Genomic DNA, 107,849 nt, shown 5'->3' on the forward strand with positions numbered 1-107,849 from the left:
TGCCCATGCGTACTGCCCTTCTTGCGATTCGTAACCGCCTCGACCGTGCCGGAATCATCCTGAGTGGGCTGTGCGCGGTGCATTGCATCCTGGGCGTCGTGCTTGTCGGCGTGCTGGGGCTGGGCGGTGAAGCGCTTCTTTCACCCAGTATCCACCGCATCGGACTGGCGATGGCTCTGGTCGTGGGCATCATTTCGCTCGGCTTCGGCGTGCTGCGCCACGGGCGGGTCGCGCCGCTGGCGATCGGTGCTTCGGGCCTGACGTTGATGGGCATCGCCCTCCTCGTCGATCACGGGATCGAGGAGACCGTGCTGACGATCGCAGGGGTCAGCCTCGTCGCCTTCGCGCACATTCGGAACTTGCACGGCGCCTGTTGAGCGCTATTCGGCAGCCATGGCTGCCGAAATCCTGCTTACCGTGAATGGCGAACCGCGCCGCATTGCCGCCGGTTCCAGCATCGCCGACCTCGTCGCGCAGATCGGCCTCGACCCGAAGAAGGTCGCGGTCGAGCATAACGCAGAGATCGCGCCGCGCTCGACGCTTGCCGACGTGACCTTGTCCGATGGCGATGTGCTGGAGATCGTCCACTTCGTCGGCGGCGGCTGACCAGCCCGCCCTGCCCCCGCTTTTCCTGATTCACGCTTCCCCGAAAGGACGCGCTTCGTGACCGATTTCCCCGCTGATACCTGGACCGTTGCCGGTCGTACTTTCACCTCGCGCCTGATCGTGGGCACGGGCAAGTACAAGGACTTCGCGCAGAACGCCGCCGCCGTGGAGGCTTCGGGCGCGGAAATCGTCACCGTCGCGGTGCGCCGTGTCAACGTGTCGGACCCCAAGGCGCCGATGCTGACCGACTTCATCGACCCGAAAAAAATCACCTACCTGCCCAATACCGCAGGCTGCTTCACCGCCGACGACGCCATCCGCACCCTGCGCCTGGCGCGCGAGGCGGGCGGCTGGGATCTGGTGAAACTCGAAGTGCTGGGCGAGGCACGCACGCTTTACCCCGACATGCGCGAGACGCTGAAGGCCACCGAAATCCTCGCGAACGAAGGCTTCCTGCCTATGGTCTACTGCGTGGACGATCCGATCGCCGCCAAGCAGTTGGAAGACGCGGGCGCCGTCGCGGTGATGCCGCTGGGCGCGCCGATCGGCTCGGGCCTCGGCATCCAGAACAAGGTGACCGTGCGCCTCATCGTCGAGGGCGCGAAGGTGCCGGTGCTGGTCGATGCAGGCGTCGGCACCGCTTCGGAAGCCGCCGTGGCGATGGAACTGGGCTGCGACGGCGTGCTGATGAACACCGCGATCGCCGAGGCGAAGGAGCCTGTCCGCATGGCCCGCGCGATGAAGCTGGCGGTCGAAGCCGGGCGCCATGCCTATCTCGCCGGCCGCATGGGCCAGCGTCGCTACGCCGATCCGTCGAGCCCCCTCGCCGGCCTCATCTGAGTGCCTCCGTACCGAAACGGGACGGGCTTCCCACCTTTCCCGTTTCCGACGGCAAACTGCGCATACAAACCTTTGCATCGTAAACCGTCCAGAAAGGATGATCGTGGTTAAATCCGACTCGTGACGGGGATCTTCCCGACACATCAGGGACAATCACGATGGCCCACACAGGTACGGCTAGTCTGACGATCAACGAACTGCGCGAATTCGCCAGCTTCTCCCCCAGCGAGCAGCGCTACATCCGGCGCAGCCTCGACATCGGCCTCGGCCGCCAGGATGCCTTCAAGCTCTGGGCGCGCGACGAGGAGGAACTGGCCTCGATCCGAAATCAGTACGTCGCCTATCAGGACCTCAAGGCCCTGCGCGCGATGCGGCCGGACGACTACAGCTTCGACGACGTCGACGCCTTCATGGGCAAGCTGGTCCGGATGGCCGCATTCGATCTCGCGCAGGAACGCCTGACGAGCTTCTCCGCCTTCCGCTTCCTCTACGAGCGCCTGCTCGGCGGCTGGGCGCGGCCATGGCTCCCGGGGGCCTTCTGCGGAGCCGCCGCGCTGCCGCAGATCCGCCCTGACCGCCGCCGCACCCTGCTCCACTCGATCAGCGAAGCCGCCGCCACCGCGCCCGGCTGGTCCGACCGCGAGCCGAGCTTCTATCCCGAGTTCATCGAGAAGGAAGCCGCTTAAGCCGGCACCGGCTCGACGACAGAGCCCCCTGCCCGTGCCTTCGCCGCCAGGTTATGGACGTAGTCCAGCTTGGCGACGATCGCGTCGGACAGATGGAAGGGGTAAAGATCCGGCTGTCCCATCGAGCGGTTGATCGCGTTCATCGCGAAGGAGAGCGGCCCCATCGCTTCAGTCAGCGCACGGGTGTCAGCCGTGTAGGGATTGAAATCCAGCTCCACTTCCAGCCCGACCTCGTCGCCCGGCAGGGGGGCCAGCGACAGGTCGAAACCGCCCGCCGTCGCCAGAACGTCGACGATGTGCAGGTAATGCGCGAAGGTCTCTGCAAAATCCTCCCACGGGTGGGAGGTCGCGTAGAAGCTGACGAAAGCGTCGGTCCACACTTTCGACCCATCGTCATTGTAGTGCGCCTGCAGCGCCTGTTGATAGTCGATTCGCTCATCACCGAATATCGTACGGAAAGCCTCCAGTTCGGCCGGATCGGTCTCGACCAGCCGCGACCAGTAGTGGTGGCCCACTTCATGCCGAAAATGGCCGAGCAGGGTGCGATAGGGCTCGCCCATCGCATGGCGCATCCGCTCACGCTCGGCATCGTCGGCCTCGATCAGGTTGAGTGTGATGACGCCGCCGTCGTGACCGGTGAAGATTCGCGGACTGCCCGCCTGCTCCGCCGCCGCATCGTAGAGGAAATCGAAGGCGAGGCCCTGTGTTCCGGGACCTTCCTCGGCCTTGGTTTCCAGCGGGAGGCCCAGCCTCATCAGCGTGTGGAACAGCCGCCGCTTCGCTGCCTCGATCCTGGCCCATCGGGACGGGACAGAGGGTTCGGACAAGTCGGGAATGGTGCGGTTGTGCCGACAGGCCCGGCACATCGGCGTCGTGTCGTCGCTCGCCACCAGCCAGTTGCAGATGCGATAATCGTTGTTGTTGGCGCATACGACCACTTCGGCCACCTCACCTTCGGCATCGCGCCAGACGGTCGCGCCGTCGGCCAGGAAGCGGAAGCCGTCGATTTCGGGATCGTAGCCAAGGGTGGCCTGGCAGCCGGGGCAAACCCGGACTTCGAAATGATTCAGGCGGCGGCAGTTCGGGCAGGGGAAGGCACGCATGGCGCACTCGCTGTAATTGACGTTTGCCCCGTCAACGCAGGAAGCGCGCCACCGTTTCCTTACGCGCGATAAAGCGCGTCCAACCGAGTGCCGTACCGTTCCTTGAGCTTGTGCCGCCGGATCTTGAGACTCGGGGTCATCTCCTCGTTCTCGATCGAGAACGGCTCGTCGGCGAAGGCGTATTGACGCACCTTCTCGATCACCGAGAGGTCGGCGTTGACCCGGTCGATCGCATTGCGCAGCGCGGTGCGGAACGCCGGAAGCCCCTGCAGCTTGCGGAAATCGAAAGTCTCGCCGTTATCCCGTGCCCACTGCAGCGCCCAGTCGGCGTCCGGGACGATCAGGCCGACGATGTAGGGCTTGCGGTCACCGTAGACCATCGCCTGCGCGATCTCCGGCTGGAGCGTCAGCATCGATTCGACCTTCTGCGGAGAGACGTTGTCGCCCTTGTCGTTGACGATCATGTCCTTCTTGCGGTCGGTGATGGCAATGCGCCCGCGATCGTCGATATGGCCGATGTCGCCGGTATGGAGCCAGCCGTCCTTGAGCACGTTCGCCGTCGCCGCCTCGTTCTGCCAGTAACCCGACATCACGAGTTCCCCGCGCACGAGAATCTCGCCGTCCGCGGCGATCCTGACCTCGACCCCGCGCATCGGCGGGCCGACGGTGTCGAACTTCACGCCCGCCGACGGGCGGTTGCAACTGATGATCGGCCCCGACTCGGTCTGGCCGTAGCCCTGCAGCAGCGTCAGCCCCATCGCGTCGAAGAATACGCCGATCTCCGGATTGAGCGGCGCCCCGCCCGAAACCAGCGCCTTCATCCGCCCACCGAAGCGGGCGCGGATCTTGGGCCGAAGGGTCCGCTCGATCACCAGGTCGAGCGGATAGTCGAGCAGCCCGCGCTTGCCGTTCAGACGGCGCATGCCCCCACCGATCGCCCAGTCCATGAGGCGATTGGCAACCGCACCCTGCTTCTCGATCTGCTTCATGATACGGGTGCGCAGCACCTCGAACAGGCGCGGCACCACGACCATCACGGTCGGGCGCACTTCCTCGATATTGGCGGCGAGCTTGTCGAGGCCTTCCGAATAATAGATCTGCCCGCCCAGCCCGATCGGCAGCCACTGGCCGCCGGTGTGCTCGTAAGCGTGGCTGAGCGGCAGGAACGAGAGGAAAATCTCGCGCTTGTCCGGTCCCCGATCCCAGCCGAAGTCCTGCTCGATGATCTGCGCGGCGCCCGCCACGTTGGACAGCAGCATGCCGTGATGCTGGCGCACCCCGCGCGGCGCGCCGCCGGTGCCGCTGGTGTAGATGATGCAGGCGAGGTCGGTACGACCGATGCCAGCGATCCGCCGATCGACCTCGGCGCGCGCCGAGGTGGCATCACCTTCGAGCAGTTCGTCCCAGATATGCGTTTCATAGGCCCCGCCCTGCATCGGCACGAGCGGCTCCAGGCCGATGACCTGGCGGCACATGTCGGTCTGCACCACGGCCGGCAGCAGCGCCTTGCCCAGCTTCGCGGTCGAGACGATCGCTGCGCGGGCGCCGGAATTCTCAAGAATGTGGATGTGATCGCGCGTCGTGTTGGTGGTGTAAGTCGGCACCGTCACGCAGCCCGCCGCCATGATCGCAAGGTCGGCAAGGCACCACTCGGGCCGGTTCTCCGAGACGATCAGCACGCGTTCGCCATCCTGCAGGCCCATGCGGCGCAGCGATGCGGCGATCAGGCATACCCGGCGCGCCGCCTCGGCCCAACTGATCGAGCGCCACTGACCATCGTGCTTGGCCCAGAGCATCGGCGCCTCGCCCAGCGCGTCGGCGCGGGCGAGGAACAGCGACACGACGTTGGCGCTGCTGTCGAAATCGGCAATGTTCATGGCGGCCCCCGGTGTATCCTTACGAACTTGTATTGTAGGCGAACGTCTAGGTGGGCTGGCGGGTTGCCACAAGCTTACTGCGAAACGGCGACACCTTCGGTACGCGGATCGCCCGATCCCATCAGCTTGCCGTCCACCACCAGCACCCCGTTGGTCTTGAGCGGCATCTGGATCGCCCGGACCGATGTGTGGCCGAGCGCCTGTAGCGCCGGTATCATCGCCTCCAGCGGCGAGCCCTTCTCGACGTTGATCGTGTCGCTCGGCGCGAAAAGCACGGGCAGAGCCAGCGCCTTGTCCACCGGCAGCTTCCAGTCGAGCACGCCGACGAGCGCGCGGATGACTTGTACCGGGATCGTCGCCCCGCCTGCGGCGCCGACAACGAACAGCAGCTTGCCGTCGGGGCCATAGACGATGGTGGGCGCCATCGAACTGCGCGGACGCTTGCCGCCCTCGACCCGGTTGGCGACGACCGCGCCGTCCTTTTCAGGCGTGAAGCTGAAATCCGTCAGTTCGTTGTTCAGATAGAACCCGCCGACCATGATGCCCGAACCGAAGGCGCTCTCGATCGTCGATGTCCACGAGGCCACGTCCCCCTGCCTGTCGACGACGACGAAGTGCGAGGTGCCGTGCTCGACGTAGTGACGACCCACAGCCAGCTTGGGCGCGGGTAGCCCGGCGCTCACGGTCGGCATCGTCCGATCGGCGGAGATCAACGCGCCGCGCCGCTTGAGGTACGCAGGGTCGATCAGCGCCGCGACCGGCACCTTCACGAAATCGGGATCGGCAAGGAACAGGTCGCGATCGGCATAAGCCAGCCGCTCGGATTCGGCGATGAGGTGCCAGGCGACCGGCGAGTCCGGCCCGAGCTTGCCGAGGTCGAAGCCCTGCAGCTGGATCAGGGTCGCCAGCACCGTGGTCGCGCCCGAGGACGGCGGCCCCATGCTGCAGATCCTGTAGACGCGGTACTTCGCGCAGGTGCTCGGCCGCTCCTTCGCCGCGAAAGCGGCGATGTCCGCCTCGGTCATCCTGCCGTCCGCGGGGGTTTCGGCCGCGACCTTGGCGGCGATCTCCCGCGCGAGGTCCCCCTTGTAGAACCCTTCTGGCCCCTTGGCTGCGAGCATTTCCAGCGTGCTCGCCAGCGCCGGGTTGCGGATCGTCGTGCCGACGGGGAGCGGCTTGCCGTCCGCGCCGTAGTAGATGCCTCGCGCCTGCGCATCATGGGCGCCGGTGTCGGGCTGCCGCGAGAGTGACTGGAAACCGCGCGGGGACAGCGTGAAGCCTTCGCGTGCAAGGTCGATCGCGGGCTGGAACAGGTCTGCCCATGGCAGGCGTCCATGCTCGGCGTGAATCTTCGCCGCGAGTGCGATGTTGCCCGGCACGCCGACGCTGCGCCCGCCTACGACGGCGGTGCGGAACGGCAAAGGCTGGCCCGAGGCGTCGAGGAAACGCGCGGGGGTCGCAGCCTTCGGCGCAGTCTCGCGCCCGTCCCACGATTCGACCTCGCCCTTCTCGTTGCCGAGCATCAGGAAACCGCCGCCGCCGATGCCCGAACTTTGCGGCTCGACCACGGTTAGCGCCAGCATCGTCGCGATCGCCGCGTCGGTGGCGCTGCCGCCGCGGCGGAGAATCGAGGCCCCCGCCTCCGCCGCACGTGGATCGGCAGCGCTGACCATACCGGCGTCGAAGACGGCAGGTCCGGTTACGGCAGGGCTGCTCGCAGTGGGTTGCGAAGGGATGGTCGCCGTCGTCGCGGCACAACCAGAGAGGGCGAGCGAGGCAGTCAGCCCCAAGATCAGCTTTCCGGACATTGCAGAAAGGCTTATTCGGTTCCAACCGCCTCTGCAATCGATGCGAAGCCATCGCGGCGCATCAGTTCGAGCAAGCCCTTGTTGATGGCCTTGGCGATGCCCGGCCCTTCGTAGACCATGGCGCTGTAAAGCTGGACGAGGCTCGCCCCCGCCCGGATGCGCGCCCAGGCGTCCGCCGCATTGGCGATACCGCCCACGCCGACCAGCGGCACCGCGCCGCCGGTCGCCTTGCGGAAATCGCGCAGGCGCTGCTGCGCCAGATCACGCAGCGGCGCGCCGGAGAGGCCGCCGGTTTCTCCCTTGTGCTGCGAGGCCAGCGGCGGCCGTGAGATCGTGGTGTTGGACACGATCAGCGCGCCCAACTGCTTGTCGATGGCGATTCGCGCGATGGCGTCGATGTCGGCAGGCTCGAGATCGGGTGCAACCTTGAGGAAGACCGGAGGCCGGTGCCCTGCGCCGCAAGCCTCGTCGCGCGATTCGATCACCGCGTCGAGCAGGCCGGTCAGCGCCGATTCGTCCTGCAGGGCGCGCAGACCCGGCGTGTTCGGACTGGAGATATTGACCGCAAGATAGCCCGCCAGCGGCGCCATCAGCCGCGCCATGATCGCATAGTCGTTGACGCGGTCGGTCGAATCCTTGTTCGCGCCGATGTTGATGCCGACGACGCCCGGACGCCGCACACGGGCCTCCAGCCGATAGACCGCATCCTGCGCGCCGCCATTGTTGAAGCCCATCCGGTTGATGACCGCGCGGTCCTCGACCAGCCGGAACAGGCGCGGCTGCGGGTTGCCGGCCTGCGGTAGCGGGGTGATCGAACCGACTTCCGCAAACCCGAAGCCCAGGCCGAGCAGCGCGTCCGGCACTCCGCCGTCCTTGTCGAACCCGGCAGCCATGCCGACCGGACTGGGGAAGGCGATTCCCGCCACGGTGCTGGCCAAAGCCGGATCGGTGCGCGGCGCACTGCCGGGGCCGGACAGCTTCAGGGCCTTGAGCGCAAGACCATGGGCCTTCTCGGCCTCGATTCGGAAAAGGGCGGGTCGGATGAGCGAATAGAGCACGAGCGTGCGCATAACGCCCCCGGGAGTGTTGCTCAAACGCTTCTTCTGCTGCGGTGCGAGATGAAAAAGCCCGTTAGGGGTCATCCCGAGCCATCCGGACCTACGAACGTGTCGCGTTTATACAATAAATCGACCCATCCGGAGCATACACGAGTCCTGCGACCCGAAGGGCTCGTAGCGGGATGCGCTCGAGTTCTTTATAACTTAAGGCGGTTTCCGATTTCGATCGGGAACCGCCTTTTTTCGCGCTTCTTGACGGCAAGCTCCCATAGATCGACCGTTAAGCAAGCCTTTTTCCATGGCTTGCGTATCTTTTGCGACGAGCTATGGCGCGGCAGCGATCAACCGTGCGAACCGCTCGCAGGTGCGAAACGGCCATTGAAACCCGCCGCGCGCTGCACTAGGTGCAAATCGGAAAGAATTGATCCGATTTAAACACAGGAACCAGAAAGCCCGTTCATGCGCCTGTCGAGTATGACAGACTATGCCGTCGTCATAATGTCCGCTGCGGCGCGGCATTGCGGCACCTGTTCGCTCATCGAGCAGGCGGGCGGCAAGCGTGCGCGTATTTCCGCCGCCCAGCTGGCGGAGGAAACCGGTCTGCCTGCTCCCACCGTCCAGAAGCTGGTGAGCAAGCTCTCCGCAGCCGGACTGATGCGGTCGTCGCGCGGTGTCGGTGGGGGTCTGCGACTCGCACGGCCTCCCGCCACGATCTCGCTGGCGGACATCGTCGAGGCAGTGGAAGGGCCGATCGCCCTCACCGCCTGCATCGATCGCGCGAAAAGCGATTGCACGCTGGAATCCTGTTGCAACGTAAAAGGCCACTGGCCGCAGGTTAATGCGGCCGTGCGCGGGGCGCTCGCCCAGGTGGCGCTGACCCAGCTCGTCGAGGAAGTTTGAGATGACCGAAGAAACCCTCCCCATCGCGCCAGAACGCGATCAGGCCGCGCGCGAGGCGGCAGCCCGCGTCGCCGAGTACGAGCACGGCTGGTCCTCGGACATCGAGCAGGAATACGGTCCCAAGGGCCTGTCCGAAGACACCATCCGCTTCATCTCGGCCAAGAAGGACGAGCCCGAATGGATGCTCGACTGGCGCCTGAAGGCTTACGCAAAGTGGCTGGAGATGACCCCGCCGGACTGGGCGAAGCTCGATATTCCGCCGATCGACTACCAGGAATCCTACTATTGGGCCGCGCCCAAGAAGAAGGATGCGCTGGCCAGCCTCGACGAGGTCGATCCCGAGATCCTGCGCGTCTACGAAAAGCTGGGCATTCCGCTGGAGGAGCAGAAAGTGCTCGCCGGCGTCGAGGGTGCGCGCAAGGTCGCGGTGGACGCGGTGTTCGATTCGGTCTCGGTCGCCACCACTTTCCGCAAGGAGCTGGAACAGGCGGGCGTAATCTTCCGCTCGATCTCCGAGGCGATCCGCGAATTCCCCGAACTGGTGAAGAAGTGGCTGGGCCGCGTGGTGCCCGTCCATGACAACTACTTCGCTACGCTGAACTGCGCGGTCTTCTCGGACGGCACCTTCGTCTACATCCCCGAGGGCGTGCGCTGCCCGATGGAGCTGAGCACCTATTTCCGCATCAACGCGGAGAACACCGGCCAGTTCGAGCGCACCCTGATCGTGGCCGAAAAGGGCAGCTACGTCTCGTACCTCGAAGGCTGCACCGCCCCGATGCGCGACGAAAACCAGCTTCACGCCGCCGTGGTCGAACTGGTCGCGATGGAGGATGCGGAGATCAAGTATTCCACCGTCCAGAACTGGTATCCGGGCGATGCCAACGGCAAGGGCGGCATCTACAACTTCGTCACCAAGCGTGGACTGTGCCAGGGCGCGCGTTCGAAGATCAGCTGGACCCAGGTAGAAACCGGCTCTGCGGTGACGTGGAAGTACCCCAGCTGCGTCCTCAACGGCGAGGATTCGGTGGGCGAGTTCTACTCGGTCGCCGTCACAAACAACTATCAGCAGGCCGATACTGGCACCAAGATGATCCACAACGGCAAAGGCAGCCGCTCGACGATCATCTCCAAGGGCATCTCGGCCGGCAAGAGCAACAACACTTATCGCGGACTCGTGCGCGTGGGCGCCAATGCCGATGGCGTGCGCAACTTCACCCAGTGCGATTCGCTGCTGCTCGGCAAGGAGTGCGGCGCGCATACGGTGCCCTACATCGAAGTGCGCAACCCCAGCGCCCAGATCGAGCACGAGGCGACCACCAGCAAGATCAGCGACGACCAGCTGTTCTATGCCATGCAGCGCGGCCTCGACACCGAGCAGGCGGTGGCGCTGATCGTCAACGGCTTCGCCAAGGAAGTGCTGCAGCAGCTGCCGATGGAATTCGCGGTGGAAGCGCAGAAGCTGCTGGGCATCAGCCTTGAGGGGAGCGTGGGCTGACCCCCCTCCCCCGACATGAATAACGAAGGATCAGAAACCATGACCGCCGCCCGCAAGACTTTGGGTATCAGCCTCGCCTCGAACGGGCCGAAGGCAGACGCCAAGGCCAGCTTCGCCGTTACCGGCACGCGCCTCGAAACGCTGAAGGAGCGCGCCAAGGACCAGCGCCGCAACCCCAGCGAGGCGCAGAAGGCGCTGTGGGCGAAGCTGTCCGGCTCGCAGCTGGGCGGGGTGAAGTTCACGCGGCAGTCGATCGTCGGCTCGGCGATCGTCGATTTCGCCTGCCCCTCTCGCTGGATCGTGATCCAGCTGAGCGCCGAGGATTCCAATCCCGACGTCAACGAACTGCAGGATCGCAAGCTCACCGAAGTCGGCATCCGCGTGCTGCGCTTCTCGGAAGAGGAAGTGATCGGCCAGGTCGATACCGTGGTCCGCGAAATCAATACCGAACTCAACGTGCCCTTCGACAAGCGCTCCGCGCGCAAGAAGGCTGGCTCGCGTCCGGCAGGGACGTTCGTGAGCGACGAAGGATAAGCCATGCTCAAGATCGATAACCTGACAGCAAACGTCGCCGACAAGCCGATCCTCAAGGGTCTGTCGCTCACCATCAATCCCGGCGAGATCCACGCGATCATGGGCCCCAACGGCGCGGGCAAGTCGACGCTGGGCTACACGCTGGGCGGCCGTCCGGGCTATGACGTGACCGGCGGTTCGGTGGATTTCGCAGGCCAGGACCTGCTCGAACTCGAACCGCACGAGCGCGCTGCCGCCGGCCTATTCCTGGGCTTCCAGTACCCGGTCGAGATTCCCGGCGTCTCCTTCGTCCAGTTCCTGCGCGAGGCGGCCAACGCCCAGCGCAAGGGGCGCGGCGAAGAACCGCTTTCGGGCGGCGAATTCCTCAAGCTCGCCAAGGAAAAGGCGGGCCTGCTGCGCATGGACATGGACATGCTCAAGCGCCCTGTGAACGTCGGCTTCTCAGGCGGTGAGAAGAAGCGCGCCGAGATGGTGCAGATGGGCATCCTGAACCCCAGGCTGGCGATCCTCGACGAGACCGACTCCGGCCTCGACATCGATGCGCTGCGCATCTGCGGCGAAGGCATCAACGCGATCATGCGCGCACCCGACAAGGCAGTGCTGCTCATCACCCACTACCAGCGCCTGCTGGACTACGTGAAGCCGGACTTCGTCCACGTCCTCGCCGCGGGGCGCATCGTCAAGTCGGGCGGCCCCGACCTCGCCCTGCGCCTTGAGGAAGAGGGCTACGAGGCGGTGGTGCAGGAGGCGGCATGAACGTCGAACTGGCCCTCCCCACCCGCAGGCACGAGGACTTCCGCTACTCCGACATCGCGGCGCTGGAGACCGTCTGGCCGATCGTGACCGAAGAGATCGCGGTCGCGGACGGTGCCGAGGATTCGCTGCAGATCGTCGAGACCGGTGCCGGAGCCGTCGCCCGCCACATCGCCATCACGCTCGGCAAGGGCGCGAAGTTCGATCTTCGCGTGCTGACCGCCGGGCCTGCCTATGGCCGCATCGCAGTGGACGTACGACTGGCCGAAGGCGCCGACTTCACGCTGGGCGCGGCGCAGCTGGCTACGGCTGAGGAGACGCTGGAAATCGTCACCGAAGTGACCCACGCGGGCCTCAACGCCACCTCCGAGCAGATCGTGCGGACGGTGCTGGCAGGCAAGTCGGTCGGCACCTACCTCGGCCGCATCGCGGTGGAGCGCGGCGCCGACGGCACCGATGCCGAGCAGTCGGTGCGCGCCATGCTGCTGGAGCGTACGGCGACCGCCAATGCGCGCCCGGAACTGGAAATCTACGCCGACGACGTCAAGGCCGCGCATGGCTGCGCGGTGGGCGAACTCGACGCGCAGGGCCTGTTCTACCTGATGAGCCGCGGCCTTACCCCGCCGCAGGCAAAGCGCCTGATGCTGCAGGCCTTCATCGCCGAAGCCTTCACCGGCGCGGCGGGCGAAGAGGAACTGAGCGCAGCGGCGATCGCCCGTCTGGAGGCGATCCTGTGAGGCTCGACACCGCAGAACTCGCGCTCAAGAGCCAGTTCCCGGGTCTGGCGGGTGACTGGCACTACCTCGACACCGCCGCCACCGCGCAGAAGCCGCAAGCGGTGATCGACGCCACCGTCGCCGCGATGGGCCGCGACTATGCGACCGTGCATCGCGGCGTCTACGCACGCTCGGCCGACATGACGCTGGCGTTCGAGGCGGCCCGCCGCCGCACCGCCGCGTTCCTGAACGCCGAGGAAGACGAGATCGTCTTCACGCGCGGCGCGACCGAATCGATCAACCTCGTCGCGCAGAGCTGGGCCGCCGCCAATCTCAAGGCGGGCGACCGCATCCTGCTCTCGATGCTGGAGCACCACTCCAACATCGTGCCCTGGCAGCTGCTGCGCAACGGCGTGGAGATCGACGTCTGCCCGCTCGACGCCGAAGGACGGATCGATCTCGAAGCCGCCGAGCGCATCCTGACGCCCGCGCACAAGCTGGTCGCCTTCGCCCACGTGTCGAACGTGCTGGGCTCGGTGCTCCACGTGGAACACGCCGCGAAGCTGGCGCATGCGGTCGGCGCGAAGCTGCTGATCGACGGCTGCCAGGCCGCGCCTCGCCTCGCGCTCGACGTCAAGGCGTTCGACTGCGACTTCTACGCCTTCTCTGCGCACAAGCTCTACGGTCCGACCGGGATCGGCGTGCTCTGGGCGCGCAAGGAAATCCTCGAGGGGATGCAGCCCTGGCAGGGCGGCGGCTCGATGATCGACAAGGTCACCTTCGAGAAGACCACTTACGCCCCCGCGCCACAGCGCTTCGAGGCCGGCACGCCCAACATCGTCGAGGCCATCGGCATGGCCGCCGCGATGGACTGGCTTGCCGCCATCGGCCTGAACCGCGCCGAAAAGCACGAGCGTGATCTTGCTGTCCTGCTGCGCAGCGAACTGCGCAAGCGTAACGATGTGACGCTGTTCGGGCCGGACGATTCGCTCGGCATCGTCAGTTTTGCGCTCGACGGGGTGCATCCGCACGACCTCGGCACCATATTGGACGAAGAAGGCGTGGCGATCCGCGCCGGGCACCACTGTGCCCAGCCGCTGATGGAACACCTTGGCGTCCCCGCGACGGTGCGGGCCAGCTTCGGTCTCTACAGCGATGAAAGCGATATCGAGGCGCTCCTGAAAGGGATCGAGCGCACCAGGAGAATTTTCGGATGAGTGACCAGAAGCCTGCATTCAGCGTAGAGGAAGTCGATGCGGCTCCCCCCGCTCCGCGTGCGCGCGTGGACGATGCCGTGCCCCCGCCCGAGGAACGCAAGCGCGACTATCTCGATGGGTTCCTCGCCGAAAAGCCACAGGCCATCGATCCGGCCGACCCGGGCGGTGCGATCTACGACGGCGTGATCGATGCGCTGAAGGAGATCTTCGACCCCGAGATCCCGGTGAACATCTACGACCTCGGACTGATCTACGGCGTCGAGGTTTCGCCTGAAGCCTCGGTGCAGGTCATCATGACGCTCACCACCCCCCACTGCCCGGTGGCCGAATCGATGCCGGGCGAAGTGGAACTGCGCGTTTCCGCCGTACCCGGCGTGCGCGACTGCGAAGTGAACCTCGTCTGGGATCCGCCGTGGGACATGGCCAAGATGACCGACGAGGCCAAGCTGGAACTGGGAATGCTGTGAGCGATACCCTCGCCCCTGACCTTGTGATCACGCGCGCCGACTTCGCCGATCCTGCCGACGCGGCGGCGATCGTGGCGATGCTCGACGTCTATGCGCGCGATCCGATGGGTGGTGGCGAACCGCTTTCCGACGACGTGCGCGAACGGCTGGTGCCGGCTCTGGCGCAAGTGCCCGGCGCCTTCGTGCTGCTCGCGCGGCTAGACGGTGAGGCCGTGGGCATCGCCAACTGCTTCACCGGCTTCTCGACCTTCGCGGCGCGCCCTTTGGTCAACATCCACGACATCGCCGTCGCCCCCGGCCATCGCGGCAAGGGCATCGCCCGCGCCCTGTTCGCCGCGATCGAGGTCGAGGCCCGTACGCGCGGCGCCTGCAAGATCACGCTCGAAGTGCTGAGCGGGAACCAGCGCGCCAAAGAACTCTACGCATCGCTGGGCTACGGCGACTACCAGCTCGACCCCGAAACCGGACACGCGCTGTTCTGGCAGAAGAGGCTCTCATGACCGACACCACCACCAAGACCCGCCCTGCCCGCCCCGCCGCCGTCATCCTGACGCCGAACGCGGAAACCCGCATCGCCAAGCTGATGGGCGAGGCCCCTGAAGGCGCGATCGGCGTGAAGCTGTCCACCCCGCGCCGGGGCTGCTCGGGCCTCGCCTACTCGGTCGACTACGTGACCGAGGAAGCCAAGTTCGACGAGAAGATCGAGACCCCCGGCGGCCTGTTCTACATCGACGGCGCCTCGGTGCTGTACCTCGTGGGTAGCACGATGGACTGGGTGGAGGACGATTTCACCGCCGGGTTCGTGTTCAACAACCCGAACGCCAAGGGCGCGTGCGGCTGCGGCGAAAGCTTCACGGTCTAGGGCCTTCAGGCCCCACCCCGTCCGGCTAGTTCGCTTCGCTCTCAAGTCTCGCTGGCCCTCCCGCAAGCGGGAGGGCCAGCGAGACTTAGGCCGCAGGCCTTAGTCGCAGCGGGGTGGGCACCCCGCCCGCACCTCAATTCTTCGGAAACAGTGCCAGCAACGCGCCCAGCCGGTCATGTACCTCGCGCGCCTGCGCCGGGTCGCTGTGGCCGATGCGCACGACCGTCAGCAATTGCCCGGGCGAGCCGATCACGAACTGCCCGTAATCCCCAAGGCACGCGAAGACGTCCTTCTCCGCCGCACCGGGCCAAAGGCGGGCGCCGTCGCTCGCCTCCCCGCGATTGAGCCAGACGCCCGCACCGTAGCCGGGCTCGCGCGGGCTTGGTTCCAGCATGAACTGCATCCAGCGGCGCGGCAGGATCTGCGCGCCGCCGACCGAGCCGGTGTGGCGGATGAACTCGCCCAGATTGCCCCAGTCGCGCGCGGTCATGGCGATCATGCCCGAGCCGATCATCGTACCCGCCCGGTCGTACCCGACGATCGCCGAGCCCAGCCCGATCGGCTGCAGCACGCGGTTGCGTAAGTAGTCGCTCACCGCCGCCCGCCGCCGCAGCGCATCGTGATCGGGCGAGAGTACGCGTGCGGCGAGGTCCGAAAGGATCACCGCGCTGGCCGAGGAATGCACGAAGATCTTGCCCGCCGGGGCCTCGAGCGGCTGCGCCTCGGCATAGGAGGCCATGTCGTCGCGGCCATCGAGGAACAGCATGCGCATGCGGTCCGATTCGTCCTCGATTCGGCCGGTTCCGGCGCTGGTCGTCTCAACGTGGCGCAGGCCCGAGCGCATCTGCAGGAGCTGGCGCAAGGTGATGACGCCGCGTGGGTCACCCGGGCGCTGCCATTCGGGCACAGGGGCCGATTCGTTGAGGCGCAGGCGGCCGTCGCTGACCAGTTGGCCGATCATCAGCGCGGTCACGCACTGGCCAGCCGACCAGCCGGGAAGGCGCGAATCGGGCTTAACGCCCTCGCCGTAGCGCTCGACCACGACCGAGCCGCGCTTGAGGATGACGAGGGCGTCGGTCTTGCCCACCGCCTCGTCGTCGAACAGGCGGTCGATGGTCCGACCCAGCGATTCGCGCGGGGCGCCGCCGGAATCCTTGATCGCGGCGAGCGATTCGGTGCTCGGCGGCGGCGGTCCTTCGGGCGCGCCGGAGCCGCAGCCCCACAGGGCTGGCAGCATCAGCATCGCGGCGATAAGGGGGGGACGGCGCACCGACATGGCGCGCCGGTCATGTGCGAGGCGTTTGAGAATGGCAACATCCGGGCAACCCGGACCGGGGGACAAGGCCGCAGGCGGGGCCTACCCGACGCGGCAGCCCTCGCGGTGGAAGCGCAACGTGATCCTGCTCGTGCTGCTGGCCGCCGTACTGGGGCTCGGCTGGATGTGGCGCGGCTTGCGTGAGGAAGCGCTGGTCGGCGCCGCCTATGGCGCACGGATCGGCTGCGTCTGCCGGTTCGTATCGCAGCGGCCGATGGACTTGTGCGAGGGCGATCTCAAGGTGGCAGGGCTCGCGGGCGCCGGGCGCTGGGTATCGCTTTCGGAGGATGCCGATACGCGCACGGTCAGGGCCTCGGTGCCGCTGCTGGCGAAGCAGAGCGCGGATTTCGATCCCGCGCGCGGGTGCCGGCTGGAGCCGTGGCAGGATTGACCACCCTTTCGTCATTGCGAGCGCAGCGAAGCAATCCAGGGCAGTTTCACACCGCGCTGGATTGCTTCGCTATGCTCGCAATGACGAGGGTTAAGCCGCGCTTTCGGTCGAATCGATCCAGCCGCCGCCGATCACCCGCTCCCCGGCATAGATAACCGCCGCCTGACCCGGCGCTACGCCGTATTCGGGCGCAGCGAAGCGGATCGTCGTGTCCGCGCCCTCGCCCAGCGGGCCGTCGAGCACGATCGGCACCGGCTTGGCCAGCGAGCGGACCTTGGCGGTCAGCGGTGCATCGGGAATCGGGCCGATGCGATTGGTCTCCACCAGCCGTGCCGAGGCGGTCGCCAGCAGGCGGCGCGGGCCGACGCGGACCTGCCGGGTTTCCGCCTCTATGCCGGTGACGTAGAGCGGCTCGGGCTGGCCGCCGATCTCGAGGCCCCGGCGCTGGCCCACGGTGTAGTGGATGACGCCGCGATGGCTGCCGAGCACCGCGCCGGTCTCGGCATGGACGATCTCGCCCGGTGCCTCGCCCTCGGGACGGACCGCGCGGACGATCTTGGCGTAGTCGCCATCGGGCACGAAGCAGATGTCCTGGCTGTCGGGCTTGGCGGCGACGCGCAGGCCCGCCGCTTCGGCCAGACGGCGCGTCTCGGTCTTGGGCAGGCCGCCGAGAGGAAAGCGCAGGAAATCCAGCTGCTTCTCGGTGGTGCCGTAAAGGAAGTAGCTCTGGTCGCGCGCCGGATCGAGGGCGCGGTGCAGTTCCGAACCCGCCGCGCCCATCACCCGGCGCACGTAGTGGCCGGTGGCGAGGCAGTCCGCCCCCAGTTCGCGCGCCATCGTCAGCAGGTCGGTGAACTTCGGTCCCATGTTGCAGCGAATGCAGGGGATCGGCGTGCGCCCGGCGAGGTAGTCGTCGGCGAAGCGCTCGACCACTTCCTCGCGGAAGGCGCTCTCGTGATCGAAGACGTAGTGGGCGATGCCTAGGCGGTCGGCGACCGCGCGCGCGTCGCGGATGTCGTCGCCGGCGCAGCACGCGCCCTTGCGGCCGGTCGCGGCGCCGTAGTCGTAGAGTTGAAGGGTTACGCCGATGACTTCCGCCCCGCTCGCGGCGGCAAGAGCGGCGACGACCGAACTGTCCACGCCCCCTGACATGGCCACGACGATGCGGCGGGCGGACACAGGCTCGGCAAGTTGGAACAGTTCGGCGGGGTCGAGCCCGGAAAGAAGATCGGAAAACGCGGTCATGGTGGGGGCGCACATACAGCCAAGCGCGCCGGATTCCTATCCTCCGCCTTTTTCGCCCCCTTTCCCATCGTGAAGAAAGGGTAAAAACGGCTTTTACGATCCCTTGACCACCTGCGGGTTATAGGGCCTGCATCATGAACGTCGCACCACATCACATGACCCCCGATACAGGGGACGCTCCGGGTCGCACCGCAGGGATACCTGCGGTTCCGGGCTGCGACGGGCTTTCCGAAGGGCACCTCCCCGCCGATCCCGCAATGATCGACTGGCAGGCGCTGCGCTCCCGCCTCTTCGCCACGCACGACCGGCTCGGTGTGCTGGGAGAGGACGCGGCAGCCACGCGGCTTCGGCTGCGCGGCAGCTTCGACGGGTGCGCCGCCTCGGCTCTTAATGCTTACGAAGAATGCTCAAGAAACGTTAACCTTGATGCTTCAAGCAATGGCAAGCCCGTTGGAGGCAAGGATTCTCCAGTCGCCGATGTGAACGATAGCGGCGAACGAGGGTAAAGATGATCGAGAACCAGAAAATCCGTCCGGCACAGGTGATCGGCCCGCTCGGCGAGCCGCTGACGGTTGCCGACCTCCCCCCCCCAAACACCACGCGCTGGGTCGTGCGCCGCAAGGCCGAAGTCGTCGCCGCCGTCAACGGCGGCCTGCTGACGATCGACGAAGTCTGCGAGCGCTATTGCCTCACGCTCGAGGAATTCGCCTCGTGGCAGCGCGCCGTCGATCGTTCGGGCATGCAGGGCCTGCGTGTGACACGAATCCAACACTATCGCGATCTCTACGAGCGCCAGCAGAAGTTCTGAGCACTCTCTAACTTCGTCAACCAAGTCCAAAGGCGGCCGTGGAGCATCTTCACGGTCGCCTTTTCACGTTCCGACGCAATAAAACGCATTTACCTGGCCAGACTGGCGCAATGAAGTCGTTCGTCGATGCCTGTCGACGTGAAACCCGGTTCGCGTTGCCACCCTGTTCCCGCGAGTATATGAATCCAGCGGTTTAAGCCATATCGGCAGCCCCGCCTGAATACAGGCACAAGGGCGGACGATGCGGCGGGAGAGCACGCCGCCCGGGGGCGCGTGCATGCGTGCGGTGAACAGATGAACTACGATGGCAAGATTGAAGCCGGCCCCTCTCAGGTCGGCGGGCAGGCAGACGAACCTCACGTCTTCGACGCGACGGGCACCTCGCTCGACAGGGACGATGCCCTGGACCGTCGCTCGCGCCGGGTGATCGTGCTCGTCATCGTCACCGTCGTGCTGCTGGCGGCCGCGCTGTGGTTCGTGCTCCACAAGGGCGACGCGGCCGATGCCGCCGGTGCAGATACCACGCAGGTTCCCGTCGTCTCGGTCGTCGTGCCGGGCCGCTCCAGCGTTGCCGGGGAAATCACCGGCACCGGATCGCTCGCTGCACGCCGCGCGATGCCGGTGGGGTCGGTCGGCGAAGGCGGCGAAGTGCGCGAAGTGCGCGTCGATGCGGGCGACTGGGTCGAAAAGGGCCAGGTCCTCGCGGTGATCGACCGTTCGGTGCAGGTCCAGTCCGCCGCCAGCCAGTCCGCGCAGGTCCGCGTGGCAGAGGCCGATGCCCGGCTCGCACAGGCCAACCTCGATCGCGGCCTCAAGCTCGTCGATCGCGGCTTCATCTCCAAGGCCGACATCGACCAGCTGACCGCGACCCGCGATGCCGCGGCTGCCCGCGTCGGCGTGGCCCGCGCCACGCTCGGCCAGTTGCAGGCGCAGAATGCGCGGCTCAACATCGTCGCCCCCGCCTCGGGCCTCGTGCTCGCACGCAACGTCGAGGTCGGCCAGGTGGTGAGCGGCGGCAGCGGCGTGCTGTTCAACCTTGCCCGCGACGGCGAGATGGAACTGCTGGCGCTGCTCTCGGAGGACGACCTTGCCAAGCTGCACGTCGGCGTCACCGCCAACGTCACGCCGGTCGGCTCGGGCAGGAGCTTCACCGGGCAGGTCTGGCAGCTCGCGCCCACCATCGACAACACCACCCGCCAGGGCACCGCGCGCATCGCGCTCAAGTACGACCCGGCGCTGCGTCCGGGCGGCTTCGCCACCGCCGTGATCGAAAGCGGCACGGTCGTCGCACCGATGCTGCCCGAATCCGCGATCCAGAACGATGCCAAGGGCGCGTTCGTCTATGTCGTCGGCAAGGACGATCGCGTCCACCGGCAGGCGGTGAAGACCGGCCTCGTCACCGCGACGGGCATCACCGTCACCTCGGGCCTCAATGGCGACGAGAAGATCGTGATGCGCGCGGGCGGCTTCCTCAACGACGGGGACAAGGTCAAGCCGCGCCCCGCCGCTGCGACCCCAGTTTCCGGCAAGTAACGGGCGAGCCGAACCCATGCGCAACATCTCGGCCTGGTCGATCCGCAATCCGATCATCCCGATCGTCTTCTTCATCGGCCTGATGATCGCCGGCATCGTCTCGTTCAACCGAATGGACGTGAACAACATGCCGGACGTCGAGTTTCCGGGCGTCCACATCGGCGTCTCGCAGCCCGGCGCCGCCCCGACCGAGATCGAGACGCAGATCACCCAGATCGTCGAAGGCTCGGTCCGTTCGATCCCTGGTGTCGAGGAAATCCAGTCAACCGCCTCGGAAGGCCGCTCGACCACACTGGTGTTCTTCTCCGTCGGCACCAACGTCGATGTCGCGACCCAGCAGGTGAAGAACGCGGTCGACCAGGTACGCGGCCAGTTGCCCGACGGCATTCTCGAACCGCAGGTCCAAAAGATCGAGTCCGGCGGCGGCGGCTCGCTCGCCTACTTCGCGGTGCGCGCCGACGACATGACGATCGAGCAACTCAGCTGGTTCGTCGACGACACCATCGCCAAGACTCTGCTCGGGGTAGAGGGCATGGCGACCGTCAGCCGCGACGGCGGCGTCAACCGCGAGATCCGCGTCGTCGTCGATCCCCAGCGCATGCAGGCGCTGGGCGTCAGCGCCGAGGCGCTCAACAACGTGCTGCGGCAGGTCAACGTCGATGCCGCGGGCGGTCAGGCGGAGATCGCCGGATCGCGCCAGTCCGTGCGCGTGCTGGGCAATGCCCAGACCGCCTACGACCTCTCGCAGAAGCGCATCAACCTCGGCAACGGTCGTTCGGTGAAGCTCACCGACGTCGCCAGCGTCCATGACGGCTTCTCCGAGCAGACCGACATCGCCCGCGTCAACGGCCGCGAAGTCGTCACTTTCGGGTTCGAGCGCGCGCGCGGCGCCTCCGACGTCGCCGTCTACGACGCGGCGATGGAGAAGCTGAAGGAAATCCAGAAGTCCCACCCCGACATCCACCTGACCCGCCTGTTCTCGCAGGTGGACTACACGCGCGGCCAGTACACCTCCTCGATGGAGGCGCTGGTCGAAGGCGCGGTGCTGGCCATCGTCATCGTCTTCCTGTTCCTGCGCGACTGGCGCGCGACGATGATCTCGGCGCTGGCGATCCCGCTTTCGGCGATCCCGACCTTCTGGTTCATGGACCTGCTGGGCTTCACGCTGAACTTCCTCTCGCTCCTCGCGCTCAGCCTTGTCGCGGGTGTGCTGGTCGACGACGCCATCGTCGAGATCGAGAACATCGTGCGCCACATGCGCATGGGCAAGAGCGCCTACCAGGCCTCGATCGACGCCGCCGACGAGATCGGCCTCGCGGTCGTCGCGACCACCTTCTCGATCGTCGCGGTGTTCCTGCCGGTAGGCCTGATGCCGGGCATTCCGGGGCAGTTCTTCAAGGCGTTCGGCCTGACCGTCGTGGTCGCGGTGCTGATGAGCCTTGCGGTTGCGCGCGTGATCACGCCGATGGTCGCGGCCTACTTCCTCAAGGCGCACGGCCATGCCGAGCACGGCGGCGGCAAGGCGATGGACGTCTACATGAAGATCCTCGCGTGGACGCTCGACAGCACCGAGGCGCATCGCCGCAAGGCCGCGCTGGTGCGCCAGCCCTTCCACCCCGCCTACGCCGTAGTTGCCACGATCGCGTTCATCCTGCTGATCGCCGCCGGGCTCGCCGCATCCGGACTGCTGTTCACGACCCTGCAGACCGGCATCACCAAGATCGGCCTCAAGGGCGCCGCCTTCGTGATCGCCGCAATCCTCTCCCCGCTCGCCATTCCCGTGGCGATCTGGCTGCTCGGCAAGCTATTCCGCTTGCTCGCCGGCGCGATGGGCGCACTCGGCCGCTGGTATCGCTATTACACCGACCGTGTGATCGCGCGGATGCACGACCACCGCTTCTACGCCTTCTGCGCCTCGGTCTACGCGCTCGTCGTCACGTTCGCGCTGCTCGCCGGCCTGCCGCAGCAGTTCCAGCCCAGCACCAACAATGACACCAGCGAGGTCAAGATCGAACTGGTGCCCGGCACTACGCTCGAACAGTCCGAGTTAATCGGCGGCCGCGTCTCGCGCCTGCTTGAAAAGCAGCCCGAGGTCGAGCGCGTGCTGCAGTTCGCGGGCGAAGGTTCCGGCACGCTCTACATCGCCCTCAAGCCCGCCAAGGAGCGCGAGGCGACCAGCATCGAATTCGAGCGCCGCATGGCCCCGCAACTGCAGGACGTCGCCGATGCGCGCGTCAGCTTCGCCTCGCAGTCGGGCGGGTTCGGTTCGGGCCGCGACTTGTCGATCATGCTGTCGGGCAGCGATTCCGAACTGCTCAACAAGACCGCGCAGACCCTCGTGGAGCAGATGCGCGCGATCCCCGGCGTCGTTGCCCCGCGCATCGCCGCCGACCTGCAGCGCCCCGAACTGCTGATCGTGCCGCGCCCCGACCTTGCCGCGCAGCTTGGCGTTACGACGTCCGCTCTCAGCCAGACGATCCGCATCGCAACGCTGGGCGAGATCGACCAGAACGCCGCCAAGTTCTCGCTGAGCGACCGCCAGGTGCCAATCCGCGTGATCCTCGACCGCACCTCGCGCCGCGATTTCTCGACGATCGAGAACCTGCCGGTCTCCACCGTCAGCGGCGGCACCGTGCCCCTGAAGCGCGTCGCGGAAATCCGCTTCGGCGCCGGCCCCACGCAGATCCAGCGCTACAACCAGTCGCGCCGTATCTTCGTCGGCGCCGACCTCGGCGAAGGGCAGGTCAAGGGGCCGATCATGACGCAGATCCAGAACCTGCCGATCATGAAGAACCTGCCGATGGGCGTCTCCAACGCCCCCGTCGGCGAGGACAAGTGGCAGGCGGAGATGATCACCAACTTCGTCACCGCCGTCATCTCGGGCATCTTCCTGGTGTTTGCGGTGCTGGTGCTGCTCTACAAGCGCTTCGTCTCGCCGCTGGTGAACATGGCCTCGCTGCTACTGGCGCCGCTGGGCGGCATGCTGGCGCTGACCGTCGCCGGGCAGCCGATCTCGATGCCGGTCTACATCGGCATCCTGATGCTGCTGGGCATCGTCGCCAAGAACTCCATCCTGCTGATCGACTTCGCGATCGAGGAGATGAGCAAGGGCGTCGACAAGCTCACCGCCATCATGGACGCCGGGCACAAGCGCGCCCAGCCGATCGTCATGACCACCGTGGCGATGACCGCGGGCATGGTGCCGACCGCGCTGTCGATCTCGGGCGACGGCGCGTTCCGTGCGCCGATGGGCGTGACGGTGATAGGCGGACTTCTGCTCTCCACCCTGCTTACGCTGGTGATCGTGCCTGCAGCCTTCAGCCTCGCCGATGGTTTCGAGAAGCGGGTCGGGCCGAAGCTGCGCAAGTCGCTGCTGACCTACGACCCCGATCAGCACCACGCCGGGACGCCCACTCACGCGCACCCGGCCGAGTAAGGAAGGGGCCAGCTTGCTGCCATTGGGCCGCCGGAATGCAGGTATACCGCTGACGGGCATCGCCATCGATCGAGGCCGCCGGATGCGCCTGTTCGCGACCGGGCTGCTGCTGGCGATGGGTGTCGCCTTCGTCGTGCTCCGCAAGGTTGCAGGCACGCACCCGGCATGGGGGTACGCCATCGCTTTCACCGAGGCCGCGATGGTCGGCGGCCTCGCGGACTGGTTCGCGGTAACCGCGCTGTTCCGCCGTCCGCTCGGCCTGCCGATCCCGCACACGGCGATCATTCCGGAGAACAAGGACCGCATCGCCGATTCGATGGCGACGTTCCTGCGCGACAACTTCCTCACCCCGCAAGTCGTCGCGCGGCGCGTGAACGCTTTCAACTTCGCGGCCGCCGCCGGCACTTTCCTCGCTGACCCGGGACGCGGCGGCCAATCGCGCATCCGCGCGGGCGCGGCGAACCTGATCGCCGACGTGCTCGAATCACTCGATCCCGAACGGCTCGGCAACCAGGTCCGGTCGGGGCTCGCACGCCAGCTGGAGCGGGTGGAAGTCGCCCCCCTGCTCGGCCAGATGCTGAGCGCGATGATCGCCGATCGCCGCCACCTGCCGCTCGTCGAAGGCTCGGTGCGCTGGGTGGGCGAGGCTCTGGAGGCGAACGAGGAGATGGTACGCGCCATGATCCGCGAGCGCGCCCACAGCCTGCTGCGCCTGACCGGCCTCGACACCCGCATCGCCAATTCGGTGCTCGACGGCCTCTACAAGCTGCTTGCCGAGATGATCGTCCAGCCGGACCACCCGCTGAAGCTCAAGGTCGAGCAGATGCTGGAAAGCCTCGCCGACCGCCTCGTCAACGATCCGGAAACGCGAGAGCGGGTAGAGAACGCCAAGCGTGAACTGATCGCCAATCCTGCCGTCGGCCAGTGGTGGCAGTCGGTCTGGGAACGCCTGCGCCGCAAGCTGATCGACGCCGCCCGCAACCCCGACGCCGCGCTGGCGGGGCAACTGACGACGATGCTCGGCGAACTGGGCACCGCGCTGCAGGGCGATCGGCGCCTGCAGGCCCAGATCAACCGCTTTGCGCGCCGTACGCTGGTGGGCGTCACCGCGCGCTATGGGGAGGAGATCGTCGGCCTCGTCTCGGGCACCGTGAAGCGCTGGGACGCCCGCACGATCAGCAACCGCCTCGAAGGCGCAGTCGGCCGTGACCTGCAGTTCATCCGCATCAACGGCACGCTGGTGGGTGGCTTGTTCGGCCTATGCATCCATGCGATCGATCGGCTGCTATGACCGATGGACCACTGCTGACAACCGACCGTTTCGACTTGTGGCGCCCGGTGGCGAGCGATCTGCCCCAGCTCTGTGCCCTGATCGACGACGAGGAAACCCGCCGCTACCTCGGCCCTGCTTCAGCCGAACGGCAGCCGCAGTTCGACCGCCTGATGCGGAATGCGGGGTCGTGGATGCTCTATGGCTACGGCACCTTCATGGTGCGTCCGCATGGCGCAGACAGCATCATCGCTGCATGCGGTGTCTTCCATTCGTGGCGTGGCTTCGGCCACGATGTCGGCATGGACGACGTTCCCGAGGCGGGCTGGATCGTCCGCCGCGACTGGTGGGGCAAGCGCGTGGCGGGTGAAGTGATGGAGGCCGTGCTCGGCTGGTTCGACCGGGCGCATGGTCCAAAACGCATCGCCTGCATGATCGAGGAGGGCAATGCGGCGTCGGAACGCGTCGCGGCAGCCCTCGGCTTCGCGCGCTACGGCGCGCATGTCAGCGACGATACGATGCTCATGCTGTTCGAGCGCTTGCCTGGCGGCCGCTGAGTGCGGCGTCAGTTAACGTATACGATACTGCCTGAAAAGAACGAGGCGACAGGCTGGCTGTTGCTATCAAGCGCAGGCTCGAATCTGGCCATGCCGATTACTATGTCGCAAACTTTCGTATTGAAGTTGGCATTCCTGAAGGCGTTTACCGTTTCGCACTGCGTCGGTTGTCCGGCCTTGTCCACCATGACGCGCAAGTTCAGGCGCCCATCCTTGCCCTGATATTCGAGTTCAGACGGGAAATCCTTGAGTATCTCGGAGATCCATTTTTTGTCCGCCACTTTAGGGCGACACGTAAGCTCGGCCTGCTCGGCTGGGTCAAGGCCCCAACTCCGCACCAGCGCGTCGGTGCAAGTCCGCAGCGCGGAAAGCACCGGAAGAACACTGCCGGTGTCGAGAACGAATGTCTGATGCGACGTCCCCAGACTGATCCGATCGACCGTGGCCTCGAAATCAGAATCCGGCATCGGCTCGGCTGCGAAGCCCCCCACCTGCCGGTGCTTCTTGGTAGCCAATGCACTCGAAAGCAGAACCGCGGGACCGTATGCGCCCGCGCGTGCGTTGTGATGCAGACTGGGAAACGAAAGCTCGTGGAGGCCATAGGCGATTCCGAATTGCGGCGCCTGCTGCAGCCGTGCAGCGATCTCGCCTGCAACGGTAACTTCGAAATCGCGACCGGGGCCGTATGTCCTCATGCTCAGCAAAACCGGTCTTTTACTGGTACCGAAGCGTCGAACCATGACGCAACTCGTCTTCTGGTAATCTACCAACCATTGCGAAATCGCGGGCAACATCGTGATTTTGGGTTTGGCGTGGCAGCAGGTTCCGACGGTCAACCCGCAGAGCATCGCAAGAAGAGCCCAAAAATTCCGATGCCTCATGATTGCAACGTCCCCCGACCATGCACATCGTGTAGGCACTGACATCCACACGATACCCAGCAAATAACCCCCGGATTTGCATCCGGGGGTTAAGCATTTGTGACAGAAGGGAATTTTCAGATTTCAAAGCTTGCCGGTAAGCTCCGGCACCGCGCTGAACAGGTCCGCCACGAGGCCCACGTCGGCCACCTGGAAGATTGGGGCATCCTCGTCCTTGTTGATGGCGATGATGGTCTTGGAGTCCTTCATGCCCGCAAGGTGCTGGATTGCGCCCGAGATACCGACCGCGATGTAGACTTCCGGTGCCACGATCTTGCCAGTCTGGCCGACCTGGTAGTCGTTGGGCACATAGCCCGCATCGACCGCAGCGCGCGAAGCGCCGACGGCGGCGCCCAGCTTGTCGGCGAGCGGCATGATCGTGGCCTCGAAGGTCTCCGAGTCCTTCAGCGCGCGGCCACCCGAGACAATGATCTTGGCGCTGGTCAGCTCCGGACGCTCCGACTTGGCGATTTCCGCGCCCACGAAGCTGGAGAGGCCCGCATCACCGGCGCCCGTCACGTCCTCGACCACGCCCGAGCCGCCAGTGGCCTCGGCCTTGGCGAAGGCAGTGCCGCGCACGGTGATGACGAGCTTCGGATCGCTCGATTCGACGGTGGCGATGGCGTTGCCCGCGTAGATCGGACGGGTGAAGGTCTTCTCGCCCTCGACCGAGAGGATGTCCGAGATCTGCGCGACGTCGAGCAGCGCGGCAACGCGCGGGGCGACGTTCTTGCCGGTGGTGGTGGCCGGCGCGACGAAGGCGTCGTGGTGACCCATCAGGTCCACGATCAGCGGCGCGATGTTCTCGGCCAGCGCGTGCTCGTAGGCCGCGTCGTCGGCGAAGTGAACCTTGCCCACGCCAGCGATCTGCGCAGCGGCGTCAGCCACGGCGCGCGCGCCGGAACCGGCGACGAGGAGGTGGACTTCACCCAGCTTGGCAGCAGCGGTGACGGCGGAGAGGGTAGCGTCCTTGACGGAGGCGTTGTCGTGTTCGACCCAAACGAGCGTCTTCATTATGCGACTCCCAGTTCCTTGAGCTTGGCGACGAGGCCGTCGACGTCGGCAACCTTGATACCAGCCGAACGCACGGGCGGCTCGGAGACCTTGAGGGTCTTGAGACGCGGCGCGATGTCGACGCCGTAGTCGGCGGGCGACTTCACATCGAGCTGCTTCTTCTTCGCCTTCATGATGTTGGGCAGCGAAGCGTAGCGCGGCTCGTTGAGGCGCAGGTCGGTGGTGACGATGGCGGGGAGCGACAGCTTCACGGTCTCGAGTCCGCCGTCGACTTCGCGGGTCACGGCAACCGAATCGCCGGCAACATCGACCTTCGAGGCGAAGGTGCCCTGCGGACGGCCCGTCAGCGCGGCGAGCATCTGGCCGGTCTGGTTCGAATCGTCGTCGATCGCCTGCTTGCCGAGGATCACGAGGCCGGGGTTCTCTTCAGCCACGATGGCCTTGAGGATCTTGGCCACGGCCAGCGGTTCGACTTCGGCGTCGGTCTCGATCAGGATCGCGCGGTCGGCGCCCATGGCGAGCGCGGTACGCAGGGTTTCCTGCGCCTTCGCCGGTCCGACCGAGACGGCGATGATCTCTTCGGCCTTGCCCGCTTCCTTGAGGCGGATGGCTTCCTCGACGGCGATCTCGTCGAAGGGGTTCATGCTCATCTTGACGTTGGCAAGGTCAACGCCCGTGCCGTCGGCCTTGACCCGCGGCTTCACGTTGTAATCGATGACCCGCTTAACGGGCACGATGATCTTCATTGCGATCTGTCCTCTCACTGCTGGGACGGCAAATTTAACCGCACGATTAAATTCTGGTGCGAGCTATCGCGTTCCTCTGCCTCGACGTCAAGCCTCGCTAAAGCGCTAAGAGCTTGCGACGGGAAAAGAGAAACTTCGCGCAACGCATACATGCAGAAACGGCGGGGGTCGCGAAACCCCCGCCGTCTCAATATTCGCTATATGATCGTGCGCATGATGCGCATCACCGAAAGGATCAGGCGACGGCCTGGACTTCGGCGACGATCTTCTTGGCGGCATCGCCCAGGTCGTTGGCGGGGACGATCGCGAGGCCCGAGTTGGCCAGGATGTCCTTGCCCTGCTGGACGTTGGTGCCTTCGAGGCGGACGACGAGCGGAACCTGCAGGTTCACTTCCTTCGCCGCGGCAACGATGCCCTCGGCGATGATGTCGCACTTCATGATGCCGCCGAAGATGTTCACGAGGATACCCTTCACGGCGGGGTCCGCGAGAATGATCTTGAACGCCGCGGTCACCTTCTCCTTGTTGGCGCCGCCGCCGACGTCGAGGAAGTTGGCCGGGAACATGCCGTTCAGCTTGATGATGTCCATCGTCGCCATGGCGAGGCCGGCGCCGTTGACCATGCAGCCGATGTCGCCGTCGAGCTTGATGTAAGCCAAGTCGTACTTCGAGGCTTCGATCTCGGCCGGGTCTTCCTCGGTCTCGTCGCGCAGGGCGAAGATGTCGGGGTGACGGGCGAGAGCGTTCGAATCGAAGCTCATCTTGGTGTCGAGGACGAGCAGTTCGCCGCCCTTCGATTCGACCAGCGGGTTGATCTCGACCATGTCGCAGTCCATCGCGATGAACGCGGTGTAGAGCTGCTTGGCCAGCTTCTGGGCCTGCTTGTTGAGGTCACCCGACAGCTTCAGCGCGAAAGCGACGGCGCGGCCATGGTGCGCCTGGAAGCCTTCAGCCGGATCGATGGTGATCGTGGTGATCTTCTCGGGCGTGTTGTGGGCGACTTCCTCGATGTCCATGCCGCCTTCGGTCGACACGATCATGGCGACGCGGCCGGTCTTGCGGTCCACGAGCATCGACAGGTAGTATTCCTTGTCGATGTCGACGCCGTCGGTCACGTAGAGACGGTTGACCTGCTTGCCTGCTTCACCGGTCTGGATGGTGACGAGGGTGTTGCCGAGCATTTCCTTGGCGAAAGCCTCGACTTCCTCGATCGACTTGGCAAGACGCACGCCGCCCTTGGCGTCGGCGGGGAGTTCCTTGAACTTGCCCTTGCCGCGGCCGCCGGCGTGGATCTGCGCCTTGACGACGTAGAGCGGTCCGGGAAGCTGCTTGGCAGCGGCGACTGCCTCTTCGACGGTGAGGGCGGCGATGCCGGCGGGAATGCCCACGCCATACTTCGCGAGGAGTTCCTTGCCCTGATATTCGTGAATGTTCATCGCTCAAATCGCTTTCTGCTGGAGGTTCCCGGGGAAGGCGCCGTAGCCATATGTTCGGCGTCCGCCTAAGCACATCCCGGCGCCCTTGAAAAGGCCCGGCGCCTGCGCAAATGCATAGCCACGTCGAATTTCATCGACCTTATTTGATATCAGTTCTCAATAGCAATTGATGCGGGAGCGCGCCCGATGATCGACAGAAAGCGACTCGAAGCCATCGTCCGGGAGGCCGGACGCATCGCCCTTGCCGGATGGCCAGGCGATGGGCACGCGCTCGAATCGTGGGAAAAGACGCCGGGAAGCCCGGTCTGCACCGCCGATCTCGCGGTCGATGCCTACCTCAAGCGCGAACTGCGCGCATTGCTGCCTGCGGCAGGATGGCTTTCGGAAGAGACGGCCGACACGCAGGATCGGCAGGACCATGAACTGGTCTGGCTGGTCGATCCGATCGACGGCACCCGAGACTACATTCATGGTCGCAAGGGCTGGGCGATTTCGGTGGCGCTGGTGAACACGCGGCGGCCATTGCTGGGCTACCTCTTCGCCCCCGTGCGTAACCGCGACAACGGCGGCGAGTTCTGGTCGGCCGAAGCGGGCAAAGGCGCATGGCTGAACGGCGCCCGGCTTACCGCAAGCGAACGCGAGGTGCTGGGCGGATCGCGCGTACCCGCCCTCAAGCTGGCTCCCGAGGACGCCGACCTCACCCTTGTCGAGCAGCCCAATTCGATCGCCCTGCGCATGGCCATGATCGCAGCCGGAGACGCCGATCTTCTGGCAACCCTGCGCTGGGGCTACGAGTGGGACATCGCCGCTGCCGCACTGATCGCACGCGAGGCGGGCGCCTCGGTGACCGACGCCTTCGGCCAACCGCTCAACTACAACAAGCGCGATCCCCGCGCATTCGGCGTTCTGGTTTCCTCGAATGGCATCCATGCTGCCGCGGTCGAGCGACTCGCAGATCGCGCGCGGCGCTATTCGGTCTGACCGAACGGCGGCCGCACCCTCTCAGGACCCTTCGGCGCCCTCACCCTCGGAGTCCTTGGGCATTTCCTCGCCCATATCCTCACCCTTCCAGGCGGGATCGTTCGCCATCCGCTCGATCAGGTTGTGCGCGAAGGTGCTCATGCCGCCGCCGTGCGGGTTGTTCGCCACCGGCCCCAGCACGATGCGGGCTTCCGGGGAACGCCCCAGCCGCAGCAGCGTCGTACCGAGCGTCATGCGAAGGCCCAGATCGAAGGGGGCCAGTTCCACTGCCCGGATCAGCCCGTCGACCGCAAGTTTCGGAGGTTGCTCTCCCTGCTCGACGAAGCTGCGGTAGAAGTAGATCAGCGGCAGCGGGTGGTCGTTCTCCAGCCGGTTGAGCGCGATGAAGGGCGCCCGCGCCGTCTTGTACGCGGCAGCGCGCTCCTTGTCGTCGCCCTTGTTGTCCTCAGCCTCGCGGAACAGCGCATAGCCCTTCTGGACGTAGGCGTTGACTTGCGAGGGATCACGCTTGATCGCGGTATCGGCGGCGGCGACGGCCTCCTTGTCGTGCCCGGCGTCATATTCGCACTCAGCCAGCGCGGCGAGCACCGCTGCATCATCGGGATACTTCGCCGCGATCGCCCGCGCCTCGACCAGCAGCGTCGCGGCTTCCTCGCTCGACACGCCGCGCCGCGAGCGGATGCGCACCGGCATGATCTCCGCCTCCCCCGCCGAGAGCGTGCGCAGCGACACCGGGCCGATCGTCAGCAGTTCCGGCTTGAGCGTCAGCGCCGTCATCCGCCGCTGCCGCAAGTAATGATCGAGATCCTTTTCCAGCTTGTCGAAATCGCCGAAAGCTTCCAGCGCTGCGGCGCGCTGGCCGCGTCCATTGGCAAGCAGCTCGGTGTAGCGGGTGAACTGGCCTTTGCGATCGCCGCCAAAGGTCAGGTAATGATAGAGCAGCCAGCTCTTGCCGTAGAAGGCGTCGTAGCTGGTGTGCTTGCGCTTGTCGTAATCGGTTGGGTCGAGCAGGTCCGCCGCCTTGACGTCCTGCGCATAGAGCAGTTCCCCCGCGCGGTGACTGGCGGGGCGGCCGAGCCAGAGCCCGCCGTCCGCCTCGAACTTGGCCGAGGCGAAAAACTCCGCCGACCCTTCGCTCAGCCAGCGTGGCATGGCCGAGACGTTGCTGGAAATCAGGAAGTGGTGGGCATATTCGTGCAGCAACACGATCATCGACCAGGTCACTTGCCCGCTGCCGCTCTGCACGGCGGGCACGATCGCCAGCGAGCCCCCTGCCCGTGGCACGTAGAAACCACCGACGAACTTGTTGTCGCCGCCATGAAGCTCGCGCACTTCGCGGGTGTTCTTCACAACATAGACGGTGACCCGGTTCGACGGGCTGGGCTTGGCGACTTTGGAGCCCAGCACATAGGCCATCCCCGCGTGATACCGCTCGAGCTGCTGCGCAAAGCGGGTGATGTCCTTGTCGGAATCGTTGGCGTAGATGACGAAGTGTTCGCTCGACGCCTCGGTCCAGGCCGCCTGCGCAGGCGTAACCGAGAACCACGCAGCCAGCGCCGCCGCCACAATCCTGAAACGCATCAAGTCCCCCCGAACCCTGTTCGCGGCCAGACTACGCCGATATTGCGGCGTTTCAAGTTACTCTATGGAAATCACGTGGTTACGAAGAAGGGGCCGGTGCGGTTTTCCGCGCCGGCCCCTTCCCCGATCCCGCTTCCTGCGGAAGGTCTTACTTCGCCGAGCTGGCGTCGTCGGTGGTGACCGGCGTGATCTTGATCTCGACACGGCGGTTGAGCGCGCGGCCCTCCGGCGTGTTGTTGTCCGCGACCGGGTAGTTCATGCCCATGCCCTGCGTCTGAATGCGCGAGGACGAGACGCCCCGGCTGATCAGGTAGCGCGCCACCGAATCGGCACGGCGCTTCGACAGGTCCATGTTGTAGGCGGCCGAGCCGGTCGAATCGGTGTGACCGTAGACGTCGACGAGGCTGTTCGGATACTGCACCATCGACTGCGCGACCTTGTCGAGCGAGGTCTGGAACGAAGGGCTGACGACGGTGGAATTCACCGCGAACGTCACGTCCGGCAGGTTCACCAGAATGCCGTCGCCCTGCTGGGTGACGTCGATGCCCGAACCGGCGGTCTGTTCCTTCAGTTCCTTGATCTGCTTGTCCATCTGGTAGCCGACGACGCCGCCCGCGACGCCGCCGATGCCGGCACCGACGATGCGCGCTGTCTTGCCGCCGATGACGCTGCCCAGCAGATAGCCAAGGCCCGCGCCGCCGGCACCGCCGATCGCCGTGCGGGAAACCTTGCGCTCACCGGTGTTCGGGTCGGTGACGCAGGCGGAAACCGAAACCAGCGCGAAGACCGCGGCGGCCGAAGTGATCAGGCGCGACTTTTTCATCTCTTGGGTGTCCCTTCCTCTTGATGTGCCCTTATACCGGACATCTGTGCGGTAGTGAACATGAACGGCGAATGGCTTGTGCGCCCTTCAACACACAGCATTACCTACGGTTCCCGGGCCGGCGACAGATTGCCTGACGCATTGCAAAGCGTTGCCATGCGGCGTTTGGCCAACACGGGTTCTTCGCGCGGCGCACAATCTCTGCTAGCGGTGAAAGCACTGTGACACCCTTTCCCTGGACCGACGTCCTCATCATCATCGGGCTGATTCTGCTGAACGGCCTGTTCTCGATGTCCGAACTGGCCATCGTCTCCGCGCGCACGCCGCGCCTCAAGATGTCCGCCGACAAGGGCAGCCGGGCCGCCCTGACCGCGATGGAACTGGCAGCCGACCCGGGCCGCTTCCTCTCGACGGTACAGATCGGCATCACCCTCATAGGCATCATCGCGGGCGCTTATTCGGGCGCGAGTCTCGGCCAGCCGGTCGGCGATCGCCTCGCCACGCTCGGCGTGCCGGTCCGTTTCGCAGGCGAGCTGGGTTTCGCGCTGGTGATCATTGCCACGACATACGCCAGCGTCGTCGTCGGCGAACTGGTGCCCAAGCAACTGGCCCTGCGCATGGCCGAGCCGGTTGCGCTGGTCATGGCCCGCCCGATGAGCATCCTGGCGACGGCGATGGGCCCGTTCGTCTGGCTGCTCGACAAGTCCTCGGGCCTGATCCTGCGCCTGTTCTCGATCCGCAGCGGCGATACCGAGCGTCTCACCGCCGAGGAACTCCACATGATCTTCGCCGAGGCCACCCGCACCGGCGTTATCGAGGAGGAGGAGCGCGCGATGATGACCGGGGTGATGCGTCTCGCCGAGCGTCCCGTGCGCGAACTGATGACCCCGCGCAACCAGATCGACTGGATCGACGCCGACGCCGACGAGACCCAGCTGCGCGCCAAGATCGCCGCCTCGCCGCACTCGCTGCTGCCGGTGGTGGCGGGCGAAGGCGCACCAGACAACGTGGTCGGCATCCTCAAGGTCAAGGAAGTGCTCGCCGCGCTGGTCGAGGGCCGGACGGTCGAGGTCCGCGCGATGATGCGCAAGGCCGAGGTCATCCCCGACCAGCTCGACGCCATGGATGCCCTGCGCAAGCTGCAGACCGCCGAAGTGTCGATGGCTGTGGTCCACGACGAATACGGCCACCTCGAAGGCGTGGTGACCCCCTCCGACGTTCTCGCGGCGCTGGCGGGCAACTTCGTCTCGCACCAGGACGAGGGCGACGAGCCCATGGTGACCGAGCGCGAGGACGGATCGCTGCTGGTTTCCGGCGCCATGCCTGCCGATTCGCTGGCCGATCGCCTCGGCATCACGCTGCCCGAGGACCGTGATTTCGCGACCCTCGCAGGGCTGGTGCTCCACGTACTGCGCAAGGTCCCACGCGAGGGCGAGCACTTCACCGATCAGGGCTGGCGTTTCGAAGTCATCGACATGGACGGGCTCAAGATCGACAAGCTCCTCGTCAGCAGCGTCGAGGATGAGGACGACGGCGTCACCGGCGACGGCTGACAAGCCTGCTGGCGGGCTAGGCCATGATTGAGAGGGCACGCGGGGCGACCCGCGTGCCCTTTTTCATGCGCAGGAAGAATTAGGGCCAGCATCACAAAACAAACCTCATCATCCCAGCGAAGGCTGGGGCCGCTGGCCGCGCAAAGCCCGACCCTCGACCGGACGCTTTGACGATAGCTAAACCTTGAAGCGTCATTGCGAGCGCAGCGAAGCAATCCAGAGCGGCGCCGAACTGCCCTGGATTGCTTCGCTACGCTCGCAATGACGAAGGGTGGGGCAATCGCTCTGGCAGTAACAGGCCAGCGGTCCCAGCCTTCGCTGGGATGACGGGGTTGTGCCCTGCACGAAAGAAAAAGGCCGGACTTTCGCCCGGCCTTTTTCGTATCGTTTCAGCGAGAGATCAACCGCCCACGGCAGTCTGCGCGTCACGCCCATCGCCTTCCGGCGCGGCGAGGATCGCGCGGGTCAGCTGACCCTTGGCGACCGTGTAGGTCTGCGGATCCCCCACCGTCGAGCGGATCGACGGCTCGGCGGTGCCGGCCAGGCTGAGCGCCGACTTCTCGATGTCGCTGCGGGCCTGCGGGCCGCCGAACAGCGCATCGAGCGTCTGCTGCTGCACCGAATCGTCGGTCGGGCGAGGCTGGCCCTGCTTCGGCGGGCTCAGCGAGAAGTCGGGCGGCACCACCAGCGGGGTCTGGCGCTGCACGGCGAACTCGTCGGGGCGAGCACGGTTGAACAGGCCGGTGCTGCCGCAAGCGGACAGCATGACCGCGCCCGTCGCGACGAGGAGGAGGGCAGCGGTTTTCTTCATGCGCATCAAATTCAACTCGCGTTTAATCTGCAATCGGGGCGGGTTGCGCCTCTGTCTCGGGCTTGTCGCGCGAAAACAGGGAACGGGCAAGGATAATCAGGACGCCGATGGTGATGGCGGCATCCGCAAGATTGAAGATCAGGAAGGGCCGCCATGCTCCGAAATGCAGGTCGGCATAGTCGATGACATAGCCGACGCCGAAACGGTCGCGGATGTTTCCGGCCGCCCCGCCCAGCACCATGCCGAGCGCCGCGATCTCCGGCAGCTTGCGCTCGCGCAGCAGCCAGACGAACACGAAGGCCGCGATCGCGCCGGTCATGGCGACCAGCGCCCAGCGTCCCTCGGGCGAACCCGCAGTGAACAGGCCCAGCGAGACACCGAAGTTCTGCGTCCACGTCAGGTTGAAGAACGGCAGGACATAGACCTGCCCGATCCGGTCGAGATCGATGCCTTCGGTGATCCAGCCCTTGATGCCCTGGTCGATCGCATAGACGATCACGGCGACCAGCAGGCCGATCGCGCGCTTCATCCAGGGGTTCATTCCACCGGCTCCACGACGTCGTCGCAGCGGTCGCACAGCGCGCCGTCCTCGGTCACTTCCGGGAGATGCCGCCAGCAGCGGCCGCACTTGTGGTCGGTGGAGGGGGTGACGGTCACCTCCTCGCCCTGCCCGCGCGTGACTGTCCCGGTGATGAACAGCTCGGCGAGATCGGCCTCAGGTGCGCTTTCGGGCACCGTGACGACTGCGGCCAGGCTGGAGCCGATGATCTTCTCCCGCCGCAGCGGCTCGATCGCCTCGGTCACAGCCGCGCGCAGCGTGCGCAGTTGGGCCCACTTCGCATCGTCTGCCTCGACCGCCGGAACTTCCGGCCATTCGAGCAGGTGAACGCTGTCGCCGTCCGGATAGCGCGATCCCCACGTTTCCTCGGCGGTGAACACGATCACCGGCGCGGCGTAGCGGATCAGCGCGTGGAACAGCGTGTCCAGCACCGTGCGGTAGGCGCGGCGCTTGGGGTCCGTTGGCGCGTCGCAGTAGAGGCAGTCCTTGCGGATATCGAAGAAGAACGCGGAGAGGTCCTCGTTGCAGAAATCGAGCAGCGAGCGGACGTACGTGTTGAAGTCGAAGGCATCGATCGCCGCGCGCAGCGTCGCGTCCAGCTTGCCCAGCAGCGCAAGCACGTAGCGCTCCAGTTCGGGCATCTCCGACACGGGAAGGCGCTCCGCCTCGTCGAAGCCGTCCAGTGCGCCCAGCAGGTAGCGCAGGGTGTTGCGCAGCTTGCGGTACTGGTCGGCGACGCCCTTGAGGATTTCGTCGCCGATGCGGTGGTCCTCGGTGAAGTCCACCGAGAGCGCCCAGAGACGGATGATGTCGGCGCCGTTGGTCTCCATGACCTTCAGCGGGCTGATCGTGTTGCCCAGCGACTTGGACATCTTCATACCCTTGGCGTCCATCGTGAAGCCATGGGTCAGCACCGCCTTGTACGGCGCATGGCCGCGCGTGGCGCAGCTTTCCAGCAGCGAGGACTGGAACCAGCCGCGATGCTGGTCGGAGCCTTCGAGATAGAGGTCCGCCTTCGGGCCGGTATAGCCTTCGGGGCGCAGCAGATCGGGCCAACGGCCTGATTCCAGAACGAAAGCGTGCGTGGAGCCGGAATCGAACCAGACGTCGAGAATGTCGGCGACACGCTCGTAATCGTCGGCGTTGTAGCCGTTGCCGAGCAGGTCCTGCGCGGCTTCGTCCGACCAGCCATCGACGCCCTTCGCCAGGATCGCGGCGCGGATACGCTCGTTGACGGCGGGATCGACGAGGTATTCGCCGGTCTTGCGGTGCACGAACAGCGTGATCGGCACGCCCCAGGCGCGCTGGCGCGAGAGCACCCAGTCTGGGCGCCCCTCGACCATCGCGCCGATGCGGTTGCGGCCCTTGTCGGGAACGAAGCGGGTTTCGGCGATGGCCTGCAGCGCCGCCTGACGAAGCGTCGGCGCGTCCATCAGGTTTTCCTCGGCGGGATCGATCGCCCCGCCCTCGTTCTCCCAGCGCTTGTCGGCCGGGGTTTTGGGCGAAATATGCGTCATCGCCTTGTCCATCGGCACGAACCACTGCGGGGTGCAGCGGTAGATCACCTTGGCCTTGGAACGCCACGAGTGCGGGTAGGAATGCTTGTAGTCCGCCGAAGCCGCCAGCAGGCCGCCCGCTTCGCGCAGGTCAGAGCAGATCGGGCCGTCGGGGGCGTTGAACTTCGGATTGATGACCGAGCCCTGCCCGGCCAGCCACAGCCAGTCCTCGCGGTACTTGCCGTCGGCCTCGACCACGAACTTGGGGTTGATGCCGTTGGCCTTGCACAGATCGAAGTCGTCCTCGCCATGGTCGGGCGCCATGTGGACGAGGCCGGTGCCGCTCTCGGTGGTGACGAAATCACCCGCCAGCAGCGGACGCGGTTCGGCGAAGAACCCGCCGAGCGCGTGCATCGGGTGGCGCGCCTTTGCTCCTGCCAGTGCTTTACCGAGGTACTGCAGAATGTCCTGCGGTCCGGGTGCAGTCGGGTCGAAGCCCCAGCGCTCCATTGTTTTCTGCTGCAAGTCACGAGCAACGATGTAACGCGCACCATTGAACGGTACGACATCGTACGCAACTTCTGGGCCGTAAGCCAAAGCTTGATTGACCGGGATCGTCCAAGGCGTGGTCGTCCAGATGACGCCATAGACCTTCTCACCGGCATCGATGAAAGCTTGGATGCCCGGAGCATTCGGCGCTTCCGTGATCTCGAACGCCACGTCGATCTGGGTCGAGGTGATGTCCTCGTACTCCACCTCGGCTTCGGCGAGGGCGGTCTTCTCCACCGGCGACCACATCACCGGCTTGGCGCCGCGATAGAGCATGCCGTTCTCGGCGAACTTCAGCAGTTCGCCGACGATGGTGGCCTCGGCCTGGAAGTCCATCGTCAGGTACGGGTTGTCCCAGTCGCCGTTGATGCCGAGGCGCTTGAGCTGCTCGCGCTGCACGTTCACCCAGTTCTGGGCATAGGCGCGGCATTCGGCGCGGAATTCCTCCGCCGGAACCTCGTCCTTGTTCTTCTTCTTCTTGCGGTACTCTTCCTCGACCTTCCACTCGATCGGCAGGCCGTGGCAGTCCCAGCCGGGAACGTAAGGCGCGTCCTTGCCCAGCAGGGTCTGGGTGCGGACGACCATGTCCTTGAGGATGTGGTTCAGCGCGTGGCCGATGTGCATGTCGCCGTTGGCATAAGGCGGGCCGTCATGCAGCACGAACTTGTCGCGGCCGCGGCGGGCGTCACGGGTCTTCTCGTAAATCTTTTCCGACTGCCAGCGCGCAAGAATGCCCGGCTCCTTCTGGGGGAGTCCGGCCTTCATCGGGAAATCGGTCTTCGGCAGGAAGACGGTGCTACGATAGTCGCGCTGTTCGGTCATGATCGCGGGGCACTAGAACAAATGCGCGATCGTTGGAAGTAGGCGTCGTCCCGGACTTGATCCGGGACCGTTGGCCATGAACAGCCGACCTCACGGGCGCGGCACCCTGCGCGACAACGCTCGCCTAAAGACCGCCAGCGGTCCCGGATCAAGTCCGGGACGACGTCAGGATAGCCCCGCCAGCAGTTCCCGCGCCTTTACACAGTCCCGGTCCATCTGCTCGATCAGCGCGTCGAGCGAATCGAATTTCGCCTCGGGGCGCAGGAAGTGGTGGAACGCCACCTCGATCTCCTGTCCGTAGAGGTCACCTGCGAAGTCGAAGAAGTGCGGCTCCAGCAATTCCTTGGGCGGGTCGAAGGTCGGGCGGATGCCGATGTTCGCGGCGCCGTGAACCACGCGGCCGTCGGGCATGCGGCCGGTCACCGCATAGATGCCGTAGAGCGGGCGCAGGTAGTTCGCCATGTCGAGGTTGGCGGTGGGAAAGCCGATGGTGCGGCCCAGCTTGTCGCCATGCTGGACCCGGCCCCGGATCGCAAACGGCCGCGTCAGGAGCCGCGCGGCCAGTTGGCAGTCGCCGGACTTGAGCGCCTCGCGGATGCGGCTCGACGAGACGGTGCCGCCCGCGTCGCTCACCGGACCGACGGTACGGCCTTCAAGCCCGTGCGCCGCGCCGACCTCTCGCAGCAATTGCGGATTGCCACCCTTGGCGCGGCCGAACGTGAAATCCTCGCCGGTGACGACGCCGACCGCGCCCATGTGACGCACCAGCATCTCCTCGATCCACTGCACGGCGGGCATCGCCGCCATCGCCGAATCGAAGTGCAGCACCAGCATCGCATCCGCGCCGGCAGCCGCGAACAGTTCCTGCCGCTGCTCCAGAGTGGTCAGGCGGAAGGGCTCGGCATCGGGCTTGAAGTGGCGGACGGGGTGCGGGTCGAAGGTGGCGACGATGGCCGGGCGGCCCTGCGCCTTCGCCCAGCCGATCGCCTCGCCCACCACGGCCTGATGGCCCTGGTGGAACCCGTCGAAGTTGCCCAGCGCCAGCACGGCACCGCGCAGGGATTCGGGAACGGGTTGGCGGTTGTCGAGGCGAATCATGGGCGTCTCGGCTATAGGGCGCGTGTGAGAGTCACGAAAGCATGTGCCGGTCGGGCACCGTCCGCCGTATGGGCGTCGCGCGCAATTTCAACCCACTCGGGGCCGACTTCGGGCATTACGGTATCGCCCTCGTAATCGCCCGCGATCTCGGTCAGTTCGATCCGGGCGGCGAGCGGGAGGAAGAGAGCATTGATCTCGGCCCCGCCGATCACCGCGACTTCGCCTTCTCCTGCAAGCGCCAACGCCTCGTCCACCGAATGCGCGACTTCGGCGCCTTCCGCGCTCCAGCCGGTGTCGCGGGTCAGCACGATGTGACGGCGGCCGGGCAGCGGCGCGGGAAAGCTGTCGAAGGTCTTGCGGCCCATCACCATCGGCTTGCCCATGGTCAGCGCCTTGAACCGCTTGAGGTCCGCCGGGAGCCGCCAGGGCAGCGCGCCGTCGCGGCCGATCACGCCGTTTTCGGCGCGGGCGTAGATGAGGAAAACCTGCGGCATCATCTTTGGGGCCATCAGTCGAGGATCAGCCGCGTGACATGGCCCATCTTGCGCCCCGGACGGGCGGCGGCCTTGCCGTAGAGGTGCAGGTGGTTGGCCGGATCGGCGAGGATGGTCGGCCAGTCGTGCGCCTCGTCGCCGATGAGATTGCGCATCTCCACGCCCTTCGCGGCAAGGCCGGTGTCGCCCAGCGGTAGCCCGCAGATCGCGCGGACGTGGTTCTCGAACTGGCTGGTGACCGAACCCTCGATGGTCCAGTGGCCCGAGTTGTGGACGCGCGGGGCCATCTCGTTGAAGACGGGGCCGTCCTTCGTGGCGAAGAATTCCAGCGTCAGCACGCCGACATAGTCCAGCGCATCGGCAACCTTCGTCGCGAGTTCGCGCGCGGCGGGCACCTGCTCCAGCAGGTCGGCGGGCGCGGGCACGGTGCTGAGCGCCAGGATGCCGCCCTCGTGGACGTTGTGGGCGCTGTCGAAGAAGCGCACCTCGCCGTCCGCCCCGCGGCACAGGATCACCGAGAATTCGGCAAAGAAGGTGACGAAGCCCTCGTAGATCAGCGGCGTCGCGGGCAGGTCCAGCGCGGCGGCGTCCCCAGGCGTCATGATGCGCCACTGGCCCTTGCCGTCGTAGCCGTCACGGCGGGTCTTCAGGATGCCCGGCGCGCCGATCGCGGCGATGGCCTGCGCAAGATCCTCCGCGCTATCCACCGGGGCGAAGGGGGCGGGGGTGCCGCCAAGGTCAGTGACGAAGCGCTTTTCGTTCAGGCGGTCCTGCGCAGTTTCGAGAGCGCGGGCGTGGGCGAGCAGCGGCGTGTCGCCCAGCGCCGCGAGCGGGCCAACGGGGACGTTCTCGAACTCGTAGGTCACCACCGCGCAGTCGGCTGCGAACTTCGCCATGGCCTCGGCATCGTCCCAGGCGGCGCACGTGAACTGCGCGCAGACGTCGGCGGCGATCGAGTCCGCCTCGGGCGCGTAGACGTGGCAGCGATAGCCCAGCTGCGCCGCCGCCATGGCGATCATCCGCCCGAGCTGGCCGCCGCCAAGAATGCCGATGGTTTCGCCGGGAGAGATCATTACGCCTTTACGCCTGCCTTGTGCCGGTGCCCTTCGACAAGCTCAGGGTGAGCGGACTTAGTGCTGAAATTCTAAAACCCAACCCCGCTCGTGCTGAGCGTGTCGAAGCACCTCAGCCAAGCGGGAAACATCAGACCGGCTTTTCCGCCACACTCGCGGTCTGCGCCGCACGGAAGTCCTTGAGCCGTCCCGCCAGCGCCTCGTCCGAGGTGGCCAGGATCGCCGCCGCCAGCAAACCGGCATTGGCCGCGCCCGCCTCGCCGATCGCCAGCGTGCCGACGGGGATACCCGCAGGCATCTGCACGATCGAGAGCAGGCTGTCCTGTCCCGACAGCGCCTTGCTCTGCACCGGCACGCCCAGCACCGGAAGATGCGTCATCGCGGCAATCATGCCGGGCAGGTGGGCGGCGCCCCCTGCCCCGGCGACGATCACCTTGAAGCCCTCGCCGTCCGCGCCATGCGCGAAGTCCACCAGCCGCTCGGGCGTGCGGTGCGCCGAGACGATGCGGGCGTCATAAGCGACGCCCAGCTTGTCGAGCATCTCGGCGGCCTTGATCATGGTCGGCCAGTCGGACTGGCTGCCCATGACGATTGCAACTGGTGCGGTCACGGATCAGCGCTCCGAGAGGTAGTAGCGGTCGAGCACCTTGAGATCGTTGTCCAACTCGTAGACGATCGGCTGGCCGGTCGGGATTTCCAGACCGGTGATCTCTTCGTCGGAGATGCCCGATAGGTGCTTTTCCAGCGCGCGCAGCGAATTGCCGTGCGCGGCGACCAGCACGGTCGAACCGGCATGGAGGTGCGGCACGATCGAGCCTTCGTAATACGGCAGGACGCGGGCGATGGTGTCCTTGAGGCTCTCGGTCATCGGCGTGTCGATGCCCGCGTAGCGCGGTTCGGCCGAGAGGTCGAACTCGCTGCCCTTGTCCATGACGGGGGGCGGAATGTCGAAGCTGCGACGCCAGACCTTGACCTGCTCGTCACCGTGCTTGGCGGCGGTCTCGGCCTTGTCGAGGCCGGTGAGGCCGCCGTAGTGACGCTCGTTCAGGCGCCAGTCCTTGGTTTCGGGGATCCACAGGATACCGGCGGCTTCGAGCGCGAAATGCAGCGTCTTGATCGCGCGGGTCTGCAGCGAGGTGAAGGCGACGTCGGGCAGCAGGCCCTTGTCCTTGAGCAGCGCACCGGCAGCGCGGGCCTCGGCCTCGCCCTTTTCGGTGACGTCGACGTCCCACCAGCCGGTGAAGCGGTTTTCAAGGTTCCACTGGCTCTGGCCGTGGCGAAGCAGGATCAGGCGAGGCAATGTAGGCTCCCTATACTGTCAAGGACCGACGCGGTCTTGCCGCAGCCCCTAGCTTTCCGGTGGCGATTTGGCCAGTGGCGGTTTGCTGTCGGGCGATTCGCCCTCCTCGACCGCTTCGCCAAGCGCGGATACGGCACGAGCCTGCGCCTTGCGGCGACGCAGGTTCTCGCGCAGCTTGGCGGCGAGACGCTCTTCCTTCGTGGGTTTTCGAGGCGATTGCGGCGCGTTCATCGCCCGCTGCATTGCCGCTCCGAAAAAGAAAGCACAAGAGGCGCTTGACAATCGAACGCCGCGCGGACAATAGCGCCCCCCTGTCTCGGGGGCTTCTGGCCCGGCAGACAGACGCCCCGGTTACCCGGACCTGGAATATGTGCTGCTGTAGCTCAGTGGTAGAGCGCGTCATTGGTAATGACGAGGTCGGGAGTTCAATCCTCCCTAGCAGCACCATTCCCCCTCTCTTTTTCCCTGACATGATCCGATGACCTGACGCCGCGTTTTCGCGTTGCGCCGCGCGCCGACTGTTACGTTTTGTTGCGGTACAGCAACTGTCATCGTTGTGTCTTTCCAATCTCACGCAACTGTCATGAAGCAACCCTAGGTGCACGTCCCCAGGACACTAGACTCCGCAACAGGGAATATTCCGCACCATGAATCGTTCGCTTCAGCTCGTTGCCGGGCTGCTTGCCTCGGCATCGTTCGCCACCATCGCTCACGCGGGTGAAGTCGCCGGCCACGTCAACGACGCCACCGGCACCCGCGCGCTGCAGTCGGCCACCGTGCGCATCGTGGAACTCAACCGCCAGGTCGAGACCGACCGCGCCGGTTCCTACGTCTTCGGTGACGTGCCCGCAGGCACCTACACGCTCGAAGCACGCTACGTCGGCGCGGAAGTGACGACCCAGACCGTCAACGTCGCTGCGACGGGCCGTATCGAGGGCAACTTCGACCTCGCGGCGATCGGCGGCGGCGACATTCTCGTCACCGGCATGACCGCGAACATGACCAGCGCCCTTTCCCGCCAGAAGGCCGCCGACGGCGTGGAATCGGTCCTGACCCGTGACGCGGTCGGCCAGTTCCCCGACCAGAACGTAGCGGAATCGCTGCGCCGCCTGCCGGGCGTCAACATCCTCAACGACCAGGGCGAAGGCCGCTACGTGTCGGTGCGCGGTCTCGACCCCGAACTCAACGGCACCTCGGTCAACGGCGTGCGCCTGCCCGCGCCGGAATCGGACGTGCGTTCGGTCGCGCTCGACGTGATCTCGTCCGACACCATCGAATCGATCGAAGTGAAGAAGAGCTTCACCCCCGACATGGACGGCGACTTCATCGGCGCCTCGATCGAGATCAACACCACCAGCGCCTTCGATTCCAAGAAGAACCGCTACTCGGCGAGCGCCGAGGGCAGCTGGAACGACTATTCGGGCAAGGTCATGCCCAAGGGCGCGATCGACTTCACCCAGAAGCTGGGCGACGACTTCGGCATCGCCGGATCGGTCAGCTACTACAAGCGCAAGTTCGAGACCGACAACGTCGAGACCGGCGGCTGGCACGAGGACGATGCCGGCAACGCCTGGGCCGAATCGGTAGAATACCGCGACTATGACGTCGAGCGCACCCGCATCAACGCGGCGCTGTCCGCCGACTGGCGCGTGTCGGACACGACCAAGGCCTATATCCGCGGTAACTGGGCGCAGTTCGACGACCACGAATACCGCCGCCGCACCACGCTCGACTTCGGCGATTTCGAGGACGGCCCGACCTCCAGCACCGACAGCAGCGCCACCTTCAACGGCGCCGACGAGCGCATCACCGTCAACCGCGACCTGAAGGACCGCTTCGAACGCCAGCGCATCCGCTCGGTCTCGATCGGCAGCGACACCGACACCGGCGTGTGGAAGTTCAAGTGGATGGGCAGCTACGCCAAGTCCACCGAGCGCGAGAACTTCTCGATCGACCCGACCCGTTTCCGTGCGCGCTTCACGGAAGGCACCGTGGTCAACATGGATTACGCCAACAAGTACTATCCGACCTACTCGGTGACGCAGGGCGCGGACAGCTTCAACGATCCCAGCGAGTATGAATTCAACCGTACCGAGCTGACCACGCTGTCCGACAGCCGTGACCAGGAATGGGCGATCAAGGCAGACCTCGCCCGCACTTTCGCAGGGTCGAACGGCGACTTCACCGTGCAGGTCGGCGGCAAGGCCCGCTGGCGCAAGAAGTCGTACGACTTCAACATGACCTACTACGAACTGGCCGACGATGCGCCGGATTACACGCTGGCCGACGTGCTGGGTTCGCAGACCTACCGCCTGTTCGACATGGGCCCCGTCGCTAGCAAGGGCGGCCCGGCCGCCTACCTGCTCGCCAACCCCGGTTCCTTCGTGGTCAACGACTACGAGACGGACTTCAACTCGGCGACCAGCGACTACTCGGTGCGTGAAGACATCGCGGCCGGTTATGCGATGGCCCGCTGGGACAGCTCGACGCTGCGCGTCATCGGCGGCGTGCGCATGGAGCGTACGTACAACGAACTGAACGGCCAGTACGTGACCGACAGCGACGACGTCGTGGTCACCCCGGTCAGCTTCACCCGCAGCTACACCAACTGGCTGCCCAGCCTGACGGTGCGCTACAGCCCGCAGCAGAACCTCGTGGCGCGTCTGGCGGGTTACAAGACCGTCGTGCGCCCCAAGCTGTCGCAGATGGCCCCGCGCAACGTCATCAACGACGACCTCGAACTGGAAGTCGGCAACCCCGAGCTGAAGCCCTACCAGGCCTGGAACCTCGACGCCGGGTTCGAATACTACTTCGCGAACAACGGCGCGGTATCGTTCGGCACGTTCTACAAGTCGATCAAGGACTATACCTACACGCAGCGCACGCGTGAGGCGGGCACGTATCAGGGCATCGAATATAGCGAACTGACGATGCCGGTGAACGGCGATACCGCCGAGATCATGGGCCTCGAAGCCAGCTTCAGCCAGGCCTTCACCATGCTGCCCTCGCCCTTCGACGGCCTGCTGACGCAGATCAACTACACCTACACTTACGCCCGTGGCACCGTGCTGGACGGTGACGGCCTTGCGCGCCGCATCGACCTGCCCAACGCCTCGAAGAACACCTTCAACGTCGTGCTGGGTTACGAAAAGGGTCCGATCAGCCTGCGCGCTGCCGGCACCTTCCGCGACAAGTACCTCGACGAAGTGGGCGACGATGCCGAGACCGACCGCACCGTCAACCAGCACTTCCAGCTGGACCTTTCGGCCAAGTACAAGCTGACCGACAACATCAAGATCTTCGCGGACTGGGTGAACGTCAACAACGCCAAGTACTTCGCCTACCAGAACCTCGCGGGCGCCAAGCGCGCGCTGCAGTACGAGGAGTACGGCTCGACCGTGAAGTTCGGCGCAAGGATGTCGTTCTGATGAAGCGCAACCTCACGAGCATCGCCGATGTCGTGAAGCTGGGGTCGGGAGCTTTGCTCCCGGCCCTCCTGCTTTCCGCCTGCGCGACGACGACCATCGCCCCCGGCACCGCTGCCCCCGAGGCCCCACGTCCCCACTATCCCGCCACCGATATCCCGGCAGAAGGCGAGACCGCGCCCGTAGGCACCGGCAATGCCGATGCGGCGGACGACCCGGCGATCTGGCGCAATGCGGCGAATCCCGCCGCCAGCCTGATCCTGGGCACCGACAAGAAGGCCGGGCTCTACGTCTACGCCCTCGACGGCACGGTGAAGGACTTCTCGCCCGCCGGTGCGCTCAACAACGCGGACCTGCGCGAAGTGCGCATGGCGGACGGCTCCACCCGCATCCTCGTCGGCGCCAGCGATCGTACCGACCGCGCCGAACCGCGCATCGCCCTGTTCGGCCTCGACGGCGCGACCGGCAAGCTCTCGGTGCTCGGCTCCGGGACGTTCCTGCCCGCCGGCCATGCCCCGGCGGAGGCCTACGGCTTCTGCATGGGTGCTCCGCTCGCGGCGGGCGAACTCGCCCGCGCCTACGTCGTGCTCAAGGACGGTACGGTCGCCGAGAGCCGCCTCGTCGAGAAGGCCGGCAAGATCGCGGCCGAGCACTTGCGCGACGTCAAGTTCGCGACCCAGTCCGAGGGCTGCGTCGTCGATGACGTGACGAAGACGCTCTACGTAGCCGAGGAGGACGTGGCGATCTGGAAGGTGCCGCTTGGCACCCCCACCCTGACCGCCAGTTCCTACGCCCGCGTGGGTGAGACGGACGGTCTGGTCGACGACATCGAGGGCCTTGCCATCGCCCGCAACGCCGAAGGCCGCGCCTGGCTCGTCGCCTCCAGCCAGGGCGACAACGCCTATGCGCTGTTCGACCTCGCCTCCGGCAAGCCCGCAGGCCGCTTCCGCATCAATGGCGGCACGCTGGGCGGAACCAGCGATACCGACGGCATCGAAGTCGTGCTCGGCGACTTCGGACCGCAGTATCCCGAAGGGCTGTTCATGGCGCAGGACGGCGACAACGCCCCCGAGGCGCAGAACTTCAAGCTGTTGTCGTGGCGCTCGATCCGCACCGCGCTGGGCATCCGGTAACCTGCTCTACCGCGGCGCCGCATCCGCGTGTGACTCAATCTCGCGGATGCGGTAGGACGGCGGCGATGGTGAGGGATACGAATCGATGAAGCGGATCGAGGCATTCGGCGTGCTCGTCGCCGTTTCCTGTGCATTACTGCCCGGCATGGCCTGCGCGGACGTCTTGCAGATCGGCAATGCGGGGGCCGAATGGGTCGCCGGAGGCCCGGCTACCCTCCCCGCCGCATCCGACCTCGCGCAAGTCGATCCCTCGTCCGGCGTGGGCTTCATCGGCAGCACCGTCGCTCGCGCCCCCGAGCAGGTGGAATCGGCCCCAATGGAGGTCGATTCCCGCCTGCACCCGCAATCGATCACCGAAGCACTCGACGCGGCAGGCCCGACCCGCTGGCGTGAGCGCGTCGCCCAGCTAGCCGCCAAGTACGACATCAGCCCGACTCTGCTGGAAGCGGTGGTCTGGCAGGAAAGCCGCTGGAACGAACTGGCGCTCTCACCCGTCGGTGCGCGTGGGCTGGCCCAGCTGATGCCCGGCACCGCCGCGCAGATGGGCGTCGATCCCGCCGATCCCATGGCCAACCTAGAGGGCGGCGCGCGCTACTTGCGCATGCAGCTCGATGCCTTCGGCGGCGATCTGGAAAAGGCGCTGGCGGCCTACAACGCCGGTCCCGCCCGCGTGCTCAAGGCCGGGGGCATTCCCAATATCCGCGAGACCCGGGCCTACGTAGCCTCGATCATGGCGCGGCTGACGGATCCAGTCCGGCAGTAAAGTTCTGTGCCCCGGAGGGCTTCGACAAGCTCAGCCTGAGCGGGATTGGGAGGTTTACCCCATACCCCGCTCAGGCTGAGCTTGTCGAAGGGTCCAGCACGCCCTGCCGATTGCGCACGAAAAAGCGCGCCGCCTTACAGCAGCGCGCTTTTTTCATCACCATTCGGCTTGTCTGATCAGCCCAGCAGCTTCTTCGCGATCGCGCGCACATCGTCGCGCATGTCGGGACGATCGAGCGCGATCGCCAGCGTCGCTTCCACGAAGCCGACCTTCGAACCGCAGTCGAAACGGCGGCCGTTGAAGGTCACCGCATGAAACGGCTGCTGGCCGATCAGCTTGGCCATCGAATCGGTCAGCTGAATCTCGCCACCCGCGCCCTTCCCCTGCGTTTCAAGCAGACCCATCACTTCAGGCTGGAGGATATAGCGGCCCGAGACGATCTTGTTCGAAGGCGCCTCGTCCACCTTGGGCTTCTCGACCAGACCCTTGACCTCGGTGAGGTTGCCCCGGCTCTCGCCGGGCGCGATCACGCCGTAGCTCGACACTTCCTCATGCGGCACTTCGAGCACCGAGACGAGGTTGCCGCCCACTTCGTTATAGGCCTCGATCATCTGCGCCATGCAGCCGGGCGTGCCGTACATCAGTTCGTCGGGCAGGAAGATCGCGAAAGGCTCATCCCCCACGACGGCGCGGGCGCACCATACCGCGTGGCCGAGGCCCAGCGGCACCTGCTGACGCACGGTGACGAGGTTGCCGGGCTGGATGCGGGTCGGCTCAAGCGGGTCGAGCGACTTGCCGCGCCCGGTCATCGTCGCTTCGAGTTCGTAAGCAGTATCGAAATGTTCGACGATCGCGGTCTTGCCACGGCCCGTCACGAAGACGAATTCCTCGATTCCGGCTTCGCGCGCCTCATCGACGGCGTATTGGATCAGAGGTCGATCGACGACCGGAAGAAGTTCCTTCGGAATCGCCTTGGTGGCGGGCAGGAAACGGGTGCCGAGACCGGCGACGGGAAAGACGGCTTTTCGGACCGGCTTGCGGAAGTTCGAGTCACTCATGGGTCTGGATAATGCCTCGCTCATGTTGCGGTTGCGTTTAAAGCCCGGAAATAGTCTTAGCGCAACAACCCCATGTTAATCTTACCGAACCCTTAATCCGCCGCGAAATTGCATCCGATCCCGTTGAAGCACGCGCGTTTGGCGCTAAAGGACGGTGATGGACAAGATCATCATCGAGGGCGGCAAGCGCCTTTCCGGCACCATTCCCGTTTCCGGCGCCAAGAACGCCGCGCTCACGCTGCTGCCCTGCGCGCTGCTGACCGAAGAACCGCTGACGCTGCGCAACCTGCCGCGTCTGGCGGACATCGACGGTTTCCAGCACCTGATGAACCAGTTCGGCGTCTCCACCGCGATCGCGGGCAGCCGTCCGGAAGACTTCGGCCGCGTGATGACCCTTCAGGGCACGCGTATCACCAGTTCGGTCGCGCCTTACGACCTCGTGCGCAAGATGCGCGCCTCGATCCTCGTCCTTGGACCGATGCTGGCGCGCATGGGCGAGGCGACCGTGTCGCTGCCCGGCGGCTGCGCCATCGGCAATCGCCCGATCGACCTGCACCTCAAGGTCATGGAAGCGCTGGGCGCGACGATCGAGCTGGCCGCCGGCTACGTGCGCGCCATCGCCCCTGACGGCGGGTTGCCGGGCGGGCGCTACTCGTTCCCGGTCGTCTCCGTGGGCGCCACCGAGAACGCGCTGATGACCGCCGTGCTGTGCAAGGGCAAGTCCACCCTGCACAATGCCGCGCGCGAGCCCGAGATCGTCGATCTGTGCAACCTGCTCGTCGCGATGGGCGCGCAGATCGAGGGCATCGGCACCAGCGACCTCACCATCCACGGCGTCGACCGCCTGCACGGCGCGACCTACATGGTCATGCCCGACCGCATCGAGGCCGGCTCCTACGCCTGCGCCGCCGCCATCACCGGCGGTGAAGTGCTGCTCAAAGGCGCGAAGATCGAGGACATGGAAGCCACCGTGCAGGCGCTGCGCGATGCAGGCGTCCACGTCGAGCCCAAGGCCGACGGCCTCCATGTCGCCTCGGACGGCAAGCTGAGGCCCGTCACGATCTCCACCGCCCCCTACCCCGGTTTCGCCACCGACATGCAGGCGCAGCTGATGGCCCTGCTGTGCATGGCCGAAGGCTCCAGCGTGCTCACCGAGACCATCTTCGAGAACCGCTACATGCACGTTCCCGAACTCAACCGCATGGGCGCGCGGATCGAGACCAAGGGTCGCACCGCGATCGTCCACGGCGTACAGGGCCTCACCGGTGCCGACGTCATGGCGACCGACCTGCGCGCCTCGATGAGCCTCGTGATCGCCGGTCTCGCCGCAAAGGGCCAGACGCAGGTGCACCGCCTCTACCACCTCGACCGCGGCTACGAGCGCCTTGAGGAGAAGCTGGCACTGGTCGGCGCGCAGATCGAACGCGTCGGCGGCGACTGAGGAAACTCCGAAGGCCCATGGCGCGTTTGCTCCTCGAACTGCCGAGAGGAGAGACGAACATGGGCCTCATCAAGTTGGCGGCCGCCGGAGCGGTCGGCTACGCCCTCTACAAATACGCGACCGAGAAGAAGCAGGAAGCCGAGTTCGCCGGCGGCGTGCGCGATTCCGGGCCGGAACACATGAGTTCGCCGCCCAAGAGTTGGGACAAGACCGACGAAGCGATCGACGAGAGCTTCCCGGCGAGCGATCCTCCATCGACATACTGATCACCAGTCGCGGTCGCTAGAAAGGGCGGGAGAAGCAACGGCTTCCCCGCCCTTTTGCCATCCGTCGCAAATTCCCGCGGCCTGACTGATTCCCCGCATCCCGGCTGGAACGAATTGTTTACCTAACCCGTTGAAACCCTTGTCGGAGCGCCGGGATGGCCGCCTCCGGGACGGGAAGAAGATGATGGCGATCCACTTTGTCGCGGACCTGAACTTCAACGGCGAGAGCGCCCTTCACGCGATTCCCTACGGCTTTCCCGATAGCACCGAGATGACCCGCCGCATCTGCGAGGTCTGGCGCGCCCGCGTGGCCGACGACGACACCGTCTGGATTCTCGGCAATGTCGGAAACCCCGTCCATCTCGGCAGCCTTCCCGGCATCAAGCATCTGGTTCGCGGACCGAATGACCCGCAAGCGTGGAATTGTCTCGCAACGGGCCGCTACGCCAGCGTCTGCGACATGCAGCGCCTGGATACGGCCCACGGCACCCTTACCCTAATCAACGACCCCGCGAAGGCGCTGGAAGACGATGCGCTCGTACTCCACGGCCATACCCGGTACGCATGGAGTCGCACCGGTCACAACTGCGTGGCCGCGCACGGACTTGGATGGGGGCCGGTCAGCCTCGACATGCTGATGCGCAAGCCCGCCGAACCGAGGCTCAGCCGCGCCGCCTGAAGGCTAGCCCAGAGCCGAAGTCGCCAGCCAGACCCTGACCGCCCCGGCCAGCCCCGGCGGCGTCTCGGCCTCCAGTCGCTCCGCATCGATCCGCGCGACGAGCGCGTTCACCGGCAACCCCTCCTGCGCGGCGGCGCGCTTGAGCAGGTCCCAGAACACCGGCTCGAGGCTGATCGAGGTCTTGTGCCCGGCGATCTCCACCGAACGTTTGACCGGAGGATGGTAAGGCGTGGTCATCGCGCCGCAACCTAGCTGCCCTCCTCCCCGCCGAAAACCCCGGAAATCAGCCGAAGTCCATTGATCGATACCTATTGATAGCAAGGTATCTTGCCTAGACCTGTACTTTTCTAAGCAAGGTATCTTGCAACACACAGTAGCTGGTTATATACGATGGGCATCCGCAGGAGATGATTCGATGTCCGAAATCGAAATCCAATTGAAGAAAGGGGTGCTGGGGCTCTGTGTCCTGGCGCTGCTCTCGCGGGGGGACAGCTACGCCTACGAGATCGCGAGCCGCATGGCCGACGCGGTCGATATGGGCGAAGGCACGATCTACCCGCTGATGCGCCGCATGCAGTCCGAAGGCCTGGTGAAGACCTACCTTGAGGAATCGCCGTCCGGCCCGCCCCGCAAGTACTACAGCCTCACCGAAACCGGCCGCTCGCGCCTTGCCGAGCAGATCGCCGAATGGCGCGGCTTCACCGAGGCCGTCGATACGCTGCTCGACGATGCCGCCGAGCCGACTGCCGTTCAGGAAGGCCCGATTCAGGAAGGAGAGCCCAGCCATGATGCGTAACGAATTCATCAAGCGCCTGAAGGCGGGCCTCAAGGGCATGCCGCAGGACGCCATCGACGACATCGTCGCCGACTACGAAGAGCACTTCGAAGCCGGCCTTGCCGAGGGCCGCAGCGAAGAGGAGGTTGCGACGGCCCTCGGCAACCCGAGCCGCCTTGCCCGCGAACTGCGCTTCGAAACCGGCTTCCGCAACTGGAAGAGTGATCGCACGCCGTCGTCCGCCTGGGGCGCGATCCTTGCCTTCATGGGCCTCGCCACGATCGACATCCTGATCCTGCTGCCGATCGTGCTGCCGGTTCTGGGCGTGGTCTTCGGCCTGTTCGTGGCGGTGCTGGCGGCCTTCGTCGGCGGCGGCTTCATGCTGATTGCCGGGCCTTTCTCCGGCTTCCCCGGCGGCCCGCTGATCGCGATCCTGCTGGGCCTCGGCACCATGAGTGCTGCGGTCGGCATCGGCGCCCTGCTCACCATCGTGGGCATCGGCGTGGTCAACGCCCTCATGTGGTTCGGCCGCCTGCACTACCGCGTGCTCGAACCCGCCATCCATCCCGAAGACTGACGACGACAAGGAGGACCAAGTGATGCTCAGGAAACTGCTCATCGTATTCGCCAGCGGCCTGATCCTGTCGATCGCCGCCTTCGCCCTCGCCTGGACTTTCGGCGGCGAGAAAATGAAACAGGAATTCGAGACGAAGGGTTGGTACTTCGACGGCGGCGACGATCACCACGACCAGGGACCGCGCAAGTCCCGCGTGTTCGCCATCCAGTCGGGTAGCCAGCTCGCCATGGAAGTGCCGGTGGACCTCGAATTCACGCGTGGTGACAAGGCCGAGATGACCGTCGAAGGCCCCGCCAGCGTGGTCGACCGGCTGGTCTGGGCAAACGGCCGCCTCTCGCTTAACGGCAGCGCCCGGATCCATCGTGGCCTCAAGGTGCGGATCACCGCTCCCGAGATCGCCGGGCTGGACCTCGATGCACCGGGCGACGTGGACCTCCACGGCCTCGACCAGGAGAGCCTGCGCATCAACGCTCGCGGCGCCATCGACCTCGATGCATCGGGCAAGGTCGCACGGACCTTCGTGACATCCGACGGTGCGGGCAACATCGACCTCGGCAAGGTGCAGGGCCGCGACGCCACGATCCGCATCAACGGCGTGGGCGACGTGACCATCGGCGCCACCGGCGTGGTCGATGTGGAGATCAACGGCGCGGGCAACGTCACCCTCGTCCGCAAGCCCGAGACGCTGCGCAGCCGGATGAACGGCATCGGCGATATCGACCACGATTACTGAGTAACGTTCCACGTGGAACATGCGAGGCCCGTGCCGTCAGATGACGGTGCGGGCCTTTTCGTATCAGGCTGCAGCCCGGCGCAGGCGGTCGTTTATGGCAGCGCCTATGTCGCCCTTCGGGATCGGGGCTACGGCGATGCGCGGCTGCGCTGCGGCCGCTCCGGCATGGAGCAGCGCATAGAGCCGCGAGGCCGCCTCGATCAGATCTCCGCTCGCCGACAGGGTTACCTCCCCCGCCACTGCGCCGAAACCGATGTGAAATTCGTCAGCCTCTGCCTCGATCGCATCGAGCCGCACCGGCTTGCCCGGCGCGTAATGGCTGGCAAGTTGCCCCGGCGCCTCGATGGCCTGCGAGGTCACCGGCTCGCTCGCGCCGCCGAGTACAGCGGCAATGCGATCCTCGGCGATGGGGCCGGGACGCAGGACCTGCCAGCGCCCCCCGTCCCGCAATGCGACGATCGTGGATTCCAGCCCTGCCTCACAGGCGCCGCCATCGACCACCGCATCGACATTCGCCCCGAGCGAGGCGACGACATGCCCTGCCTCGGTCGGGCTGACCCCGCCGCTGCGATTGGCCGAGGGCGCCGCGATCGGCAGGCCCGTCGCCGCAATGACCGCCCGCATCACCGGGTGCGCCGGACAGCGCAGCGCGATCGTGGGGAGCCCGGCGGTGACCGCAGCGGCAATCGGCGCGCCCTTTCGCAATGGCAGAACTATGGTCAAGGCACCCGGCCAGAACGCCTCAGCCAATGACAGCGCGCGATCGTCGAACTCGGCCAGCACCTGCGCCGAAACGAGATGTTCCACGTGGACGATCAGCGGATTGAAACTCGGCCGCCCCTTGGCTCGGTAGATCGCCGCTACGGACTCGTCCCGGTCCGCTCTTGCCGAAAGGCCATAGACCGTCTCCGTCGGCACCGCGACAAGGCGCCCTTCCCGTAACAGACGCGCGGCGGCTTCGATCCCGTCGGGACCGGCTTCAAGCATCTCGGGCTGGCTGGCGTGCTCCATACCCCGTCGCTATAGCCCCACGGCGACGAATGCCAAGGACATGCAAAAGATGACGACCCAGCCCGCGGAGCACACCCAGGTTCTCACCCGCATCGCCGAAGCGCTGGAACGCCTCGTGCCACCCGCCCCGACCGCGACCGACTGGCTCGCGCATCCCGCCTACGTATGGACGGGCAGCGCCGCGCGATCGGTCGCGCAACTCGACGCCCCTGCCCTGACCCTGCTGCGCGGCATCGACACGCAAAAGGACCGTGTGGTCACCAACGTCGAGCGCCTTGCCGCCGGACACGCCGCGCATGACATGCTGCTCTGGGGCTCGCGCGGGATGGGCAAGTCGGCCCTGCTGCGCGCGGCCGTCCGCTCCGCCGACACCGCACACCCGGGCCGCATCGCGCTGGTGCAGGTGGCGCAGGAAGCGCTCTCCGGCGTGACTGACCTGTTCGCCGCACTCGGCAAGGTCGACCGCAGCTTCCTCGTCTTCATCGACGATCTCGGTTTCGAGGAAGGCGACGGCGCCGGGCCGCGCATCCTGCGCTCGTGGCTGGAAGGCGGCGTCGAGGCACGGCCCGCGAACGTGCGCCTCGCCGTCACGTCGAACCGCCGCGCCATCGTCGGCCGCTCGATGTCGGAGCAGGACGATCCCATCAACGCCCGCGACGCGGTGGACGAAAAGCTGGCTCTGGCCGATCGCTTCGGGCTCTCGATCGGCTTCCACAACTGCGACCAGGATTCCTACCTCGCTATCATCGGTGGCTATGCAGGCGAGTTTGGACTGGAGTGGGAACCGTCGGACGCGCTGGAATGGTCGCGGCGGCGTGGGGCTCGATCGGGGCGCGTGGCCTGGCAATATGTCAATGAATTGGCTGGAAGAGCAGGGAAGACGATATAAACGCAGGGGTTAACACCCCTGCACCCCATTACCGTCCTCGCCGTTCATGCATCACCGTAGCTGCACGCACGGCGACGACAGTATGGGGGTCTGGGAGTCCTGAGCTTGTCGAAGGGGCCCCAGGACTTCCTCTTCTAATTACTGCGGCAACAGCCGATCGTCTTCCTTCCGGAATCCACCCATCAACTTCGCCGCCTCTTCCGGAGAAGTCGGGTCCTTGATGTCCTCACGCGGCTTCATATGCTCGGTGACGACGGGCTTGATCGCCACAGAAGGCTGCGCCCCCGGCGACACCACGCGCCAGACGATCCCCGCCGTGTCGTCGCTGACCAGCAGCGCGCCGCCCTTGTCCCACGTGACCCAGGTAGGACGGCCGTGCGTATCGCCGTTGTCCTTGAGGAAGCCCGTCAGCACCGGCTGCGGCTTCACGTCCTTCGGATTGCCGTTGGCATCGAAGGGAATGAACACCACGTCGTAACCCGCCGAGGGACGGCGATTCCACGAACCGTGGCGAGCGATGAAGACGCCGTTCTCATAGCCCTTGCCCATGCGATTGCCGCCATTGGCGAACGTCAGCCCCAGCGCCGAGACGTGGGCGCCCAGCGCGTATTCCGGCTTGCGGGTATATTCGATCATGTAAGTCTGCATCGGCCACTGGACGCGTTCGTCGAAGGTGTCCTTCCAATAGACCCACGGCCAACCGTACTGCGCGCCGACCGGCACATTGGTGAGGTAGTCCGGCACGAGATCCGGGCCAAGCATGTCGCGCTCCTGCACCGTCGCCCACATCTCGCCGGTCGAGGGGTTCCAGCCCAGACCGTTGGGATTGCGCATGCCGACCGCGAACTGGCGGCGGCGGGCGGTTTGAACGTCGACCTCCCAGATCATCGCGCGGCCGGTCTCTTCCTCCATGCCGTTCTCGGCAACGTTGCTGGCAGAGCCGACCGCGACATAGAGATGCTTGCCGTCCTCGCTCAGAAGCAGGTTGCGCATCCAGTGGTTGCCGGCGGGCGGCAGGTCGATCATCGTGCGCAGCGGCCGCCCTTCCAACTTGGTCTGGCCGGGCGTGAAGGCGAATTCCAGCACCTTGTCGTGGTTCGCCACGTAGAGCTTGCCGTCGCGGTAGGCGAGGCCCGAGGGCGAGTGCATGTCATCGCTGCGCAGCGTCGTCTTCAGTTCGGCCTTGCCGTCGCCGTCGGCGTCACGAAGCAGCACGATGCGGTCGGGCGAAGCCTCCCCGGCACCGACGCGGTTGAACATCAGGCCCATGACGAAGCCGGTGATCCCACCCGGCTTGTTCCCCGCCGGAGCATTCGTCTCCGACACCAGCACGTCGCCGTTGGGCAGCGTGAGCATGGTGCGCGGATGATCGAGCCCTTCCGCGAAGCGGGCAACCGTCAGTCCCTGAGCCGCCTTGGGCGCCTCGCCCGCAGCCCAGCCCACCGGCTTGGCGAGCTTGATGCTGGGGATCCACTGCGCCTTGGGTTCGACCAGCTGCGGGTTCTTGCCTGCCGTCGCATCGCTCGGCAGCTCCGAGGTGTTGGAGTTCAGGCCCCAGTACACGAACCCGGCGGCAGCCAGGACGATCACGGCGGAGGCGATGGCGGTCTTCTTGACGATCGGATTCATGCGCCAAGAGATAGAGCCGCACCGGCTGGCCGACAACAAAGACTTGCGCTAAATGCGCGGCATGTACGACTTTGCCGCAGACGCCGATCTCCCCAAGCCCGAACTCTACAGCGCCCTCGCCCGCGCCGCCGATGCGCTGGTGCAGGGAGAGCCCGATCCCATCGCCAACATGGCCAATCTGGCGGCGGTGATCTGGCAGTTCGTGCCCGACCTCAATTGGGCCGGTTTCTATCGAACCGTGGAGGATGAGCTGGTGCTCGGCCCGTTCATGGGCAAGCCCGCCTGCATCCGCATCCCCTTCGGCCGCGGTGTATGCGGTACGGCGGCAGCGCTCGGCACCACGCAGGTCGTGCCCGACGTCCATGCCTTCCCCGGCCACATCGCCTGCGATGCCGACAGCCGCTCCGAACTTGTGGTGCCGGTACTGCGTGACGGCAAGGTCATTGCGGTGATCGATCTCGACAGCCCCACCCCCGGCCGCTTCGATGACGAGGACGCAGCCGGGATGCAGCTTCTCGCACAGGTCGCCTCGCTGGCCATCTGAGCCCGCACCAAAACGGGACACCGACAGCACATCCGCGCAAGATGCTTGGTTTTGCGCGGATCACGATGCTAAATTTTGCGTTAACTGACGGGGCTGACTTTCATCGCCCCGCGTTTCTCGCGAAAGGGTACCCTCGATGCGTCTTCCTCTGCATGCCGTCGTCATCGCGACGCTGTCCTTAGCCGCATCACCGGCGCTCGCCCATGATGGCCCGCACGGCGATTCCGAAGCCCGTCCCTACGGTTATGATCGGGACTATGACGGGCGCGGCTACGATCCACGCGAAGCCTGGCTCGCGGATTGCCGTCAGCGCCTGTCCTCGCGCGATTCCGGCGTCGGTGGCGCGGTCATCGGCGGCGTGGTCGGAGGCGTTGCGGGCAACCGCATCGCCGGGCGGGGCAATCGCACTGTTGGCACCGTAGCAGGCGCAGCCGTAGGCGCCGTCGCCGGAGCCGCCATCGACAAGGCCGAGGATCGCGGCCGCAACCGCGACGAGTGCGAAGCCTATCTCGACGACTATTATGCCCACTACGAGCGTGGCGGCGCTTACCCCGGTTACGCGCCGCAGGGCTACTACCCCGCCTACGGCTACCCGGCGCAGGGTTGCTGCATGGCCCAGCCCATGATGATGGTCCCGGTCGCCCAGCCCAAGCAGAACTGCACCGAGACCGTCGAATACGTCTACGAGGACGTGCCGGTCCGCCCTGCCCGCCGCGTCATCCCCCGCCGCAGCAAGGTGGTCCCGGACAAGCGCGTGAAAATCGTCCCCGACAAGCGGGTGCCGATCAAGTAAATCGGCCGTGCCGAAACGAAGGAACCCAGGACGGCCTAGGCTGCCCTGGGTTCCTTCGTTTTACGCGCAATGACGAAAGTTCAGATCGCGCCGCCGGTCAGCCGCTGGCAGATCAGGTCGAGCTGATCGAGCGTGGCATAGCGGATCGTCACGGTGCCGGTCGAAGGATCGGCATCGGCGCTGATCTTCACCGGCAAGCCGAGGAATTCCTCGAGGTGGTTCTGCACCGCCGCGATGTCCGCATCCTCCGAACCACTCCGCGCCGCGCGTGCGGAACGGCGGGGCGCCACATCGCCGCGCTGCTTCTTGCGCACCAGCTTTTCCACGTCGCGCACCGACATCTGCTTGGAGACGGCAGCCACTGCAATGTCCTCGGCGTCGTCGCAGCCGATCAGGGCGCGGGCATGGCCCATCGACAAATCGCCCTTCTCGACCAGCAGGATCACGCCGTCGGGCAGAGCGAGCAGGCGCTGGAAATTGGCGACATGGCTGCGGCTCTTGTCGACCATCCGGGCGATCTCGGCCTGAGTCATGCCCTCCAGTTCAGCAAGGCGGTTGTAGGCCCGCGCCTCTTCGATCGGGTTGAGGTCCTCGCGCTGGAGGTTCTCGATCAGCGCCAGCGCCATGACCTCGCGGTCGGACAATTCTCGGACCAGCGCCGGAATCTCGTGAAGCTGCGCCTTCTGCGCCGCACGCCAGCGACGCTCACCGGCGACCAGCTGGTAACGGCCGTTATCGAGAGGGCGCACGATGATGGGCTGGATCACCCCGCGCTGCGCGATCGACGCAGCGAGTTCCTCCAGCGCCGATTCCTCGAAATAGCGACGCGGCTGATGCGGATCGGGCTTGATGTCGGAGATCGACAGCACCGCCAGGCCACCGCGCGTAGGCGCGACCGTGCCGCCCTCGCCCGTCGCCGGGACCGGCTCCTCGCGTCGGCTTTCGCCCAACAGCGCGCCGAGGCCACGGCCAAGACCCTTGGGCTTCTGCCCGCCCGCCTTCGGCTGGGGTACGCTGAAGCGCACGATGGAGTCGTCGTTCATGCCGCTTTCCTCTTTTCGGGCAATCGGGTGATCAGCTCGCGCGCGAGCGCCATGTAGGCGCGGCTGCCGGCGCAGGCGTGATCGTAGATGAGCGCCGGAACCCCATGGCTCGGCGCTTCGGAGAGGCGCACGTTGCGCGGAATGACGGTCTCGAACACCAGCTTGCCCAGCACGGAGCGCACGTCGTCTGAGACCTGTTCAGTCAGGCGGTTGCGGCGGTCGTACATGGTCAGCGCGATGCCGATGATGCCAAGATCGGGGTTGAAGCGCTGCTGCACCCGCTCCACCGTCTGCAGCAGCTGGCTAAGCCCCTCGAGCGCGAAGAACTCGCACTGCAGCGGCACCAGCAGGGTATCGGCGGCATTGAGCGCGTTGAGCGTCAGCAGGCCCAGCGAGGGCGGGCAGTCGATCAGGCAGACGTCGTAGCCGAGGTCCGGGGTCAGCGTGCGCTGCAGGCGATGCGCGCGGTCGTCGGCGCTGACCAGTTCGACCTCGGCCCCGGACAAGTCCACTGTCGCAGGCAGCAGATCGAGATTCGGAATCCGCGTCGGCATGACGCACTGCGACACCGGCACCTTGTCGACGAGCACGTCGTAGGACGACGCTCCGCGTTCCGATGCCCCGACCCCGATTCCCGTGGATGCGTTGCCCTGCGGGTCGATGTCGATCAGGAGTGTTTTCCACCCGGTAGCGGCAAGCGCGGTCGCGACATTGATTGCCGTCGTCGTCTTTCCGACGCCGCCTTTCTGGTTGGCGATGGCAATGCGAATCACCCGATCTTACCCTTCCCGTCGGCAAGGGTGCCGACAATGATGCCCGCCTGCGGGTCCGTCAGGGACTGTTCCACGTGGAACACATGCCGCCACTTGCGAAGGTCCTGCAATTCTTGACTGGCAGACCGCCCTTTGGGCAACAGGAACACGGTGTCACTTGTGGAAAATCGCGCGGATAACGTCAGCAATTTGTCGAGAGGCGCAAAAGCACGGGCGGAGATGACGGCTGCCTGACGACTTTCGACCAGTTCGAGGCGTTGTCCGGCAATCGAGGCGCAATCGAGTCCCATCGCGATTCGCGCGCGGTCGAGCCATTCGATTCGCCGCGCGCGCGATTCGACCATCACGACTTCGCATTCGGGCCGAAGCGCCGCGATCACCAGTCCGGGGAATCCTGCGCCGGTGCCGAGGTCCATCCAGGGCGTCGATGTTTCACGTGGAACATGCGGCAGCAACTGCGCGCTATCGACAATATGCCTCAGCCAGACCTGATCTAGACTGGCGGCCGATACGAGGTTCTGGCGCTGGTTCTCTTCCGCCAGCATGGCGACGAGCAGTTCCAGTCGCTCCATTGCCACCGCGTCGCATTCAGGCAGCGCACGCAGCCATTCGCGCGCCTCGTCTTCGGTCGTGATCACGCGGCCTCCCTGCGGGCATGGACAAGCAGCGCCGCCAGCGCCGCCGGAGTGATTCCCGGAATCCGCCCTGCTGCCGCCAGGGTCGCGGGACGCGCCCTTGTCAGCCGCTCAACCATCTCGCGGGAGAGGCCGGCGATCCGGTCATAAGGAAAATCGTCGCCAAGGCTCAGCGCTTCGCTGGCGCGCAGATCACGCAGTTCGCGCTCCTGCCGTTCGAGGTAAGGCGCATAAGCCGCGTCCTCGGCCATCTCCTCGACGAGATCGGCGTCGGCGCGAAGGGCGGGATCGATCCACGGCGACAGTCCCGCAATATCGACGCCGCCAAAGCGCAACCAATCGCGCAGCGGCAGACGCCCGGCATCGGAGCGAACCGGCAGTCCCGCCGCCGCCAGTTCAGTCGAGGCCAAGGGCGCATCGAACGCCTGGCCCAGAGCCGCCCTCGCTTCCTCCCGGCGGTTGAACCATGCGTGACGTGCAGCGGTCACGGCCCCGGCATCGATCGCCAGAGGCGTCAGGCGGGTCGTCGTATTGTTGGCGCGCAGACGCAGGCGATACTCCGCGCGCGCGGTCAGCATGCGGTAAGGCTCGCTGACGCCATGCAGCGTAAGGTCGTCGACCATCACCGCCATGTAGCTGTTCGCCCGGTCCAGCGCAGGCGCATCGCGGCCGAGCACAGAAGCCGCAGCATGAAGCCCGGCGACCAGACCCTGCGCGGCCGCTTCCTCGTATCCGGTCGTGCCGTTGATCTGGCCCGCGCAATAGAGCCCGGGAATCTCTCGCAGTTCCAGACTGGTCCGCAGTGCGCGCGGATCGATGTGGTCGTACTCCACCGCATAGCCCGGCACGACCATTTCCACCGTCTGCAGCCCCTCCATTGTGCGCAGCATTTCCAGCTGCACATCGGCAGGAAGAGAGGTGCTGATGCCATTGGGATAGACGAGGTGCGTCGTCAGCCCCTCGGGCTCCAGAAATATCTGATGCCCGTCGCGGTCGGCGAAGCGGTGGATCTTGTCTTCGATCGAGGGACAGTAGCGCGGCCCCTGCGCCCCGATCGCGCCGGAGAACAGAGGGGACCGATGGAGGTTCGCGCGGATCACGTCATGGCTGCGCGGGTTGGTCCGGGTGATCGCGCAGAACACCTGCGGCACCGCGCGCCGCTGCTCCATCGGCGACATGGTCCAGGCCTCGCCGTCCGAAGGCTGCTCGCCCAGACGTGACCAGTCGATGGTGCGCCCGTCGAGCCGGGGCGGCGTGCCGGTCTTGAGCCGCGCCATCGGCAGCGCCGCATCGCGCATCTGCGCGGCGAGCCGCTGCGCCGATGCCTCGCCGATGCGACCCCCGACCAGACGCTCCTCACCCCGGAACAGCGTGCCGCCGAGGAACGTGCCGGTGCACAGGATCGTCGCGGGCGCGCTCAGCCGGGTGCCGTCGGCAAGATCGACACCGACCGTGCGACCGCCTTCGAGCACTAGCGCTGACGCTTCACCAGCGACGAGCGTGAGATCGCCCTGCTCCTTGAGCAGCCGCTGGATCGCCGCCTTGAACAGTACGCGATCCGCCTGCACGCGCGGGCCCTGAACCGCACTGCCCTTCGACCGGTTGAGCATGCGATAGTGAATCGCCGCCGCATCGGCCGCTCGCGCGATCAGTCCGTCGAAGGCATCGACCTCACGCACGAGATGGCCCTTGCCCAGTCCGCCGATCGCCGGGTTGCAGCTCATCGCCCCGACCGCGTCGAGGTCGAAGCTGACGAGCGCCACGCGCGCGCCCATGCGGGCGGCCACTGCCGCCGCCTCACAGCCGGCATGGCCGCCGCCGATTACGATCACATCGAAGGAGTGCATGACGTCGCCTTACCGCGTCGCGGATTTCACGTCAAAGCACCTCGGCATGTTCCACGTGGAACATCGCTCATTTTCCAATGCAGAAGCGGGCGAACAGAGCGTCGAGCATGTCCTCGGTCGTCGCCCGGCCGACGAGACCATCGAACGCCACGCGCGCGCGGCGCAGGCACTCCGCGACCAGCAACGGGTCGGTCTCATGCCGTGTCGCGCGCAAGGCCAGTTCGGCATCGGTCAGCAACGCATGCTGCCGCGCATTGAGGGCCGCATCACCGGGTCGCGGCATCGCGTGCCGCGCAGTCTCGATAAGGTCATCGCGAAGGGCATCGAGGCCCTCGCCGGTCACCGCTGAAATCGCATGGCGCGCCGCCGGGTTCGGCCGAGCCGAGGGTGTGTCGATCTGCGGGGTCACTTCCCACGCCGCGTCAGGCCCCTCCCCCGCCGCTCCAAGCCAGAGCACGAGGTCAGCCCGGTCCAGCGCCGCACGGGCGCGATCGATACCGATAGCCTCGATCACGTCGTCCGTCTCGTCGCGCAGACCGGCGGTGTCGGCGAAGACGAACGGCACGCCGCCGATGGCGACGGCGCGCGTCAGGACGTCACGGGTGGTTCCGGCCAGTGGCGCGGTGATCGCCGCCTCGTCCTCTACCAGCGCATTGAACAGGGTGCTCTTGCCTGCGTTTGGCGGACCGGCCAGCACCACGCGAAAGCCTTCGCGCAGAGTTTCCGCGCGAGGACGCGAGAGCCAGTCGGACACTTCGGTCGCCAGGGCGTTGATGCGAGCGATGAAGTCGGCAGAGAGGTCCGCGACATCGTCTTCATCCCCGAAATCGAGAACCGCCTCCACCGACGCCGATGCGGTGAGCACTCGCATGCGCCAGTCGTCCACCTGCCGGGACAAGGCCCCGCCCGCCATGGCGATCGCGCTGCGCCGCTGCAGTTCGGTCTCGGCCGAGAGCAGGTCGGCCAGCCCCTCGGCCTCGGCAAGATCGATGCGGCCATTGGCGAATGCACGGCGGGTGAACTCCCCCGGGACGGCGCGGCGCAAACCGGGAAGATCGGCCAGTGCCCCCTCGACCGCAGCGACGACGGCCTTGCCACCATGCAGATGCAGTTCGGCCAGGTCCTCGCCGGTTGCCGTGTTCGGCCCGGGAAACCAGAGAACAAGCGCATGGTCGAGCACTGTTCCACGTGAAACACTCAGGCGCTTATAGCTGGCGCGACGCGGTGTGGGGATGGCCCCGGCAAGGCTCGACAGCGCCTCGCCGGCTCTCGGTCCGCTTATCCGGATTACGGCGATGGCGGCAGGCGGAGAGCCGCTGGAAAGCGCGAAGATCGTATCGTCCATATGCCCGCCCTCCCCTAGCAGGGAGGCGAAGCGGACGCTACTCGCCCTTCTTTGGCTTGGCGCCGCTCATCGCCATGGCCACGCCGTTTTCGAGGAACTGCTGAAACAGCTTCAGCCCCATCTGCCCCATCGGCGCGACCTGCTTGGCCAGCTCGTTCATCTGGTCGAAGTTGGTGGTGCCTTGCATCGCGTTGGTCAGCGCATCGACGTAAGCCTCGTTCGCACGGGTGACGTCGGGCAGGCCGAGGAAACGGCGCGCCTCTTCAGGGGAGCATTCGACCTCGACATTGACCTTCATCGCTCGGCTCCCGCTGAATTATCGCAGCATGACTGACACATGCGCTTGGCAAAGTCCAATCCAAGTGCCTTACTCGCCGCAAAGCGAACAGGAGAACAGACATGGCCACGAACACCGAGATTCCCACCCTCGACGGTGACGGCACCTTCCCTGCTTACGTCGCCGCTCCCGAAGGCACGCCGCGCGGCGCGATCATCGTGCAGCAGGAAATCTTCGGCGTGGACGAAGGCATCCGCCGCAAGGCCGACCAGTGGGCCGCGAAAGGGTATCTCGCAGTCGCCCCTGACACGTTCTGGCGGCAGAAGCCGGGCATCGAGCTGAGCCCTTACGTAGAGGCGGAAATGCAGGCCGCGCTGGGCCATATGATGAGCCACGACTTCGACCTCGGCATGCGGGATATCGAAGCCGCGATCCACTGGATCCGCCGCGAGAAGCAGGTCGAGAAAGTCGGCTTCGTCGGCTTCTGCATGGGCGGCAAGATCGCTTACATGGCAGCCGCGCGGACCGACATCGACGCCTCGGTCGGCTACTACGGCGTGATGATCGACCAGATGCTGAACGAGAAGCACGCGATCGCCCGCCCCCTCATGCTGCATATCCCCACCGCCGACCACTTCGTCAGCCCCGAAGCGCAGAAGGCGATGCACGACGGACTGGACGATCACTCGAAGGTCACGCTGCATGACTACGAAGGGCTCGACCATGGCTTCGCGGCCGAGATAGGTGCGCGCCGCGACGAGGCCGGCGCCGAACTTGCCGACGGTCGCACCGAAGCCTTCTTCGCCGCGCACATCGGCTGAGAGGACGGGACATGACCAGCAGCTATCGCATGATCGTGCGCGCCCACGGTGGCCCGGAAGTCATCGAGCGGGAGGACTTCGCGATCCCGTCGCCTGCTCCCGGCGAAGTGGTAATCGAGACCGAAGCGGTCGGGCTCAATTTCATCGATACCTATTATCGCAAGGGCCTCTACCCCGATGCCCTGCCGATCAGCCTCGGCTCCGAGAGCGTCGGGCGGATTGTCGCAGTGGGCGAAGGCGTCGCCGACCTCGCGGTGGGTGACCGCGTCGGCACGACGCAGAACGGCGGGGCCTATGCCACGCATCGCGCGATCCCCGCCGCCAAGGCCATGCGCATCCCTGAAGGCGTCGCACCCGAAATCGCCGCCGCCGTGATGCTCAAGGGGCTGACCTCCTGCTATCTGGCCGAAGACACCTTCCCCGCGAAGGCCGGTGACGTCGCGCTCGTGCATTCCGCGGCAGGGGGCGTGGGCTCTCTGCTGGTGCCCTGGCTGCTCGACAAGGGCGTGACGGTGATTGCACACTCGGGCAGCGCCGAGAAAGCCGCGCAAGTGCCGGGAGAACACTCGCTGCACTGCCCCTTTGCCGAACTGCCCGAGGCGGTACGGGACATCTCCGGCGGGGCCATGTGCAACGTCGTCTACGACGGCGTCGGCGCCGCAACCTGGGAGGCGTCGCTCGCCTCGCTGCGCAAGCGTGGGATGATGGTCAGCTATGGCAATGCGTCTGGCACGGTGCCGCCGATCGCATTGCTCGATTTGATGCGAGGGGGATCGCTCTACGTCACCCGGCCGACGCTGGCGGACCATGTAGCGACGCCCGAACTGCTGGCGGCGAGCGCGAAGAAGCTGTTCGATCGGATTGCTTCGGGAGTGCTGAAGCCGAAGATCGGGCAGACCTTCGCTCTGAAGGACGCAGCGGATGCGCATAGGGCTCTGGAGAGTCGGTCGACGACGGGATCTACGATCCTGGTTCCGTAGAAGCAGGCAGGATAAATCTGGGGCCACTACCCCAGATTTATCTCTCAATCTCAAAAAAGCGTGATAATTCCAAGGGTTGGATCAGTCCACCCCTCATAGATCATCTTGACCGCGACATAGAGGATCACGGCAAGCCCGACCCATCCGATCCAGCGATACCGCTCGATGTACCGCGCAATGAAATTCGCGGCGAGGCCCATCATCGCCACCGCAACGATCAGGCCGACAATGAGGATACCGGGATGCTCGCGCGCGGCACCGGCCACGCCGAGCACGTTGTCGATCGACATCGACACGTCCGCCACCGCCACCGAAATGGCGGCTGAAGCGAAGCTTTTGGAAGGCGCGAGACCGGAGCGTTCGTCGCCCTCGATCTCGGGCGATCCGACGGAATGCTCGCCCACCGGGCTATGGTGCAGTTCGCGGTACATCTTCCACGCGACCCACAGCAGCAACAGGCCGCCGGCGAAGACGAGGCCGACTATGCCCAGCAGCCAGGTCACCACCAGCGCAAAGCCGATGCGCAGGACCAGCGCGGCGAGGACACCGATGGCGATGACCTTCTTGCGTTGGTCTGCCGGGAGCCCCGCCGCCAGTGCGCCGACGACGATCGCGTTGTCGCCCGCAAGGACGACGTCGATCATCAGCACCTGGAGGAACGCGGAAAGCGCCGCCGGGGTGCCGATGTTCGCAAAGTCGGTGACGATGTGGTGCCAGATCTCCGCCGGGCTCTGGATACCCCCTGCCGCTTGGGGTGCTGCGGCAAGGATCGTCAGGATATCCAACATCGTCTCCCCGGGCGCTTACTGGTTCATCGTGGCGAAGAAGTCCTCGTTGGTCTTGGAGTCCTTCATCTTGTCCAGCAGGAACTCCATCGCGTCGATGGTGCCCATCTGCATGAGAATGCGGCGCAGCACCCACATCTTGGTGAGCTGATCCTTGGCCACAAGCAGTTCTTCCTTGCGGGTGCCGGACTTGCCGACGTCGAGCGCCGGGAAGATGCGCTTGTCGGCCACCTTGCGGTCGAGGACGATTTCCGAGTTACCGGTGCCCTTGAACTCTTCGAAGATGACTTCGTCCATGCGGCTGCCGGTGTCGATCAGGGCGGTGGCGATGATGGAGAGCGAGCCGCCTTCCTCGATGTTGCGCGCGGCGCCGAAGAAGCGCTTGGGGCGCTGCAGGGCGTTGGCATCGACACCGCCGGTCAGCACCTTGCCCGAGCTGGGCACCACGGTGTTGTAGGCGCGGCCGAGACGAGTGATCGAGTCCAGCAGGATGACCACGTCGCGCTTGTGCTCGACGAGGCGCTTGGCCTTCTCGATCACCATTTCGGCGACCTGGACGTGGCGCTGCGCGGGTTCGTCGAAGGTGGAGGAGATGACCTCGCCCTTCACGCTGCGCTGCATGTCGGTGACTTCCTCGGGGCGCTCGTCGACGAGCAGGACGAGGAGGAACACCTCGGGGTGGTTGTCGGTGATGGCCTTGGCCATGTTCTGCAGCAGCACGGTCTTGCCCGTGCGCGGCGGCGCCACGATCAGCGCGCGCTGGCCCTTGCCCTGCGGCGAGACGAGATCGATCACGCGGGCCGACTTGTCCTTGACCGTGGGGTCGAGGGAGTCGAGGCGGAGGCGCTCGTTCGGATAGAGCGGCGTCAGGTTGTCGAAGTTGACGCGGTGGCGCACCGCGTCGGGATCGTCGAAGTTGACGCTCATCAGCTTGGTGATGGCGAAGTAGCGCTCGCCCTCCTTGGGGGCGCGGATTTCGCCTTCGACGGTGTCGCCGGTGCGCAGGCCCCATTTACGGACTTGATTCGGCGAAACGTAGATGTCGTCGGGGCCGGCGAGGTAGTTCGCCTCGGCATTGCGCAGGAAGCCGAAACCGTCGGTCAGCACTTCGATGGTGCCCTGTCCGATGATTTCCTCACCGTCTTCGGCCACTTCCTTGAGGATGGCGAAGATCAGGTCCTGGCGGCGCAGCGTGGAGGCGCTTTCGACGCCCAGTTCCTCTGCCATTTCGACCAGCTCGGCCGATGACTTCTTCTTGAGTTCTTTGAGATGCATTTTCGTGAATTCCAGATGGATTTGTAGTGTCGGCCGGCGGGATCGATGGGCTTGGGGAAAGCAGATCCAGGCAGGAGACAAAGGCTCGCGCCCTGTTGCCGGAACGCCGCTCAGATACGCATTCGCGGCGGCTCGGTCAACGAGTCAATCCGCAGGGCGGCAGGCCGGTGGGGTGAATCGAAATCGAGGCGCGAAAGCCCACCCCCAACCCCTCCCGCAAGCAGGAGGGGAGCGAGACTTGCTGAGCCGAAGGCGAAGCTAGTCGCAGCGGGGTGGGCCTAGCGAGCGCCCTCGTACTTGTCCTTCCACGCCTCGAACTGCCCTGCGAGCGGGTCCAGCTGGGCATGACAGCGCGCCTTGTCGGCCTGATAGGTCTGTGCCCCGTACCCCGGCGCCTCGAGGATCGCGTCCAGCGCGGCAGTGATGTCCAGTTGCGGGGAACGCGCCTGAATCCGGCCGAAGTAGTACAGCGCGCCGCCGTCCACTTTCGTCCGCAAGTCCCCCTTCACCTTCCCGGCCGCAACCGAGAGATAGGCCAGACAGTGAAGATCGTCCTGATCTGCCTGCGGCAGCGCGGAGAGAGACAACGCGGCGGCAAGCAGGGAAACGATCATCACCTCACTCCGTTCAGAACGGCTTCACGACCACCAGAATGACGATCACCACCGCCGCCAGGCCCGGAACCTCGTTCAGCAGGCGCAGCTTCTTGCCGGTCAGCGGCCGCTCGCCGCGCGCCAGCTTCTTCGCATAGCCGACCAGCCAGCCGTGATAGCCCGAGAGAGCCACCACGAAGAGCAACTTGGCATGAAGCCACCCTTGATCGAACGCACTGATCGAAAGCGCTGTAAGCGCCCCCAGAACCCACGTGAGCACCATCGAGGGCGTCAGGATGATCGACCGCAGCTTCGCCTCGCGATCGACCCAGCGCGCTTCTTCCGCCGAGCCGGGATCGCTCTCCTGGTGATAGACGAAATAGCGCGGCAGCATGAACAGCCCCGCCATCCAGAAGATCACGAAGATGACGTGCCCGGCCTTGAGCCAGGGATAGAGACTTGCGAGAATTGCCATGGTGGAAGCCCTTTAGCGCGTCGTCATGCCAGTCTCAACCGAGACTCAACGCTCCCAGCTGCGAACGATCGCCAGCAACTGCTCGACATTCGCGATCGGGGTGAACTGGCCGATGCCGTGGCCGAGGTTGAACACGTGGGGACGGTCCGCGAAAGCGTCAAGCACCGCGCGGGCCTGCCGGTCGAGGTCCTCGCCGCCCGCCAGCAGGAGCAGCGGATCGAGATTGCCCTGCACCGGCAGCCCTTGGGGAAGTTCGCGCGCGGCCCAGATCGGGTCGATGGTCTCGTCGATTCCGACCGCGTCGACTCCGGTTTCGCGGGCATAGGCGGGAAGTTTCTCGCCCGAGCCCTTCGGGAAGCCGATGATCGGAGTCACGGGGTGACGCGCCTTCACGGCAGCGGTGATCGCGGCATTGGGGGCGATCACCCAGCGCTCGAACTGCGCGGGCGAGAGACTGCCTGCCCATGAATCGAACAGCTGCACCGCTTCGGCGCCGGCCTCGATCTGGCCGCACAGGTATTCCACGGTCACCTGAATCACCGCATCGATGATTGCTCCGAAGGCGCCCGGATCGCGATAGGCCATGGCGCGGGTGTCGTGCTGGTCGCGACTCCCCTCGCCTGCCACCATGTAGGTCGCGACGGTCCAGGGCGAACCGGCGAAACCGAGCATCGTCTTGTCGCTATCGAGCGCCACGCGAACCTTCCGCACGGTCTCGTAGATCGGCGAAAGACGCTCGGGCACCTGAGTCAGCCCCTCCAGCGCATTGTCCACAAGCCGGGGAGTCAGTTTCGGCCCCTCTCCGGCGAGGAACTGGAGGTCCTGCCCCATCGCGTAAGGCACGATGAGGATGTCGGAGAACAGAATGGCGCCATCGAAGCCGAAACGGCGGATCGGCTGCAGGGTGATCTCGGCGGCGGCGTCCGTATCGTAGACGAGCGCGAGAAAACCGCCCTTTTCGGCGCGCAACTCGCGGTATTCGGGCAAGTAGCGGCCGGCCTGGCGCATGAGCCACAGCGGCCGCCTGCGCGCGTTGTTTCCGCGCAGAGTTTCGAGGAGGATTCCGGGCATCGCGTCACGTCCCAACAAAAAAAATAGAAATTTTATATAAGGATGATGGAGTCTGTTGGCCCTGTGGATATCGGGGATTGGCTCGCCTTGCCCGATTTACCCCCGGATGAACAGATTGAAGAGTCAGATGCGACTCTTGGACGAGAGTGAGTCAACGAAAGGTTGTTCGCCTTGTCCACAGGGTGTGGGAAGAGTCGGCCCGCCTGTCCAGAAACTGACTCGGTGAATCCCCATAGCGGGCAGGAAATGCCGCTGAGGAGTTTTCACCGAGTTGTCACCGGGCTCCTCCCATGGTTTATGCCGCCACATATCCACACCCCTTGCCCTTCGGAGGCCCTGAGCCGGCATGGCGCGTTTCCACCTGCACCTCCTGTCAGATTCCACCGGCGAAACGCTGGAGATGATCGCCAAGGCGGCCCTCGCGCAGTTCGACGACGACGGCGAAGTCCTGCGGCATTTCTGGCCGATGGTTCGTTCGCAGCAGCACCTCGACCGGATCATGGGCGAGATTTCCGCGAACCCGGGCCTCGTCTTCTTCACCCTGGTCAACGAGGAGACGCGCGGGCGCCTCGAAGAGAGGTGCCAGCAACTCGGCCTGCCAGCGATCGCGGTGCTCGACGGGGTGACCGACGCGCTCGAGGCGCTGCTGGGGCAGGAGGCGAAGGGACGTCCGGGCCGCCAGCACCGGCTCGACGACGCCTATTTCGCGCGCGTCGATGCGATCCAGTTCACCATTGCCCATGACGACGGCGTGTTGTGGGAAGAGTGGGAGGAAGCCGACATCCTGCTCGCCGGGGTGTCGCGCACCAGCAAGACGCCGACCTCGATCTATCTCGCCAATCGCGGGTACAAGGTGGCGAACATCCCGATCGTCGTCGAAAGCCCGCCGCCGCAGATGCTGTTCGGGCTGCGCCATCCGCTGGTGGTCGGCCTGACGACCGCGCCCGACCGGCTGATCCAGATCCGCCGCAACCGCCTGCTCTCGCTCAGCCAGTCGCCCGACACCGACTATGTCGCGACCGATGCGGTGGAGAGCGAGCTGAAATATGCGCGGCGCATGTTCGCGGACAATTCCTGGCCGGTGATCGACGTCACCCGCCGCTCGATCGAGGAGACCGCCGCGGCGGTGATCAACCTCTATAACGAACGCAAGGCGGCGGGCCAGACCGGCCAGGTCGGCCCGAAGCCCATCTGACAGAGTTTTCCATGATCGTTCTTGCATCCCAGAGCGGTTCACGCCGCGCCATGCTCGAAGCGGCGGGCATCGCCTACCGCGCCCAGCCCGCCCATGTCGACGAACGCGGGATCGAGGCAGCGCTCGGCGATGCCTCCGCGCCCGAAGTCGCGTTGGAACTTGCGAAGGCAAAGGCCCTGAATGTTTCACGTGAAACATCGGGTGCGGTCGTGCTCGGTAGCGATTCCCTCGTGTCCTGCGGTGGGCGGCGGTTCGACAAGCCCGCCAGCCGGGAGAACGCGGCCGAGCATCTGCGCTTCTTCTCGGGTAAGGTGATGGAGCTGCACAGCGCGGCTGCCCTCGTGCGCGATGGCGAAGTGCTCTGGGCGGAGAACGCGGTGGCGCAGTTGCATGTCGCGGATTTGTCCGATGCCTTCATCGAGAGCTACCTCGACGCGGAATGGCCCGAAGTCGGTGCCTGCGTCGGCGTCTTCCGGATCGAGGGACGCGGCGTGCAGCTGTTCGAGAAGATCGACGGCGACTATTTCACGATCCTCGGCATGCCGCTGCTCAAGGTACAGGCGGCGCTGCGCGGATTGGGAGTCCTGACGCGATGACACGCTATGCCGAAGTGATCGGCGATCCGATCGCGCAGTCCAAGTCGCCCGCGATCCACAATTTCTGGCTTGCCGAGCTGGGGATCGAAGGCCGCTATGACCACTGCCTCGTCAAGCTGGAGGACCTCGGCGACTATCTCGCGAAGCGCCGCGCCGATCCCGACTGGCGCGGCTGCAACGTGACGATGCCGCACAAGCTGTCGATCCTGCCGCTGATGGACCGGCTCGACCCCCTCGCTGCGCAGATCGGCGCGGTCAACACCGTCGTGCGCGAGTCCGACGGCACCCTCACCGGCTACAACACCGACGCGCCGGGATTCCTGGAGCCGGTGCGCGATGAACTGGCGAAGACGCACCTCTTCCGCATGGCCCGCATCCTCGGCACCGGCGGCGCGGCGCGGGCGATCATCGCGGGGCTGGCCAACGAGCACTTCGTCATCGTCCTCGCGGGCCGCGATCCGGCCAAGGCGCGCGCCATGCTCGACGAACTCGCGCCGGGCGGCGAGCACCACGCCATCGGCCTCGACCACTTCGCCGACGCCACCGACTTCGCCTTCGACGACCGCGAGCAGTGCTTCGACCTTGTCGTCAACGCCAGCCCGCTCGGCATGACCGGGCAGCCGCCGCTGGCCTTCGACTTCAGCCACGCGCCGCCGCGCAGCGTGGTCTACGATATCGTCACCAGTCCGCTCGACACGCAGTTCCTGCAGGATGCACGCGGCGCCGGGTTCGAGACGGTGGACGGCCTCGCCATGTTGATCGGTCAGGCGGACTCAGCGTTCACGCATTTCTTCGGCGCCCGCCCTCCCCGCGACCGCGACGCCGCTTTGCGCGAGCTGATTCTGTCGTGAAAATTCTGGGCCTCACCGGATCGATCGGCATGGGCAAGTCGACGGTCGCGCAGATGCTGCGCGACCTCGACGTGCCGGTGTTCGATGCCGATGCGGCGGTGCACGAACTGCAGGGTCCGAACGGCGCGCTGGTGCCGCTGATCGAGGCGGCCTTTCCCGGCACTACGGATGCGTCAGGTGTCGTTAGACCCCTGCTGGGTGCCGTCGTGTTCCAGGACAAGGACAAGCTCGTGACTCTGGAGCGAATCGTCCACCCCGCCGTCGCGGCGATGCGGGGGGACTTCCTGCGGGACAATGCCGAGGCGCCGCTGGTCGTCTTCGACATTCCGCTGCTCTACGAAAAGGGCAGCGAAAAGTGCCTCGATGCCGTCGCGGTAGTGTCCGCCCCGGCCGGGGAACAGCGCCGCCGGGTGCTCGCGCGGCCGGCCATGACTGCGGAAAAATTCGAGCAGATTCTGGCACTTCAGGTGCCCGATGCCGAGAAGCGCACGCGTGCCGACTACGTGATCGACACCGGCACTACGCTCGATGCGACCCGCGAACAGGTGGCCGGTATCGTGCAGGCGCTGAGGCGAGCCGAATAATCCGCTCCAGCCCCTTGCACATGGGGGCGCACAGGCAGATATGGAGAGGGATGAGAGAGATCATCTTCGACACCGAAACGACCGGCTTCGACCCGAAAAACGGGGACCGCATGGTGGAAATCGGCTGCATCGAGATGGTCAACCGGGTGGTGACCGGGCGCACCTACCACGCCTATTTCAACCCAGAACGCGGCATGCCCGCGGAGGCAGAGGCGGTGCACGGCCTGTCCGACGCCTTCCTCGCCGACAAGCCCCTGTTCTCGGCCTGCGCGCAGGAATTCCTCGACTTCATCGAGGACAGCGCGATGGTGGCGCACAACGCCAACTTCGACTTCAACTTCATCAACGCCGAGCTGAAGCTATGCGGGCTTCCCGAGGTTTCGCGTGAGCGCATGGTCGATACCGTGGCGCTCGCCAAAGTGCGCCATCCCGGCGCCAAGCTCTCGCTCGACGCGCTTTGCAGTCGCTACGGGATCGACCGCAGCCACCGCACCAAGCACGGCGCGCTGCTCGACTCCGAATTGCTTGCCCAAGTTTACGTGGAACTGCGGGGAGGCCGTCAGATCGGCCTCGAACTTTCTGCAGAAACCACTGAGATCGTGACGGAAATCAAGGTTCTCAACACGAAGAACCGTATTTTCCGTCAGCCGCGTCCCCACGCGGCTACCGAGGCGGAACTCTCTGCGCACGCAGAGTTTCTCAAGTCGGTCGATACCCCGCTCTGGGGTGCCTGAACTCTAAGTCTAAGGAGAAACGCCCATGGATATCCGCGTCTCTGGTCACCAGGTCGAAACCGGCGAGGCCCTGCAGGTCCACGCCAACGACAAGCTCACGGCGATCATCGAGAAGTATTTCAACCGGGCGCTGTCGTCTCACGTCACTTTCGGCCGAGCGCCGGCGGGGGCGTTCAAGTGCGACATCATCATGCACGTGATGCAGAACCTCGTGCTCAAGGGCAGCGGCATGGCGCAGGACGCGCATGTCGCCTGCGATCAGGCCGCCGAGAAGATCGACAAGCAGCTGCGCCGCTACAAGCGCCGCCTGAAGGACCGCTCCGAACAGACGGCCCATGCCAATGCGGCCGAGGACGCCGCCTACACGATCTTCGAGGAGAACGTCGCAGACAACGACACGGACGACCTCGAAGCCGACGCCCCCGTGGTCATCGCCGAAACCCGGGTGGACGTTCCCGAAGCCACCGTTTCGGACGCGGTAATGATGCTCGACTTGCGCAATACTACGGCTCTCTTCTTCAAAAATGCTGGCACCGGGCGGCATAATATGGTCTACCGCCGCGGTGATGGGTCGATCGGCTGGGTCGAACCGCACTGACGCTTTTCGCGCACAGCTTCTGATCGCAACGAGAGGAAGAAACGAACCCCCGGTTTTCCGCCGGGGGTTTCGGAGCATGCAATGTTGGCAACCGGTCAAGTATCAGAAACGCAATGAGTGGGCTTTTTTCGCTGGCGCCCGAGGCTGTCATCACCCTCGACGCGGACAGCAAGGACATCATCCTGGACCGCCTCGCGGCTCGGTTCGCTTCGGTCTATGGTCTCGACCATCAGGCCGTGCTGGCGCGCATCACCGAGCGTGAGCAGCTTGGCAGCACCGGGTTCGGGCGACGCATCGCCATCCCCCATGCACGCATGGCCGGGCTGACGCGTCCCGTTGCCGTGTTCATGCGCCTCGCTTCCCCGGTCGAATTCGAAGCTGCGGACGGCGTGCCGATCGACCTCGTGTTCGGCCTGCTCTCCCCCGAAGGCGCGGGCGCGACACATCTTCATGCTCTGGCGGCAATCTCGCGCATGATGCGTGACGAGCGCATGCACGAAGCTCTGCTGGCCGCTCCGGGCACCGAAGCGCTCTACAGCCTGCTGAGCAACGTCATCGACCGCGATGCCGCCTGAAGACACTGCCGAAGGCCAAAGTCAGGGCGGCGCCGGGCTCCACTGGCGCGCGCTGGAGGGGCTCTATGCCTCCGCCCCCATCAACCAGATGTTCCGCTCAAAGCTGGAAATCGTCGGCGATGGGCATGCGCGCATCACGTTCCTGGTCGAGCCCGACTGTTTCCATGCGGCCGGGGCGGCGCACGGGACCATTTATTTCAAGATGCTCGACGATGCGGCTTTTTACGCCGCCAACACTCACGTCACCGATCGCTTCCTGCTGACGACCTCGTTCAACCTGCACTTGTCCAAGCCCATCAAGGGCGGCCGTATCGTGTGCGAGGGCCGCTGGGTGAGCGGTCGCCGCCGCGTGCTGGTGGCCGAGTCCTGGCTGATCGACGAGGACGGCGAGGAATGCGGGCGCGGCACCGGAACGTTCATGCGATCGCGCATCGCGCTCTCCAGCCTGCCCGGCTATTCGATTCCGCAAGCCTGATGGATGCCCGCCTCCCCGCTCACCTCGAGGTTTCCGCACTGATTCGCCGCGTCAATGGCGAGGGCGGATTCGCGACGGTGCTGGCTAAAGGCGAACAGGACGCCGGGACGATCCTTGTCGTTCTTTCGCACAACGGATCGAATGTGCGCCTTCATGAACGGATGCCGGAGCTCGACGGCACCCGGCGCTGGCGCTGCTCCAAGACTCAGGATCCTGAAAACCCGTTCGAATTTCAGGAGTACCTCGACCGGCGCAAGCGTCAGGACCCCGACGTGTGGATCGTCGAACTCGATGGCGCAGACGCCGAACGCTTCATCGGGGCCTGACCCGGTGCGGGTTGACTTGCCCGGCCCACAGCCTAAAGGCCCCCTTCACTGACGCGAAAGCGGCTCGGACAGCACTTCGGCTCGTCCGGCTAGCACGCAGACGGGGAATCGTCGGCAGGCTCGACGGAAACAGAACGTCACTTCGTGGCATTCCGTTCCAGCCTGTGTCGGACCGGTTCACCGCCTTTGATCAAGTTTGAATGCGAAAGAAAGTTGAGTGGGCGAGCGCGATTGCGCTGGCCGCGACGGTTCTCACCGCTCTTCTAGGCGCCACGGGCTCGGGCGCCGCCGCATCGGATTTCATTCCGACGCTGGTAGAAACGAAGCCCACCCCGCAGTTCGTTTCCGAACCGGTCGTGCAGGCGCTTCCCGCCGCCGAGACCGAGACCGAGGAAGCAGACGCCCCCGATGCGGATTCCCTTCAGGAACTGGTGTCTCAGCAGGAGACGCCGGACGACATGTCGCGCGACATGCGCTGCCTTGCCGGCGCGATCTACTTCGAAGCACGCGGTGAATCGCTGGAAGGCCAGCTTGCCGTGGGCCGTGTGATCGTCAACCGCACCAAGTCGGGCCGCTTCCCGACGAGCTATTGCGGCGTGGTCTACCAGCCCTCGCAGTTCTCGTTCATCCGGGGCCGTTCGATGCCCGCCGTGCGTGAGAATTCGCCCAGCTGGCAGGAAGCCGTCGCCATCGCCCAGATCGCCGAGGACGGCGCCTGGAAGAGCAAGGCCAAGGGCGCACTGTTCTTCCACGCCAAGCGCGTGTCGCCGCGCTGGAGCAAGCTGACGAAGCTGGCTCAGGTGGATAACCACATCTTCTATCGTTGATCGCTGATCCTCCCTGTTGCGAAGCAATGGGGAGGTGGCAGCCCGCAGGGCTGACGGAGGGGTTATTTCCCCTCCACCACCGACTTCGTCGGCGGTCCCCTCCCCATCGCTTCGCGACGGGGAGGATTTTTTGTTTCAGGCGGCCTTCAGTTCGACCCACACAGGCGCATGGTCGCTGGCCTTTTCCCGCCCGCGATGAACCTTGTCGACACCGCACGCCGCCAGCCGGTCCGCCAGTTCGGGCGAGAGCAGCGAGTGGTCGATGCGGAAGCCGTGGTCGCGTTGCCAGGCGCCTGCCTGATAGTCCCAGTAGGTCCACACCCCTCCGCGCGGGTTGTGCGTGGCGAGCGCGTCGGTCCAGCCGTCTCCGAGGAGGCGGAAGTAGGCGTCGCGGGATTCCGGCTGCATCAGCGCGTCGGAGGCCATTGCAGAGGGCGTCCAGACGTCGCGGTCGGTCGGGATGACGTTGTAGTCGCCGGTGATGATGGCCGGCACTTCCTCGGCCTTGATCACGTCCATGCGGCGGCGCAGGCGTTCCATCCAGCGCAGCTTGTAGTCGAACTTGGGGCCGGGCAGCGGATTGCCGTTGGGCAGGTAGATGCACACGATCCGCACACCGAAGACCTGCGCCTCAAGATAACGCGAATGTTCGTCCTCGGGCTCGCCATCGAGGCCGCGCTGGACTTCGACGGGCATTTCCCCGTCGGCGAGGATGGCGACGCCGTTGAAGCCCTTCTGGCCGTGCCAGATGCCCTTGTAGCCCAGCTTCTCGAACTCGGCGATCGGGAAGCCTTCGTCCTGCGTCTTGATCTCCTGCAGGCAGGCGACGGCGGGACGGGTTTCCTCGAGCCATTCGAGCAGACGGGGCAGGCGTGCCTTGACGCCGTTGATGTTGAAGGTGGAGATCCTCATACCGAGAAGCTGGACCCGCAGCCGCAGCCTGCGGCGGCATTCGGGTTTTCCACCCGGAACGCCGCGCCGCCTAGCGACTCCACGAAGTCGACGACGCAACCCTGGACGAGGTCGAGGCTGACCGAGTCGACAAGGAGCTTCACCCCGTCGGTCTCGGCCACGCTGTCGTCCGCGTCGGGGGCGTCGGCGAGGCCGAACTTGTACTGGAAGCCCGAGCAGCCCCCGCCTTCGACGGCAAGCCGCAGGATTGCGGGCTTGCCCTGCTTGCTCGCGATCGCGGCGACGCGCGCGGCGGCCGAGGGGCTGAGAGTCACGGTCTGCTGTTCCATGCGTCCGATGTAGGCGCGGCCTGACCCTTCGACAAGCTCGGGGTGACCCTTCGACAGGCTCAGGGTGAGCGGACGTGGTGCCACACCTTCAACTCCGCTCAGGTTGAGCCTGTCGAAGCCCTTACGCCGTCTGGATGTAATCCCGCATCGCGGCAGCCTCGTTCTCGATCTTGTCGATCCGGTATTTCACCAGATCGCCGATCGATACGAACCCGACCATGCGCCCGTTCTTCACCACGGGCAGGTGGCGAATGCGGCGGCGGGTCATCAGCGACAGCGCCGCCATGACCGAGGTTTCGGGCTCGATGGTCACGGGCAGCGCGGTCATGATGTGGCCGAGCGGCATGTCGAGCATGTCGGCGCCCAGTTCGCGCAGTTTGTAGATTACGTCGCGTTCGGAGAAGATTCCGGCGATTTCGCCGTTTTCCATCACCGGCACTGCGCCGATTCTCTTTTCGGCGAGGATTCCGGCGGCCTCGCGCACGGTCATGGCAACGTCGCAGGTGACTACGGCATCGCGGCCTTCGATAATTCGACCGATGGTCATCGTCAGCTCTCCCTGTTCCTGAAAGGAGCCTCTGTTCCCGCAGCTTGCCCCCGGGGCGGAGCGTATCACAGCCGCGTCGGACTCGTCACGTCATGCTTGCGATGAGACGCCGTCAGGCCCAGATAGGGCGCGATGATACCGTCTTCGCCCCTCGACGATCCCGGCAAGGCTGCCCATGCCTGGGCGCGCTACCTGCGCATCATGCGCTGGATGATGACGATCACGGTCGGACTGGTGATCGGGTCGATAATCCTGCTGTACCGCTCCAACGGGATGGTCTCGATCCACTTCTACATCGCGACCGCGCTGGGCATCGGTTTCACCATGCTGCTGGCCTCGGCGCTGATGGGGCTTGCTTTCCTGTCGAGCGGGACCGGGCATGACGAGGCGATCGTCGATCCGCTCGAGGATGATGATCCTTACAAGTAAGGGCCCGCCGTCAGCCCCACCCCGCTGCGACTAGGGAGCAAGCTCCCAAGTCTCGCTACCCCTCCTGCAAGCGGGAGGGGAGATGTGCGTCAGCCCTCCCGCTTGCGGGAGGGTCGGGAGGCTTGAGAGCGTAGCGATCTAGCCGGACGGGGTGGGCCTCAACCTCCCGGCGCGTGCAGTCGAAACTCCTCGACCGGCTCTCCGCCGATGAGGTGCTGCTGGATGATCCGCTCCAGCACGTCCTCGTCGCACGAGTGATACCAGACTCCGTCCGGCCACACGACCGCGACCGGCCCGGCGTGGCAGATGCGCAGGCAGTCCGCCTTGGTACGGGCCACGCCGCCCTTTCCGTCCAGCCCGAGCTGCTTGAGCCGCTTCTTGAGGAACTTCCACGCGGCCTGCCCCTTCTCGGGCGAGCAGCATTCGCCCTTTTGCGGTTCGGCGCATATGAAGATGTGGCGGCGGATCATGTCGCTGCCGGTCTTGGCGAAGGCTTCCTCGGCCTTGGCGATGGCGTGGTGGCTCATGGCCGCAGTTTCCATTCCTCGGTCTGGCTGGCGAAAGTGGCTGGCATCGGCGCAGGGCCGTCCTCGCCGACCGTTACCATCGTGGAGCGGGAGAACGCGACCATCCGGTCGTCCTGCGTCACCAACTGGACGAGGCCGTGGCTGGAACGCCCGACCTGCTCGATGGCGGTATGGACGGTCAGGGCATCGGGATAGTGCGCCTCGCCGAGATATTCGATGCCGATGCTGACGATCATCGAGGACAGACCGACAAGTCCCTCGCGATAGCGACTGGCACGGTGAAAGCGCACGCGGCCATCCTCGAGGAATCCGGCCATCGCCACGTTGTTGATGTGCATGTTGACGTCGAGATCGCCGAAGCGCGGCTCGATGCGGCAGGAAAACGGGTAGCGCGCGGGATCGAGCAGCGCGGGATCGGGTTTCGGCATACCCGGTGAAGGTAGGAAGTGTGGGCCTTGAGGTCCAGCCCGTCCGGGCGATGGGGCTTCGACAGGCTCATCCGTGACCCGTCGACAAGCTCAGTGTGAGCGGGTGTAGTTGTAAACCTCTCAACGCCGCTCAGGCTGAGCTTGTCGAAGCCCCATCAGCCCTTCTTGCCGACGATCCGCGCGATTTCGGCAGCGACGAGGCGTTCGACCATAGCCGGCAGGTTGCGGTCCAGCCATTCGGTCAGTGCCGGGCGGAGAAGCTCCTTGGCGAGCGCCTCCAGCGAGGTTTCTCCGGAGCGGACGATCTGCGGCTGCGCGCCGGGCTCGGACAGCATGGCGAGCGCGGCGAGCGATTCGCGCATCGAATCGCGCGCCTGATCGTGCAGCAACGGGCCTTCGTCGGTCTCGCCCGCTGCGGTAATCTGCGAGGCTTCCTGGAGTTCGAGGACATCGTCCTCATCCTCGTCGGCGTAGAGCGGTTCCGGCTCGCGCATCAGGCGTTCGGTGCGGCTGGTACGGGTTTCGAGGCGGGAATCGCGCGCGATGACCTGCTTGATCGACTGGAGGATCTCCTCGACCGAAGGTTCACCGTTCTGACGCATCTGCCTAAATCCCTGTAGTCCCGCGCATCCAAGTCCTTATCCGCAAACGGGATCAGGGCTCCTGCGAAGCGGGAATGTTGCCGTCCTGCACCGGCGTGTCAACGGTGCGCGTGGACCGGGCCACTGGCGCATCGTCGTCGTCCCAGTCGAAGAACTTGCCGCGCACGCGTTCGTAATTGACGTCGGGATCGTAGAGGGTGCCGCCGTCGAGGCCCAGATCGCGCGCCTCGGCCTTGCCCATCGCCGCGAGCAGGGAGAACCCGGCGACGTAGGCATTGCGCCGCGCCGTCACCAGCGTGACCTGCGCGTTCAGCAATTCCTGCTCGGCATTGAGGATGTCGAGGATCGTGCGCCGACCCACCGAATTCTCCGCCTTCACGCCTTCCAGGCTCAACGTCGCCGCATCCACCGCGACTTGCGAGGAGCGGATCAGGTCGTTGGAGGCGACGTAGGAGGTGAAGGCCGAGCGAACTTGCGCGATCACGTCGCGTTCGGTGGCGATTTCCTGCTCCAGCGTGGCCGAAGCCGTCGCCTGTGCCTGGCGACGCTGCGCGGCGGGAAGGCCGCCCTGGAAGATGGGGATCGACAGCTGTGCCCCGGCCTGCGCGGACGAATCGCTTTGCGCCACGCTCGCGTTCACCGCGCCGCGCGCCAGCGTGTTGAAGTAGTTGTTGTACGTACCCTGGCCGAACAGTCTCAGCGTCGGCAGGCGGCTGGCGCCCGCAACGTCGATGTCCTTGTCCGCGGCCTTGCTGCGTTCGCGTGCAGCGATGATGTCCGGGTTCGCATCGAGCGCGATCGTCGCCGCTTCGCTGGCGTTGGCGGGCAGGTTCGGCAGCGGCGGCGGCGCGTCGAGCGCTTCGGGTGCATGACCGACGAACCGGATGTAGGTTTCGCGCGCGGCGGCAAGGTTGGCTTCCGCCGTCAGCAGATCGCTTTTTGCCGTCGCAAGGCGCGATTGCGATTGGGCGACGTCGGTGCGCGTGAGGTTGCCGATCTGGAACCGGTCGTTGGTCGCATCGAGGTTGGTCTGGAGAACCGCCACGTTCTTGCGGTTAAGCCCGGCGATCGCTTCCGTGCGGATCACGTCCATGTACGCCGCGACGACTTGCGAGAAGACCGAAGCCTCGGTGCCGCGCAGATCGGCCTGACCGGCGCCGACGCGGATCTTGGCAGCCTTGACCCGGTTCCTGACCGCGCCGCCCGAATAGATCGGCACGCCCAGTTGGGCATCCGCGGTGAATATCTTCGACGGAGCCGTGAGCGAGTTTTCGCTCTGCTTCAGGTTCTTGGTATAAGTTTCGGTCGTGCTGAGGCTGGGTAGCCCCGCAGCCCTGGCGATCGGCACGCCTTCGTCGGTGGCGCGCTGCTGGGCGCGCGCCGATTCCAGCGTGGGATTGGTCTGATAGGCGGAAACGAGCGCATCGCGCAGGGTGTCGGCCCGCGCAGGCGCGCCGGCCGTCAGTATCAGACATCCCCCCGCGAGCAGCCCGGAACGCCACGCGATCCGGGCCATGCTCAGAAGCTCCAGCGTTTGGGAGCGGCGAATTCGGGAAGCACGGGAATCCCCAGCTCCGCCAGCGGCAGCAGCGAGGTCACGCCGCCTGCCTTGGTGCCGGCCGCAAGGCGGGTCACGCCGCGCTCGGTCACGCCGGTCACCACGCGGCCACCCTCGGCGAGACGTGCGGAGAGGGCATCGGGGAGCACTTCGATGGCGCCGTCGATGACGATGAGGTCGTATTCGCCTGAAGCGGCTTCACCGGCAGCGGCTGGCGCCACGGCGTTGAGCGAGCCGACCAGCGGACGCAGCAGCGTGGCGAGGTAGCCTTCGCCGTCGCCGACGATCAGCGCCTTGTCGGTCTTCGCCGGAACGGCTTCCTGCAGCATCTTGCCCTGCACCAGCGGGGCGCCGAGGAACTTGCCATCGCCCAGCGGCACGGCGCGGTCGATATAGGCGGCGTCGCGCAGTTCGGCGGGCACGAAGTTTTCACGTGGAACACCGGCCATCGCTTCCAGCACCCAGGGCTCGTTCACGCCGCTGGTCCGCAGCTGGCTGACGATCATGGCGCGACGGGCGGCAGAAAAGTCGGTGGCAGGAGCCGACCGGTCCTCGGTCAAGGTCATTCGTGTATTCCCTCACTCGCTCGCGGGGCTTGCGGCAGATCGCTGCAATCGCGAAGACGACACTATGCGGCCGCTTCTATGCGAACCGGCCTCTCAGGCCAAGCCCCATGAAACAACGCCCGTCGATCCGATCAAGCACTTTGACGATCACGCCCATGCGGCTTATGGAGCGGCAAAAATCCGACGTTATCCGCCAGATCGGGCCAAGAAGACCGGAGAATTCCATGACAGAAATGGTGACCATCCGCGAAGAGGACCTCATCGAGTCCGTCGCCGACGCATTGCAGTATATCAGCTACTACCACCCGATGGATTACATCCGCGCGCTGGGCGACGCCTACGAAGCGGAGCAGGGCCCGGCGGCCAAGGACGCCATCGCCCAGATCCTGACCAACAGCCGCATGTGCGCCGAGGGTCACCGCCCGATCTGCCAGGACACCGGCATCGTCAACGTCTTCATCGAGTGGGGCCAGAATTGCCGCCTCGAGTCCGAGCGCAGCTTGCAAGACGTCGTCGATGACGGCGTGCGCCGCGCCTACAACCACCCCGAGAACAAGCTGCGCGCCTCGGTGCTGGCCGACCCCGCCTTCACCCGCCGCAACACCAAGGACAACACTCCTTGCGTGCTGTCGGTGGAGATGGTCCCGGGCTCGAAAATCTCGGTCGACGTCGCGGCCAAGGGCGGCGGGTCTGAGAACAAGTCCAAGTTCAAGATGATGAATCCCAGCGATTCCATCGTCGACTGGGTGATCGAGATGCTGCCGCAGATGGGTGCCGGCTGGTGCCCGCCGGGCATGCTGGGCATCGGCATCGGCGGCACCGCCGAGCATTGCGTCAAGCTCGCCAAGCAGAGCCTGATGGAGCCGATCGACATGGCGCAGCTGAAGCAGCGCGGCCCGCAGAACGATATCGAGGCGCTGCGCATCGAGATCTTCGACAAGGTCAACGCGCTAGGTATCGGCGCGCAGGGCCTCGGCGGCCTTGCCACGATCCTCGATGTCAAGATCCTCGACTGGCCGTGCCATGCTGCGGGCAAGCCCGTCGCGATGATCCCGAACTGCGCCGCCACCCGCCACGCGCACTTCACGCTGGACGGTTCCGGCCCGAGCTTCCTCGAGACGCCGAACCTCGACGAATGGCCCAAGGTCGAGTGGAAGCCCAGCAAGGAAGCGATCAAGGTCAACCTCGACACGCTGACCGCTGAGGAAGTCCAGAGCTGGAAACAGGGCGACCGCCTGCTGCTCAACGGCAAGATGCTGACCGGGCGCGACGCCGCGCACAAGCGCATCGCCGACATGCTGGCCAAGGGCGAGGAACTGCCGGTCGATTTCAAGGGCCGCGTGATCTACTACGTCGGCCCGGTCGATCCGGTGCGCGAGGAAGTCGTCGGCCCGGCCGGCCCGACCACCGCCACCCGCATGGACAAGTTCTCCGACACCATGCTCGACCTCGGCCTGCTCGCCAGCATCGGCAAGTCCGAGCGCGGCCCGGCGGCGACCGAGTCCATCGCCAAGCACAAGTCGGCCTATCTGATGGCGGTAGGCGGCGCCGCCTACCTCGTCGCGCGCGCGATCAAGGAAGCCAAGGTCGTCGGCTTCGCGGACCTCGGCATGGAGGCGATCTACGAATTCACCGTGCAGGACATGCCGGTGACCGTGGCCGTCGATTCCGAAGGCAAGAACGTCCACACGCTGGCCCCGCCGGTGTGGAAGACCAAGATCGCCGAGGAACACCTGCAGGCGTAACCGATTGCCCCCTTCTCCTGATGAGGAGGGGGCTTCGACAAGCTCAGCCTGAGCGGAATATAGAGTCCGCTCTCCACTCCGCTCAGGCTGAGCTTGTCGAAGCCCCTTCGGCTAGACCCCCCCTTCGACCAACGACAATCTCCGTCCGATGGAAGGTGTGGTGCGACGAACCGTTTTCGCGCTAGACCGGGCGGTAATGTCCGAAGCAGCACCCCCTCCCCGCGTTCCGGCGCGGCTCGTCCTCCTGTCGCTGGCGGCCTTGTGGGCCTGCTACTTCATCGTGGCCAGCTTGCGCGGTCTGGTCATGGGGTTCGACCTCGACTGGTCGTTCCTGTCGCGGCGCCTGACGATCTGCATCGTCTCGATGCTGGTGATGGCCGCCGTCTGGCCGCTGCTCCAGTTGCTGGATCGCAAATCGGGCCGGGTCCGCTTCGCCATCGTGCTGATCGGCGCGTTCCCGCTGTCGCTGGTGCTCAGCATCGTCAACGACGTGATCTTCTCCGACATAGAACGCCCGGCAGCCTACGGCAGCGAGGAAGATGCGGCAGCAGTGGCTGCGGGCAACGTGCGCATCACGCAGGACGAGGCCGGCAACATCCTGGTGGACCTGCCCAAGATCCTGCCGCCGCCCGCTCCCCCCGCCCCGCCCGCACCTGGATCCAGCGAGGTTCCGGACGAGCCGACGGATGCGCCGAGCGAGGAAAGCGGCGCAGCCCAGCCGCAGCATTCCTCGGCGATCACGATCAAGACCAACTCTGCCCTCGGCGCCAATTTCGGGCGCTGGGCGAACATCGCTGACACGGCGTTCGGCCGCTATTTCCTCGTGCTCGCGTGGGTGGCGCTCTACTTCGCGCTCGCCAAGGCCGAGGAGGCCCGCGCGGCAGAACGGCGCGAGGGCGAATACCGCCGCGCCGCCGAACAGGCCGAACTGCGTTCGCTGCGCTATCAGGTGAATCCGCACTTCCTGTTCAACACGCTCAATTCGCTGTCGGCGCTGGTCATGGTCGGACGGCAGGACGATGCCGAAGAGATGATCCAGACGCTGTCGACGTTCTACCGCCGCACTTTGTCAGGTGATCCCACCAACGATCTTTCGCTGGTTGACGAGATAGAGCTGCAGCGCCTTTACTTCGCGATCGAGGCAGTCCGCTTCCCCAATCGATTGCTAACGCATATCGATATTGACGAGGCCGTTCTCGATGCGAAAGTTCCGGGCATGATATTGCAACCACTCGTCGAGAATTCCGTGAAGTATGCCGTCGCCGCGACGCAGCGGCCGGTGACCATTGCCATCGAGGCGCGGCGCGAGGGTGGCCAGCTCGTCGTCGCCGTCCATGACGATGGACCCGGAGAGATGAGCGGCGAGTTGAAGATCAAGACCGAGGGTTGCGGCATCGGCCTCAACAACGTGCGCGACCGCCTGCGGGCGCGTTACGGCGAGGCTGCGACGATCTCCTACGGCAAGCGCCCGAACGGCGGTTTCGCGACGATCCTGCGCATGCCGCTGGAGGCGGGTAATGTCTGAGCCCGAAGGCGCGGCGCCTGCCGCTCCCCTGCGCACCCTGATCGTCGACGACGAGCCGCTGGCGGTCGAGCGCATGCAGGTGATCTGCTCCCGGATCGAAGGAATTTCCGTGATCGGCACGGCGAGCGACGGCCAGGCCGCGCTGCGGCTGATCGATGCGCTGACGCCCGACCTGGTGCTGCTCGACTTGACGATGCCGGAGACCGACGGGCTCACCGTGGCGCGCACGCTGGGCGGCCGGCCGGACGCTCCGGCGGTGATCTTCGTGACCGCGCACGATGAGTTCGCGGTCGAGGCTTTCGATCTCGATGCGGTGGACTATGTCCTCAAGCCGGTGGCGCCTGATCGCCTGCAGCGCGCGGTGACCCGCGTGGTGTCGCGCCGGGGCGAGCGGGCGCAGGTTCCGGCGCTCAGCCAGTGGCTCGACGAATTCTGGGTGCCGCACCGATCCGAACTGGTGCGTGTGCCCGCCGCCGAGGTCCAGCGCATCGATGCAGAGCGCGATTACGTGCGGCTGCATGTGGGGACGCAGAGCTACCTGCTGCTCCAGACCATCACCAGTCTGGAGGAGCGCCTCGACCCCGAGCGGTTCATCCGTATCCATCGCAGCTGCATCCTGCAACGCAGCCACGTTTCGGGCTTGCGTCATGAGGGACTAGGCGTCTGGTCGGCGGAAACGGCGGACGGAGAGGCCTTGCGGATCGGTCGAACGTATCTTCCCGGCGTAAAGAAAATGGCGGGCCGCTAAGCCCGCCATCAGGATTTTTCCGGGTCTTTTCTTCTTTTGGGACCTGGATTGATGGGGTTTAAGCCTTAGCCGCCGAGGCGGGTGTCGTCGGCCTTGTCGATCGCGGCGGCGACCTGCTGCTGCACGTTCAGGCGGGCCTGACGGTAGCACTCGGTGTCGACGTTGCTGTCGATGTGCGTGCCCGTCGTCGGGCGGCTGACGCGGCAGACGCTGCGGGCGGCCTTGTTGATGCGCTTCTGCAGCATGCCCTGCCCTTCGACGGTGCCGAGGTCGAGGTCGGCGTAGCGGACTTCGACGCTCTTGGCGAAGGCGGCCGGGGCCGAGAACAGGCCGACGGTGCAGAGGGCTGCGGCGGCGAAGATGGCGGTCTTGGGTGCGGTCTTGAACATGGTATTTTCCTCCTCACGGTGTGAGCCGTGGGGAAGAACTGTGTTCCGTCCGGCTCGATGAGTGTGATGTGCCTCACATCCGGCACACGATCACGCGAAGGTCGATTGCGGGCAGAAGTGATCCGACGAAGGCGCAGGCAGACGGACCAACGACATTTGTAGTCGACGAACGACATGCAAGATGATGACGCGTCGTGCGCCACGGGCGATCGAATCGTGCGCAAGGCGGTGGCGTTGCTGCCGCGCAGTCGATAGACTGGCCGGACATGACCCCCCTGATCCTCGTATTCTGTCTCGGAATCGTCAATTTCGCCGCGCACAAGGCGTTGCTCGAAAGCAACCACCCGATGCTGATGCATGTGCCGTGGTTCTTCCAGGCGCTTGGCGGGCGGCTCAGCCTCATCGTCGAGTTCGTAATGCTGGTCGGCGTGATGATCGTCGCGGCGTCGGGGGCGACCGGCTGGGCGCTGATCTACGCGCTCTATACCGCCCTCAATGGCGTGTCCGCATGGCTGGTCTTCAGCGGGCGCGTTTGAAGGGAACTTCGCCGGGGAACCCTGCCCCGGCTCGGGCGCTTGTGCGGGCATGACTTCAAACGGCACATCTTCGGCAAAGGTCTGGCTCGTCTGCAACGCGGCCAGCGGCAGCAACAACGACGCGGCGGTGGAGGAACTGCTCGCCGCCTTCGAGGCGGCTGGCCTCGGCCCTGACCGGGTGCTGCGCTTTCCCGACGATCCCGCCCCTCAGCCCGCCGATCTCGATGCGGCGGGCGTGGATATGCTGGCGGTATTCGGCGGTGATGGCACGACGCACTCGGTGGTCATGGAGGCCTATGGCTGGGGCGGTGCCGTGCTGGTGCTGCCGGGCGGAACGATGAACCTGCTGGCCAAGCGCATGCACGGCGACGTACCTGCGCCCGAGATCGTCGCGCGACTTTCCGGCGCGGCCCTGAGCACGGTGCGTCCGCCGGTAATCGTCTCCCGCCACGGCATCGGCCTCACCGGCGCGCTCGCCGGGCCGGGGACGGTTTGGAACGAAGTGCGCGAGGCGATGCGCGCGATGAACGTGATCGATTTCGTCGCCTCGACGCGCGAGGCGATCGCCCAGTCCGCGAACGGCCCGAAAGTCATGTGCGCCGAGGTCGGTAGTACGGAGGTCGACGGGGGACGAGAGGAAGGCTATGCCGCGATCACGGTTGTTCCCAAGGACGACGGCCTCCGAGCGAACGGCTATTATGCCGAGTCGCTGGGGGACTACGCCGGGCAAGGCATCGCCCTGCTCAACCGGAACTTTCGCGACGGCCCGCACGACGAACTTGGCCGTCACCCCAGGCTGCGGCTGGTCTGCCCCACGGGCGAGCCGATGGGCCTGCTGATAGACGGCGAGCCGTTCGACGGCGCCGCCGAGGAAATTTTCGAACTGGGCACCTGCGAGGTCGACCTGGTGACGACGAAGGAGTTCGACGGATAATGCACGGCAAGACGGCCTCGATGTACAACGGTCCGTTGCGGTTGTTCCACCTGAGCGACATCCATTTCGGGTTGGTCGATCAGCAGGCCATCGACTGGGCCAAGGCCTGCATCGATCGTGAGATGCCGCATGCCGTCGCGATCACCGGCGACCTGACCATGCGTGCCCGCCACCCCGAATTCCAGGCCGCGTGCGAGTGGATTCAGGGGCTCGACGTGCCGGTGACGGTCGAGGTGGGCAACCACGACATCCCCTACTTCAACCTCTACCAGCGTTTCTTCGACCCCTATCGCCGGTTCAAGGCGATCGAGCGGATGGTCGAGACCCAGCTGGACCTGCCCAACCTCGCCATCGTGCCGCTGCGCACGACCACGCGCGCGCAGTACCAGCGCTTCCCCTGGTCGAACGGCTGGGTGACCGATCATGCCCTGAAGCAGACGCTGGCGCAGATCGACGCCCTGCCCGAAGGCACGCGCGTCCTCGTCACCTGCCACCACCCGCTGCCCGAGCGCCGCGCGGACGGTAAGCTGCTGACCATCAACGGCACCCGCACGATGGAAGTGCTGGCCGGGCGCAAGGTCATGGCGGTGCTCTCGGGCCATATCCACGACCCGTTCGACCTGACCGAGCAGACGCCCGCCGGGCCGCTGCGGATGATCGGTGCGGGCACGCTGTCGAAGCGCATTCGCTCCACCCCGCCGAGCTTCAACGAGATCGTGATCGACGGCGACCAGATCCGGGTGACCGCGCGCAATCTGGAGAAGGTGCCGACTCCGGCGATGCAGATCGACGAAGTGCCGGAAAACGCCCTGCCGCCGCGTGAACCGGGCGAGCCGGTGTCGCCGGTCGGCAAGGTGCCGCCGGTCGATCCGCCGGTGCATTGATAGCTGGAGCTTTCCTCAAGCTCAGCGGTGACCCTTCGACAAGCTCAGGGTGAGCGGAGGTAGTTTGAACCTCTCGGCGAAGGGTGTTATAAACCTCCCACCCGCTCATCCTGAGCTTGTCGAAGGATGGGAGGAGGCACCATCGCCCTCCCCGCGCGCGATCAGATCGCCTTTTCGCGCAAGTCCTGCATCGCGCCGTAATCGTTGCGCGCACGGTCGCAGGCGGCTTCGGAACCGCGCTGGCAGTCGCGGGTGTTCTTTTCGTAGCTGCGATTGAGCTTGCCCAGTTCCTCGTCCCGCTTGCGCAGGGCGCGGCCGCGCTTTTCGTCGGATTCGGACTGGCTGGTGGTGGTCCAGTCGACCGCCTTGCCTGCCACGCGTACCGGAGCGGTGACGATGCTTGCGGCGGTGCGCACGCAGCCCGAAAGCATCGGCAGGGCCATTAGAATGGCGACGGGGACGACAACACGCTTCATCCCTTCAGCTTCACACGCGCCGGATGACAGCGCAATGAACAATCGCCGCGAAAACGCCGGACTACAAACGACAGGGGCCGCTCCCTTGCGGAAGCGGCCCCATGGTTCCACGTGGAACGCCTGAAGGATCAGGCGGTCTCGGCGGTGTCGTAGTACTTGGGCGCGTGCTCGTTGAGGATCGCGAGGATCTTCTTGAGCGCGGCCTGCTCGTCGGTCTTTTCCATTGCCGCGAGTTCGCGGGCCAGGCGCGACGAAGCCGCTTCGAAGATCTGACGCTCCGAATAGCTCTGTTCGGGCTGGTCATCGGCGCGGAACAGGTCGCGGGTCACTTCTGCGATCGACACGAGGTCGCCCGAGTTGATCTTCGCTTCGTATTCCTGGGCACGGCGCGACCACATGGTACGCTTCACCTTGGGCTTGCCCTTGAGAGTATCGAGCGCTTCGCGCAGGGTCTTGTCCGAAGACAGCTTGCGCATGCCGATCGATTCGACCTTGTTGACGGGAACGCGCAGGGTCATGCGCTCTTTCTCGAACCGCAACACGTAAAGCTCGAGCTGCATCCCGGCGATTTCCTGCTTCTGCAGCTCAATAACCCGACCAACACCGTGCTTCGGGTAAACGACGTAATCTCCAACATCGAATGCATCGATCCTGGTTGCCATGTATCGTCCTTTCACCTGCAGGGTTCCAGTTTGTTCAAATCGGGAGATAACCGGGGGTGCGACAGGGAGACGAATCGTCTCCGCGCCCGGTCAGATCACTCTCCCAACCGTCTGCTTTCGAACCCTGCCTCGCAATGAAAATGCCTGCCGAACGAGCAGAAGGCTCGGGCAGTTGAACGATTATATAGCAGCAATATGCCAAAAAATCCAGAGGCGCGTAAACGTTTCCGTTTCGCGCCTCATGGGTCTTCCGTGGCTCTGTTGCACAAAGCGCAAACCACGGGAATCTGCGGGTTTTGATCGGCGAGCCTCAGGCCCGCCGCAGCAGGATCAGTCGCCTTCGCCGGGCTCGGGCGAGAAATACTTTTCGAACTTGCCTTCCTCGCCCTTCATCGCGTCGGCATCGTCCGGCGCGTCCTTGCGGGTGGTGAGGTTGGGCCATTCCGCCGAATACTTGGCGTTGATCTCCATCCACTGCTCAAGGCCGCTCTCGGTGTCGGGCAGGATCGCTTCCGCCGGGCATTCGGGCTCGCACACGCCGCAGTCGATGCATTCGCTGGGGTTGATGACCAGCATGTTCTCGCCTTCGTAGAAGCAGTCCACGGGGCAGACTTCCACGCAGTCCGTGTACTTGCACCTGATGCAGGCGTCGGTGACGACATACGTCATGAGTGCGGTATCCTTCCTTCAGGCGTCATTCGATTCGGGCGCAGCTATGGGATCGACGGGCCTGCCGTCAAGCACTCTGTAGCAGCTGACAGCTTCGCTATAGGGTCCGCGCCGTTCGGGCAAGGATAGGACTTCTATCACCCGCACGCCTCCAGCTATCGGAAGCGTCAGCACGTCGCCCGCCGCGATCTTCTGGTGGGCGCGGTCGATGCGGCGGCCATTGAGCCGCATGTGGCCCTCTTCGGCCAGCGTCTGCGCGACCGGCCGGGTCCTGGCGAGGCGCAGGAACCACAGCAGCTTGTCGACGCGCATCCCTGTCGCCATCGGTCCTCCCTAACGCACCCGGCCTACCGCACCATGTCCGCAAGCGCCGCGAAGGCGCCGTCGCGCCGTACCGGAGCCGCGCGCTCGGGCTCGGCCTGGCGGCGGGGCGGACGCCAGCGCCAGCGCACCGGGGCGGGCGGCCCGTGCTGTCCTTCCGCCAGCGCGCGCGGCATCAGCGGCTGGAATCCGCCGAGCCGGAGCAGCCGCGCATAGCTGGAGGTCGTCAGTCCCATCGAGACCGCCCGCGCCGGATCGAGCGCGAAGCTGCCGCGCTTTTCCGCCGCACGAAGTTCATGCGCTTCGCGCAGCAGCTTCTCGGCCATGTCGAGGCGCAGCAATTGCTTGCCCAGCGCGCGGTAGCCGGGCGGCGGGCGGTGGTTTCCGGCAGGCAGCACCGGCGGCATGTCGGGAGCGGGCGCTCCGCCCTCCTTCTTGCCCGAAACTTTCGCCAGCTGCCGCCACAGCGCGATGACCGGCGTGCGCAGCATGGCGGGCACGAAGAGGTCGAGCGCCCCTACCCTCACGCCCAGCCGCGCCAGCATCGTGCGGCGCTGCTTGTCGAGTCGGTCCAGCCCCGAATCCTCGCGCGGGGTCATGCCGCCGCGCTCGACCAGGGTGATGAGCAGCGCGCGCAAGTCCGACCCGGCGTCGGTCGCGCGGCTCGCCTCGTCCAGCTTGGCGAGCGGGGCGAGCGGCTTCAGCGCCGCCTCCAGCCACACTTCCAGCGCGGCGACGAGCGCCTTGCGCGACACGTCGGGCACGGCATCGAGCGCGCGGTCGGGCACCATCACCGGCGTCAGCAGCGAGCGGCCGGGGCCGAGGCTCGCCAGCTTCTGCCCGTCCCAGACAAGCGCGCCGTCGGCCAGGGTGATCGCGGCGGTGCCTTCGTGAATGCCCGTGACCAGCGCATCCGCACGCGTGCCGAGCAGCGTGGACAAGTGCTTTTCCGCCGCCGCCAGCAGCAGCTTGCGATCAGACAGGCGCGCGCCGGGATCGACCTGGAAGGTGAAGCCGCGCAGCGAGCCGATGTGCTCGCCCTCGACCAGCACTTCCTCGTCTTCCAGCCGGACCGAGAGCAGTCCGGTATCCGGTCCCAGCTTCTTCATCAGAACGGCCGTCCTGCGGTTGATGAATCGTTCCGTCAGCTTTCCGTGAAGTGCGTCCGAAAGTCGAGCCTCAACCGCACGGGCGCGGGCGGCCATTTCGTCGCGGGCGAGTACCCAATCGGGACGCTGGGCGATGTAGGCCCACGAACGGATCGCGGCGATGCGGCCCTGCAGCGTGTCGATGTCGCCGCCGGTGCGGTCCAGTTGCGCGATCTGCCCGGCGACGAAATCGGCCCCGAGTTCGCCGCTGCGGAGGTCCTGCCACAGCCGCGCGACGAAGCGCGAATGCGTCTCCACGCCCTGCTGGCGGAAGTCGGGAAGGCGGCACACGTCCCAGAAGCGGCGTACCTGACCGAAGCCGCGAACGGTGTCGGCCACTGGTCCCTCGTCCGCGAGGCGCTTGAGCACGGCAAGGTCGATGGCCTCGGGCGCAGGCGCGAGTTCGGGGCGCAGCGGCGGCGTCTCGAGGTCGGCGATCAGGGTGGCGAGGCTGTCGAAGCGGGGCTCCGGCTCGCGCCAGAACAGCTTGGTCAGCGGCGCGAAGCGGTGTTCCTCGATCGCGTAGATTTCTTCCGGATCGAATTCGGAATCGTGGCCGCCCGTTCCCGTCAGCGTGCCGAAGCTGCCGTCCTTCTGGTGGCGCCCTGCCCGCCCGGCGATCTGCGCCATCTCGGGCGGCGTCAGGCGGCGGTGGCGGCGGCCGTCGTACTTGGAGAGGCCCGCGAAGGCGACATGCTCGACATCGAGGTTGAGGCCCATGCCGATCGCGTCGGTGGCGACGAGATAATCCACCTCCCCCGACTGGTAGAGCGCGACTTGCGCATTGCGCGTCTGCGGGCTGAGCGCGCCCATCACCACCGCCGCGCCGCCCCGGAACCGGCGCAGCATTTCGGCGATGGCATAGACCTGCTCGGTCGAGAAGGCGACGATGGCGCTGCGGGGCGGCACGCGGCTGAGCTTCTTCGCGCCCGCGTGAGTCAGGGTGGAGAAGCGCGGGCGGGTGACGACCTCCACCCCGGGCACCAGCGCCTTCACCAGCGGCTCGGCGGTGGAGGAGCCGAGGATCATCGTCTCCTCGCGACCCCGTGCGTGCAGCAGGCGGTCGGTGAAGACGTGGCCGCGCTCGCGGTCCGCCGCCAGTTGCGCCTCGTCGATGGCGACGAAGGCCATCGAGCGTTCGGACACGGGCATCGCCTCGGCCGTGCAGAGCAGGTAGCGGGCGTTCTTCGGCTCGATCCGCTCCTCGCCAGTGATGAGCGCGACGCTGGCCTCGCCCTTGATCTTGACTACGCGGTCGTAGACCTCGCGCGCCAATAGGCGCAGCGGGAAGCCGATCATGCCGCTGGAGTGGGCGCACATCCGCTCTATCGCGAGGTGTGTCTTGCCGGTGTTGGTCGGGCCAAGCACCGCCTTCACCGCGCCGGGAGCGTCCTTTAATGCCGAGCCGTTCCGGTGCTGAACCATTATGCCGGTGAATGTGGCACCGCAGCCCGCCGCTCGCAAGACTCGGGGTATCCCGCAGACCCCCCTGAATCCACAGTCTTAGGATGTTCGTAACCTTGTTCGGGCAGGGAAATTGCGCGAGGTCCGCCGCCGCGGACCAAAGGGTTGCAACGAGGGAACCGCGCGAAGGTGTTCAAGCCGCAGCAGCGCGATCGTGATGATCGCGCTGAAACTCAGAACCCGGACGGGCTGACGCCTGCGGCCACACGGCGCGACGATGCCGTGCTTCTGGTGTTTCCCGCCGAGCAAGGCCGTTCTCGGCCAGCGGTCCCGGATCAGGTCCGGGACGACGAAGCTTCACCCCGCCCTTCCCTGCGCGCCCGGGTCGAGAGCTGGTGCGACCGTATCGAACTCGCCCCCGACCTTGCCGCCGACATCGGCAGCCGCAAGTGGCTGCGCGGGCTCGCCACGATGCTGGGCCTCAGCGGCGCGGCGCTGGCCCTGCTCCCCGGTTTCAGCGCGGTCGAGGCTGCGGCGACGATGCCGCTGGACGCCAGCCAGCAGGGCGAATTCCGCAGCCAGTCGATCGCCCCGCTCGCTCTCGGCGCCGACACCGGCCGCCACATGGGTGCGACGCCGCTGGTCAGCCCGCTGACCGGTGTGCCCGAGCGACCTACCGTGCAGCTGACCTCGACGCTGGGACAGGGCGACACCCTCCCCGGCCTGCTCCAGCGCGCGGGACTGGGATCGGCCGAGGTGGCGCAAGTGACGCAGCTTGTCGGCCAGGTCGTGCCGGCCGGAGAGATCGGTTCGGGCACGCAGTTCGACATCACGCTGGGCCGCCGTCCCGCCGAGGGCGCGGCGCGGGCACTCGATTCGCTGTCGTTCCGGGCGCGGTTCGACCTCGATCTTTCCATCGAGCGCGGTGCCGGTGGTCTGATGGCGGTGCGCCATCCGATCCGGGTCGACGAGACCCCGCTGCGCATTCGCGGCACCGTAGGCTCCAGCCTCTACCGCTCGGCGCGCAATGCCGGGGCGCCGGTGGGGGTGATCCAGTCGTACCTGCGCGCGGTGGACAAGTATCTCAGCCTCGACAGCGACCTGCGCTCGGGCGACGAATTCGACATGATCCTGTCCTACAAACGCTCGGCCAAGGGCGAGCGCGAGGTGGGCGACCTGCTCTATGCAGGCGTCGCGCGGGGCGGGAAGCCGCAGCTGCAGCTGATGCGCTGGGGCAATGATGGGCAGATGTTCGCCGCCAGCTCCATCGGCCAGCCGCGCGCGGTGCCGATCGGCCAGCCGGTGGCGAGCACGCGGATCACTTCGCCTTATGGCGGGCGGCGCCATCCGATCCTCGGCTATGTGCGGATGCATGCCGGTATCGACTTCGGCGCGCCTTATGGAGCGCCGATCTATGCGGTGGCGGACGGCGTGGTGACGTTCGCCGGGCGGCATGGCGGGCACGGCAACTACGTGCGGCTGCAGCACGGCGGCGGTCTCGGCACCGGCTACGGCCACATGAGCCGCATCGCCGTCAGCAATGGTACGCATGTGCGAGCCGGGCAGGTGATCGGCTATGTGGGCTCCACCGGGCTCTCGACGGGACCGCATCTCCACTTCGAGGCCTATCGCGGCGGCCGCACCATCAATCCGGCGGGAATCGCGGTGATCCAGCGGCCCGAGATCGACGGGCGCGAGCGTGATGCCTTCAAGGCCCGGCTCAATGCACTGCTGGGCGTGACTCCGGGTGCGGCGCTGGGATCGATCGAGCCGGTGGCGAGCGATCCGGTCGAGACCACGCGCGAGATCGACAAGCTGGGGCGCTGATGCCTTATCCTCCCCGTTGCGCAGCAATGGGGAGGGGGACCGCCGACGAAGTCGGTGGTGGAGGGGGGAGCCGGCCCCCTCCGTCAGCCGCTGCGCGACTGCCACCTCCCCATCGCTTCGCGACAGGGAGGATCAAGGCAGTCCCGTGCACCCCAACCCGCGCAAATCGCAACCCTCCCCCGATTGCCCCCGCCTTCGTTTTCCGGCAAGCACCCCGCCATGACCGGCACGTATCCCCACACCCGCCTCCGCCGTACCCGCGCCACCGCCTGGAGCCGCGCGCTTCACCGCGAGACGGTGCTGACCCCGGCGGACCTCATCTGGCCCCTCTTCATCACCGAGGGCGAAGGCGTCGAACATCCCGTGGCCGCGCTGCCGGGCGTATCGCGCTGGTCGGTGGACCTCATCGTCGAACGGGCGAAGGAGGCGGTGGACCTTGGCATCCCGGTGCTCGCGCTGTTCCCGCACACCCAGCCCGATCGCCGTAGCGAGGACGGGGCCGAGGCGCTCAATCCGGACAACCTGATGTGCCGCGCGATCCGCGCGATCCGGGCGGAACTGGGCGATAAAATCGGCCTGCTCACCGACGTGGCGCTCGATCCCTATACCAGCCACGGACAGGACGGGCTGGTCGATGAGGCGGGCTACGTCCTCAACGACGAGACGGTCGAGGCACTGGTCGGCCAGTCGCTCAACCAGGCCAACGCGGGCGCGGACATCATCGCGCCTTCAGACATGATGGACGGCCGCATCGCCGCCATCCGCGACGCGCTGGAGGACGCGGGCCACATCAACGTCCAGATCATGAGCTACGCCGCCAAGTACGCCTCGGCGTTCTACGGCCCGTTCCGCGACGCGGTCGGTTCGCGCGGGCTGCTCAAGGGCGACAAGAAGACCTACCAGATGGACCCCGGCAACACCGAGGAAGCGCTGCGCGAAGTCGAGATGGACCTCGCCGAGGGCGCCGACACGGTGATGGTGAAGCCGGGCCTGCCTTACCTCGACATCATCCGCCGGGTGAAGGACACTTTCGAGGTGCCCGTCTTCGCTTATCAGGTGTCCGGCGAATACGCGATGATCGAGCACGCCGTCGCGGCGGGCGCGGCGGATCGCGACGCCATGGTGCTGGAGACGCTGACCGCCTTCAAGCGCGCCGGTGCCTCGGGCGTGCTGACATACCATGCGGCTCATGCGGCGCGGCTGTTGCGTGGTTAGGATCGAGACCGACCGCCTGATCCTGCGCGACTGGGGTGAGGGCGACATCGCGCGCTTCGCCGAGGGCACCAACACGCCCGCCGTCATGCGCCACCTCGGCGGCGTCATGGACGATGCCAAGGTGGCGCTGTTCGAGGAGCGCGTGCTGGGCTTCCAGCACCGTCTCGGCCACACCTTCTGGATCGTCGAGCGCAAGGACGACGGCGCGGTGCTCGGCTTCTGCGGCCTCAAGGTGATCGATGCGCCGGGGGCGACGTTCCCCGGCGAGATGGAGATCGGCTGGCGGTTCCGTGAGGATTCCTGGGGGCAGGGATATGCGAAGGAAGCCGCCATCGCCTCGCTCGATGCCGGGTTCGAGCGGTTCGGGGCGGCGGAGATTTTCGCCATCACCAATATCGAGAACACCGCCAGCTGGGGCCTGATGCTGCGCCTCGGCATGGTGCGGCGCGAGGAACTGGACTTCGTCGATGCGCGGTTCGAGCCGCCGGTGGGCGATACGATCGTCCATTCGATCACCGCCGAGGCGTGGCGGAGCATTGGGCGCGCGGGGCGCCAACCGTAGGTCATCACCCCTCACTTCGTCATTGCAAGCGCAGCGAAGCAATCCAGGGCGGCTTGAGACTGCCCTGGATTGCTTCGCTGCGCTTGCAATGACGAGTGAAGGTCTATCCTTCCCTGCCGGCACCACGTACCTGTCTTGCCGCAATGACCGATACCGCCGAGCACATGCTGCAAACCGCCCGGACAACCCCGCCGCGCCGCGGGCTTTTCGTCGCCACCATCCTCGTCGGCAGTTTCCTGCTGTTCCTCGTCCAGCCGATGGTGGCGCGCATGGCGCTGCCCCGGCTCGGCGGCGCGCCGAACGTGTGGAACAGCGCGATGCTGGTCTATCAGGCGCTGCTGCTGGCCGGATACGCCTATGCTCACTGGCTCGGCCGGTTCGCGCTGAAGCGGCAGGCGATGATCCACCTCGCGCTGCTGCTGGTCGCCGCGCTGACGCTTCCGGTCGGCCTGATCGACATGCCGCGCATCGCCGGGCTGCCCGAGGCCGCATGGGTGCCATTGCTGCTGGGCGCGAGCATCGGCCCGGTATTCTTCGTAGTCTCCGCGCAGGCGCCGCTGATGCAGCGCTGGTTCGCCGCTGCGCCCGAAGCGGGTGCGCCATGGGCGCTTTACGCCGCCTCCAACCTCGGGAGCTTCGCGGGGCTCATCGCCTATCCGCTGCTCGCCGAGCCGCTGCTGAGCGTCCGTCTGCAGAGCCTCGCGTGGTCTGGCGGCTTCGCCGTGCTGGTGCTACTGATCGCGCTGGCCGGATTCAGCCGCCGCAATACCCCTGCGCCGATCGCACAGGCCCACGCTTCGGAGCGCATCCCCGCCCGCACCATCGGCCTGTGGCTGCTGCTGTCGGCGGTGCCTTCGGGGCTGATGCTCTCGACCACCACGCATCTCACCACCGACATCTTCGCGATGCCGCTGCTCTGGGTGATCCCGCTCGGGCTCTACCTGCTGAGCTTCGTGATCGCGTTCTCCGATCGGCGCGGGCCGGCCACCGTCGTCAGCCGCGTGGCGCCGGTGGTGGTGCTGTTCATGGGCAGCTACGCGATGCTGTCGAACGGGTCGGGCACCCTGTGGGCCGTGGCGGGCACCTGCCTGCTGCTGCTCTGCGTGGCGACGACGCTGCACGCGCGGCTCTACGACCTGAGGCCGGGAGAGGCGCAGCTCACCCGCTTCTACCTCGTCATGTCGGCGGGCGGAGCGCTGGGCGGCGTGTTCACCGCGCTGATCGCGCCGCTGGTGTTCGACTGGGCCTGGGAGCACCCGCTGCTGGTCCTCGCCGCCGCGCTACTGATGCCGCTGCGCCCGCTGCTGAACTGGCGCGACAGCACCGATATGGAGCCCGGCATGGCGCGCATCGCGCTCGGCGTGGTGCTGCTCTTCGCAGGTTTCCTCGGCTGGGAACTGCTGGAGACGATGCTCGACCCGGAAGAGGCGCTGTTCAGCCTGATGCTGACGGTGTTCCTCGTCGGTCTCGGGATCATGGTGATGGCATGGCGCTGGGGCTTCGCGGCGGTGCTGCTGATCGCGATGGTCGGGCAGGGCGGCTTCTGGACCATGCGCGCGACGCTGGAGCATGAGCGCACCCGCAGCTATTTCGGCATTTATACCCTGCGCGACGACGCGGAGGGACGGTTCCGCACGCTGGCGCACGGGACCACGCTGCACGGCATGCAGGCGCTCGATCCCGCGCATGCGCACGATGCGCTGACCTATTACGGTCCCGGCTCCGGCGTCGCCCTCGCGCTGGCGGCAGTGCCCGCCATCGAGGGGCCGCAGGCGCGCGTGGGCGTCGTCGGACTCGGCACCGGCTCGCTCGCCTGCCGCTCGCAGCCGGGGCAAGACTGGACCTTCTTCGAGATCGATCCAGTCGTGCTGCGCTTCTCCACGACGCGGCAGTTCACCTTCCTCAAGGACTGCACCCCCAAGGCCCGCGTGGTGATCGGCGACGCGCGGCTGGAACTGGCACACGTCGCGCCGCGCAGCTTCGACGTGCTGGTGATCGACGCCTTCTCCTCCGATGCCATCCCCATGCACCTGCTGACGACCGAGGCGCTGGCGGTCTACCGCCGTGCGCTGACGCCGGGGGGCCTGCTGATCCTGCACATCTCCAACCGCTACATCGACCTCGCGCCGGTGGTCGGCGCCAATGCGCGGGCGAGCGGGCTCATGGCGCTGTCCCGGCTGGACTTTCCCGAGGACGAAGTGCGCTACACCCCCTCGCGCTGGATCGCGCTTTCGGCGGATCGGGCCGTGCTCGACAGGCTTGCAAGGCAGCGCCCGGATGCCCCATGGAGCAAGCTCGAAGAACGGGCGCCGGAACCCTGGACGGACGATCACGCTTCCATCCTGCCGTATGTCCGCTGGAGCAGGCTGACGGGGAATCCATGACCGACCGTAACGACATCACAATCGCGCCTTTCAACGGCAAGGCGCCGCGCATCCATTCCAGCGCCTTCATCGCGCCCGGCTGCCGCATCATCGGCGCCGTCGAGATCGGCGCCGACGCCAGCATCTGGTACAACTGCGTGATCCGCGCCGACGTCAACCGCGTGGTCATCGGCGCGCGCACCAATATCCAGGACGGCACCGTCGTCCACTGCGACAGCCCCAAGCCGCATCGCCCCGAAGGCTACGCGACGATCATCGGCGAGGACGTGCTGATCGGCCACATGGTCATGCTGCACGGCTGCACGCTGGAAGACCGCGCCTTCATCGGCCTCGGCGCGATCGTGATGGACGGCTCCTATGTCGAGAGCGACGGCATGCTGGCGGCGGGCTCGCAGCTCACCGGCAAGCGCATCGGTGCTCGCCAGCTCTGGATGGGCCGCCCGGCAAAGTACCTGCGCGATCTGACCGACGAGGCCGTTGTCGCCAACCAGGCGGGCGTGAAGGGCTATGTCCTCAATGGCCGCCTGCATGCCGAGGCGCTCGGGCTGAAGGGCTGATGGCGCGGCCCAGGGCGATGCTGCCTGATGCCGAGGCGCTGCGAGCGCTGGTCGATGCGGAAGGAGCCCTGGCCCTGCGCGTAACCCCGGGCGCCAAAGTCGAAGCGTTGGAAATCGCCGGGAACCGCCTCACCGCCAAAGTCCGCGCAAAGCCGGAGGACGGCAAGGCCAACGCCGCCGTGCGCGACCTGCTCGCCCGCGCGCTGGGCGTGGCGCCTTCGCGGCTGGAACTGCTGCGAGGCGCAACATCGCGTGAGAAGCAGTTCCGGGTGAACTGATGCGGGTTCCTCCCCGAGCTTGTCTAGGGGAGGGGGACCGCCGCCGCAGGCGGTGGTGGAGGGGCAGGAGGCGGGAAATTCCCCCTCCGTCACCGACTTCGTCGGCGCCACCTCCCCGAGCAAGCTCAGGGAGGAACACGGACCTACCGCCCCATCCCGCGCGCCAGCCTGCCGAGCACTTCGCGCATCGACGTCGCGATTTCCGCAGGCTCAGGCGCGACGTCGGTGATGGCGCGCTCCATCGCATCGGCCCACTGGTTCGCCGTCAGCGGGTCGATAGTGAAGGGCGCGTGCAGGCTCATCATGCAGCGGCCGGGGTTTGCCTCGAACCAGTCGCGCGGGCCGCCCGCCCACCCGGCGAGGAACTTCGGCAGCGAGGCCCGCATCGGCGTCAGGTCCGCCGCATGCATCGCGCGCAGCTCGGCATAGGCCGGATCGCTGTCCATCAGGTCGTAGAAGCGGTTGGCGATCGCCTCGAACACCGGAGCGCCGCCGAGGCGGTGGTAGGGGGTGTCCGGTACGGGGGAGGGCTGTTCCATGCTGCCCCTCTAGCGCATCGTCCGCACGCGCGCATTGATCGCGGTCAATCGCGGATCAGGGCGCGCAAAGTCTCGATGCGGTCGGCCTCGTGCGCGGGCTTGTCGGCGCGGATGCGGCTGATGCGGGGGAAACGCATGGCGACGCCGGACTTGTGGCGCTTGCTGGCGTGGACCGAATCGAAAGCCACCTCGAACACCAGCGACTTGTCCGTTTCGCGCACCGGGCCGAAGCGGTTGACGGTGTGGTTGCGCACATGCCGGTCGAGCCATTTCAGCTCCTCGTCGGTGAAACCGAAGTAGGCCTTGCCCACCGGCAGCAGTTCCGCGCCGCTGTCTGGATCGCCGTCCCAGCAGCCGAACGTATAGTCCGAATAGAACGAGGAGCGCTTGCCCGAGCCGCGCTGGGCATACATCAGCACGCAGTCGATCAGCAGCGGATCGCGCTTCCACTTGTACCACAGCCCGGTCTTGCGCCCCGCGACATAGGGGCTGTCCCGCCGCTTGAGCATTACCCCCTCGATCGCATCGTCTCGCGCGCGTTCGCGGATGGCGGACAGGTCGGCGAAGTCGGCGGCGGGGATCACGGTGGAGATGTCGAACCGGTCGGCGGGCAGGCGCGGCAACAGCGCCTCCAGCGCGGCGCGGCGCTGACTCCAGGGGAGGGGGCGCAAGTCCTGCCCCTCCAGGATCAGCACGTCGTAGAGGCGTACGAAGGCGGGATATTCCTCGCGCATCTTCTTCGAGACGGTCTTGCGCCCGAGGCGTTGTTGCAGCGCGTTGAAGCTGGCCGCGCCGCCCTCTTCACCGCCCTGATGGGCACCGCGCACCAGCAGTTCGCCGTCCAGCACGCCGTCGATATGCAGCGCCTCGGCGACCTCGGGAAAGGTGGCGGAAATGTCATCGCCGGAGCGGGAGTAGACGCGCGTTTCTCCGCCCGCCCGAACCACCTGCACGCGGATGCCGTCCCACTTCCATTCGGCGGCATAGTCGGCCAGATCGATCTCGATGTCCTCCAGCCCGTGCGCCAGCATGAAGGGCCGGAACAGCGGCAGATCGTCGGAATTGGGAGGCTCGGCGCCGTGCGCGGCCCAGTCGAACAGCGGAGCATAAGGCGGCGTCTGGCCGTGCCAGTGCTCCTCCACATCCTCTACTGCGACGTCGAAAGCCTGCGCGAAAGCCGTCTTGGCCAGCCGCGCCGAAATGCCGATGCGCATCGCGCCGGTGGCCAGCTTGAGCAGGGCATAGCGGCCGTTCGCATCCAGCCAGTCGAGCAGCTTCGGCAGTTCCGCCATGACGTTGGCGCGCGTCATGCGGGAAAGCGCATCCACCGCCTCGGACACCGTAGGCGGAGAGGGCGCTTCCGCCGGCTCGGGCCAGAGCAGGCTGGCGGTCTCGGCGGAATCACCCACGTATTCGCGGCTGAGCGTCCAGAGCACCGGGTCGATCCGCTCGGTCAGCAGATTGCGGATGGTCGAACTCTTTACCGCAGGGAAATCGAGTCCATCGGTCAGCGCGGCGAGCGCCCAGCCGCGATCCGGATCGGGCGTGTCGCGCAGGTAGTCGGCCAGCAGCTTGAGCTTGGCGTTGCGGCTGCGGGTGTAGACCAGCGCGTCGAGAAGGGCGGCGAAGGCTTCCATCAGGAGAGAGAAGTCCTGGGGCCATCGCCCCAGACCCCCATACCGTCGAGGTCATGCGTGCAGCCTCGTTTTGCGCTCACTTCGAGCCGGGAGACAAATAGCCTGCGGCGCCATGTGGGGTTGAGGCGCCTGCATGCGCGAGGACGACAGTAATGGGGTCTGGGGCGCCGATAAGCTCTGGGGCCCCAGGACTTCTCTTCAATCATCTTCATCCTCATACCCCACCAGAGCCAGCGCCCGCGCCTTCCTCTGGTTCAACTCGCACCAGCGCAGCATGGCTTCCTCGCGCCCGTGCGTGATCCACGTCTCGGCGGGGTTCACGTCCACCACGGTCTGGGTGAGTTCGTCCCAGTCCGCGTGGTCGGAGATCACCAGCGGCAGTTCCACCATCCGCTGCCGCGCGCGCTGGCGTACCCGCATCCAGCCGGAGGCCATCGCCGTGATCGGATCGGGCAGGCGGCGGCTCCACCGGTCGTTGAGCGCCGAGGGCGGGGCGACGATCACCGCGCCGGTCAGCTGTTCTTTAGTGGCATCCGACACCAGCCGCAGGTCGCCCAGATCGACGCCCCATTCTTCATACAGTCGGCACATCCGCTCCATCGCGCCGTGGAGCCAGATCGTGTCCTGGTGCCCGGCGCGGCGCAGTTCGGCGATCAGGCGCTGTGCCTTGCCCAGCGCATAGGCACCGACCAGCACGCAGCGCTCCGGATTGGCGGCGAGGGCCGAGAGCAGCTTGGCGATCTCCTCCTCCACCGGCGGGTGGCGGAAGACGGGGAGGCCGAAGGTCGCCTCGGTGACGAGCACGTCGCAAGGGGTGACCTCGAAGGGCGGGCAGGTGGGATCGGCGCGGCGCTTGAAGTCGCCGGTGACGATGATCCGCTCGCCCGCGTGCTCCAGCAGAATCTGTGCGGAGCCGAGGACGTGTCCGGCAGGAATCCAGGTGGCGTGGACATCTCCGGGCAGGGCGATCCGCTCGCCGTAGGGGACGGGCACCGCGCCTTCCTCGGTGGCGTAGCGCAGTTTCATGATGGCGAGGGTTTCGGGGGTGGCGAAGGTCGCGCCATGGCCGCCGCGGGCGTGGTCGGCATGGCCGTGAGTCACCAGCGCGCGATCGACGGGGCGGGCCGGGTCGATCCAGCAGTCGGCGGGGACGACGTGGATGCCCCAGGGCTCGGGTCTGATCCAGGAGAAATCGCGGGGCATGGATAGCAGAAGAGGCCGGGAACCCGTGTGGTTCCCAATCGTCACTACAGCCTAGAACGACAGTGAAAAATCACCGCTTTTTTCGATTACGAGACGCCCCTGCGAAACGATGTCCATGCCGAGGAGCACATCGAAATAGGGATGATTGCCGACGTCGATCCCTTCGATTTCATCACCGATGCCGAATATGGTCGAAGGCATGTCATCTATGACGTCCGGCCAGATGCCGACGTGAAACAGATAAGTGAAATGCCGCTCCGGCCTTTTGACATTCCAGACTTCCGCCTGTCCTATCCGCCGCATTCCTAGCGTTTGTGTAATGTTCACCGTAACGCAAGTCCTACGGGCGCCTGTATCGAGCAGCGCAGTGCATTCTCGATAGTCTAGCGTGGCCGGATTGTCATAACCACTGACTGGTCCGACCGCCTGGAATGGTCGAATACCCACCTTCAGCAAGATACGGCCGTCTTTTAGCTTACCTGTCACCTGCGGCATAGGAATAGAATCCTAGATCGACCGGCTCATTAGAAACAAGCTGAATTGAGAAAGGTTTGTCATTAAATTTTTGTATGCCGGCACGGCCGGCAGCGGCAGCCGTCGAATACAGCCCTTCAAGGTTTTGATTATGGAGGAGAGCATATTCTCCGGGATTATGCTCGATCAGGTTATCGAGCATGTCCATGAACACCGCATAGTTGCGTTCGATTTCGACCTCGATTGAATGAGCCACAATGCTTCCTCTCTGGATGGGCGGGATGAGAATACCAGTTCTCGATTCTCGCCGCCATCCCCGCTTGACAAAAGCACGCAAAAGAGTCCGCCGAATTCCAATCGATTCTTTTTACACGAAAAAGGCCGCGCTGGATTTGCGCGGCCTTTCCAACTTCGTGGCGCCAATCAATCGTCGGCGTTGGTATCCGCCTGCGGACCGGGCTTCTTCGCCCGCTTCACCGGCACCTTCTTCTTCGTCTTGGACACCTTGGGCGCCGAGGGAGTCAGTTCGAAGTTCAGCGCGTTCTCCTTGACCGAGACGTGGACTTCGCCGCCGTGCGCCAGCTTGCCGAACAGCAGTTCTTCCGCCAGCGGCTGCTTGACCTTCTCCTGGATCACGCGGCCCATCGGGCGGGCGCCGTAGAGCTTGTCGTAGCCCTTGTCGCCCAGCCAGCTGCGTGCGTCCGAGTCGAACTGGATGTGGACGTTCTGGTCGGCCAGCTGCAGTTCCAGCTGGAGGATGAACTTGTCCACGACCCGGCTGATGGTGTCCTTGGCGAGGTACGCGAAGGGCACGATCGCATCGAGGCGGTTGCGGAATTCGGGGGTGAACATCTGCTTCACCGCTTCCTCGCCGGCATCCTCCTTCGAGGTGTCGCCGAAGCCGATGCCCTGCTTGGCCATGTCCGACGCGCCCGCGTTGGTGGTCATGATCAGCACCACGTTGCGGAAATCGACGGTCTTGCCGTGGTGATCGGTCAGGCGGCCGTTGTCCATCACCTGCAGCAGGATATTGAACAGGTCGGGGTGCGCCTTCTCGATCTCGTCGAGCAGGAGGACGCAGTGCGGGTTCTGGTCGATCGCGTCGGTCAGAAGGCCGCCCTGATCGAAGCCGACATAGCCCGGAGGCGCACCGATCAGGCGGCTGACCGAATGACGCTCCATGTATTCGGACATGTCGAAGCGCTTCAGCTCGATGCCCATGATGCTGGCGAGCTGGCGGGCCACTTCGGTCTTGCCGACGCCGGTGGGACCGCTGAACAGGAACGAGCCGATCGGCTTGTCCGGATCGCGCAGGCCAGCGCGGCTCAGCTTCATCGCGGTGGCGAGGAGGCCGATCGCCTTGTCCTGGCCGAACACCACGCGCTTCAGGTCACGCTCGAGGTTCTCCAGCGCCTTCTTGTCGTCGGACGAGACGGACTTGGGCGGGATGCGGGCCATCGTCGCGATGACCTGCTCGATCTCGCGCGCGGTGATGGTCTTCTTGCGGCGGCTGGGCGGCAGCAGCATCTGCATCGCGCCGACTTCGTCGATCACGTCGATCGCCTTGTCGGGCAGCTTGCGGTCGTTGATGTAGCGGGCCGAAAGCTCCACCGCCGTCTTGATCGCGTCAGGCGTATACTTGACGCGGTGGTGATCCTCGAACGCGGTGCGCAGGCCCTTGAGGATCTTGATGGTATCCTCGACCGTGGGCTCGTTCACGTCGATCTTCTGGAACCGGCGCAGCAGAGCGCGGTCCTTCTCGAAGTGGTTGCGGAACTCCTTATAGGTGGTCGAGCCGATGCAGCGGATCGTCCCGCCCGACAGCGCCGGCTTGAGCAGGTTCGAGGCGTCCATCGCCCCGCCGCTGGTGGCGCCCGCGCCGATCACCGTGTGGATCTCGTCGATGAAGAGGACCGCGTGCGGCATCTTCTCCAGTTCGGAGACGACCTGCTTCAGACGTTCCTCAAAGTCGCCGCGATAGCGGGTGCCGGCCAGCAGGCTGCCCATGTCGAGCGAGTAGATCACCGCTTCGGTCAGCACTTCGGGCACTTCGCCCTCGACGATCTTGCGCGCCAGGCCTTCGGCGATGGCGGTCTTGCCCACGCCGGGATCGCCCACGTAGAGCGGGTTGTTCTTGGAGCGGCGGCACAGGATCTGGATCGTGCGGTCCACTTCGGGGCCGCGGCCGATCAGCGGATCGACCTTGCCCGCCAGCGCCTTCTCGTTGAGGTTGACGGTGAACTGGTCGAGCGCGGAGTCCTTCTTGTTGGCGGACGCCTTGGCCTCGGCCTTGTCCTCGGGCGTGGGCGGGGTTTCGTCGGACGAGCCCTTGGCGGTGCGATCCTCGATCCGCTTGCCGCCCTTGCCGATGCCGTGGCTGATATAGCTGACGGCGTCGAGGCGGCTCATGTCCTGCTGCTGCAGGAAGTAGACCGCGTAGGAATCCCGCTCGGAGAACAGCGCGACGAGCACGTTGGCGCCGGTCACGGTGTCCTTGCCGGACGACTGCACGTGCAGGATCGCGCGCTGGATCACGCGCTGGAAACCGGCGGTCGGGGCGGGATCGCCCTTTTCCTCGGTCTTGAGCGACTGGTATTCCTGGTCGAGATACTGGCGCACCACGTCGCCCAGATCGCCGAGGTCCACGCCGCAGGCCTGCATGACCTGCGCCGCGTCGGTGTCGTCGATCAGCGCGAGCAGCAGGT

115 protein-coding genes and 1 tRNA gene (1 of these 116 cut by a window edge) are annotated in these 107,849 nt (G+C 65.9%); 60 read left to right on the forward strand and 56 right to left on the reverse strand.

The window, feature by feature from the left end:
* The first annotated feature begins 5 nt into the window (after positions 1-5).
* The 4 genes from HWN72_RS16115 to HWN72_RS16130 all read left to right on the forward strand — a co-directional run bounded on the left by HWN72_RS16115 (position 6) and on the right by HWN72_RS16130 (position 2,132).
* Positions 6-377, forward strand: coding sequence for a MerC domain-containing protein (locus tag HWN72_RS16115; protein ID WP_008831264.1), 372 nt, complete (start codon positions 6-8; stop codon positions 375-377).
* Between the two features lie 16 nt (positions 378-393).
* Entirely contained in the window at positions 394-606 is a 213-nt protein-coding gene (gene thiS, locus HWN72_RS16120; RefSeq protein ID WP_211150711.1) for a sulfur carrier protein ThiS, read from the forward strand.
* Between the two features lie 57 nt (positions 607-663).
* Complete coding sequence (locus tag HWN72_RS16125) at positions 664-1,446, forward strand: bifunctional sulfur carrier protein/thiazole synthase protein (RefSeq protein ID WP_036525722.1); 783 nt, start codon at positions 664-666, stop codon at positions 1,444-1,446.
* Between the two features lie 158 nt (positions 1,447-1,604).
* Positions 1,605-2,132, forward strand: coding sequence for a hypothetical protein (locus HWN72_RS16130; protein WP_211150712.1), 528 nt, complete (start codon positions 1,605-1,607; stop codon positions 2,130-2,132).
* On the opposite strand, the gene HWN72_RS16135 is transcribed toward HWN72_RS16130, so the two are convergent.
* The 4 genes from HWN72_RS16135 to HWN72_RS16150 all read right to left on the reverse strand — a co-directional run bounded on the left by HWN72_RS16135 (position 2,129) and on the right by HWN72_RS16150 (position 7,990).
* Complete coding sequence (locus tag HWN72_RS16135) at positions 2,129-3,235, reverse strand: putative zinc-binding metallopeptidase (RefSeq protein WP_036525720.1); 1,107 nt, start codon at positions 3,233-3,235, stop codon at positions 2,129-2,131. The two genes, HWN72_RS16130 and HWN72_RS16135, sit on opposite strands and share 4 nt — an antisense overlap.
* Before the next feature lie 59 nt (positions 3,236-3,294).
* A complete protein-coding gene (locus HWN72_RS16140; RefSeq protein ID WP_211150713.1) occupies positions 3,295-5,112 on the reverse strand; it encodes a long-chain fatty acid--CoA ligase in 1,818 nt (605 codons plus the stop codon).
* Positions 5,113-5,186: 74 nt separating this feature from the next.
* Positions 5,187-6,920, reverse strand: a complete 1,734-nt coding sequence (gene ggt, locus HWN72_RS16145; RefSeq protein WP_211150714.1) for a gamma-glutamyltransferase — start codon at positions 6,918-6,920, stop codon at positions 5,187-5,189.
* A gap of 11 nt (positions 6,921-6,931) precedes the next feature.
* Positions 6,932-7,990 (reverse strand): quinone-dependent dihydroorotate dehydrogenase, encoded by a 1,059-nt coding sequence (locus HWN72_RS16150; RefSeq protein WP_211150715.1) that lies wholly within the window; start codon positions 7,988-7,990, stop codon positions 6,932-6,934.
* A 447-nt stretch (positions 7,991-8,437) separates the two neighbouring features.
* Between HWN72_RS16150 and HWN72_RS16155 the strand changes: the two genes are divergently transcribed.
* From HWN72_RS16155 to HWN72_RS16195, 9 genes are read left to right on the forward strand one after another with little or no spacing between them, the layout of a single operon-like run.
* Positions 8,438-8,878 (forward strand): SUF system Fe-S cluster assembly regulator, encoded by a 441-nt coding sequence (locus HWN72_RS16155; RefSeq protein WP_008829384.1) that lies wholly within the window; start codon positions 8,438-8,440, stop codon positions 8,876-8,878.
* A gap of 1 nt (position 8,879) precedes the next feature.
* Entirely contained in the window at positions 8,880-10,373 is a 1,494-nt protein-coding gene (sufB, locus tag HWN72_RS16160) for a Fe-S cluster assembly protein SufB (protein ID WP_211150716.1), read from the forward strand.
* A gap of 39 nt (positions 10,374-10,412) precedes the next feature.
* A complete protein-coding gene (locus HWN72_RS16165) occupies positions 10,413-10,907 on the forward strand; it encodes an endonuclease domain-containing protein (RefSeq protein ID WP_036525710.1) in 495 nt (164 codons plus the stop codon).
* A 3-nt stretch (positions 10,908-10,910) separates the two neighbouring features.
* Positions 10,911-11,663 carry a Fe-S cluster assembly ATPase SufC gene (gene sufC / locus HWN72_RS16170; protein WP_211150717.1) on the forward strand — a complete coding sequence of 251 codons (753 nt, stop codon included), beginning with the start codon at positions 10,911-10,913 and terminating at the stop codon, positions 11,661-11,663.
* The gene (locus HWN72_RS16175; RefSeq protein ID WP_211150718.1) at positions 11,660-12,397 is read left to right on the forward strand and encodes a SufD family Fe-S cluster assembly protein; all 738 of its coding nucleotides are present in this window, start codon (positions 11,660-11,662) and stop codon (positions 12,395-12,397) included. The genes sufC and HWN72_RS16175 overlap by 4 nt, the downstream gene beginning before the upstream one ends.
* On the forward strand, positions 12,394-13,593 hold the full coding sequence (locus HWN72_RS16180) for an aminotransferase class V-fold PLP-dependent enzyme (RefSeq protein ID WP_211150719.1): 1,200 nt from the start codon (positions 12,394-12,396) through the stop codon (positions 13,591-13,593). The genes HWN72_RS16175 and HWN72_RS16180 overlap by 4 nt, the downstream gene beginning before the upstream one ends.
* Positions 13,590-14,060 carry an SUF system Fe-S cluster assembly protein gene (locus HWN72_RS16185; protein ID WP_008829378.1) on the forward strand — a complete coding sequence of 157 codons (471 nt, stop codon included), beginning with the start codon at positions 13,590-13,592 and terminating at the stop codon, positions 14,058-14,060. Before HWN72_RS16180 ends, HWN72_RS16185 begins: the two co-directional genes overlap by 4 nt.
* Positions 14,057-14,560: a GNAT family N-acetyltransferase gene (locus tag HWN72_RS16190; RefSeq protein WP_008829377.1), complete on the forward strand. Its 504-nt coding sequence runs from the start codon at positions 14,057-14,059 to the stop codon at positions 14,558-14,560. The genes HWN72_RS16185 and HWN72_RS16190 overlap by 4 nt, the downstream gene beginning before the upstream one ends.
* On the forward strand, positions 14,557-14,922 hold the full coding sequence (locus tag HWN72_RS16195) for an iron-sulfur cluster assembly accessory protein (protein ID WP_069708586.1): 366 nt from the start codon (positions 14,557-14,559) through the stop codon (positions 14,920-14,922). Before HWN72_RS16190 ends, HWN72_RS16195 begins: the two co-directional genes overlap by 4 nt.
* A gap of 133 nt (positions 14,923-15,055) precedes the next feature.
* Here the strand turns inward: HWN72_RS16195 and HWN72_RS16200 are convergent, their stop codons facing one another.
* Positions 15,056-16,198: a serine hydrolase gene (locus HWN72_RS16200; protein WP_036525695.1), complete on the reverse strand. Its 1,143-nt coding sequence runs from the start codon at positions 16,196-16,198 to the stop codon at positions 15,056-15,058.
* A 31-nt stretch (positions 16,199-16,229) separates the two neighbouring features.
* Between HWN72_RS16200 and HWN72_RS16205 the strand changes: the two genes are divergently transcribed.
* Complete coding sequence (locus tag HWN72_RS16205; protein WP_008829374.1) at positions 16,230-16,628, forward strand: hypothetical protein; 399 nt, start codon at positions 16,230-16,232, stop codon at positions 16,626-16,628.
* A gap of 90 nt (positions 16,629-16,718) precedes the next feature.
* Here HWN72_RS16205 and mnmA read toward each other — a convergent pair whose 3' ends face one another.
* Positions 16,719-17,873 carry a tRNA 2-thiouridine(34) synthase MnmA gene (gene mnmA, locus HWN72_RS16210; protein ID WP_211150720.1) on the reverse strand — a complete coding sequence of 385 codons (1,155 nt, stop codon included), beginning with the start codon at positions 17,871-17,873 and terminating at the stop codon, positions 16,719-16,721.
* A gap of 257 nt (positions 17,874-18,130) precedes the next feature.
* On the opposite strand from mnmA, the gene HWN72_RS16215 reads away from it, so the two are divergent.
* The 6 genes from HWN72_RS16215 (at position 18,131) to HWN72_RS16240 (ending at position 25,477) form a co-directional block, all read left to right on the forward strand.
* Positions 18,131-18,379: a hypothetical protein gene (locus tag HWN72_RS16215; RefSeq protein WP_008829372.1), complete on the forward strand. Its 249-nt coding sequence runs from the start codon at positions 18,131-18,133 to the stop codon at positions 18,377-18,379.
* A gap of 2 nt (positions 18,380-18,381) precedes the next feature.
* Positions 18,382-18,681, forward strand: coding sequence for a DUF1153 domain-containing protein (locus HWN72_RS16220; protein WP_008829371.1), 300 nt, complete (start codon positions 18,382-18,384; stop codon positions 18,679-18,681).
* Between the two features lie 294 nt (positions 18,682-18,975).
* Complete coding sequence (locus HWN72_RS16225) at positions 18,976-20,214, forward strand: efflux RND transporter periplasmic adaptor subunit (RefSeq protein WP_211150721.1); 1,239 nt, start codon at positions 18,976-18,978, stop codon at positions 20,212-20,214.
* Positions 20,215-20,230: 16 nt separating this feature from the next.
* Positions 20,231-23,650 (forward strand): efflux RND transporter permease subunit, encoded by a 3,420-nt coding sequence (locus HWN72_RS16230; RefSeq protein WP_211150722.1) that lies wholly within the window; start codon positions 20,231-20,233, stop codon positions 23,648-23,650.
* 82 nt (positions 23,651-23,732) lie between these two features.
* Positions 23,733-24,941, forward strand: coding sequence for a DUF445 domain-containing protein (locus HWN72_RS16235; protein ID WP_211150784.1), 1,209 nt, complete (start codon positions 23,733-23,735; stop codon positions 24,939-24,941).
* A complete protein-coding gene (locus HWN72_RS16240; protein WP_036525690.1) occupies positions 24,938-25,477 on the forward strand; it encodes a GNAT family N-acetyltransferase in 540 nt (179 codons plus the stop codon). Before HWN72_RS16235 ends, HWN72_RS16240 begins: the two co-directional genes overlap by 4 nt.
* A gap of 8 nt (positions 25,478-25,485) precedes the next feature.
* Here the strand turns inward: HWN72_RS16240 and HWN72_RS16245 are convergent, their stop codons facing one another.
* The 4 genes from HWN72_RS16245 to sucC form a co-directional block, all read right to left on the reverse strand.
* The gene (locus HWN72_RS16245; RefSeq protein WP_211150723.1) at positions 25,486-26,313 is read right to left on the reverse strand and encodes an energy transducer TonB; all 828 of its coding nucleotides are present in this window, start codon (positions 26,311-26,313) and stop codon (positions 25,486-25,488) included.
* A gap of 168 nt (positions 26,314-26,481) precedes the next feature.
* Positions 26,482-27,411, reverse strand: a complete 930-nt coding sequence (locus tag HWN72_RS16250; protein ID WP_211150724.1) for an electron transfer flavoprotein subunit alpha/FixB family protein — start codon at positions 27,409-27,411, stop codon at positions 26,482-26,484.
* Positions 27,411-28,157: an electron transfer flavoprotein subunit beta/FixA family protein gene (locus HWN72_RS16255; protein ID WP_211150725.1), complete on the reverse strand. Its 747-nt coding sequence runs from the start codon at positions 28,155-28,157 to the stop codon at positions 27,411-27,413. Before HWN72_RS16255 ends, HWN72_RS16250 begins: the two co-directional genes overlap by 1 nt.
* Positions 28,158-28,392: 235 nt before the next feature.
* Positions 28,393-29,592 (reverse strand): ADP-forming succinate--CoA ligase subunit beta, encoded by a 1,200-nt coding sequence (gene sucC / locus HWN72_RS16260; RefSeq protein ID WP_008829363.1) that lies wholly within the window; start codon positions 29,590-29,592, stop codon positions 28,393-28,395.
* A gap of 186 nt (positions 29,593-29,778) precedes the next feature.
* Between sucC and HWN72_RS16265 the strand changes: the two genes are divergently transcribed.
* Complete coding sequence (locus HWN72_RS16265; protein WP_008829362.1) at positions 29,779-30,573, forward strand: 3'(2'),5'-bisphosphate nucleotidase CysQ; 795 nt, start codon at positions 29,779-29,781, stop codon at positions 30,571-30,573.
* A gap of 21 nt (positions 30,574-30,594) precedes the next feature.
* Here HWN72_RS16265 and HWN72_RS16270 read toward each other — a convergent pair whose 3' ends face one another.
* Together HWN72_RS16270 and HWN72_RS16275 are read right to left on the reverse strand one after the other, a co-directional pair.
* Positions 30,595-32,154 (reverse strand): DUF1570 domain-containing protein, encoded by a 1,560-nt coding sequence (locus HWN72_RS16270; RefSeq protein WP_211150726.1) that lies wholly within the window; start codon positions 32,152-32,154, stop codon positions 30,595-30,597.
* 148 nt (positions 32,155-32,302) lie between these two features.
* A complete protein-coding gene (locus tag HWN72_RS16275; RefSeq protein WP_008832505.1) occupies positions 32,303-32,977 on the reverse strand; it encodes an OmpA family protein in 675 nt (224 codons plus the stop codon).
* 221 nt (positions 32,978-33,198) lie between these two features.
* Here HWN72_RS16275 and HWN72_RS16280 point away from each other — a divergent pair, with 221 nt between their 5' ends.
* Positions 33,199-34,530 (forward strand): hemolysin family protein, encoded by a 1,332-nt coding sequence (locus tag HWN72_RS16280; RefSeq protein ID WP_069708599.1) that lies wholly within the window; start codon positions 33,199-33,201, stop codon positions 34,528-34,530.
* 400 nt (positions 34,531-34,930) lie between these two features.
* On the opposite strand, the gene HWN72_RS16285 is transcribed toward HWN72_RS16280, so the two are convergent.
* The 9 genes from HWN72_RS16285 to HWN72_RS16325 form a co-directional block, all read right to left on the reverse strand.
* Positions 34,931-35,347: a DUF3035 domain-containing protein gene (locus tag HWN72_RS16285; RefSeq protein WP_008832503.1), complete on the reverse strand. Its 417-nt coding sequence runs from the start codon at positions 35,345-35,347 to the stop codon at positions 34,931-34,933.
* Between the two features lie 16 nt (positions 35,348-35,363).
* The gene (gene lspA, locus HWN72_RS16290) at positions 35,364-35,882 is read right to left on the reverse strand and encodes a signal peptidase II (RefSeq protein WP_008832502.1); all 519 of its coding nucleotides are present in this window, start codon (positions 35,880-35,882) and stop codon (positions 35,364-35,366) included.
* Complete coding sequence (gene ileS / locus HWN72_RS16295; protein ID WP_211150727.1) at positions 35,879-38,767, reverse strand: isoleucine--tRNA ligase; 2,889 nt, start codon at positions 38,765-38,767, stop codon at positions 35,879-35,881. Before ileS ends, lspA begins: the two co-directional genes overlap by 4 nt.
* A gap of 165 nt (positions 38,768-38,932) precedes the next feature.
* Positions 38,933-39,865 carry a bifunctional riboflavin kinase/FAD synthetase gene (locus tag HWN72_RS16300; protein ID WP_008830762.1) on the reverse strand — a complete coding sequence of 311 codons (933 nt, stop codon included), beginning with the start codon at positions 39,863-39,865 and terminating at the stop codon, positions 38,933-38,935.
* Positions 39,866-39,876: 11 nt separating this feature from the next.
* A complete protein-coding gene (locus tag HWN72_RS16305) occupies positions 39,877-40,362 on the reverse strand; it encodes a dihydrofolate reductase (RefSeq protein ID WP_036525856.1) in 486 nt (161 codons plus the stop codon).
* Positions 40,363-40,373: 11 nt separating this feature from the next.
* Positions 40,374-41,432 carry a 5-(carboxyamino)imidazole ribonucleotide synthase gene (locus tag HWN72_RS16310; RefSeq protein ID WP_036525682.1) on the reverse strand — a complete coding sequence of 353 codons (1,059 nt, stop codon included), beginning with the start codon at positions 41,430-41,432 and terminating at the stop codon, positions 40,374-40,376.
* A gap of 130 nt (positions 41,433-41,562) precedes the next feature.
* Complete coding sequence (gene purE / locus HWN72_RS16315) at positions 41,563-42,018, reverse strand: 5-(carboxyamino)imidazole ribonucleotide mutase (RefSeq protein WP_083274675.1); 456 nt, start codon at positions 42,016-42,018, stop codon at positions 41,563-41,565.
* Positions 42,019-42,045: 27 nt separating this feature from the next.
* On the reverse strand, positions 42,046-42,732 hold the full coding sequence (gene gpmA, locus HWN72_RS16320) for a 2,3-diphosphoglycerate-dependent phosphoglycerate mutase (protein WP_211150728.1): 687 nt from the start codon (positions 42,730-42,732) through the stop codon (positions 42,046-42,048).
* 48 nt (positions 42,733-42,780) lie between these two features.
* Positions 42,781-42,975 (reverse strand): hypothetical protein, encoded by a 195-nt coding sequence (locus HWN72_RS16325; protein ID WP_008830757.1) that lies wholly within the window; start codon positions 42,973-42,975, stop codon positions 42,781-42,783.
* A gap of 129 nt (positions 42,976-43,104) precedes the next feature.
* On the opposite strand from HWN72_RS16325, the gene HWN72_RS16330 reads away from it, so the two are divergent.
* From HWN72_RS16330 to HWN72_RS16345, 4 genes are all read left to right on the forward strand, one after another.
* Positions 43,105-43,179: transfer RNA gene (locus tag HWN72_RS16330), tRNA-Thr, on the forward strand.
* Between the two features lie 200 nt (positions 43,180-43,379).
* The gene (locus HWN72_RS16335) at positions 43,380-46,160 is read left to right on the forward strand and encodes a TonB-dependent receptor (protein WP_211150729.1); all 2,781 of its coding nucleotides are present in this window, start codon (positions 43,380-43,382) and stop codon (positions 46,158-46,160) included.
* The gene (locus HWN72_RS16340) at positions 46,160-47,290 is read left to right on the forward strand and encodes a phytase (RefSeq protein ID WP_069708604.1); all 1,131 of its coding nucleotides are present in this window, start codon (positions 46,160-46,162) and stop codon (positions 47,288-47,290) included. Before HWN72_RS16335 ends, HWN72_RS16340 begins: the two co-directional genes overlap by 1 nt.
* An 85-nt stretch (positions 47,291-47,375) precedes the next feature.
* Complete coding sequence (locus tag HWN72_RS16345; protein ID WP_069708605.1) at positions 47,376-48,053, forward strand: lytic transglycosylase domain-containing protein; 678 nt, start codon at positions 47,376-47,378, stop codon at positions 48,051-48,053.
* A 176-nt stretch (positions 48,054-48,229) separates the two neighbouring features.
* On the opposite strand, the gene HWN72_RS16350 is transcribed toward HWN72_RS16345, so the two are convergent.
* Entirely contained in the window at positions 48,230-49,111 is an 882-nt protein-coding gene (locus HWN72_RS16350; RefSeq protein WP_008829118.1) for a UTP--glucose-1-phosphate uridylyltransferase, read from the reverse strand.
* 157 nt (positions 49,112-49,268) lie between these two features.
* On the opposite strand from HWN72_RS16350, the gene murA reads away from it, so the two are divergent.
* The 3 genes from murA (at position 49,269) to HWN72_RS16365 (ending at position 51,497) form a co-directional block, all read left to right on the forward strand.
* Positions 49,269-50,552: a UDP-N-acetylglucosamine 1-carboxyvinyltransferase gene (gene murA / locus HWN72_RS16355; protein WP_008832548.1), complete on the forward strand. Its 1,284-nt coding sequence runs from the start codon at positions 49,269-49,271 to the stop codon at positions 50,550-50,552.
* Positions 50,553-50,569: 17 nt separating this feature from the next.
* Positions 50,570-50,818, forward strand: a complete 249-nt coding sequence (locus HWN72_RS16360; protein WP_248006052.1) for a hypothetical protein — start codon at positions 50,570-50,572, stop codon at positions 50,816-50,818.
* Positions 50,819-51,002: 184 nt separating this feature from the next.
* Positions 51,003-51,497, forward strand: a complete 495-nt coding sequence (locus HWN72_RS16365; RefSeq protein WP_036525852.1) for a phosphoesterase — start codon at positions 51,003-51,005, stop codon at positions 51,495-51,497.
* A gap of 3 nt (positions 51,498-51,500) precedes the next feature.
* Here HWN72_RS16365 and HWN72_RS16370 read toward each other — a convergent pair whose 3' ends face one another.
* Positions 51,501-51,734 (reverse strand): ribbon-helix-helix domain-containing protein, encoded by a 234-nt coding sequence (locus tag HWN72_RS16370; protein WP_008832545.1) that lies wholly within the window; start codon positions 51,732-51,734, stop codon positions 51,501-51,503.
* A gap of 178 nt (positions 51,735-51,912) precedes the next feature.
* Here HWN72_RS16370 and HWN72_RS16375 point away from each other — a divergent pair, with 178 nt between their 5' ends.
* The 3 genes from HWN72_RS16375 to HWN72_RS16385 are packed head-to-tail and all read left to right on the forward strand — an operon-like array spanning position 51,913 to position 53,582.
* Positions 51,913-52,293, forward strand: a complete 381-nt coding sequence (locus tag HWN72_RS16375; RefSeq protein WP_211150730.1) for a PadR family transcriptional regulator — start codon at positions 51,913-51,915, stop codon at positions 52,291-52,293.
* Positions 52,283-52,849 (forward strand): DUF1700 domain-containing protein, encoded by a 567-nt coding sequence (locus HWN72_RS16380; RefSeq protein ID WP_008832543.1) that lies wholly within the window; start codon positions 52,283-52,285, stop codon positions 52,847-52,849. The genes HWN72_RS16375 and HWN72_RS16380 overlap by 11 nt, the downstream gene beginning before the upstream one ends.
* A 22-nt stretch (positions 52,850-52,871) precedes the next feature.
* A complete protein-coding gene (locus HWN72_RS16385) occupies positions 52,872-53,582 on the forward strand; it encodes a GIN domain-containing protein (protein ID WP_008832542.1) in 711 nt (236 codons plus the stop codon).
* A gap of 63 nt (positions 53,583-53,645) precedes the next feature.
* Here HWN72_RS16385 and HWN72_RS16390 read toward each other — a convergent pair whose 3' ends face one another.
* On the reverse strand, positions 53,646-54,593 hold the full coding sequence (locus HWN72_RS16390; RefSeq protein ID WP_211150731.1) for an L-threonylcarbamoyladenylate synthase: 948 nt from the start codon (positions 54,591-54,593) through the stop codon (positions 53,646-53,648).
* 49 nt (positions 54,594-54,642) lie between these two features.
* Between HWN72_RS16390 and HWN72_RS16395 the strand changes: the two genes are divergently transcribed.
* The gene (locus HWN72_RS16395) at positions 54,643-55,482 is read left to right on the forward strand and encodes a DUF815 domain-containing protein (protein WP_211150732.1); all 840 of its coding nucleotides are present in this window, start codon (positions 54,643-54,645) and stop codon (positions 55,480-55,482) included.
* A gap of 138 nt (positions 55,483-55,620) precedes the next feature.
* Here the strand turns inward: HWN72_RS16395 and HWN72_RS16400 are convergent, their stop codons facing one another.
* Entirely contained in the window at positions 55,621-57,111 is a 1,491-nt protein-coding gene (locus HWN72_RS16400) for a sorbosone dehydrogenase family protein (RefSeq protein ID WP_211150733.1), read from the reverse strand.
* Positions 57,112-57,172: 61 nt separating this feature from the next.
* On the opposite strand from HWN72_RS16400, the gene HWN72_RS16405 reads away from it, so the two are divergent.
* Both HWN72_RS16405 and HWN72_RS16410 read left to right on the forward strand, forming a co-directional pair.
* Entirely contained in the window at positions 57,173-57,655 is a 483-nt protein-coding gene (locus tag HWN72_RS16405; protein WP_037521322.1) for a GAF domain-containing protein, read from the forward strand.
* 136 nt (positions 57,656-57,791) lie between these two features.
* A complete protein-coding gene (locus HWN72_RS16410; protein WP_211150734.1) occupies positions 57,792-58,448 on the forward strand; it encodes a glycine zipper 2TM domain-containing protein in 657 nt (218 codons plus the stop codon).
* 80 nt (positions 58,449-58,528) lie between these two features.
* Here HWN72_RS16410 and HWN72_RS16415 read toward each other — a convergent pair whose 3' ends face one another.
* The 6 genes from HWN72_RS16415 to HWN72_RS16440 all read right to left on the reverse strand — a co-directional run bounded on the left by HWN72_RS16415 (position 58,529) and on the right by HWN72_RS16440 (position 64,389).
* On the reverse strand, positions 58,529-59,491 hold the full coding sequence (locus HWN72_RS16415; protein ID WP_069708610.1) for a ParB/RepB/Spo0J family partition protein: 963 nt from the start codon (positions 59,489-59,491) through the stop codon (positions 58,529-58,531).
* On the reverse strand, positions 59,488-60,264 hold the full coding sequence (locus tag HWN72_RS16420; RefSeq protein ID WP_008832535.1) for a ParA family protein: 777 nt from the start codon (positions 60,262-60,264) through the stop codon (positions 59,488-59,490). Before HWN72_RS16420 ends, HWN72_RS16415 begins: the two co-directional genes overlap by 4 nt.
* Positions 60,261-60,902, reverse strand: a complete 642-nt coding sequence (gene rsmG, locus HWN72_RS16425) for a 16S rRNA (guanine(527)-N(7))-methyltransferase RsmG (RefSeq protein WP_036525655.1) — start codon at positions 60,900-60,902, stop codon at positions 60,261-60,263. Before rsmG ends, HWN72_RS16420 begins: the two co-directional genes overlap by 4 nt.
* Positions 60,899-62,746: a tRNA uridine-5-carboxymethylaminomethyl(34) synthesis enzyme MnmG gene (mnmG, locus tag HWN72_RS16430; protein ID WP_211150735.1), complete on the reverse strand. Its 1,848-nt coding sequence runs from the start codon at positions 62,744-62,746 to the stop codon at positions 60,899-60,901. Before mnmG ends, rsmG begins: the two co-directional genes overlap by 4 nt.
* A 67-nt stretch (positions 62,747-62,813) precedes the next feature.
* The gene (gene mnmE / locus HWN72_RS16435; protein ID WP_211150736.1) at positions 62,814-64,091 is read right to left on the reverse strand and encodes a tRNA uridine-5-carboxymethylaminomethyl(34) synthesis GTPase MnmE; all 1,278 of its coding nucleotides are present in this window, start codon (positions 64,089-64,091) and stop codon (positions 62,814-62,816) included.
* Between the two features lie 37 nt (positions 64,092-64,128).
* On the reverse strand, positions 64,129-64,389 hold the full coding sequence (locus HWN72_RS16440) for a DUF6489 family protein (RefSeq protein WP_008832531.1): 261 nt from the start codon (positions 64,387-64,389) through the stop codon (positions 64,129-64,131).
* Between the two features lie 101 nt (positions 64,390-64,490).
* Here HWN72_RS16440 and HWN72_RS16445 point away from each other — a divergent pair, with 101 nt between their 5' ends.
* Together HWN72_RS16445 and HWN72_RS16450 are read left to right on the forward strand one after the other, a co-directional pair.
* Positions 64,491-65,189 (forward strand): dienelactone hydrolase family protein, encoded by a 699-nt coding sequence (locus HWN72_RS16445; RefSeq protein WP_211150737.1) that lies wholly within the window; start codon positions 64,491-64,493, stop codon positions 65,187-65,189.
* Positions 65,190-65,200: 11 nt separating this feature from the next.
* Positions 65,201-66,169, forward strand: a complete 969-nt coding sequence (locus tag HWN72_RS16450) for a quinone oxidoreductase (RefSeq protein WP_069708615.1) — start codon at positions 65,201-65,203, stop codon at positions 66,167-66,169.
* A gap of 50 nt (positions 66,170-66,219) precedes the next feature.
* On the opposite strand, the gene HWN72_RS16455 is transcribed toward HWN72_RS16450, so the two are convergent.
* From HWN72_RS16455 to hemE, 5 genes are all read right to left on the reverse strand, one after another.
* The gene (locus tag HWN72_RS16455) at positions 66,220-66,957 is read right to left on the reverse strand and encodes a TerC family protein (protein ID WP_081799005.1); all 738 of its coding nucleotides are present in this window, start codon (positions 66,955-66,957) and stop codon (positions 66,220-66,222) included.
* Between the two features lie 15 nt (positions 66,958-66,972).
* On the reverse strand, positions 66,973-68,229 hold the full coding sequence (rho, locus tag HWN72_RS16460) for a transcription termination factor Rho (protein ID WP_008832527.1): 1,257 nt from the start codon (positions 68,227-68,229) through the stop codon (positions 66,973-66,975).
* A 278-nt stretch (positions 68,230-68,507) separates the two neighbouring features.
* On the reverse strand, positions 68,508-68,843 hold the full coding sequence (locus tag HWN72_RS16465) for a hypothetical protein (protein ID WP_211150738.1): 336 nt from the start codon (positions 68,841-68,843) through the stop codon (positions 68,508-68,510).
* Positions 68,844-68,856: 13 nt separating this feature from the next.
* A complete protein-coding gene (locus HWN72_RS16470; RefSeq protein ID WP_211150739.1) occupies positions 68,857-69,297 on the reverse strand; it encodes a CopD family protein in 441 nt (146 codons plus the stop codon).
* A gap of 45 nt (positions 69,298-69,342) precedes the next feature.
* Complete coding sequence (hemE, locus tag HWN72_RS16475; protein WP_211150740.1) at positions 69,343-70,368, reverse strand: uroporphyrinogen decarboxylase; 1,026 nt, start codon at positions 70,366-70,368, stop codon at positions 69,343-69,345.
* A gap of 346 nt (positions 70,369-70,714) precedes the next feature.
* Here hemE and HWN72_RS16480 point away from each other — a divergent pair, with 346 nt between their 5' ends.
* From HWN72_RS16480 to HWN72_RS16525, 10 genes are all read left to right on the forward strand, one after another.
* A complete protein-coding gene (locus HWN72_RS16480; RefSeq protein WP_008829261.1) occupies positions 70,715-71,563 on the forward strand; it encodes a pyruvate, water dikinase regulatory protein in 849 nt (282 codons plus the stop codon).
* A gap of 11 nt (positions 71,564-71,574) precedes the next feature.
* On the forward strand, positions 71,575-72,159 hold the full coding sequence (locus tag HWN72_RS16485; protein WP_211150741.1) for a nucleoside triphosphate pyrophosphatase: 585 nt from the start codon (positions 71,575-71,577) through the stop codon (positions 72,157-72,159).
* On the forward strand, positions 72,156-73,010 hold the full coding sequence (locus HWN72_RS16490; protein WP_211150742.1) for a shikimate dehydrogenase: 855 nt from the start codon (positions 72,156-72,158) through the stop codon (positions 73,008-73,010). Before HWN72_RS16485 ends, HWN72_RS16490 begins: the two co-directional genes overlap by 4 nt.
* Positions 73,007-73,594, forward strand: a complete 588-nt coding sequence (gene coaE / locus HWN72_RS16495) for a dephospho-CoA kinase (RefSeq protein WP_211150743.1) — start codon at positions 73,007-73,009, stop codon at positions 73,592-73,594. The genes HWN72_RS16490 and coaE overlap by 4 nt, the downstream gene beginning before the upstream one ends.
* Before the next feature lie 50 nt (positions 73,595-73,644).
* On the forward strand, positions 73,645-74,328 hold the full coding sequence (dnaQ, locus tag HWN72_RS16500) for a DNA polymerase III subunit epsilon (RefSeq protein ID WP_008829265.1): 684 nt from the start codon (positions 73,645-73,647) through the stop codon (positions 74,326-74,328).
* A gap of 25 nt (positions 74,329-74,353) precedes the next feature.
* Positions 74,354-74,926, forward strand: a complete 573-nt coding sequence (hpf, locus tag HWN72_RS16505; RefSeq protein ID WP_008829266.1) for a ribosome hibernation-promoting factor, HPF/YfiA family — start codon at positions 74,354-74,356, stop codon at positions 74,924-74,926.
* Positions 74,927-75,039: 113 nt separating this feature from the next.
* The gene (locus HWN72_RS16510) at positions 75,040-75,501 is read left to right on the forward strand and encodes a PTS sugar transporter subunit IIA (protein WP_036525647.1); all 462 of its coding nucleotides are present in this window, start codon (positions 75,040-75,042) and stop codon (positions 75,499-75,501) included.
* A complete protein-coding gene (locus tag HWN72_RS16515) occupies positions 75,491-75,976 on the forward strand; it encodes a PaaI family thioesterase (protein WP_036525646.1) in 486 nt (161 codons plus the stop codon). Before HWN72_RS16510 ends, HWN72_RS16515 begins: the two co-directional genes overlap by 11 nt.
* A complete protein-coding gene (locus HWN72_RS16520; protein WP_211150744.1) occupies positions 75,976-76,302 on the forward strand; it encodes a DUF1491 family protein in 327 nt (108 codons plus the stop codon). Before HWN72_RS16515 ends, HWN72_RS16520 begins: the two co-directional genes overlap by 1 nt.
* 200 nt (positions 76,303-76,502) lie before the next feature.
* Positions 76,503-77,129: a cell wall hydrolase gene (locus HWN72_RS16525; protein ID WP_008829270.1), complete on the forward strand. Its 627-nt coding sequence runs from the start codon at positions 76,503-76,505 to the stop codon at positions 77,127-77,129.
* Between the two features lie 135 nt (positions 77,130-77,264).
* Here the strand turns inward: HWN72_RS16525 and xth are convergent, their stop codons facing one another.
* From xth to HWN72_RS16540, 3 genes are all read right to left on the reverse strand, one after another.
* Positions 77,265-78,041: an exodeoxyribonuclease III gene (xth, locus tag HWN72_RS16530; protein WP_008830914.1), complete on the reverse strand. Its 777-nt coding sequence runs from the start codon at positions 78,039-78,041 to the stop codon at positions 77,265-77,267.
* Positions 78,038-78,370, reverse strand: a complete 333-nt coding sequence (locus HWN72_RS16535) for an iron-sulfur cluster assembly accessory protein (RefSeq protein ID WP_036525641.1) — start codon at positions 78,368-78,370, stop codon at positions 78,038-78,040. Before HWN72_RS16535 ends, xth begins: the two co-directional genes overlap by 4 nt.
* Positions 78,371-78,491: 121 nt before the next feature.
* Entirely contained in the window at positions 78,492-78,917 is a 426-nt protein-coding gene (locus HWN72_RS16540; protein WP_008830916.1) for a CBS domain-containing protein, read from the reverse strand.
* A gap of 132 nt (positions 78,918-79,049) precedes the next feature.
* Here HWN72_RS16540 and HWN72_RS16545 point away from each other — a divergent pair, with 132 nt between their 5' ends.
* Complete coding sequence (locus HWN72_RS16545) at positions 79,050-79,346, forward strand: hypothetical protein (RefSeq protein ID WP_008830917.1); 297 nt, start codon at positions 79,050-79,052, stop codon at positions 79,344-79,346.
* Between the two features lie 158 nt (positions 79,347-79,504).
* Here the strand turns inward: HWN72_RS16545 and HWN72_RS16550 are convergent, their stop codons facing one another.
* The 5 genes from HWN72_RS16550 to HWN72_RS16570 all read right to left on the reverse strand — a co-directional run bounded on the left by HWN72_RS16550 (position 79,505) and on the right by HWN72_RS16570 (position 83,027).
* The gene (locus HWN72_RS16550; RefSeq protein ID WP_008830918.1) at positions 79,505-79,873 is read right to left on the reverse strand and encodes a ferredoxin; all 369 of its coding nucleotides are present in this window, start codon (positions 79,871-79,873) and stop codon (positions 79,505-79,507) included.
* Positions 79,870-80,301: a thioesterase family protein gene (locus HWN72_RS16555; RefSeq protein ID WP_211150745.1), complete on the reverse strand. Its 432-nt coding sequence runs from the start codon at positions 80,299-80,301 to the stop codon at positions 79,870-79,872. Before HWN72_RS16555 ends, HWN72_RS16550 begins: the two co-directional genes overlap by 4 nt.
* Positions 80,302-80,456: 155 nt before the next feature.
* Positions 80,457-80,903, reverse strand: a complete 447-nt coding sequence (locus HWN72_RS16560; RefSeq protein ID WP_008830920.1) for a DUF2497 domain-containing protein — start codon at positions 80,901-80,903, stop codon at positions 80,457-80,459.
* Between the two features lie 52 nt (positions 80,904-80,955).
* Positions 80,956-82,419 (reverse strand): TolC family outer membrane protein, encoded by a 1,464-nt coding sequence (locus HWN72_RS16565; RefSeq protein ID WP_008830921.1) that lies wholly within the window; start codon positions 82,417-82,419, stop codon positions 80,956-80,958.
* A gap of 2 nt (positions 82,420-82,421) precedes the next feature.
* Positions 82,422-83,027, reverse strand: a complete 606-nt coding sequence (locus HWN72_RS16570; protein WP_211150746.1) for a protein-L-isoaspartate O-methyltransferase — start codon at positions 83,025-83,027, stop codon at positions 82,422-82,424.
* A 224-nt stretch (positions 83,028-83,251) separates the two neighbouring features.
* Here HWN72_RS16570 and HWN72_RS16575 point away from each other — a divergent pair, with 224 nt between their 5' ends.
* The 3 genes from HWN72_RS16575 to HWN72_RS16585 all read left to right on the forward strand — a co-directional run bounded on the left by HWN72_RS16575 (position 83,252) and on the right by HWN72_RS16585 (position 87,045).
* A complete protein-coding gene (locus HWN72_RS16575) occupies positions 83,252-84,772 on the forward strand; it encodes a fumarate hydratase (protein WP_211150747.1) in 1,521 nt (506 codons plus the stop codon).
* 196 nt (positions 84,773-84,968) lie between these two features.
* Positions 84,969-86,297: a sensor histidine kinase gene (locus HWN72_RS16580; protein WP_036525634.1), complete on the forward strand. Its 1,329-nt coding sequence runs from the start codon at positions 84,969-84,971 to the stop codon at positions 86,295-86,297.
* Complete coding sequence (locus HWN72_RS16585) at positions 86,290-87,045, forward strand: LytTR family DNA-binding domain-containing protein (protein ID WP_036525632.1); 756 nt, start codon at positions 86,290-86,292, stop codon at positions 87,043-87,045. Before HWN72_RS16580 ends, HWN72_RS16585 begins: the two co-directional genes overlap by 8 nt.
* Positions 87,046-87,110: 65 nt before the next feature.
* On the opposite strand, the gene HWN72_RS16590 is transcribed toward HWN72_RS16585, so the two are convergent.
* Entirely contained in the window at positions 87,111-87,434 is a 324-nt protein-coding gene (locus tag HWN72_RS16590) for a UrcA family protein (RefSeq protein ID WP_008830926.1), read from the reverse strand.
* A 266-nt stretch (positions 87,435-87,700) separates the two neighbouring features.
* Here HWN72_RS16590 and HWN72_RS16595 point away from each other — a divergent pair, with 266 nt between their 5' ends.
* Genes HWN72_RS16595 through HWN72_RS16605 form a run of 3 tightly spaced genes read left to right on the forward strand, consistent with a single transcriptional unit; the run spans position 87,701 to position 89,788 of the window.
* Positions 87,701-87,970 carry a hypothetical protein gene (locus HWN72_RS16595; protein WP_211150748.1) on the forward strand — a complete coding sequence of 90 codons (270 nt, stop codon included), beginning with the start codon at positions 87,701-87,703 and terminating at the stop codon, positions 87,968-87,970.
* A gap of 49 nt (positions 87,971-88,019) precedes the next feature.
* Positions 88,020-88,904 carry a diacylglycerol kinase family protein gene (locus tag HWN72_RS16600; protein ID WP_036525628.1) on the forward strand — a complete coding sequence of 295 codons (885 nt, stop codon included), beginning with the start codon at positions 88,020-88,022 and terminating at the stop codon, positions 88,902-88,904.
* Complete coding sequence (locus HWN72_RS16605) at positions 88,904-89,788, forward strand: metallophosphoesterase (RefSeq protein WP_197524381.1); 885 nt, start codon at positions 88,904-88,906, stop codon at positions 89,786-89,788. The genes HWN72_RS16600 and HWN72_RS16605 overlap by 1 nt, the downstream gene beginning before the upstream one ends.
* A 161-nt stretch (positions 89,789-89,949) precedes the next feature.
* Here the strand turns inward: HWN72_RS16605 and HWN72_RS16610 are convergent, their stop codons facing one another.
* The 5 genes from HWN72_RS16610 to HWN72_RS16630 all read right to left on the reverse strand — a co-directional run bounded on the left by HWN72_RS16610 (position 89,950) and on the right by HWN72_RS16630 (position 94,489).
* Positions 89,950-90,264 (reverse strand): hypothetical protein, encoded by a 315-nt coding sequence (locus HWN72_RS16610; RefSeq protein ID WP_211150749.1) that lies wholly within the window; start codon positions 90,262-90,264, stop codon positions 89,950-89,952.
* 128 nt (positions 90,265-90,392) lie between these two features.
* A complete protein-coding gene (locus tag HWN72_RS16615) occupies positions 90,393-90,926 on the reverse strand; it encodes a CarD family transcriptional regulator (protein ID WP_008830931.1) in 534 nt (177 codons plus the stop codon).
* 330 nt (positions 90,927-91,256) lie between these two features.
* Positions 91,257-91,595: a ferredoxin FdxA gene (gene fdxA / locus HWN72_RS16620; protein ID WP_008830932.1), complete on the reverse strand. Its 339-nt coding sequence runs from the start codon at positions 91,593-91,595 to the stop codon at positions 91,257-91,259.
* An 18-nt stretch (positions 91,596-91,613) separates the two neighbouring features.
* A complete protein-coding gene (locus tag HWN72_RS16625; protein ID WP_008830933.1) occupies positions 91,614-91,919 on the reverse strand; it encodes an RNA-binding S4 domain-containing protein in 306 nt (101 codons plus the stop codon).
* Between the two features lie 23 nt (positions 91,920-91,942).
* Positions 91,943-94,489, reverse strand: coding sequence for a helicase-related protein (locus HWN72_RS16630; RefSeq protein ID WP_211150750.1), 2,547 nt, complete (start codon positions 94,487-94,489; stop codon positions 91,943-91,945).
* Positions 94,490-94,657: 168 nt separating this feature from the next.
* Between HWN72_RS16630 and HWN72_RS16635 the strand changes: the two genes are divergently transcribed.
* The 6 genes from HWN72_RS16635 (at position 94,658) to HWN72_RS16660 (ending at position 101,291) form a co-directional block, all read left to right on the forward strand.
* Positions 94,658-96,295, forward strand: a complete 1,638-nt coding sequence (locus HWN72_RS16635) for a M23 family metallopeptidase (RefSeq protein ID WP_289357493.1) — start codon at positions 94,658-94,660, stop codon at positions 96,293-96,295.
* A 219-nt stretch (positions 96,296-96,514) separates the two neighbouring features.
* Positions 96,515-97,510 carry a porphobilinogen synthase gene (gene hemB / locus HWN72_RS16640; RefSeq protein ID WP_211150751.1) on the forward strand — a complete coding sequence of 332 codons (996 nt, stop codon included), beginning with the start codon at positions 96,515-96,517 and terminating at the stop codon, positions 97,508-97,510.
* On the forward strand, positions 97,503-98,072 hold the full coding sequence (locus HWN72_RS16645; protein ID WP_289357494.1) for a GNAT family N-acetyltransferase: 570 nt from the start codon (positions 97,503-97,505) through the stop codon (positions 98,070-98,072). Before hemB ends, HWN72_RS16645 begins: the two co-directional genes overlap by 8 nt.
* A 143-nt stretch (positions 98,073-98,215) precedes the next feature.
* Complete coding sequence (locus HWN72_RS16650) at positions 98,216-100,456, forward strand: spermidine synthase (RefSeq protein WP_211150753.1); 2,241 nt, start codon at positions 98,216-98,218, stop codon at positions 100,454-100,456.
* On the forward strand, positions 100,453-101,013 hold the full coding sequence (locus HWN72_RS16655) for a gamma carbonic anhydrase family protein (protein WP_211150754.1): 561 nt from the start codon (positions 100,453-100,455) through the stop codon (positions 101,011-101,013). Before HWN72_RS16650 ends, HWN72_RS16655 begins: the two co-directional genes overlap by 4 nt.
* A complete protein-coding gene (locus HWN72_RS16660) occupies positions 101,013-101,291 on the forward strand; it encodes a DUF167 domain-containing protein (protein ID WP_069708635.1) in 279 nt (92 codons plus the stop codon). The genes HWN72_RS16655 and HWN72_RS16660 overlap by 1 nt, the downstream gene beginning before the upstream one ends.
* A 143-nt stretch (positions 101,292-101,434) precedes the next feature.
* Here HWN72_RS16660 and HWN72_RS16665 read toward each other — a convergent pair whose 3' ends face one another.
* From HWN72_RS16665 to clpA, 6 genes are all read right to left on the reverse strand, one after another.
* The gene (locus HWN72_RS16665; RefSeq protein WP_211150755.1) at positions 101,435-101,830 is read right to left on the reverse strand and encodes a group II truncated hemoglobin; all 396 of its coding nucleotides are present in this window, start codon (positions 101,828-101,830) and stop codon (positions 101,435-101,437) included.
* Positions 101,831-101,874: 44 nt separating this feature from the next.
* Positions 101,875-103,467: a cisplatin damage response ATP-dependent DNA ligase gene (locus HWN72_RS16670; RefSeq protein WP_211150756.1), complete on the reverse strand. Its 1,593-nt coding sequence runs from the start codon at positions 103,465-103,467 to the stop codon at positions 101,875-101,877.
* Between the two features lie 198 nt (positions 103,468-103,665).
* On the reverse strand, positions 103,666-104,670 hold the full coding sequence (locus tag HWN72_RS16675; protein ID WP_211150757.1) for a ligase-associated DNA damage response exonuclease: 1,005 nt from the start codon (positions 104,668-104,670) through the stop codon (positions 103,666-103,668).
* A gap of 51 nt (positions 104,671-104,721) precedes the next feature.
* On the reverse strand, positions 104,722-105,165 hold the full coding sequence (locus HWN72_RS16680; protein ID WP_211150758.1) for a hypothetical protein: 444 nt from the start codon (positions 105,163-105,165) through the stop codon (positions 104,722-104,724).
* Entirely contained in the window at positions 105,146-105,400 is a 255-nt protein-coding gene (locus HWN72_RS16685; protein WP_155986249.1) for a hypothetical protein, read from the reverse strand. Before HWN72_RS16685 ends, HWN72_RS16680 begins: the two co-directional genes overlap by 20 nt.
* 167 nt (positions 105,401-105,567) lie before the next feature.
* On the reverse strand, positions 105,568-107,849 hold the 3' portion of the coding sequence (gene clpA, locus HWN72_RS16690) for an ATP-dependent Clp protease ATP-binding subunit ClpA (protein ID WP_036525608.1). It continues 91 nt past the right edge of the window; only the last 2,282 of its 2,373 coding nucleotides appear in the window; the start codon falls outside the window, past its right edge; its stop codon occupies positions 105,568-105,570.

This window comes from Novosphingobium sp. HR1a (assembly GCF_015594425.1).
In the GTDB taxonomy this organism is placed as follows: Bacteria; Pseudomonadota; Alphaproteobacteria; order Sphingomonadales; family Sphingomonadaceae; genus Novosphingobium; species Novosphingobium resinovorum_A.

What these genes read in the sequence shown, in the direction of transcription:
- HWN72_RS16115 (WP_008831264.1), top strand. Translation starts at nt 6, where the DNA reads ATGCGTACTGCCCTTCTTGCGATTCGTAACCGCCTCGACCGTGCCGGA.
- thiS (WP_211150711.1), top strand. Translation starts at nt 394, where the DNA reads ATGGCTGCCGAAATCCTGCTTACCGTGAATGGCGAACCGCGCCGCATT.
- HWN72_RS16130 (WP_211150712.1), top strand. Translation starts at nt 1,605, where the DNA reads ATGGCCCACACAGGTACGGCTAGTCTGACGATCAACGAACTGCGCGAA.
- HWN72_RS16135 (WP_036525720.1), bottom strand. Translation starts at nt 3,235, where the DNA reads ATGCGTGCCTTCCCCTGCCCGAACTGCCGCCGCCTGAATCATTTCGAA.
- HWN72_RS16140 (WP_211150713.1), bottom strand. Translation starts at nt 5,112, where the DNA reads ATGAACATTGCCGATTTCGACAGCAGCGCCAACGTCGTGTCGCTGTTC.
- ggt (WP_211150714.1), bottom strand. Translation starts at nt 6,920, where the DNA reads ATGTCCGGAAAGCTGATCTTGGGGCTGACTGCCTCGCTCGCCCTCTCT.
- HWN72_RS16150 (WP_211150715.1), bottom strand. Translation starts at nt 7,990, where the DNA reads ATGCGCACGCTCGTGCTCTATTCGCTCATCCGACCCGCCCTTTTCCGA.
- HWN72_RS16155 (WP_008829384.1), top strand. Translation starts at nt 8,438, where the DNA reads ATGCGCCTGTCGAGTATGACAGACTATGCCGTCGTCATAATGTCCGCT.
- sufB (WP_211150716.1), top strand. Translation starts at nt 8,880, where the DNA reads ATGACCGAAGAAACCCTCCCCATCGCGCCAGAACGCGATCAGGCCGCG.
- HWN72_RS16165 (WP_036525710.1), top strand. Translation starts at nt 10,413, where the DNA reads ATGACCGCCGCCCGCAAGACTTTGGGTATCAGCCTCGCCTCGAACGGG.
- sufC (WP_211150717.1), top strand. Translation starts at nt 10,911, where the DNA reads ATGCTCAAGATCGATAACCTGACAGCAAACGTCGCCGACAAGCCGATC.
- HWN72_RS16175 (WP_211150718.1), top strand. Translation starts at nt 11,660, where the DNA reads ATGAACGTCGAACTGGCCCTCCCCACCCGCAGGCACGAGGACTTCCGC.
- HWN72_RS16185 (WP_008829378.1), top strand. Translation starts at nt 13,590, where the DNA reads ATGAGTGACCAGAAGCCTGCATTCAGCGTAGAGGAAGTCGATGCGGCT.
- HWN72_RS16195 (WP_069708586.1), top strand. Translation starts at nt 14,557, where the DNA reads ATGACCGACACCACCACCAAGACCCGCCCTGCCCGCCCCGCCGCCGTC.
- HWN72_RS16200 (WP_036525695.1), bottom strand. Translation starts at nt 16,198, where the DNA reads ATGTCGGTGCGCCGTCCCCCCCTTATCGCCGCGATGCTGATGCTGCCA.
- HWN72_RS16205 (WP_008829374.1), top strand. Translation starts at nt 16,230, where the DNA reads ATGGCAACATCCGGGCAACCCGGACCGGGGGACAAGGCCGCAGGCGGG.
- mnmA (WP_211150720.1), bottom strand. Translation starts at nt 17,873, where the DNA reads ATGACCGCGTTTTCCGATCTTCTTTCCGGGCTCGACCCCGCCGAACTG.
- HWN72_RS16215 (WP_008829372.1), top strand. Translation starts at nt 18,131, where the DNA reads ATGATCGACTGGCAGGCGCTGCGCTCCCGCCTCTTCGCCACGCACGAC.
- HWN72_RS16220 (WP_008829371.1), top strand. Translation starts at nt 18,382, where the DNA reads ATGATCGAGAACCAGAAAATCCGTCCGGCACAGGTGATCGGCCCGCTC.
- HWN72_RS16225 (WP_211150721.1), top strand. Translation starts at nt 18,976, where the DNA reads ATGAACTACGATGGCAAGATTGAAGCCGGCCCCTCTCAGGTCGGCGGG.
- HWN72_RS16230 (WP_211150722.1), top strand. Translation starts at nt 20,231, where the DNA reads ATGCGCAACATCTCGGCCTGGTCGATCCGCAATCCGATCATCCCGATC.
- HWN72_RS16235 (WP_211150784.1), top strand. Translation starts at nt 23,733, where the DNA reads ATGCGCCTGTTCGCGACCGGGCTGCTGCTGGCGATGGGTGTCGCCTTC.
- HWN72_RS16240 (WP_036525690.1), top strand. Translation starts at nt 24,938, where the DNA reads ATGACCGATGGACCACTGCTGACAACCGACCGTTTCGACTTGTGGCGC.
- HWN72_RS16250 (WP_211150724.1), bottom strand. Translation starts at nt 27,411, where the DNA reads ATGAAGACGCTCGTTTGGGTCGAACACGACAACGCCTCCGTCAAGGAC.
- HWN72_RS16255 (WP_211150725.1), bottom strand. Translation starts at nt 28,157, where the DNA reads ATGAAGATCATCGTGCCCGTTAAGCGGGTCATCGATTACAACGTGAAG.
- sucC (WP_008829363.1), bottom strand. Translation starts at nt 29,592, where the DNA reads ATGAACATTCACGAATATCAGGGCAAGGAACTCCTCGCGAAGTATGGC.
- HWN72_RS16265 (WP_008829362.1), top strand. Translation starts at nt 29,779, where the DNA reads ATGATCGACAGAAAGCGACTCGAAGCCATCGTCCGGGAGGCCGGACGC.
- HWN72_RS16270 (WP_211150726.1), bottom strand. Translation starts at nt 32,154, where the DNA reads ATGCGTTTCAGGATTGTGGCGGCGGCGCTGGCTGCGTGGTTCTCGGTT.
- HWN72_RS16275 (WP_008832505.1), bottom strand. Translation starts at nt 32,977, where the DNA reads ATGAAAAAGTCGCGCCTGATCACTTCGGCCGCCGCGGTCTTCGCGCTG.
- HWN72_RS16285 (WP_008832503.1), bottom strand. Translation starts at nt 35,347, where the DNA reads ATGCGCATGAAGAAAACCGCTGCCCTCCTCCTCGTCGCGACGGGCGCG.
- lspA (WP_008832502.1), bottom strand. Translation starts at nt 35,882, where the DNA reads ATGAACCCCTGGATGAAGCGCGCGATCGGCCTGCTGGTCGCCGTGATC.
- ileS (WP_211150727.1), bottom strand. Translation starts at nt 38,767, where the DNA reads ATGACCGAACAGCGCGACTATCGTAGCACCGTCTTCCTGCCGAAGACC.
- HWN72_RS16300 (WP_008830762.1), bottom strand. Translation starts at nt 39,865, where the DNA reads ATGATTCGCCTCGACAACCGCCAACCCGTTCCCGAATCCCTGCGCGGT.
- HWN72_RS16305 (WP_036525856.1), bottom strand. Translation starts at nt 40,362, where the DNA reads ATGATGCCGCAGGTTTTCCTCATCTACGCCCGCGCCGAAAACGGCGTG.
- HWN72_RS16310 (WP_036525682.1), bottom strand. Translation starts at nt 41,432, where the DNA reads ATGATCTCTCCCGGCGAAACCATCGGCATTCTTGGCGGCGGCCAGCTC.
- purE (WP_083274675.1), bottom strand. Translation starts at nt 42,018, where the DNA reads ATGGGCAGCCAGTCCGACTGGCCGACCATGATCAAGGCCGCCGAGATG.
- HWN72_RS16325 (WP_008830757.1), bottom strand. Translation starts at nt 42,975, where the DNA reads ATGCAGCGGGCGATGAACGCGCCGCAATCGCCTCGAAAACCCACGAAG.
- HWN72_RS16335 (WP_211150729.1), top strand. Translation starts at nt 43,380, where the DNA reads ATGAATCGTTCGCTTCAGCTCGTTGCCGGGCTGCTTGCCTCGGCATCG.
- HWN72_RS16340 (WP_069708604.1), top strand. Translation starts at nt 46,160, where the DNA reads ATGAAGCGCAACCTCACGAGCATCGCCGATGTCGTGAAGCTGGGGTCG.
- HWN72_RS16345 (WP_069708605.1), top strand. Translation starts at nt 47,376, where the DNA reads ATGAAGCGGATCGAGGCATTCGGCGTGCTCGTCGCCGTTTCCTGTGCA.
- HWN72_RS16350 (WP_008829118.1), bottom strand. Translation starts at nt 49,111, where the DNA reads ATGAGTGACTCGAACTTCCGCAAGCCGGTCCGAAAAGCCGTCTTTCCC.
- murA (WP_008832548.1), top strand. Translation starts at nt 49,269, where the DNA reads ATGGACAAGATCATCATCGAGGGCGGCAAGCGCCTTTCCGGCACCATT.
- HWN72_RS16360 (WP_248006052.1), top strand. Translation starts at nt 50,570, where the DNA reads ATGGCGCGTTTGCTCCTCGAACTGCCGAGAGGAGAGACGAACATGGGC.
- HWN72_RS16365 (WP_036525852.1), top strand. Translation starts at nt 51,003, where the DNA reads ATGGCGATCCACTTTGTCGCGGACCTGAACTTCAACGGCGAGAGCGCC.
- HWN72_RS16370 (WP_008832545.1), bottom strand. Translation starts at nt 51,734, where the DNA reads ATGACCACGCCTTACCATCCTCCGGTCAAACGTTCGGTGGAGATCGCC.
- HWN72_RS16375 (WP_211150730.1), top strand. Translation starts at nt 51,913, where the DNA reads ATGTCCGAAATCGAAATCCAATTGAAGAAAGGGGTGCTGGGGCTCTGT.
- HWN72_RS16380 (WP_008832543.1), top strand. Translation starts at nt 52,283, where the DNA reads ATGATGCGTAACGAATTCATCAAGCGCCTGAAGGCGGGCCTCAAGGGC.
- HWN72_RS16385 (WP_008832542.1), top strand. Translation starts at nt 52,872, where the DNA reads ATGCTCAGGAAACTGCTCATCGTATTCGCCAGCGGCCTGATCCTGTCG.
- HWN72_RS16390 (WP_211150731.1), bottom strand. Translation starts at nt 54,593, where the DNA reads ATGGAGCACGCCAGCCAGCCCGAGATGCTTGAAGCCGGTCCCGACGGG.
- HWN72_RS16395 (WP_211150732.1), top strand. Translation starts at nt 54,643, where the DNA reads ATGACGACCCAGCCCGCGGAGCACACCCAGGTTCTCACCCGCATCGCC.
- HWN72_RS16400 (WP_211150733.1), bottom strand. Translation starts at nt 57,111, where the DNA reads ATGAATCCGATCGTCAAGAAGACCGCCATCGCCTCCGCCGTGATCGTC.
- HWN72_RS16405 (WP_037521322.1), top strand. Translation starts at nt 57,173, where the DNA reads ATGTACGACTTTGCCGCAGACGCCGATCTCCCCAAGCCCGAACTCTAC.
- HWN72_RS16410 (WP_211150734.1), top strand. Translation starts at nt 57,792, where the DNA reads ATGCGTCTTCCTCTGCATGCCGTCGTCATCGCGACGCTGTCCTTAGCC.
- HWN72_RS16415 (WP_069708610.1), bottom strand. Translation starts at nt 59,491, where the DNA reads ATGAACGACGACTCCATCGTGCGCTTCAGCGTACCCCAGCCGAAGGCG.
- mnmG (WP_211150735.1), bottom strand. Translation starts at nt 62,746, where the DNA reads ATGCACTCCTTCGATGTGATCGTAATCGGCGGCGGCCATGCCGGCTGT.
- mnmE (WP_211150736.1), bottom strand. Translation starts at nt 64,091, where the DNA reads ATGGACGATACGATCTTCGCGCTTTCCAGCGGCTCTCCGCCTGCCGCC.
- HWN72_RS16440 (WP_008832531.1), bottom strand. Translation starts at nt 64,389, where the DNA reads ATGAAGGTCAATGTCGAGGTCGAATGCTCCCCTGAAGAGGCGCGCCGT.
- HWN72_RS16445 (WP_211150737.1), top strand. Translation starts at nt 64,491, where the DNA reads ATGGCCACGAACACCGAGATTCCCACCCTCGACGGTGACGGCACCTTC.
- HWN72_RS16450 (WP_069708615.1), top strand. Translation starts at nt 65,201, where the DNA reads ATGACCAGCAGCTATCGCATGATCGTGCGCGCCCACGGTGGCCCGGAA.
- HWN72_RS16455 (WP_081799005.1), bottom strand. Translation starts at nt 66,957, where the DNA reads ATGTTGGATATCCTGACGATCCTTGCCGCAGCACCCCAAGCGGCAGGG.
- rho (WP_008832527.1), bottom strand. Translation starts at nt 68,229, where the DNA reads ATGCATCTCAAAGAACTCAAGAAGAAGTCATCGGCCGAGCTGGTCGAA.
- HWN72_RS16465 (WP_211150738.1), bottom strand. Translation starts at nt 68,843, where the DNA reads ATGATCGTTTCCCTGCTTGCCGCCGCGTTGTCTCTCTCCGCGCTGCCG.
- HWN72_RS16470 (WP_211150739.1), bottom strand. Translation starts at nt 69,297, where the DNA reads ATGGCAATTCTCGCAAGTCTCTATCCCTGGCTCAAGGCCGGGCACGTC.
- hemE (WP_211150740.1), bottom strand. Translation starts at nt 70,368, where the DNA reads ATGCCCGGAATCCTCCTCGAAACTCTGCGCGGAAACAACGCGCGCAGG.
- HWN72_RS16480 (WP_008829261.1), top strand. Translation starts at nt 70,715, where the DNA reads ATGGCGCGTTTCCACCTGCACCTCCTGTCAGATTCCACCGGCGAAACG.
- HWN72_RS16485 (WP_211150741.1), top strand. Translation starts at nt 71,575, where the DNA reads ATGATCGTTCTTGCATCCCAGAGCGGTTCACGCCGCGCCATGCTCGAA.
- HWN72_RS16490 (WP_211150742.1), top strand. Translation starts at nt 72,156, where the DNA reads ATGACACGCTATGCCGAAGTGATCGGCGATCCGATCGCGCAGTCCAAG.
- dnaQ (WP_008829265.1), top strand. Translation starts at nt 73,645, where the DNA reads ATGAGAGAGATCATCTTCGACACCGAAACGACCGGCTTCGACCCGAAA.
- hpf (WP_008829266.1), top strand. Translation starts at nt 74,354, where the DNA reads ATGGATATCCGCGTCTCTGGTCACCAGGTCGAAACCGGCGAGGCCCTG.
- HWN72_RS16510 (WP_036525647.1), top strand. Translation starts at nt 75,040, where the DNA reads ATGAGTGGGCTTTTTTCGCTGGCGCCCGAGGCTGTCATCACCCTCGAC.
- HWN72_RS16515 (WP_036525646.1), top strand. Translation starts at nt 75,491, where the DNA reads ATGCCGCCTGAAGACACTGCCGAAGGCCAAAGTCAGGGCGGCGCCGGG.
- HWN72_RS16520 (WP_211150744.1), top strand. Translation starts at nt 75,976, where the DNA reads ATGGATGCCCGCCTCCCCGCTCACCTCGAGGTTTCCGCACTGATTCGC.
- HWN72_RS16525 (WP_008829270.1), top strand. Translation starts at nt 76,503, where the DNA reads ATGCGAAAGAAAGTTGAGTGGGCGAGCGCGATTGCGCTGGCCGCGACG.
- xth (WP_008830914.1), bottom strand. Translation starts at nt 78,041, where the DNA reads ATGAGGATCTCCACCTTCAACATCAACGGCGTCAAGGCACGCCTGCCC.
- HWN72_RS16535 (WP_036525641.1), bottom strand. Translation starts at nt 78,370, where the DNA reads ATGGAACAGCAGACCGTGACTCTCAGCCCCTCGGCCGCCGCGCGCGTC.
- HWN72_RS16540 (WP_008830916.1), bottom strand. Translation starts at nt 78,917, where the DNA reads ATGACCATCGGTCGAATTATCGAAGGCCGCGATGCCGTAGTCACCTGC.
- HWN72_RS16545 (WP_008830917.1), top strand. Translation starts at nt 79,050, where the DNA reads ATGATACCGTCTTCGCCCCTCGACGATCCCGGCAAGGCTGCCCATGCC.
- HWN72_RS16550 (WP_008830918.1), bottom strand. Translation starts at nt 79,873, where the DNA reads ATGAGCCACCACGCCATCGCCAAGGCCGAGGAAGCCTTCGCCAAGACC.
- HWN72_RS16555 (WP_211150745.1), bottom strand. Translation starts at nt 80,301, where the DNA reads ATGCCGAAACCCGATCCCGCGCTGCTCGATCCCGCGCGCTACCCGTTT.
- HWN72_RS16560 (WP_008830920.1), bottom strand. Translation starts at nt 80,903, where the DNA reads ATGCGTCAGAACGGTGAACCTTCGGTCGAGGAGATCCTCCAGTCGATC.
- HWN72_RS16565 (WP_008830921.1), bottom strand. Translation starts at nt 82,419, where the DNA reads ATGGCCCGGATCGCGTGGCGTTCCGGGCTGCTCGCGGGGGGATGTCTG.
- HWN72_RS16570 (WP_211150746.1), bottom strand. Translation starts at nt 83,027, where the DNA reads ATGACCTTGACCGAGGACCGGTCGGCTCCTGCCACCGACTTTTCTGCC.
- HWN72_RS16575 (WP_211150747.1), top strand. Translation starts at nt 83,252, where the DNA reads ATGACAGAAATGGTGACCATCCGCGAAGAGGACCTCATCGAGTCCGTC.
- HWN72_RS16580 (WP_036525634.1), top strand. Translation starts at nt 84,969, where the DNA reads ATGTCCGAAGCAGCACCCCCTCCCCGCGTTCCGGCGCGGCTCGTCCTC.
- HWN72_RS16585 (WP_036525632.1), top strand. Translation starts at nt 86,290, where the DNA reads ATGTCTGAGCCCGAAGGCGCGGCGCCTGCCGCTCCCCTGCGCACCCTG.
- HWN72_RS16590 (WP_008830926.1), bottom strand. Translation starts at nt 87,434, where the DNA reads ATGTTCAAGACCGCACCCAAGACCGCCATCTTCGCCGCCGCAGCCCTC.
- HWN72_RS16595 (WP_211150748.1), top strand. Translation starts at nt 87,701, where the DNA reads ATGACCCCCCTGATCCTCGTATTCTGTCTCGGAATCGTCAATTTCGCC.
- HWN72_RS16600 (WP_036525628.1), top strand. Translation starts at nt 88,020, where the DNA reads ATGACTTCAAACGGCACATCTTCGGCAAAGGTCTGGCTCGTCTGCAAC.
- HWN72_RS16605 (WP_197524381.1), top strand. Translation starts at nt 88,904, where the DNA reads ATGCACGGCAAGACGGCCTCGATGTACAACGGTCCGTTGCGGTTGTTC.
- HWN72_RS16610 (WP_211150749.1), bottom strand. Translation starts at nt 90,264, where the DNA reads ATGAAGCGTGTTGTCGTCCCCGTCGCCATTCTAATGGCCCTGCCGATG.
- HWN72_RS16615 (WP_008830931.1), bottom strand. Translation starts at nt 90,926, where the DNA reads ATGGCAACCAGGATCGATGCATTCGATGTTGGAGATTACGTCGTTTAC.
- fdxA (WP_008830932.1), bottom strand. Translation starts at nt 91,595, where the DNA reads ATGACGTATGTCGTCACCGACGCCTGCATCAGGTGCAAGTACACGGAC.
- HWN72_RS16625 (WP_008830933.1), bottom strand. Translation starts at nt 91,919, where the DNA reads ATGGCGACAGGGATGCGCGTCGACAAGCTGCTGTGGTTCCTGCGCCTC.
- HWN72_RS16630 (WP_211150750.1), bottom strand. Translation starts at nt 94,489, where the DNA reads ATGGTTCAGCACCGGAACGGCTCGGCATTAAAGGACGCTCCCGGCGCG.
- hemB (WP_211150751.1), top strand. Translation starts at nt 96,515, where the DNA reads ATGACCGGCACGTATCCCCACACCCGCCTCCGCCGTACCCGCGCCACC.
- HWN72_RS16650 (WP_211150753.1), top strand. Translation starts at nt 98,216, where the DNA reads ATGACCGATACCGCCGAGCACATGCTGCAAACCGCCCGGACAACCCCG.
- HWN72_RS16655 (WP_211150754.1), top strand. Translation starts at nt 100,453, where the DNA reads ATGACCGACCGTAACGACATCACAATCGCGCCTTTCAACGGCAAGGCG.
- HWN72_RS16660 (WP_069708635.1), top strand. Translation starts at nt 101,013, where the DNA reads ATGGCGCGGCCCAGGGCGATGCTGCCTGATGCCGAGGCGCTGCGAGCG.
- HWN72_RS16665 (WP_211150755.1), bottom strand. Translation starts at nt 101,830, where the DNA reads ATGGAACAGCCCTCCCCCGTACCGGACACCCCCTACCACCGCCTCGGC.
- HWN72_RS16670 (WP_211150756.1), bottom strand. Translation starts at nt 103,467, where the DNA reads ATGGAAGCCTTCGCCGCCCTTCTCGACGCGCTGGTCTACACCCGCAGC.
- HWN72_RS16675 (WP_211150757.1), bottom strand. Translation starts at nt 104,670, where the DNA reads ATGCCCCGCGATTTCTCCTGGATCAGACCCGAGCCCTGGGGCATCCAC.
- HWN72_RS16680 (WP_211150758.1), bottom strand. Translation starts at nt 105,165, where the DNA reads ATGCCGCAGGTGACAGGTAAGCTAAAAGACGGCCGTATCTTGCTGAAG.